This is a genomic window from Streptomyces sp. NPDC059895, assembly GCF_042731035.1.
Lineage (GTDB): Bacteria > Actinomycetota > Actinomycetes > Streptomycetales > Streptomycetaceae > Streptomyces.
Window position 1 is genome coordinate 1 of record NZ_JBHWKO010000005.1, and the last position, 90,980, is coordinate 90,980.

The window sequence follows — 90,980 nt, forward strand, 5'->3', positions numbered from 1 at the left end:
ACCGGTCGGGGCCCGCCCACCCCGGGGTTTGCGGGGGCGTGGGGCGCCCCCCGCCCCGGGGACCGCGGCCCAGCGGGGGGCCCCCGGCGGCACGGCCGCGGGAGGGCCCGCGCCCGGGATGTCCGCGGGCCCTCCGGTAGCGGGCCGTACCGCGCGCTACGCCTCGTCGCGCCGGAGCGAGGGCTTGAGCTCCTTGAGCCGGCCGAGCAGGCCGTTGACGAACGAGGGCGACTCGTCCGTGGAGAACTCCTTCGCCAGCTGCACCATCTCGTCGAGGACGACGGCGTCGGGGGTCCCGTCCACCCAGATCAGCTCGTAGGCGCCGAGCCGCAGGATGTTGCGGTCGACGACCGGCATCCGGTCCAGCGTCCAGCCCACCGAGTACTGGGCGATCAGCTCGTCGATGCGCTTCGCGTGCTCCGCGTAGCCCTCGACCAGCTGCATCGTGTACTCGCTCACCGGCGGCTGCCGGGTGTCGGCCCGGGAGAGCCGGATCCAGTCCGCGAGGACCGTCAGGACGTCGGCGCCGCGCTGGTCGCCCTCGAAGAGGATCTGGAAGGCGCGCTTGCGTGCCGTGTTGCGGGCAGCCACGGTTAGCTGTTCACCCGGCCGAGGTAGTCGCTCGTGCGGGTGTCGACCTTGATCTTCTCACCGGTGGTGATGAAGAGCGGGACCTGGATCTGGTGACCGGTCTCCAGGGTGGCGGGCTTGGTGCCGCCGGTGGAGCGGTCGCCCTGCAGGCCCGGCTCGGTCTCCTGGACCACGAGCTCGACTGCGGCGGGGAGCTCGACGAAGAGCACCTCGCCCTCGTGCTGAGCGACGGTGGCCGTGAAGCCCTCGATCAGGAAGTTGGCGGCGTCGCCCACGGCCTTGCGGTCGACCATGAGCTGGTCGTAGGTCTCCATGTCCATGAAGACGAAGTACTCGCCGTCCATGTACGAGAACTGCATGTCGCGCTTGTCGACAGTGGCCGTCTCGACCTTGACGCCGGCGTTGAAGGTCTTGTCGACCACCTTGCCGGACAGCACGTTCTTGAGCTTGGTGCGCACGAAGGCCGGGCCCTTGCCGGGCTTGACGTGCTGGAACTCGACGACGGACCAGAGCTGGCCGCCTTCGAGCTTGAGCACCAGGCCGTTCTTGAGGTCGTTCGTGGAAGCCACGGTTGCGGAATCTCCTGGACTGACGTGGACGACCCGGGGCGGGCGCACAGCTCGAGGCTAGAGCGCGAGCAGCTCCTTGGTCGTGATGGTGAGTAGCTCGGGTCCGCCGTCCGCCTCGGGGCGCACGACGAGCGTGTCATCGATCCGGACACCGCCCCGGCCCGGGAGGTGGACCCCCGGTTCGACGGTGACCGGCACACAAGCGTCCAGTTTACCCATGGCCGCGGGGGCAAGCTGCGGGTCCTCGTCGATTTCGAGTCCGACACCGTGCCCGGTCATCACCGGCAGGCCTTCCGTGTACCCGGCGGCGTCCAGCACCTGGCGCGCGGCACGGTCCACGTCACGGTAGGCGACGCCGGGCGCGAGGCTCTCGCGGCCGGCCCGCTGGGCGGCGAAGACGAGGTCGTACAGCTCGACCTGCCACTCCGCCGGGGAGGTGCCGATGACGAAGGTGCGGCCGATCTCGCAGCGGTAGCCCCGGTAGGTCGCGCCCAGGCAGACGGAGAGGAAGTCGCCCTCCTCCACCCGCCGGTCGGTGGGCCGGTGGCCGCGCCGGCCGGAGTGCGGGCCGGTGCCCACGGAGGTGGGGAACGCGGGCCCGTCGGCGCCGTGGTCGACCAGACGGCGTTCCAGTTCGAGGGCGAGATGGCGTTCGGTGCGGCCGACCAGGATGGACTCCAGCAGTTCTCCGAGGGCCTGGTCGGCGATCTCGGCGCCGATGCGCAGGCAGGAGATCTCCTCCTCGTCCTTGACCACCCTGAGCTGTTCGACCGCGCCGCCGAGATCGGCGAGGCGCAGCCGGGGGGCGACCGAGTGGAGGGCACGGTGGCGGGCCACCGTGAGGTGGTGCTCCTCGGCGGCGAGGGAGTCGGCACCCTGTTCCGCGCAGATGCCCGCGGCGGCCACCGCGGGGTCGCCGCCGGCTCTCGGGAGGGTGTGCACCCTCAGTGCCTCGTCGGGCCGGCCGTCGCCCGGGCGGTCCTCGACCGGGCCCGAGCAGACCAGCAGGTCCTCGCGTTCGCCCAGCAGCAGGACGGCGCTGCGGGGCGCGGCGCCCGTGAGGTACCGGACGTTGGCGGGACGGGTGACGAGCGCTGCCGCGTTGCCGGACGCGTTGCAGCGCTCCCGAAGGCGGGTTCGGCGGGACGCGTAGACCTCTGACATGAGTCGAGCGTAGGAGCGGTGACCGGATTGTGCCGGTTGGGAGCCGCCGAGTGGGGTGCCGGGCGCGCGGTTCCGGTCACCACTTGGGCGGGCTGGCGATCGCCCGCGCCAGGACGTCGTCCAGGATCCGCGCCGTCGTGGGGACGTCGAGCTGGGAGTTGTCGATGATCGGCAGGCCGGAGCCGTACCAGCCGGCCATGCGGCCGTGGATGCGGGCGACCTCCTCGTCGGTGAGGCGGCGGTTGCCGGAGCGTTCGGCGTTGCGCTCCAGGACGACTTCGAGGCCGGGCAGGAGCACGACCGGGAGCAGGCCGGGGCCCACATGGCGCTTCCAGCCGCCGAGGCCGACGGCCGGGCGATCGGGGAAGATCGCGTCGTCGAGGATGCAGGAGATGCCGTTGGCCAGGAAGTTGCGGGCGGCGAAGCCGCAGGTGCGGCGGGCAAGGCGGTACTGCGCCTCGGAGTTGTCGTTCCAGCCGCGCTGCGGGTCGGCGAAGCCGGAGCGGACCCATTCGCGCACGTCGTCGAGGCTGATGTGGGCGGTGGGCACCCGGCGGTGGTCGGCCCAGAACTTGGCGACGCTGGTCTTCCCGGCGCCCGCGGGGCCGATCAGCAGCACCGCGAGGGTGGTGGCCGCCGGCTCGGGCCCGGTCGCGGCGGGGGGCGCGCTGGGCATGGGCACGGGGCCGCCGGGGGGCAGCGGGACGTGTCCGGTGGTCTCGGGGACCGGCGGGGCGGGGGCGTGCTGGGGAGCCGGGGGGTGGGGCACGGGTGGGACCGGCGGCTGGGGCGCGGGCGGGACCGGGCCCGAGGGGGGTGCTCCGGTGAAGCCCGGTGCCCGGTGCGGCGGAGGCACGGGGGCGCTCTGCGGGGGGCTGCCGCCGGGCCGGTGCGGGCCCGGGTGGTGTGCGGCCGGTGACCAGCCGACGGCCGGTCCGTGCCCCGGCTGGTGGGGCGGCGGCAGCGGAGAACCCACTGCGTGCTGCATCCGGTGCCACTCCGTCTCGTTCTTCTCGGGCTCGGTTCGCCTCCGGAGCGCCACGGCCCCTTCGGCTCGCTCGCCGCGGGCGATGGACGCCGGCCGCGGGGGCGCTGGACCCCCGCCGGCACTGAACGGTACCGCCCCCGGCCGCCGTTTGGTGAAACGGCCGGGGGCGGTCCGAAGTGCCCGGCGCGGAAAGCGGATCGGGAGGAGGGGAGATCCGCGGACTCGGAGGAGTTCTAAGTCCCCGGACCCGGAGGGGTTCGAGCCCGTGGACCCGGAGGAGTTCGGAGCCCGCGGACCCGGAGGGTTTCCTACTCGCCCACTTCGCCGTACGCGGCGAGCAGGACCGCCGGGTCCGGGCCCTCCAGGACGGTCGGCTTGGCCAGGCCGTCGAGGACGATGAAGCGCAGGAGGTCGCCGCGGGACTTCTTGTCGACCTTCATGGCCTCCAGCAGCCTGGGCCACTGGTCGTGGCGGTAGTGCAGGGGCAGCCCGACCGATTCCAGGATCGTGCGGTGGCGGTCGGCGGTGGCGTCGTCCAGCCGGCCGGCCAGGCGGCCGAGTTCGGCGGCGAAGTGCATGCCGACCGCGACGGCGGCACCGTGGCGCCACTTGTACCGCTCGTTCTTCTCGATGGCGTGGGCCAGGGTGTGGCCGTAGTTGAGGATCTCCCGCAGGCCCGACTCCTTCAGGTCGCAGGAGACGACGTCCGCCTTGACCTGGATGGACCGCCGGATCAGCTCGGCGGTGTGCGGGCCGGCCGGGGTGCGGGCGGCCTCGGGGTCGGACTCGATCAGGTCGAGGATCACCGGGTCGGCGATGAAGCCGGCCTTGATGATCTCCGCGAGTCCGGAGACGTAGTCGTTGACCGGGAGGGAGTCCAGCGCGGCCAGGTCGCACAGCACGCCGGCCGGGGGGTGGAAGGAGCCGACGAGGTTCTTGCCCTCGGCGGTGTTGATGCCGGTCTTGCCGCCGACGGCGGCGTCGACCATGGCGAGGACCGTCGTCGGGACGGCGATCCAGCGCACCCCGCGCAGCCAGGTCGCGGCCACGAAACCGGCCAGGTCGGTCGTGGAGCCGCCGCCGACGCCGACCACGACGTCGGTGCGCGTGAACCCGGACTGGCCGAGCGCCTTCCAGCAGTAGGCGGCGACCTCGGCGGTCTTCGCCTCCTCCGCGTTGGGCACCTGGATGGCGACGGCCTCGTAGCCCTGCTCGGCCAGGTCGGCGCGGAGCGCGTCACCGGTCTCGGCGAGCGCCTCCGGGTGGATGACGGCGACCCGCCTCGCGCGGTCCCCGATCATCGCGCCGAGCTCCCCGAGGAGCCGGCGGCCGATGAGCACCTCGTACGGTTCGGAGCCCGCGCTGCCGCCGACCCGGATCCGTGTCACTTCCTCACTCATGCTTCCTTCAACTCCAGGGCGTCCAGGGCGGCTCGGGTGACCTCGTCGGGAGTGCGGCCGTCCGTCGGTACGACGGCCGTGGCGACCTCCTCGTAGAGGTGCCGCCGCGCCTCCATCAGCTCGCGCCACTGCCGGCGGGGGTTGACCGCGAGCAGCGGCCGGGCCGCGTTGAGGCCGGTGCGCCGCACGGCTTCCTCGACGTCCATCGACAGGTAGACCACCCGCAGCCCGGACAGCAGGGCGCGGGTGTCCGCGTCCAGGATCGAGCCGCCGCCGAGCGCCAGGACGCCGTCGTGCTCGGCGAGCGCGCGGTGCACGGCGGCCTTCTCGACGGCGCGGAAGGCGGGCTCGCCCTCCTCGACGAAGATGTCGGCGATGGTGCGGCCCTCGGCGGCGACGATGTCGTCGTCGGTGTCCCGGTAGGTGACCCCGAGCTGTTCGGCCAGCTGCTGCCCGACGGTGGACTTGCCGACGCCCATCGGCCCGACCAGGACGACCAGCGGCCCGCTCATCGGATGGGGAGGTTGTCGAGGTAGGAGCGCACGTTGCGGCGGGTCTCGGGGACGCTGTCGCCGCCGAACTTCTCCGCGACGGCGTCCGCGAGGACCAGCGCCACCATGGCCTCGGCGACGATGCCCGCCGCCGGCACCGCACACACGTCCGAGCGCTGGTGGTGGGCCTGCGTGGCCTCGCCGGTGGCCACGTCGACGGTCTGCAGGGCGCGCGGCACGGTCGCGATCGGCTTCATCGCCGCACGGACCCGCAGCAGCTCACCGGTGGTCAGACCGCCCTCGGTGCCACCCGAACGGCCGGTGGCGCGGCGGATTCCCTCGGGCGTGTTCACGATCTCGTCGTGCGCCTTCGAGCCCGGCACCCGGGCCAGCTCGAAGCCGTCGCCGATCTCCACGCCCTTGATCGCCTGAATGCCCATCAGGGCACCCGCCAGCCGGGCGTCCAGCTTGCGGTCCCAGTGCACGTGCGAGCCCAGCCCCACCGGCACGCCGTACGCCAGCACCTCGACCACGCCGCCGAGGGTGTCGCCGTCCCTGTGCGCCTGGTCGATCTCCGCGACCATCGCCTTCGACGCGTCCGCGTCCAGGCAGCGCACCGGGTCCGCGTCCAGCCGCTCGACGTCGGCGGGGGTCGGGTAGACGCCGTACGGCGCCCTGGCCGCGGCCAGCTCGACGACGTGGGAGACGATCTCGATGCCGGCCGTCTCCTTCAGGTACGACCGGGCGACGGCGCCGAGGGCGACGCGGGCGGCCGTCTCGCGCGCGGAGGCGCGCTCCAGGATCGGGCGGGCCTCGTCGAAGCCGTACTTCTGCATGCCGGCCAGGTCGGCGTGACCCGGGCGCGGGCGGGTCAGCGGCGCGTTGCGCGCGGAACCGGCCAGGACCTCCGGGTCGACCGGGTCGGCCGCCATGACCTGCTCCCACTTCGGCCACTCGGTGTTGCCCACCATGACGGCGACCGGGGAGCCGAGAGTGAGGCCGTGGCGGACACCGCCCAGGAAGGTGACCTCGTCCCGCTCGAACTTCATCCGGGCACCGCGCCCATAGCCGAGCCGGCGCCTCGCCAGATGGTCCGCGACCATGTCCGTGGTGATCGGCACGCCGGCCGGAAGGCCCTCCAGCGTCGCCACGAGTGCGGGACCGTGGGACTCCCCCGCGGTCAGCCAGCGCAACCTGCTCAACGGTGCTCCTCAGTGCTCGCGCCTGGTACTGCCCTGCGTACGCGGGTCCTCGCGTACGGCAACGGCGTGACCGGGTGCGCGACCCAGGCCCGCCACCTCCGATCCTCCCACGTCCACGACCCGGCATCGGCCGCCGGTCCATCAGGCGGACGCCGAGGGGGCCGAGAGGGGCCGGCATGCGCCGTCCGGCCGCTCGGAGATCTCCCCCCGACTGCGCCGCGCCCCCTGCCCGGATCCCGGCGGGGACTAACGCGCGGCGAGCGCGTGTTCGCCCGCCTTCCGCATGGCGTCCACGGGGGCCGGCCCGCGCCCGGTCATCTGCTCCACCTGGAGCACCGCCTGGTGCACCAGCAGGTCGAGCCCGCTGACGACGGCACCGCCGAACATGGACCAGCGGGCCGCGAGCTCGGTCGGCCAGGGCTCGTACAGCACGTCGAAGAGGGTGGCGGGCCGCTCCGGTACCGAGGCCGCGAGGGCGTCCGTCGTCCCGGCGGGGGTCGTCGCGACGACCAGCGGGAAGTGCAGCGCCTCGGCCGCGTCCGTCCAGTCCGCCGTACGGACGTCGACGTCGAGGCGCTCGCCCCACTCCCGCATCTCGGCGGCGCGGGCCTCGCTGCGTACGTACGCGACGACCTCGCCGGTGCAGACCCGGGCCAGGGCGGCCAGCGCGGAGGAGGCGGTGGCGCCGGCGCCGAGGACGGCCGCTGAGTCGACCTGCTCGACCCCGTGCTCGCGCAGCGCCGCCACCATGCCGGGGATGTCGGTGTTGTCGCCGACGCGACGGCCGTCCTCGGTGAACACGAGGGTGTTGACCGTCTCGACGGAGGCCGCCGTCTCGCTGATCTCGTCGAGCAGCGGGATCACCGCGCGCTTGAGCGGCATGGTGAGCGACAGCCCCGCCCACTCGGGGCCGAGCCCGTCGACGAAGGCGGGCAGGGCCGCCTCGTCGACGTCGAAGCGGTCGTACGTCCAGTCCGGGAGCTCCATCACCTGGTACGCGGCGCGGTGCAGCACCGGGGAGAGGGAGTGGGCGATGGGGCTGCCGAGCACCGCTGCCCGGTGGCGGTGGACGTGCTGCGTCCTGGCTGTGTCACTCATGGCCTCAGTTACCGGCACTCTCGTTGAACTTGTTCTTGAGCTCCTGGAATTGCGCGTAGGTCTTCGCGAATTCCGTCTTGTTCTCGCCGTCGGTCGCGACGAAGTAGATCCAGCCGTCGCTCGTCGGATTCAGCGTCGCCGTGAGGGCGTTGGCGCCCGGGTTTCCGATCGGTCCCGGCGGCAGGCCCTTCTGGGTGTACGTGTTGTACGGGTCCTGATTGCTGTTGATCTCGGACTCGCTGATGTGGATGTTGCTCTCGTTCTTCAGGTAGTTGAAGGACGAGTCGAACTGGAGCAACTGGTTGGTCTCGGTGTTCGTCGGCTTGAGCCGGTTGTAGACGACCTCCGCCATCTTGCGGTAGTCGTCGTCCGTCTTGCCCTCGGCCTGGACGAGGCTGGCGACCGTGATGACCTGCAACGGGTCCTCCAGGTCGAGCGCCGCCGCCTTGGCCTCCAGGTCGTACTTCCCGTAGGCCTCGTTGGCCCGCTGCACCATCTCCTCCAGCACCGCCGCGGGCTTCATGCCCTTGGCCGCCGGATAGGTGCCCGGGTAGAGGAAGCCCTCCAGCGGGTCCTTGATGTCGCTGTCGCTGTTCGCCCAGCTGGGCAGACCGAGATCGTCGAACTGCTTTTCGGCGATGCCGCGGGTGGTGCCGGAGGAAAGGCCGAGTTTCGTGTCGATCGCCTTGTAGACCTGATAGGTGCGCTGGCCGGGTGTGACGATCACATTGGCCTGGCTCTTCGGGTCCAGCATCATGTCGACGGCGCTCTGCGCGGACATCTCCTTCTTGAGGATGTACGCGCCGGCCTGGATCTGGTCCCCGTCGGGATCGCTCGTGAACGCGGACACGAAGGCGTCGACGCTCTTGACGACGCCCGCCTCCTTCAGCAGACGGCCGATCTCCGCACCGCCCGCGCCCTTGGGCACCTCGACGCTCACGGTCTGGCTGCTGCCGTCGCCCGCGTAATCCGGGGCCACGCCGTAACGATTCTGGTAGAACTGGTAACCGAAATAGCTCACCCCGACGATTCCGCCGCCGAAGACCAGCACGACGACGAGGCAGGCACAGCCGTTGCGGCGCTTCTTGCCCTTGGCGCCCTTGCCGCCGCGGCCGCGACGGTCCCCGCGGCCCTCCGGCTCGTCGTCGTCCTCGTCGTCGGCGCCGCCGGCGAAGAAGGCGTGTTCCCCCTGGTCCGGGCCCGGGTCCCAGTCGGGCCGCTGCTCCCCGGCCTCCGGTTCCGTCTCCTGCTCGGTCCGTCTACGGCCGGGTGGCTCCGGTGGCGGGTAGGCGTCCGGGGTGCCGTAGAAGTCGGGCTGCTCGGCACCGTAGGCGGCGGCCTGCTGCCCGTACGGGTCACCGGGGTCGGCGGCGTAGGGGACGTGCGCGTGCGTGCCGGTGCCGTCCCAGCCGCCCTCGTGGTATCCCTGCTCAAGCCCTTGCTGACCCTGCTGCCCCGGGTGACCCTGGTGTTCCGGGTGACCCTGGTGTTCCGGGTGACCCTGGTGGGCGTACTGCTGGTAGTGCTGCTGCTGGTCGTAGGACTGCTGGTACTGCTGCCCGTCGTAGGCCTGCTGGTCGTACTGCTGCTGGTCGTACTGCTGCTGCCCGTACTGCTGCGGTCCGTTCGCCTGGCCGTGGTCCCACTGGCCGTACGCCGTCTGCTGCGGCTCCTGCGGGTAGTGCTGCGGCTGGCCGCCGTAGGCAGGCTGATGGCCGACGTGGGCCTGCTGCCCTTCCCATCCGCCGTCCCCGTACAACGGGTCCTCCGGATGCCACGGTTCGGAGCCTGGGCCCCGGCCATACTCAGTCATCGATCCCCTAGAGCCGCGAGGTGGCGGTCGCGCGGCCCGCGGGACCCGCCACCGTTCCGCCTCTTCTTGTGCGGCAGCTGTTCGAACACCGCCGCATCGCGCGGAACGTTACCGTATCGCGATCAGATGACCACTTCGACGCCCTCGCCCGGTGCGGTGCCTGACACCCGTTCGGATTCCAGCGCCTGTTGAAGGATGATCACAGCGGCTGCCTGGTCGATGACGGCCCGCCCCTTCTTGGATTTCACGCCCGAGGCGCGCAGTCCCTGACTGGCCGTCACGGTCGTCATCCGCTCGTCGACGAGCCGGACCGGGAGCGGCGCTATGCCCCGGGCCAGCTCCTGCGCGAAACCGCGGACCTTGACGGCCGCCGGGCCCTCGCCCCCCTTGAGGGAGCGGGGGAGACCGACGACGACCTCGATCGGCTCGTACTCCTCGACCAGCTGCCTCAGCCGGCGGTGCGCCGCCGGGAGGTCCCGGCCGGGGACCGTCTCGACCGGGGTGGCGAGGATCCCGTCGGGGTCGCACGAGGCGACCCCGATACGGGCGTCCCCGACGTCGAGCGCGAGGCGACGGCCGCGGCGCATGCCCCGGCCGTCCCCGCTCGTCCGTGCCTCGGTGTTCACTTGGCCGTTTCCGCCACGAGCCGCTCGACGGCGTCGACGGCCTCGCCGACGGCGGCCGCGTTCTGGCCACCGCCCTGGGCGACGTCCGGCTTGCCGCCACCGCCGCCGCCGAGGGTCTTGGCGGCCGTACGGACCAGCTCACCGGCCTTGAGACCGCGCTCGCGGGCGGCCTCGTTGGTGGCGATGACCGTCAGCGGCTTGCCGTTCGCCACCGTGAACAGGGCGACGACGGCGGCCCGGCCGCCCTGGATGCGGCCGCGGACGTCCAGCACCAGCTTGCGCAGGTCGTCGGCGCTGGTGCCGTCCGGGACCTGTCCGGTGACCAGGGCGACGCCCCGCACGTCCTTGGCGGACGCGGCGAGACCGGCGGCGGCCTGGAGCACCTTCTCGGCGCGGAACTTCTCGATCTCCTTCTCGGCGTCCTTCAGCTTGCCGAGCATGGCGGAGACCTTCTCCGGGAGCTCCTCCGGGCGGCCCTTGATCAGCTCCTGGAGCTGGGCGACGACGGTGTGCTCGCGGGCGAGGAAGTTGTAGGCGTCGACGCCGACGAGGGCCTCGATGCGGCGCACGCCCGAGCCGATCGACGACTCGCCGAGCAGCTTCACCAGGCCCAGCTGGGCGGTGTTGTGCACGTGCGTGCCGCCGCACAGCTCCTTGGAGAAGTCGCCGATGGTCACCACGCGGACGCGCTCGCCGTACTTCTCGCCGAACTCGGCGATGGCGCCCTGCTTCCTGGCCTCGTCGATGCCCATGACGTCGGCGCGGACGTCCAGGTCGCGGGCGAGCACCTCGTTGATCTTCTGCTCGACGTCGGTCATCACGGCCGTCGGAACGGCGGACGGCGAGCCGAAGTCGAAGCGGAAGCGGCCGGGCTGGTTCTCGGAGCCGGCCTGGGCGGCCGTCGGGCCGAGGGCGTCGCGCAGGGCCTGGTGCGTGAGGTGGGTGGCGGAGTGGGCGCGGGCGATGGCCGTGCGGCGGCGGGAGTCGATCGAGGCGTGGGCGGTGGCGCCGACGGTGACCTCGCCGACCTGGACGACGCCCTTGTGGACGTACACGCCCGGGACCGGCTTCTGGCAGTCGCGGATCTCGATGACGGCACCCGTGTCGACCTTGATCCGGCCGGTGTCGCCGATCTGGCCGCCGCCCTCGGCGTAGAACGGGGTGCGGTCGAGGACGATCTCGACCTCGTCGCCCTCGGAGGCGGCCGGGGAGGAGACGCCGTCGACGAGGATGCCGACGATGGTGGACTCGCCGTCGGTGTCGGTGTAGCCGATGAAGTCGGTCGCACCGGCCTTGTCGGCGATCTCGCGGTAGGCGCCGACCCCGGCGTGGCCGGTCTTCTTGGCCTGGGCGTCGGCCTTGGCGCGCTCCCGCTGCTCCTTCATCAGGCGGCGGAAGCCGTCCTCGTCCACGGAGAGGCCCTGCTCGGCGGCCATCTCCAGGGTGAGGTCGATCGGGAAGCCCCAGGTGTCGTGGAGCAGGAAGGCCTTGTCGCCGGCGAGGACGGTGCCGCCGGCCTGCTTGGTCTCGGTGACGGCGGTGTCGAGGATGTTGGTGCCGGCCTTCAGCGTCTTGAGGAAGGCGTTCTCCTCGGCGAGGGCGACCTTCTCGATGCGCTCGCGCTCGGTGACCAGCTCCGGGTACTGCTGACCCATCATCTCGATCACCGTGTCGATCAGGTCCTTGACGACCGGACCGGTGGCGCCGAGCAGCCGCATGTTGCGGATGGCGCGGCGCATGATGCGGCGCAGCACATAGCCGCGGCCCTCGTTGCCCGGGGTGACGCCGTCACCGATGAGCATCACGGAGGTGCGCATGTGGTCGGTGACCACGCGCAGCGACACGTCCGAGTCGTGGGCGTCGCCGTAGGCCACACCGGTCAGCTCGGTGGCCTTCCTGATGACGGCCATGGAGGTGTCGATCTCGTACATGTTCTGCACGCCCTGCAGAATCATGGCGAGGCGCTCCAGGCCGAGGCCCGTGTCGATGTTCTTGCTGGGCAGCTCGCCGAGGATCTCGAAGTTGTCCTTGCCAATGCCCTCGCCGCGCTCGTACTGCATGAAGACGAGGTTCCAGATCTCCACGTACCGCTCGTCGTTGACGGCGGGGCCGCCCTCGACGCCGAACTCGGGGCCGCGGTCGTAGTTGATCTCGGAGCAGGGGCCGCACGGGCCGGGGACGCCCATGGACCAGTAATTGTCCTTCATGCCGAGGCGCTGGATGCGCTCCTTGGGCACGCCGACGACCTCGTGCCAGATGCGCTCGGCCTCGTCGTCGTCCTTGTAGACGGTGATCCACAGGCGCTCGGGGTCGAGGCCGTAACCGCCCTTGTCCTGGGGCGCGGTGAGCAGCTCCCAGGCGTGCTTGATGGCGCCTTCCTTGAAGTAGTCGCCGAAGGAGAAGTTGCCGCACATCTGGAAGAACGTGCCGTGGCGCGTGGTCTTGCCGACCTCTTCGATGTCGGGCGTGCGCACGCACTTCTGCACGCTGGTGGCGCGCGCGAAGGGCGGCTTGACCTCGCCCAGGAAGTAGGGCTTGAAGGGCACCATGCCGGCCGGGACGAGGAGCAGAGTCGGGTCGTCCGCGATGAGCGACGCCGAAGGCACGACGGTGTGCCCGCGCTCCTCGAAGAAGCTCAGCCAGCGGCGGCGGATCTCAGCCGACTCCATCAGTGGTCCTCATTCCGGTTGTACGGGTGCTTCGCCCGCGGGTACGTCGTGTTCTCGATGTACCGGGCGTTCTTCGGTGTGGTGCGGTTCTCGATGGCGGCGTACCGCCGGGGTGCCGAGAGCTCGGGGTTCTCGTGGATCCCGAGGACCTCCTCCAGCTCGGCCTCCCGCTGGGCCATGTTGTCGCGGACGTCGAGGGCGAAGCCCACCGCGCGGTCCTTGAGGCGCGCTCCCGTCTCGAGGGCCTTGTTGGCCGCGGTCGCGGCGAGGCTCTCGGGGGTCAGCTGCCTCAGCTTGCGGTTGACCTTGGTGGTGGCCCACACGCCGGCGGCGACGCCCGTGGTGAACCAGAAGGTACGGCGGAACATGCTGCGTCAGTCCCTCTTTCCACGGGCGGTCCGCTTCGCCCGCCGCGAGGCCGGGACGGTCCGCCCCACGATCACGGTACGCCGGGGCTCCTTCGCGGGCACGTCGTCCTTGCGGCCACCGAGGGCCCGGCGTACGCCGTAGCCGAAGGCTGCGACCTTCACCAGGGGGCCGCCGAAGGTGGAGGCGACCATGGTGGACAGCGCGGAGGCGTTGGAGGTGACCTCCTGGACGTCCGAGGCGATCGCGTCGACCCGGTCGATCTGGGTCTGTGCCGAGCGCACCGTCGCGGAGGCGTCGGCCAGCAGCGGAACCGCCTGCTCGGTCACGTCCGCGACCAGCTTGGTGGTCGCCCTGAGCGTCTGGGCCAGCCTCGCCAGTGCGACGGCGAGGAAGGAGACCAGGATCGCCCAGAACACGGCCACCAGGATGCCGGCCACCTCTCCACCGGACACTGCGCACCCGCTCCCTGATACGTGCCTCTGCATCGAAAAAGTCGTGCACCGAGCCTATCGCGCCGGGAGCGGCGCTCCGAACCGGATTTGCCGGTGTGCGGACCGCCGGGTGGCGCGGGCGCGGGCCCGGAACGCGGGAACCCGCCGCCCCGGCCGGCCCGGGAGGGGCGGCGGGACGGCGGGTTCGGGCGCAGGGTCCTGCGTCCGCCGGGGGATCAGCGGGCGTAGTACTCGACGACGAGCTGCTCGTCGCAGATGACCGGGATCTCCTTGCGGTTCGGCTCGCGGTCCAGGCGGAACGCCAGGGCCTTGAGGTTCACCTGGAGGTAGCGCGGGGTCTCGCCCTCGGGGGCGAAGCCGCCCTCACGGGCGATCGAGAAGAGGGTCTTCTCGCGGCTGCGCTCGCGGACCATCACGACGTCGTCGGGACGGACGCGGAACGAGGGCTTGTCGACCTTCTGGCCGTTGACCTCGATGTGGCCGTGGACGACCATCTGGCGGGCCTGGTAGATCGTGCGGGCGATGCCCGAACGCAGGACCAGGGCGTCGAGGCGACGCTCCAGCTCGATGATCAGGGCCTCACCGGTCTTGCCCTGGACCTTGGAGGCACGCTCGTAGGCGCGGACGAGCTGGCGCTCGGACACGTCGTACTGCGCGCGCAGGCGCTGCTTCTCCAGCAGACGGACCTTGTAGTCCGAGTTCTGCTTGCGGCCGCGGCCGTGCTCACCCGGCGGGTAGGGGCGGGCCTCGAAGTACTTGACGGCCTTCGGGGTCAGCGCGATGCCGAGGGCACGCGACTTCTTGACCTTGGGGCGGGACTGGTTCGCCACTGTCTCTGTCTCTTTCCTAGTTTTCCGGCTTGTCAGAGTTGAGGAGGTCGCATCCGCAGCCGGGGAAACCCGTCGGGTCCACTGGTGGACCTGCCGGGCAGCCGCTCCCCTGGTCTGGGCACATACATGCAGCACGCGAGTGGCCCACCGACCGTCCCGGGACTGCGGGTGGTGGTGGGCTGCCCGCGACACCGTTCGACGGTGCGCGACGCTCCTGGGGTCGGTTCCCGAAGGACCGACTCCGGCCGGCTGTCCCGTTCTGACTGCACGGGACGCGGCACTTCGGGCGAGTCTACAGGGTGCTCATGTGCGCTTGCGACCGAGGTGCTTCCTGGTCCAGTCCACCGCGTCCGCGTACCGGGCCTCGGCGCCGTGCCGGGTGGGCGTGTAGTACTCGCGCTGGGTGACGGCGTCCGGGGCGTACTGCTGGGCGGCGATCCCCTCGGGCAGGTCGTGGGGGTAGACGTACCCCTGCGCGTGCCCCAGCTTGGCCGCCCCCTTGTAGTGCCCGTCGCGCAGATGCGGCGGCACGGGCCCGGCCAGTCCCTTGCGTACGTCGTCCAGGGCGGCGCCGATCGCGGTCGTCGCGGCGTTGGACTTGGGGGCCAGGGCGAGGGCGATGGTGGCGTGGCTGAGGGTGAGGGCGGCCTCGGGGAAGCCGATCATGGCGACGGCCTGGGCGGCGGCGACCGCGATCGGCAGGGCGTTCGGGTCGGCGAGGCCGATGTCCTCGCTGGCGGAGATCATCAGGCGGCGGGCGATGAAGCGGGGGTCCTCGCCGGCTTCGATCATGCGGGCCAGGTAGTGCAGGGCGGCGTCGACGTCGGAGCCGCGGATGGACTTGATGAGGGCGCTGGCGACGTCGTAGTGCTGGTCGCCGTCGCGGTCGTACTTCACCGCCGCCCGGTCGACCGTCTCCTCCAGGGTGGAGAGGGCGATCTCCGTCTCGTTCTGGTCGAGGGCGGCCCCGGCGGCGGCCTCCAGGGCGGTCAGGGCCCGGCGGGCGTCGCCGCCGGCGATGCGCAGGAGGTGGTTCTCGGTGTCCTCGGGGAGGGTGACGGCGCCCTTGAGGCCCCGGTCGTCGGCGAGGGCGCGCCGGATGAGGCCGCGCAGGTCGTCGTCGGTGAGGGGTTCGAGCGTGAGCAGCAGGGAGCGGGACAGCAGGGGCGAGATCACCGAGAAGTACGGGTTCTCGGTGGTGGCCGCGATCAGGGTCACCCAGCGGTTCTCGACGGCCGGGAGGAGGGAGTCCTGCTGGGCCTTGCTGAAACGGTGGATCTCGTCGAGGAAGAGGACGGTCTCCTTGCCGAAGCCGCCGGTGGCGCGGCGGGCGCCGTCGATGACCGCGCGGACCTCCTTGACGCCGGCGGTGATCGCGGAGAGTTCGACGAAGCGTTTGTCGGTGGCCTTGGAGACGACGTAGGCGAGAGTGGTCTTGCCGGTGCCGGGCGGGCCCCAGAGGATCACCGAGGACGGGCCGGCCGGGCCCCCGGCGCCCTGGCCGACCAGGCGGCGCAGGGGGGAACCCGGCTTCAGCAGGTGCTGCTGGCCCACGACCTCGTCGAGGGTACGCGGGCGCATCCGGACCGCCAGGGGACTGCCGGCGGGGTCCTTCTCCTGGCGTTCTTCTGCTGCGGCGGTGAACAGGTCGGGCTCCACGCTGAAACCCTAAATCACCGCACCGACAGTCCGGCCGGGCGGTCGCCGACCCGGGGGGCGGGTCAGCCGGCCCGGGAGGCGGGTCAGCCGGCCCGGGAGGCGGGTCAGCTGGTCCAGAACTCCCACCAGCGGGTCAGGATCAGCATGCCGACGATGCCGATGTGCAGCACGGGCAGGACCCAGGTGAACTCGCCGAAGAAGCCCTTCAGCCAGCCCGGGGCGGGCAGGAAGCCGTTGCGGACGTTGAACGAGGTCACGTACCAGAACATGGTGATCGTCGCGACCCAGGCCAGGCAGCACCACAGGCACAGGGCGTTGATCCGGTACAGGGACTGGAACTGCAGCCAGGCGCAGAAGACGACGCCGAAGAGCGTGCCGAAGTTGAAGGTGAGCCAGTACCAACGCGGGAAGCGGGCGCGGGCCAGCAGGCTCATGCCGACGCAGATGACGATGCCGTAGGCGACGAGGCCGAGCATCGGGTTGGGGAAGCCGAAGGCGGCGGCCTGCTTGCTCTCCATGACGCTGCCGCAGGAGACCACGGGGTTCAGGCTGCACCCGGGGGTGAACGACGTGCCCGCGACCTTGGCCTCGAGCAGCTTGAACTTGTCGATCGTGATGACCCACGCGGCGAGCAGACCGGCCGCGCCGGTGATCACCAGCAGCAGTGCGAACGCCCGGCTGCCGCCCGCCGTTCCCGGTGCGGCCGCCCCGGCACGCTCCGGATCGGGCTCGGTGGAGACGTCTTGGACTGTCGTCTTGCTCATCACGCCGATTCCGTCACTGGAGAGGTGGACCATCTTCGGGCAGGGCCATTGTGCCGCACCCGCGCGCGTGCGCACCGTTCGCTCCGCATAAGGGTGAGCGGACACGGCGGGCAGGTGTTCGGTTCTGGACGGCAGCGGGACGGCCGAGGCAGGACGACTGCCGGTACGGCGAAGGCGCCGGGCGCCCTGTACGGCACCCGGCGCCCCCGCCCCCGCGCGCGCGTGTCAGCCGAGCCGTGCTTCCAGCTCCGCGACGATCTCGTTGACGCCGATCGCCGTCTGTTCGCCGGACTCCATGTCCTTGAGCTGGACGACGCCCTCGGCGAGGTCGCGTTCACCGGCGACGATCGCGTAGCGGGCGCCGCTGCGGTTGGCGTTCTTCATGGCGCTCTTGAGGCCCTTGGCCCCGTAGGAGAAGTCGGCGGCGACGCCGAGCTTGCGCAGCTCGGTGACCTTGGCGAAGAGGACGCGGCGGGCCTCCTCGCCGAGCGGGACGGCGAACACGCTGGTGGACGACGGCAGTTCGAGCTCGACGCCCTCCGCCTCCAGCGCCAGGACCGTGCGGTCCACGCCGAGGGCCCAGCCGACCGACGGCAGCGCGGGGCCGCCGATCATCTCGGACAGGCCGTCGTAGCGGCCGCCGCCGCCCACCGCGGACTGCGAGCCGAGACCGTCGTGGACGAACTCGAAGGTCGTGCGGGTGTAGTAGTCCAGGCCGCGCACCAGCTTGGGGTCGTCCTCGAAGGCGACGCCCGCCGCGGTGATCAGGTCGCGGACCTCCTCGTGGTACGCCTTGCAGGCGTCGCACAGGTAGTCGCGCAGGAGAGGGGCCTCGCCGAGCTGCTTCTGCACGTCCTGGCGCTTGTCGTCGAGGACCCGCAGGGGGTTGATCTCGGCGCGGCGCAGGGTGTCCTCGTCCAGGTCGAGGCCGCGCAGGAAGTCCTGCAGGGCGGCCCGGTAGACCGGACGGCACTCCTTGTCGCCGAGGCTGTTGAGGAGGATGCGGAAGTCGCGCAGACCGAGCGAGCGGTACGCCTGGTCGGCCAGGATGATCAGCTCGGCGTCCAGCGCCGGGTCCTCGGCGCCGATCGCCTCGGCGCCGACCTGGGAGAAGTGGCGGTAGCGGCCCTTCTGGGGGCGCTCGTAGCGGTAGTACGAGCCCGAGTACCAGAGCTTGACCGGCAGGTTGCCCGCCTTGTGGAGGTTGGCCTCCAGGGCGGCGCGCAGCACGGACGCGGTGCCCTCGGGGCGCAGCGCCAGCCGGTCGCCGCCCTTCGTCTCGAAGGCGTACATCTCCTTGGTCACGATGTCGGTGGACTCACCCACACCGCGTGCGAACAGCTCGACGCTCTCGAAGCCGGGTGTCTCGATGTAGCCGTAGCCGGAGGTGCGCAGCGGGGCGGCGATCGCCTCGCGCACGGCGAGGTAGGTGGCGCTGTCCGGGGGGATCAGGTCGTACGTGCCCTTGGGGGCCTTGAAGGTGCTCACGGGAAGTCTCTCGTCACATTCCTCGTCGGGGAGCCTCGGAGGCGCCGCGTCCTTGGCGGTCTGCCGCCACCTGCCGCAGATACGGGTTGGTGGCGCGCTCCTGGCCGATGGTCGTCTGGGGGCCGTGGCCGGACAGCACCACGGTCGAGTCGTCGAGCGGCAGGCACACGCGGGCCAGCGAGTCGAGCATCTCGGCCATGTCACCGCCGGGCAGGTCGGTGCGTCCGATGGAGCCGGCGAACAGCAGGTCGCCCGAGAAGAAGACGGACGGAACGTCCGCGGCCTCGGGCATCCGGAAGGTCACCGACCCCTTGGTATGGCCCGGCGCGTGCGCGACGGAGAACTCCAGACCGGCCAGGTCCAGCCGCGCGCCGTCGGTCAGCTCCCGGACCTCGTCCGGCTCCCCCACCGTCAGCTCGCCCATCAGCGGCATCCCGATGGACCGGCCGAGCGCCTTCTCGGGGTCGCTCATCATGTAGCGGTCCTCGGGGTGGATCCAGGCCGGCACGTCGTGCGCGCCGCAGACCGGGACGACCGAGGCGACATGGTCGATGTGGCCGTGGGTGAGGACGACGGCGACGGGCTTGAGCCGATGCTTCCTGATCGCTTCCTCGACTCCGGGGGCCGCCTGGTGGCCCGGGTCGATGATCACGCACTCCTCACCGGCGGCGGGGGCGACGAGATAACAGTTCGTCCCCCAGGCCCCGGCGGGGAACCCGGCAATGAGCACGATCGTCCTTCGTTGTGTCGGTACGGGAGGGCTTGCGAGCGGCTGCGCCCGTCGTCAGAGCCTACCGGCGCTGCCGTTTCCTCAGCGAACCCATATACGGTACGGGGCACACGCGCGCGGTCGGCTCACCGGGCGCACGCGTACCGGCCGTCGTACGAGACGCATGAGGAGAGAACCCGGTGGTCACCCAGGAACAGCGCAAGCGTCAGCTAGCCCGGGAGAAGTTCTTGCGGCAGCAGCAGCGCCGCACGGCCGCGCGGCGCAAGGCGCGCGTGCGCAACTCGGTGATCGCGTCGGTGCTCGGCGTGGTCCTGGTGGGCAGCCTGGCGCTGTACACCACGGGCGTCATGAAGGACGACGACAAGGCGAGCACGAGCGCGGAGGCGTCCGCGTCCGCCACCCCCAGCGCGGTCGAGGACCCGTGCGAGAAGGCCGCCGCGGGCTCCGTCAAGACGGCGACCTGGAAGAAGGAGCCGGCGATCACGATCGACAAGTCGGCGAAGTACACGATGACGCTGGCGACGACGTGCGGTGACATAGACATCGCGCTGAAGGCGTCGGCGGCCCCGCACACCGTGAACTCGTTCAGCTTCCTCGCGGGCAAGGGGTACTTCGACCACACCAAGTGCCACCGGCTCACCACCAACGGCATCTACGTGCTGCAGTGCGGCGACCCGACGGGCAGCGGCAGCGGCGGGCCGGGCTACACGATCCCGGACGAGAACCTGAAGGACACGAGCCTGAAGGACGACATCTACCCGGCGGGCACGGTCGCGATGGCCAACACCGGTGAGGCGGACAGCGGCGGCAGCCAGTTCTTCCTGGTCTACCAGGACAGTTCGCTCCCGCCGAGCTACACCCCGTTCGGTACGGTGTCGAGCGAGGGCATGACGGTCCTGAAGAAGATCGCCGCCGCGGGTGAGAACACGGGCGCCGGTGACGGCGCCCCGAACGCGACGGTCGTGATCGACAAGGCGACGGTCACGAAGTCCTGACGGCAAGGGCGGTCAACTGCGCAATTTCGGTCGCGCTGGATGCGGACAGGCGACCCGCCGTTCGCCTATGTTGGCCGTGACGAAACTGTGGACGATGCCCGGGGCTCCGAAGCTTCCCGCAGGCATCATGTGGAGGAGGCGCTGTGAGCAGCGACCCGTGGGGCCGCGTCGACGAGACGGGGACCGTGTACGTGCGGACGGCCGAGGGCGAGCAGGTCGTCGGTTCCTGGCAGGCCGGCTCCCCCGAGGAGGCACTGGCCTACTTCGAGCGCAAGTACGAGGGCCTGGTGGTCGAGATCGGCCTCCTCGAGAAGCGGGTCCGGACCACGGACCTGTCCGCGAAGGACGCCCAGGTCGCCATCGACCACATCCGTGAGCAGGTGGACGCGCACCACGCGGTCGGCGACCTGGACGCGTTGCGGACCCGGCTGGACAAGCTGGTGGCGACCGTCGAGGCGCGCCGCGAGGAGCGCAAGCAGCAGCGCGCCAAGCAGTCCGACGAGGCCCGCAAGGCCAAGGAGGACCTGGTCACGGAGGCGGAGCAGCTGGCGCAGTCCGACCAGTGGCGGGCGGCCGGTGAGCGGCTGCGGTCCCTGGTGGACACCTGGAAGGGCCTGCCGCGTCTGGACCGCAAGTCGGACGACGAGCTGTGGCACCGGTTCTCGCACGCGCGCTCGGCGTTCTCCAAGCGGCGCAAGGCGCACTTCGCGCAGCTGGACGCGCAGCGCGAGGAGGCCCGCCGGACCAAGGAGCGGCTGGTCGCCGAGGCCGAGGCGCTGTCGGGCTCGACGGACTGGGGTCCGACCGCGGCGCGCTACCGCGACCTGATGACGGAGTGGAAGGCCGCGGGCCGGGCGCAGCGCGAGCACGAGGACGACCTGTGGAACCGCTTCCGCGGCGCGCAGGACGTCTTCTTCGCGGCCCGCAGCTCGGTCTTCGCGGAGCGGGACGCGGAGCAGTCGGAGAACCTGAAGCTGAAGGAGGAACTGGCCGAGGAGGCCGAGAAGATCCTCCCGGTCACGGACCTGAAGACGGCGCGGGCCGCGTTCCGCTCGGTCAACGAGCGCTGGGAGGCCATCGGCCATGTGCCGCGGGACGCCCGGCCGAAGATCGAGGGCCGGATGCACGCCGTGGAGCGGGCGATCCAGGAGGCCGAGGAGGCCGAGTGGCGCCGGACCAACCCGGAGGCGCGGGCGCGTGCCGCGGGTCTGACCGGTCAGCTCCAGGCGGCCGTGGACAAGCTGACGTCCCAGATCGAGCAGGCGCGTGCCCAGGGCAACACCGCGAAGGCCGACAAGCTGGAGCGCGAGCTCCAGGGCCGTCAGGCGCTGCTGGACCAGGCGCTGAAGGGCCTGCACGAGTTCGGCGGCTGAGCCGTAGCCCGGTGAACCCGTAGCGGCCCGGCTGTGGGAGACCACGGCCGGGCCGTCGCACGTTCCGGTGACTCCGTGCTTTCGGCGCCTTCGGCGGCGCCCGATCTGTGGCGCGCTATCTGCGCGCTATCTGCGGCACGCGTCTGTGACGCTGTGGCGCGCGATCGGCGTGCCGGCGTCCGTCAGGCCGGCCCCGGTCCGCCCCGCTCGCTGATGTCCAGGGCGTGCTTGAGCACCTCGCAGGCCTGGAGGTGGTTGCCGGACTCCTGGAGCAGGTCGGCCAGCCGCCGGCAGACGAGGACGGCCTCGGGACCGTACACCTTGTGGACCTGCTGGAAGGCGAGCTCGAGCACCTCGATCGCCTCCTTGACCTGGCCGGTCTCGGCGAGCAGCTCGGAGAGTTCGAGCTGGACGGCGAGCAGGTCGCCCTCGGTGCCCGCGGTCTGCTGTTCCTGGAGGGCCAGGCGCAGGACGGGCAGGGCGTCGCGGGTGTTGCCCTCGGCGCGCAGGAGCCGGGCCACGGCGAGTCCGGTGGAGACCATGGCGGTGCGGACGTCGGCGGGCAGGACGGGGCCCGCGGGGGCGCGCAGACCGGCGCGGGCCTTGTTGCGGGCCAGGGGGAGGCGTCCGACGCCGTTCTCCTGGGAGTGCTGGGGCAGCGGGCGGTTCTTGGCGCGCAGACGCTCCAGGAGGACGCGGTAGAGCGTGTCGAGGTCGAGCAGCTCCGGGCCGTTGTCGACGCCGTGGCGCAGCACGCCCAGCAGCTCGCCGGTGAAGGCGGTGTAGCGCTCGCCGTCGGGCGCCAGGGCGATCCGGTCGCGGGGTGAGGCGGTGAGGACGTAGGCGCCGTCCACGGCGGCCTCGGCGGCGAGGACGTCCCCTCCGGCCAGGGCGCGGGCGGCGCGGCCACTGAAGCAGCAGTCGAGGACGACGACCTTGCGGCGGGCCCGGGCGGACCGCAGGGCGGAACGCAGGTGCTGGTAGGCGACGGCCGTGTAGCCGAGGTGTTCGCGGGAGTCGCCGAGGGCGAGGTAGAGGTCGGCGGAGTCGGCGTCGCGCAGGCCGTGTCCGGCGAAGTAGACGAGGAGGGTGTCGGTGGCCTCCTCGCCGGCCTGGTGGACGGGGTCGAGGATCGTGTGGGCGCTCAACGGGTCGGTGACGACCGTGCAGTGCTGTACGGGCAGCCCCCAGACGGTGGCGTCGCACAGTTCGGCGGCGAGGTCGACGACGCCCGTCTCGACGGCGGGCAGCTGGGGCAGGTGGCGGTAGGAGGCGGTGCCGATGAGGACGGCCCGCGAGCGCGCCGGGTCAGGCAGTGCCGTCATCGCCTCCGCTTCCTTCGGTGCGCGGTCCGGGCAGGGTGGCGGGCGCGGTGTCGCCGTCGAGGAGGACGACGAGACGGCGTACCGTCTCCTCGTCGCGGGCCGCGCGGGCGGTGAGGAGGACCTCCACGTCGCCGCGGCGCAGGGTGACGGCGGGGGCGCGGCGCCGGGAGGTCTGCCACTGCAGGACGGAGACGACGAGCGAGGCCGCCGACAGTGAGCCGGAGACGGCGAACTGGAGGACGTCGAAACCGGCGCCCATGCCGCCGGGTGGGAGCGGGGCGGCGCCGCCGGGCCGCACGGGCAGGTCGACGCTCTCGTCCTCCCGCAGCCAGCGCAGCAGGGACCGCAGGTCGTCCTCGGTCCCGGTGGTGTCCAGGGCGGCCGAGATGCCCGCGCCGGAGTCAGTCATCGTGTCCGTCCGTTCGTCGTGCCACACGTCGGTTGACGCTGGAGAACAGCTCCAGCGCGGGGCGCCCGGCGTCGAGCCTGGCCAGGCACACGGCATGCCAGTACTGGCTGGTCAGGGTGGTCGGATGGTCGGGTCCGAGCGTGGTGAGGCAGACCGGGACCACGACGGACAGCATCTGCGCGGCCTCGTCCAGCCGGCCGCGCAGCACCAGGTTGACCGCCTCGCGCTGCCGGGCCAGCGCGCTCTGCGGGGTCATGCTGCCGAGTACGATCCGGCGGGTGGCGTCGCTGAGGGTGGCGGGCCGGAAGGGGTCGGTGGCCGTCTCGCGCCGGTCGGGCAGGGCGGCCGCCTCGTCCCAGAGGTACTCGGGTGTCTCCTCGGCGCGGGAGACCGACTCCGGGACGTCGGGCATCCCCCACGCGCCGCGTACGGCGTCGTCGCGTGCCCGTTCCGTCACCAGGTCGACCAGCCGCTCCGTGCCGCCGTAGGACAGGGGCAGCAGGGTCTCGCGGATGGACTCGGCGTCCTGGCGACGCAGGGCGGGGTCCTGCCGGCACAGGTCGTCGACGAGCCGGCACAGGTCCGGCGGACAGTCCGGGCGGCGGCCCGAGAGCGGGGGGACGCCGTCGCCGAGGGCGCGGTGGATGATGGCGCCGTAGTCGACGGTCGGGCCGAACGGCAGCTCGCCCGTGAGCATCAGGTACATGCAGGCGCCCAGGCCGTACCAGTCCGCCGCTCGCTCGGGCAGGGCGCCCCGCATGGCCTCGGGGGCCATGAACTGGGGGGTGCCGACGATGGCGCCGGTGCGGGTGATCGCGGCCTCGCCGGCCAGCCGGGCCAGTCCGAAGTCCTGGAGGACGACACGCCCGTTCCGGGTGAGGCCGACGTTCGTGGGCTTGACGTCGCGGTGCAGCACGCCGGCCGTGTGGGCGGCCTCCAGGGCCTCGGCGATGCCCAGGGCCACCGTGCACACCACGGTCGTCGGCAGCGGCCCCCCGGACGACGCCAGGTCGGCCAGGGTGGTGCCGTCGAGCACCTGCATCACGAGGTAGGGGGTGCCGTCGTGCACGCCGCTGTCGTACAGCGTGACGACGCCGGGGTGGTCGATCCTGGCCAGGGCGCGGGCCTCGCGCTGGAAGCGGTCCCAGGCCTCGCTGTCCCCGGTCAGCCCCTCGACGGTGGTGAGCATCTTCAGGGCGACGCGCCGGTCGAGCCGGGTGTCCTCCGCCTCGTGGACGACGCCCATGCCGCCGCGGCCGAGGAAGCGGACCGGCCGGTAGCGGCCGGCGACCAGCACCGGCACCGAGGGCGGCGCACCGCCCGTTAACCCCTCGCGCCCCGGCCCGCCCATCCCGCTCCCCCGTCTCCGCCGCTCAGGTCATCCCGTAGGTTACGGTCTCCGCGCCGACGTCACCCGGTAGACGTCGTACACGCCCTCCACACCGCGGACGGCCTTCAGGACGTGACCGAGGTGTTTGGGGTCGCCCATCTCGAAGGTGAAGCGGGAGGTGGCGACGCGGTCCCGGGAGGTCTGCACGGCGGCCGAGAGGATGTTGACGTGCTGGTCGGACAGGACGCGGGTGACGTCCGACAGCAGCCGGGACCGGTCCAGCGCCTCGACCTGGATGGCGACGAGGAAGACCGAGGACTGCGTCGGCGCCCACTCGACGCCGAGGATGCGCTCCGGCTCCCGGGACAGTGACTCCACGTTGACGCAGTCGCTGCGGTGAACCGATACGCCACTACCGCGCGTCACGAAACCGATGATCGGGTCGCCGGGGACGGGCGTACAGCAGCGGGCCAGCTTCACCCAGACGTCGTCGACGCCCTTGACCACGACACCGGGGTCGTTGTTGGTGCGCCGCTTGCGGCCGCGACCGCGGGACGGCGGGACCGACTCGTCGATCTCCTCGGTCGCGGCCTCCTCGCCGCCGAGGGCCTGCACCAGCTTCTGGACGACGTTCTGCGCGGCCACATGGCCTTCGCCGATCGCCGCGTACAGCGAGGAGATGTCCGGGTAGCGCATCTCGTGCGCCAGCGTGACCAGCGAGTCGCCGGTGAGGATGCGCTGGATCGGCAGGTTCTGCTTGCGCATCGCGCGGGCGATGGCGTCCTTGCCCTGCTCGATCGCCTCGTCGCGGCGCTCCTTGGAGAACCACGCCCGGATCTTGTTGCGGGCGCGCGGCGACTTGACGAAGCCGAGCCAGTCACGGGACGGGCCCGCGCCGGGGGCCTTGGAGGTGAAGACCTCCACCAGGTCGCCGTTGTCCAGGGTCGACTCCAGCGGTACGAGCCTGCCGTTGACCCGGGCTCCTATGGTGCGGTGGCCGACCTCCGTGTGGACGGCGTACGCGAAGTCCACCGGGGTGGCCCCGGCCGGGAGCGCGATGACGTCGCCCTTGGGCGTGAAGACGAAGACCTCGTTGCGGGAGAGGTCGAAGCGCAGGGACTCCAGGAACTCGCCCGGGTCCTCCGTCTCCTTCTGCCAGTCGAGCAACTGGCGCAGCCACGCCATGTCGTTGAGGTGGTCGTCCTTGCCCTTGCCGGACGACTTGGGCGCGTCGGTGCGGACCTTCGAGGCGCCGGCGACGGCCTCCTGCTTGTACTTCCAGTGCGCGGCGATGCCGTACTCGGCGCGGCGGTGCATGTCGAACGTGCGGATCTGGAGCTCGACCGGCTTGCCGTTGGGGCCGATGACCGTCGTGTGCAGCGACTGGTACATGTTGAACTTGGGCATCGCGATGTAGTCCTTGAACCGGCCGGGGACCGGGTTCCATCGCGCGTGCACCGTGCCGAGGGCCGCGTAGCAGTCGCGGACGGTGTCCACGAGGACGCGGATGCCCACCAGGTCGTAGATCTCCGCGAAGTCACGGCCGCGGACGATCATCTTCTGGTAGACGCTGTAGTAGTGCTTCGGCCGGCCCGTGACGGTCGCCTTGATGCGGGCGGCCCGCAGGTCGGCCTGGACCTCGTCGGTCACTATGGCGAGGTACTCGTCGCGCTTGGGGGCGCGCTCGGCGACGAGGCGGACGATCTCGTCGTACATCTTGGGGTAGAGGATCGCGAAGGCGAGGTCCTCCAGTTCCCACTTGATGGTGTTCATGCCCAGGCGGTGGGCGAGCGGCGCGTAGATCTCCAGGGTCTCGCGCGCCTTCTTCTCCTGCTTCTCGCGCTTCAGGTAGCGCATGGTGCGCATGTTGTGCAGGCGGTCGGCGAGCTTGATGACCAGGACGCGCGGGTCCTTGGCCATGGCGACGACCATCTTGCGCACGGTCTCGGCCTGCGCGGCCTCGCCGAACTTGACCTTGTCCAGCTTGGTGACGCCGTCGACGAGGAGGGCGACCTGGTCACCGAAGTCGCGGCGCAGGTCGTCGAGGCCGTACTCGGTGTCCTCGACGGTGTCGTGGAGCAGGCCCGCCATGAGGGTGGCCGGGTCCATGCCGAGTTCGGCGAGGATCGTGGTCACCGCGAGCGGGTGCGTGATGTACGGGTCGCCGCTCTTGCGCTTCTGGCCTCGGTGCCAGCGCTCGGCGACCTGGTAGGCGCGCTCGATCTGGCGCAGCGTCGACGTCTCGATCTTGGGGTCGTTGCTGCGCACTATCCGCAGCAGCGGCTCCAGGACCGGGTTGTACGGGTTGGCGCGCTGGACGCCGAGGCGGGCGAGACGGGCGCGGACGCGGTTGGAGGAGCCGGAGCGGGCGGGGGGCTGAGCGGCGGCCGGGCGGGCGGCGGGGGTGGTCGCGGGGTGCTCTGGCGGGGCCGGCTTGGGGCGGGGCCGCTCGGCCGGCTTGTCGACGGGGGCGGAGCGGTCGTGCTCGACCGGCCCACGGGCGTCGTTCTGCGCCCCCGACGCGGGCTTGGCCGCGGGCGCCGAGGCGGACTCGGGCTTGGCGGCGGTCAGATGCTGGGCCTCGTCTGGCAAGAGGACTCCTCGTGCGCGATCCGGGTCCCCGGTCAGGCTCCGGAGCACCCATCGTAGCGATGCCGGGCGCCCGGATCGCCTTCAGGCCGATGTGAAGGCCGTCTACCCGGGAAAGACCGGGGGTGTACCGGGGAAACGCCAGGGGCGGACACCGGATTCCTCCGGGCCCGCCCCTGATCCGTACGACAGTCGCACGAAGGGTGCCGAGGCGCCTCTTCCCCCCTCAGACCGAAGCGGGGGGGACGGCGCCCGGTCCTAGACCGTGAGCAGCGCCTCCAGCGGTGCTCCCCGCAACGCCGCCTCCAGGCGGGGCCGGCCGGCCAGGAACCCGAGTTCCATCAGGACGGCGACGCCCGCGACCTCGGCGCCCGCGCGGTGGATCAGCTGGATCGACGCCTCGGCGGTGCCGCCGGTGGCGAGGACGTCGTCGACGATCAGGACGCGGTCGTCGGCGGTGAGGTCCTCGGCGTGGATCTCGATCTCGGCCGAGCCGTACTCCAGGTCGTAGGCCTGGGCGAGGGTGGCTCCGGGGAGCTTGCCCGCCTTGCGCACGGGGATGAAGCCGAGGCCGGCGCGGACGGCGACGGGGGCGCCGAGGATGAAGCCCCGGGCCTCCAGGCCGACCACCTTGGTGGCGCCGGTGTCCTCGGCGATCCGGGCGAACGCGTCGGTGAGGGCGGTGAACGCCGCCGGGTCCGCGAGCAGCGGTGTGATGTCCTTGAACATCACACCCGGCTCCGGGTAGTCGGCCACGTCACGGATACGGCTGAGCAGCAGTTCTTCGATGCCGGTCATCGGCGCTTCCCCGAGGGACGGCCGCGGCCCCGGCCGCGGGAGGCGGGCTGGGTGCGCGGGCCGACGACGGCGGCCGCGTCCTCCGGCAGGTCGTCGCGCGGGTCGATGCCGCCGGACTCGGTGAACTCCTCGTCGGCGGCGGCCTGGGCACGCTTGGCCAGGACGCGCTTCTTCAGCGCCTTGAACTGCGGCTCGCGCTCCTTGAGGTCGGCGACGAGCGGCGTGGCGATGAAGATCGAGGAGTACGCACCGGCCGCGAGGCCGACGAACAGCGACAGCGAGATGTCGTTGAGCGTGCCCGCGCCGAGGAAGCCGCCGCCGATGAACAGCAGGCCGGCGACCGGCAGCAGCGCGACGACCGTGGTGTTGATGGAACGCACCAGGGTGCTGTTGATCGAGCGGTTGGCGATCTCGCTGTAGGTGAAGCGGGTCTGCTTGGTGAGGTCCTTCGTCTGCTCCTTGAGGGAGTCGAAGACGACGACCGTGTCGTACAGCGAGTAGCCGAGGATGGTCAGCAGACCGATCACCGTGCCCGGCGTGACCTCGAAGCCGACGAGGGCGTAGATGCCGACGGTGATGGTGATGTCGTGCACCAGGGCGACGAGCGCGGCGATGGCCATGCGCCACTCGAAGGCGATCGCCAGGTAGATCACGACGAGGACCATGAAGATCGCCAGACCCTGCCAGGCCTTGTCGGCGATCTGGTCGCCCCAGCTGGGACCGACCAGGTCGGCGGCGATGGTCTCCGGATCGACGTCGAAGTCGTCGGCGAGGGCGTTCTTGACCTTGTCGGACTGCTGGGTGTCCATGCCGGCGATCTGGATGCGCAGCGATCCGTCGCCGAGCTTCTGCACGAGCGCCTCGTGGCCGGCCGCCTCCTCCGCGGCGCTCTCGGCCTGGGAGACCGAGACCGAGCTGTTCTTCGCGGTGGTGAAGACGGCGCCGCCCTGGAAGTCGATGCCCATGTTCAGGCCGCGCACCCCGAGGCCGAGGATGGCCGTGATGGTGATCAGGATCGAGATGCCGTACCAGATCTTGCGGTGCCCGATGAAGTCGTAGCTGATCTCGCCACGGTGCAGTCGGGCGCCGAGGTTACCGAGTTTCGACATCGCTCACGCCTCCTTCGGCTCGGCGGGGCCGGCGGCGGGACCGGCGGGACGACGGGTGCGGCGCAGCGGCGGCTTGGCGCCCAGGCTCTTCGGGTCGAGACCGGACCACTTGTGGCCGCTCGCGAAGAACTTGCGGCGGGCGATCAGCGTCATCAGCGGCTTGGTGAAGAAGAAGACCACGACCACGTCGAGGACGGTGGTCAGACCCAGCGTGAACGCGAAGCCCTGGACCTTGCCGACGGAGACGATGAAGAGCACCGCGGCGGCGAGGAAGGACACGAAGTCGGAGACCAGGATGGTGCGCCGGGCGCGCGGCCAGCCCCGCTCGACCGCGGGACGCAGCGAGCGGCCCTCACGGATCTCGTCCCGGACGCGTTCGAAGTAGACGATGAACGAGTCCGCGGTGATGCCGATGGCGACGATGGCGCCGCAGACGGCCGGCAGGTTCAGCGCGAAGCCGATGGCCGGGCCGAGCAGCGACATGAGCACGTAGGTGAGGGCCGCGGAGACCAGCAGCGAGGCGATCGCGATGAGGGACAGACCGCGGTAGTAGGCCACCAGGTAGATGACCACCAGGGCGAGGCCGATGGCGCCGGCGAGCAGACCGGCCTGCAGCTGGTCACCGCCGAGCGCGGCGGTCACCGTGGTCACGCTCTGCTCCTGGAAGGAGAGCGGCAGCGCGCCGTAGGACAGCATGTTGGCGAGGTTCTGGGCCTCGTCCTGCGTGAAGCTGCCGGAGATCTGCGCCTGGCCGCCGGTGATGGAGGAGCTGACGTACGGGCTGGAGACGACCTCGCCGTCGAGGACGATGCCGAACTCGTTCTGCGGGGCGCTGTTCTGGGCGAGCTGCGCGGTGATGTCGGCGAACTTCTTGGACCCCGCGGAGTTGAAGTCCATCGTGACCTGCCAGCCGGCGGCGGTCTGGGTGTCGTAGACCGCCTGGGCCTTGTCGACCTCGGTGCCGTCGACGGCGGCCGGGCCGAGCAGGTACTTGTACCAGATGCCCTGGATCTGGCCGCAGCCCACGGTCGAGTCGGCGGGCTTGGCGCCCTCGCCGGCCGTGGCGCGGGCCGAGGCCTTGGAGCAGTCGAGGGCCGTGTACGCGGCCTCGAGCGCGGCGTCGTCGGTGTCGGAGGCGCTCGCGGAGGCCGACGGGCTCGCGGAGGCGCTGGCGGAGGCGGAGGCGCTGGCCGACGGGGTGGAGTCGGCCTTCAGCGCGTCGGTGACGGCACGGCCCTGCGAGGTGGCGGAGGCCGACGGGGACGCGGAGGAGGAGGCCTTCTCGTCGGCGGAGGCGCTCGCGGACGCGCCGGCGGACGCGCTCGGCGAGGCGGTGGACGAGCCGCTGGCGGACGGGCTCGGCGAGGCGCTCGCGGCGGTGCCGCTGGCCTCGCTGGCCAGGACCGGACGGAAGTACAGCTTGGCGGTGGTGCCGACCTGTTCCCGGGCTTCCTTGGAGTTGGTGCCCTTGGGGATGTTCACGATGATGTTGCGGTCGCCCTGGGTCTGCACCTCCGCCTCGGAGACGCCCAGACCGTTGACACGGCGGTTCATGATCTCCACCGCGGTGTCCATGTTGGCCTTGTTGATCGCGGCCCCCTGGTCGGCTTTCGCCTCCAGCGTGATGCTCGTGCCACCGGCAAGGTCGATGCCCAGACGCGGAGTGGTGTGTCCGGAGAGGAACATGCCTCCGGTGAGCGCCACGATCGCGATCAGGATCAGGGCCAGCGAGCGCCCCGGCTTGCTCTGGGCACTCGCGCTCCGGCCCTTTTTAGGTGCTGCCACCTTCTCGTACTCCCTCTCGGGCCGCCTCGCGCCGGGTCAGCGCGGCGGCGGCCATGACATGGTGTCGGGATCCCCTGGTGCGAGATGCGCGCGCCCCGGGGCACGCGGGGCGCACCCGCGTGCCCCGGGGGGCGTGGCTACTTCTTCGCGTCGGAGTCGCCGTCGGTCTTCTTCGGCTCCGCGTCGGTCTCCGCGTCGCTCTCCGCGTCGGCGGCCCGCTCCTCGGTCTCGTCCTTCTTGCCGAGGTCGACGGGCTTGTCGTCGGAGGCGGCGGCAGCGTCGGCGGTCTCGTCGGACCCGGTGAGGGAGGAGGCGTCGTCCGGGACGACGTCGGACTTCAGGTCGTGCTCGATGCCGTGGACGATGCGGTTGTACTCGTCGTCGGTCAGGACGGCGCCGATGGCGTTCTTCGCGAAGAGCAGTTCCACCCCCGGGCCGGCGTCGACGAGGACCGTGTCCTCGTTGACCTCCTTGACGGTCGCGTACATGCCCCCGATGGTGCGGACACCGCTGCCGGGCTGCATTGCGTTCCGCATGTCCGCGGCCTGCTGCTGCTTCTTCTTGGCCGACCGGGTCATCAGGAACATGGCCCCGATGAGCACGATGAACGGGAGGAGGGTCACGAGACTCACGGGTCGGTACTTCCTTCACACGACCGCGATGGTGAGCGGCCTACTGGTTGGGGGTGTGTGCCGCCGACAACGGCGGCATCGGCGGAGTCTAAGCGAGTCCGCGCACAGGGAACAACGTTCAGCATGGCACCTTCGTTCCTGCGGCCGCCAATGCCCTGGCCGTCGCCCTGCCGGGGTACCGCCGGCGCCGGCCCGCTTGGCGGGTGCCCCGCACGGGCCGTCGTCCGCCGTCACCTGCCGTCACGCCCCGAACAGGCCCTGCTGTCCGTTCCCCCCGGTCGTGGGGCGGGGCGGGGTGAGGCCCAGGTGGGTCCAGGCCGCGGGGGTGGCGACGCGGCCGCGCGGGGTGCGGGCGAGCAGGCCCTCCCGGACCAGGAAGGGTTCGGCGACCTCCTCGACGGTCTCGCGCTCCTCCCCCACCGCGACGGCCAGCGTGGACAGGCCGACCGGGCCGCCGCCGAACAGTTTCAGCAGGGCCTCCAGGACCGCGCGGTCGAGGCGGTCGAGGCCGCGGGCGTCGACCTCGTAGACGGCGAGGGCCGCCGCGGCGATCTCGCGTGTGACGACGCCGTCCGCCTTGACCTGCGCGTAGTCGCGGACTCGGCGCAGCAGGCGGTTGGCGATGCGGGGCGTGCCACGGGAGCGGCCGGCGATCTCGGCGGCGCCGTCGGTGTCGATCTCGACGTCCAGGAGGTGCGCCGAGCGGTGGACGACGCGGCGCAGTTCGGCCGGTTCGTAGAACTCCATGTGGGCGGTGAAGCCGAAGCGGTCGCGCAGCGGCGGCGGCAGCAGGCCCGCGCGCGTGGTGGCGCCGACCAGGGTGAACGGGGGCAGCTCCAGCGGGATGGCGGTGGCGCCGGGGCCCTTGCCGACGATTACGTCGACGCGGAAGTCCTCCATCGCCATGTAGAGCATCTCCTCGGCGGGCCGGGACATGCGGTGGATCTCGTCGAGGAAGAGGACCTCGCCCTCCTGGAGGGAGGAGAGGATCGCGGCGAGGTCGCCGGCGTGCTGGATGGCGGGGCCGGACGTGATGCGGATCGGGGCGCCCATCTCGGCGGCGATGATCATCGAGAGGGTGGTCTTGCCGAGGCCGGGGGCGCCGGAGAGCAGCACGTGGTCGGCGGTGGCGCCGCGCGCGCGTGCCGCGCGCAGCACGAGGTCGAGCTGTTCGCGGACCTTCTCCTGGCCGATGAACTCGTCCAGGTCCTTGGGGCGCAGCGCGGCCTCGACGGCCTGGTCCTCGCGGTCGGCGACAGAGCCCACCAGCCGCTCGGCGGCGGCGCCGGTGTCGGTCGTGTCGTCCCAGTTCATGAAGTGTGCCTCGGGGTCTCGGGGTCGTTCGGCGAGGGCGGGTCGGCCGGGCTCAGCGGGTCCTGTTGAGGGTGCGCAGGGCCGCCTTCAGCAGCTGGCCCACCTGGGGCGTGCCCTCGGCCGCCTCCGCCTGGGGCGCGACGGCGGACACCGCCTCGTCGGCCTCGCGGGTCGCGTATCCGAGGCCGATCAGCGCGGCGTGCAGCTGGTCCCGCCAGCCCTGGGTGACCGGGGCGCCGATCGCGGGGGCGCCGATCGGCTCGCCCAGGCGGTCCTTCAGCTCCAGCAGCAGTTTCTGGGCGCCCTTCTTGCCGATGCCGGGGACCGCGACGAGGGCCTTCTCGTCGGCGGTGGCGACGGCTCTGCGCAGGGCGTCCGGGGTGTGCACGGCGAGCATGGCCTGGGCGAGGCGGGGGCCGACGCCGCTGGCCGTCTGGAGCAGTTCGAAGACCTGCCGCTCGTCGTCGTCCGCGAAGCCGTAGAGGGTCAGCGAGTCCTCGCGTACGACGAGGGAGGTGGCGAGCCTGGCGGGCTGACCGAGCCGGAGCGTGGAGAGGGTGTTGGGCGTGCACTGCACGGCCATGCCGACGCCGCCCACCTCGACCACGGCGGCGTCGGGAGCGAGTGCGGCGACGGTGCCGCTCACGAAGGCGATCATGCCGTACGGCCTTTCGGGGTGGTGGCTGCGGTGGCTGTGTGCAGGGCGACGGCCTGCTGGAGGCGGTTCTGCGCGGGGGCGCGCCAGATGTGGCAGATGGCGAGGGCCAGGGCGTCGGCGGCGTCGGCGGGCCGGGGCGGGGCGCCGAGCCGCAGCAGGCGTGTGACCATGGCTCCGACCTGGGCCTTGTCGGCGCGGCCGCTGCCGGTGACGGCGGCCTTGACCTCGCTGGGCGTGTGCAGGGCGACGGGGATGCCGCGGCGGGCGGCGCAGAGCATGGCGACGGCGCTGGCCTGGGCGGTGCCCATGACCGTCCGGACGTTGTGCTGGCTGAAGACCCGCTCCACCGCGACGTACTCGGGCCGGTGCTCGTCGAGCCAGCGCTCGATGCCCTGTTCGACGGCGACCAGGCGCTGCCCGAGCTCGGCATCGGCCGACGTGCGGACGACGCCCACGCCGAGCATGGTGAGCGGACGGCCCGCGACCCCCTCGACCACGCCGACACCGCACCGCGTCAGACCGGGGTCCACCCCGAGTACCCGCACGCCCGCCCCTTACGTCGACAGCCTGTTCGTGCAGGCTATCGGGTGCCACCGACAATGACCGCCGGCGACGCCCGGCACGGCGACGGGCCGACGGGGTGTCCCGTCGGCCCGTCGAACGGTGCGGCCCGCCGTGGGGTTACGCGTCGACCTTCTCCATGACCTCGTCGCTGACGTCGAAGTTGGCGAAGACGTTCTGCACGTCGTCGCTGTCCTCCAGCGCGTCGATCAGCTTGAAGATCTTCTTGGCGCCCTCCTCGTCCAGCTCGACCTGCATGGTCGGGACGAAGTTGGCCTCGGCGGAGTCGTAGTCGATGCCGGCGTCCTGGAGGGCGGTGCGGACCGCGACCAGGTCGGTGGCCTCGCTGATGACCTCGAAGTTCTCACCGAGGTCGTTGACCTCCTCGGCGCCCGCGTCCAGGACCGCCCCGAGGACGTCGTCCTCGGTCAGCTCGCCCTTGGGGACGATGACGACGCCCTTGCGGTTGAAGAGGTACGACACGGATCCCGGGTCGGCCATGGAGCCGCCGTTGCGGGTCATGGCGACGCGGACGTCGGAGGCGGCGCGGTTGCGGTTGTCGGTGAGGCACTCGATGAGCACCGCGACGCCGTTCGGCCCGTAGCCCTCGTACATGATCGTCTCGTAGTCGGCGCCGCCGGCCTCGAGACCGCCACCGCGCTTGATCGCGGAGTCGATGTTCTTGTTGGGGACCGACTGCTTCTTGGCCTTCTGGACGGCGTCGTAGAGCGTCGGGTTGCCCTCGAGGTCGACGCCGCCCATGCGCGCCGCGACCTCGATGTTCTTGATCAGCTTCGCGAAGAGCTTGCCGCGCTTGGCGTCGATCACGGCCTTCTTGTGCTTCGTCGTAGCCCATTTAGAGTGGCCGGACATCTGCCTGTCTCCTTCGCGTAACCCATCTGGTACGTACGCCCCCGGCCCTGAAGCCCGGGGGACCCCCGGAGATCCTACAAGGACTCCGTCGCCCGCTTCGCGCGCACCATCTCGACGAACAGGGAGTGAACGCGGTGGTCACCGGTCAGCTCCGGGTGGAACGACGTGGCGAGCGCGTAGCCCTGGCGCACGGCGACGATGTGGCCGTCGTGCTCGGCCAGCACCTCGGTCCCGGCGCCGACCGACTCCACCCAGGGGGCGCGGATGAAGACGCCCTCGACCGGGTCGCCCTCGACGCCCTTGACGCCGACCGCCGCCTCGAAGGACTCGTTCTGCCGTCCGAAGGCGTTGCGGCGCACGATCATGTCGATGCCGCCGACGGTCTCCTGGCCCGAGCGCGGGTCGAGGATCTTGTCCGCGAGCATGATCATGCCCGCGCAGGTGCCGTAGACGGGCATGCCGTCGCGCACGCGCGCGCGGAGCGGTTCCATCACGCCGAACAGGACGGCCAGCTTGGAGATGGTGGTGGACTCGCCGCCGGGGATGACGAGGCCGTCGACTCCGGCGAGTTCCTCGGGGCGCCGGACCGGCCTGGCCACGGCGTCGGCCGCGGCCAGGGCGATGAGGTGCTCCCGTACGTCGCCCTGGAGGGCCAGGACGCCTACGACAGGGGCTCCGTGGGACATGGGGTGGTTACCAGCCGCGGTTGGCGTAGCGCTCGGCCTCGGGGAGGGTGTCGCAGTTGATGCCGACCATGGCCTCGCCGAGGTTGCGGGACGCGTCCGCGATGATCTTCGGGTCGTCGTAGAAGGTGGTCGCCTTGACGATGGCGGCGGCGCGCTTGGCCGGGTCGCCCGACTTGAAGATGCCAGAGCCGACGAAGACGCCCTCGGCGCCGAGCTGGCGCATCAGGGCGGCGTCGGCCGGGGTGGCGACGCCACCGGCGGAGAACAGCACCACCGGGAGCTTGCCCAGCTCGGCGACCTCCTTGACCAGCTCGTACGGGGCGCGCAGCTCCTTGGCGGCGGCGTACAGCTCGTGGTTGTCGAAGCCGCGCAGCCTGGCGATCTCGTTCTTGATCTGGCGCAGGTGGCGGACGGCCTCGACGACGTTGCCGGTGCCGGCCTCGCCCTTGGAGCGGATCATCGCGGCGCCCTCGGCGATACGGCGCAGGGCTTCGCCGAGGTTGGTGGCGCCACAGACGAACGGGGTCGTGAACGACCACTTGTCGGAGTGGTTGACCTCGTCGGCCGGGGTGAGGACCTCGGACTCGTCGATGTAGTCGACGCCGAGGGACTGCAGGACCTGGGCCTCGACGAAGTGGCCGATGCGGGACTTGGCCATCACCGGGATCGAGACGGCCTCGATGATGCCCTCGATCATGTCCGGGTCGGACATACGGGCCACGCCGCCGTCCTTGCGGATGTCGGCCGGGACCCGCTCCAGGGCCATGACGGCCACGGCGCCCGCGTCCTCGGCGATCTTCGCCTGCTCCGGCGTGACGACGTCCATGATCACGCCGCCCTTGAGCTGCTCGGCCATGCCGCGCTTCACGCGCGCGGTGCCGGTCTCGGGAGCCTGGTTGTCGGTGATGGACACGGGATGACCTCACTGGAGTGGAGAAGGGTTCGCTTCGAGCACCGAGGAAACGCGATTGGACCAGTCCACAGCAAGGGCCAATGGGAAGGCGGTGGATCCTTTTGGGGCCGTGCCCCGCCGAGGGGGCGCCGCCGCGCGCGGCTCGGGCTCACGCCGCGCGGTCGGCCAGGGTCGTCGGCGGTTCGTCGTCCATCTCGAAGGCCATCGGGAACGGGGCGTGGCCGGCCAGCCGGAACCAGCGCACCTTGCGGTGCTCGCGCAGTCTGCGGGCCGCGCCCACGGCGTCGTTGTGGAAGCGGCGGGCCATGGGGACCCGGCGGGCGGCCTCCGTCAGCTCCAGGGCCGCGGCCTCTCCCCCGGGCACCTCGCGGACGACCTCCAGCTGCCGCGGGTCGGCGAAGACGGCTCGCAGCGCCTGGCTGAGCTCGCTCTCGGCGACCTCCCGCTGCTCCTCCTCGGCCTGCCGGGCGGCGTGCGCCGCCTCGTACAGCACGATGGACGCGGCCGGGTCGAGCACCCCGGAGGTGGCCAGTTCCTGGGCGACGGAGGCCCTGCGCAGCAGTTGCGCGTCCAGCGCGGCGCGGGCGGCGTCGATGCGGGCGTGCAGCCGGTCCAGCCGCCCCGCGGTCCAGCTCAGGTACAGGCCGATCGCGACGAGGACGACGAGGATCCAGATGAGGGTTGCGGTCACGGGCCGCAAGGCTACCGGGGACGTCCACCGGGCCGGCCGGGTCCCGCGGCGAGGCCGCCGGCCCGCGGGGCGGGGCCCCGGACCCCGGCTTCGGCCCGGACGCAGTCACCGCGGGCCCGGACGGCGGGTTCGTGGCCCCGGGGCCGCCACGGTGACCGGCGGCGGGCCACGTCACCAGCCGTACCGCCCGGCAGCCCCTCAGTCCCGCGCCAGCCCCAGCCGCGCCCGCAGGCCGCCGCTGCCGCTCCCCCCGCCGCCCGGGGTGCGTTCGTCGGCGGCCACCGCGGCCGCGCCCGCCGTCACCGTCTCGTAGACGGAGAGGATGTCGGCGCCGACGGTGGACCAGTCGAAGCGCCGTACGTGGGCGCTGCCGCGTTCCCGCAGCTCCGCCAGGCGGGCGGGGTCCCCGAGGAGCCGTACGGCGGCGTCGGCGAGTGCGCCGGCGTCCTCGTTGGTGAAGAGTTCGCCCGCCGCTCCCTGGTCCAGTACCTGGGCGAAGGCGTCCAGGTCGGAGGCGAGGACGGGGGCGCCGGCGGACAGGGCCTCGACCAGGATGATGCCGAAGCTCTCGCCGCCGGTGTTGGGGGCGACGTACAGGTCGACGCTGCGCAGGAAGCGGGCCTTGTCGTGGTCGCTGATCATGCCGAGGAACTCCACGCGGGAGCGCAGTTCCTCCGGCAGGCCGGCCACCGCCTCCTCCTCGTCGCCGCGCCCGGCGATGAGGAGGCGGGCGTCCGGCCGCGCCGCGAAGATCGTCGGCAGCGCCCCCATCAGGACGGGCAGGCCCTTGCGGGGCTCGTCGATGCGGCCCATGAAGCCGATGGTCCGCCCCTGCCACTCGGGTCTGGGCTCGGCCTTGGCGAAGAAGTCGACGTCGACGCCGTTGGGGATCACGACGGCGTCCCCGCCGAGGTGCTCCACCAGCGTCCGCCGGGCGTACTCGCTCACCGCGATACGGGCGCTGATCTTCTCCAGGGCGGCCTGGAGGATGGAGTACGCGGCGATCATCGCGCGCGAGCGCGGGTTGGACGTGTGGAAGGTCGCCACGATGGGGCCCTGCGCCGCCCAGCAGGCCAGCAGGCCCAGCGAGGGCGACGTCGGCTCGTGGATGTGGATGACGTCGAACGCGCCGTCGTGCAGCCAGCGCCGTACGCGGGCGGCGCTCAGGAAGCCGAAGTTCAGCCGGGCCACCGAGCCGTTGTACGGCACCGGCACCGCACGGCCGGCCGAGACGACGTACGGCGGCAGCGGGGTGTCGTCGTCGGCCGGGGCCAGGACGGAGACCTCGTGGCCGAGCCGGATGAAGTACTCGGCGAGGTCGCGGATGTGGAACTGGACGCCGCCCGGCACGTCCCAGGAGTACGGGCAGACGATGCCGATCCTCACGCGGCCCCTCCGGAAGGACGCGGGGGACGCGCCGGGTCGAGGTCCGCGAGCCAAAGCCGCTGCAACATGTGCCAGTCCTCCGGGTGGTCGGCGATGCCCGTGGCGAAGGCGTTCGCCAGCGCCTGTGTCATCACAGACGTCTTCTCGGCCCGGGTACCTGCCTCGGGCACCTGGATCGGGGGATGGATACGGCCCCGCATGACGGGCGAGTCGTCGTACCAGAGCGTGACGGGGAGCAGCGGCGCGCCGGTCTGCTGGGCGAGCAGGGCCGGTCCCGCGGGCATGCGGGCGGTGTCGCCGAAGAAGTCGACCTCGACGCCGGACGCGGACAGGTCCCGGTCGGCGACCAGGCAGACCAGGCCGCCGTCGCGCAGCCGCCGGGCGAGGGTGCCGAAGGCGGAGCCGCCGCTGTGCGGCAGGACCTCCATGCCGAGGCCCTCGCGGTAGGCGACGAAGCGGTCGTAGAGCGTCTCCGGCTTGAGCCGCTCGGCGACCGTCGTGAACGGGATCTTCAGCTCGGTGGTGACCCAGGCGCCGGCGAGGTCCCAGTTGGCCAGGTGGGGCAGCGCGAGGACGACGCCCCGGCCGGCGGCGAGTGAGTCGGTCAGGTGGTGCAGGTCCTTGACGGTGAAGCCGTCCCTGATGCGCTCGGCGCTGAAGGCCGGGAGCCGGAAGGACTCCATCCAGTACCGCAGGTAGGAGCGCATGCCCGCGCGCGAGAGCTCGGCCAGGCGCTCGGGGCTCGCGTCGGGCACCACGCGCGCGTAGTTGCTCTCCAGGCGCAGCACGCCCTTGCCTCGCTGTCTCCAGGCGAGGTCGGCGATGGTGCGGCCGAGGCGTACCGCCACGGGCTCGGGGAGCCGCTTGACGGTGCTCCAGCCGAGACCGTACAGGGCGTCGCTCGCCTGGTCCCGGACGTTCACTTGGCCGCCTCGTGCCCCTCGGTCTCCGGCCGGTCGGACGCCCCAGAACCGGCGTCCGCCGCCTCGGCCTCCGCCGCCGCCTCGGCCTCCGCCGCCGCCTCGGCCTCCGCCGCCGCCTCGGCCTCCGCCGACTCGCGCCGTACGGTGACGACCCGCTGGATCAGCGTGACCAGGCTGCCGACGGCGACGATCCACAGGGCGACCGGCAGCAGGTACTGGATGCCGGGCACGCCGAACGCGTGCAGACCCGCCAGACCGGCCGCGACCAGCGAGACCACCAGCCGCTCGGCCCGCTCCACGAGCCCGTTGACGGCGACCGGCAGGCCGATCGACTCGCCGCGCGCCTTGGTGTACGACACGACCTGGCCGCTGGCCAGGCAGAAGATCGAGACGGCGCACAGGACGTTGTCGTCGCCGCCGCCCGCGTACCAGAGCGCGAACCCGCCGAAGATCGCGCCGTCGGCGACCCGGTCGAGCGTGGAGTCCAGGAAGGCGCCCCAGCGGCTGGACCGGCCGAGCTGGCGGGCCATGTTGCCGTCGACGAGGTCGGAGAAGACGAAGAGGGTGATCACCACCGTGCCCCAGAAGAACTCGCCCCGGGGGTAGAAGACCAGCGCGCCCGCGACCACGCCGGCGGTGCCGATCAGCGTGACCGTGTCGGGGCTCACGCCCCGGCGGATGAGAAACGCGGCGAACGGCGTGAGGACACGCGTGAAGAATGCACGCGCGTACTTGTTCAGCATGGCCTTCCCGACGGTCGGTGTGGCCGCGGCCCCTGGTGGCCCCCGGCTGGCCCATCGTAGTCACGCGCGCGCGTGTGCGACCGTCGGGCACCCGGCCCCCGTGTCACGGGCCGACGGCGGCCCGGTCACGGCCCGGCTCGCGCCGCGCCCGCCGCGGGTGCGCGGCGCCGGCGCGTCCCTCGTATGGACGCGCCGTGACGGGAGTGGAAAGCTCGAAGGACCGCGGGCGTCGCCGGAGCCGCCACCGCACGCGGAGCCGCCGTGTCCGCGCCCCCGATGACCTCACCGTGCACGGGAGGCAAGAAATGGGCGACAAGACACACACCCACCCCGGAGCCGCCGGCAGGGCTACGGCGGCCGACCACCCCGCGTCCGTACGGAATGTGGTGCTGGTCGGCCACAGCGGATCGGGCAAGACGACTCTGGTGGAGGCTCTCGCGCTCACGGCGGGAGCGGTGAACCGGGCGGGCCGCGTGGAGGACGGCGGCACCGTGTCCGACTACGACGACATCGAGCACCGTCAGCAGCGCTCGGTACAGCTCTCCCTGGTGCCGGTCGTCTGGGACGGCATCAAGATCAACGTCCTCGACACCCCCGGATACGCCGACTTCGTCGGCGAGCTCAGGGCCGGTCTGCGCGCCGCGGACGCGGCCCTCTTCGTCGTGTCCGCCTCGGACGGCGTGGACGGCTCGACCCGGATGGTGTGGGACGAGTGCGCCGCCGTCGGCATGCCCCGCGCCATCGTCGTGACGCACCTGGAGGCGGCGCGCGCGGACTTCGAGGAGATGACCCGGGTCTGCGCGGAGGCCTTCGGCGGCGACGACCCCGACGCCGTGCTGCCGCTGTACCTGCCGCTGCACGGCCCGCAGGCGCCGGACGGGCACGCGCCCGTGACGGGGCTGATCGGCCTGCTGTCGCAGAAGCTGTTCGACTACTCCACCGGGGAGCGCAAGGAGTCCGAGCCCGGTGAGGACCAGCTGCCGCTGATCGAGGAGGCCCGCAACCGGCTGATCGAGGGGATCATCGCCGAGAGCGAGGACGAGACGCTCATGGACCGCTACCTCGGCGGCGAGCCGATCGGTGTCGGGACGCTGATCGAGGACCTGGAGCGGGCCGTCGCGCGCGGGACGTTCTTCCCCGTGCTGGCCGCCGCCCCCGCGGCCGAGGGCGCCCGCCAGGGCCTCGGCACGGTCGAGCTGCTGGACCTGGTCACCCGCGGCTTCCCGACCCCCCTGGAGCGCGAGGCGCCGAGCGTCACGACCGTCGACGGCAAGCCGCGCGAGCTGACGCCGTGCGACCCGGACGGGCCGCTGGTCGCGGAGGTCGTGAAGACGTCGTCCGACCCGTACGTCGGCCGTGTCTCGCTCGTCCGCGTCTTCTCCGGCACCCTGCGCCCCGACGACACCGTCCACGTCTCCGGCCATGGGCTGACCGACCGCGGCCACGAGGACCACGATGTCGACGAACGCGTCGGCGCCCTGTCCGCGCCCTTCGGCAAACAGCAGCGCGCCCTGACCCACTGCGTCGCGGGCGACCTCGCGTGCGTGGCCAAGCTGAGCCGCGCGGAGACCGGCGACACCCTCTCCGCCAAGGACGACCCGCTCCTGATGGAACCCTGGCGGATGCCCGACCCGCTGCTGCCGCTGGCCATCCGGGCGCACAGCAAGGCGGACGAGGACAAGCTCTCGCAGGGGCTGGCGCGGCTGGTCGCCGAGGACCCGACGATGCGCCTGGAACAGAACCAGGACACCCACCAGGTCGTGCTGTGGTGCCTGGGCGAGGCCCACGCGGACGTCGCCCTGGAGCGGCTGCGCAGTCGTTACGGCGTCCAGGTCGACGTCGTACCGCACCAGGTGTCCCTACGGGAGACGTTCGCGGAGAAGTGCGCCGGCCGCGGCCGGCACGTCAAGCAGTCCGGCGGGCACGGCCAGTACGCCATCTGCGCGATCGAGGTCGAGCCGCTGCCGGGCGGTTCGGGCATCGAGTTCGTGGACAAGGTGGTCGGCGGCGCGGTGCCGCGCCAGTTCATCCCCTCCGTCGAGAAGGGCGTCCGGGCCCAGGCGGCCAAGGGGGTCGCGGCCGGGCACCCCCTGGTCGACGTGCGGATCACGCTCCTCGACGGCAAGGCGCACTCGGTGGACTCCTCGGACGCCGCGTTCCAGACGGCCGGCGCGCTCGCGCTGCGGGAGGCCGCGGCCGACGCCAGGATCCATCTGCTGGAGCCGGTGGCCGAGGTGTCCGTCCTGGTCGGCGACGAGTACGTGGGCGCCGTGATGAGCGACCTGTCCGGCCGGCGCGGCAGGGTGCTGGGCACCGAGCAGACGAGCGGCGGGCGCACGCTGGTGCGCGCCGAGGTGCCCGAGATCGAGATCGGCCGGTACGCGGTCGACCTGCGCTCGCTCTCGCACGGCACGGCCCGTTTCGACCGCGCCTACGCCCGGCACGAGCCGATGCCGGTCCAGGTGGCCGAGCGGGTACGCCAACAGGCGCAGGAGGGTTAGGAGTTGGGAAGAGGCCGTCCCCGAGTGGCCTCAAGTGACCCGTACGGAACGCTTTCCCGCGATTCCTCCGGTTCCTCCGATTCGGCGGGCGGCTTCGGCCGTCCGCCGACGGATGCCGCCGGCTGGAGATACGCTGATGACCTGATCAACAGGTGTGCGGGCTACGGAAGTCGGGAAGGCCGCAGGAGCGAGAGTGGCGGCGAGTGGGGGCGGGAATGACCGTTGAGGACTTCTTCGGGCCACAGGTGCCGAGGGCGGGCGGCTCAGGGGGTGCCCCGACATACGCCCTGGCTTCGGCAGCCTATCGGGACACACCGATGGAGGAGATCAAGAAGGCCGACAACGAGTGGCACCAGACCACGGTCAAGGAGGGCCGCCCGTGGGCGAAGATCTTCCGGCCCAACTTCGGTGAGGCCTACTCCCAGGCCGTGATCGACCGCATGCTGGGCGTCGGCCGCGATCCGCTCATCCAGTCCTTCGGCAGCGAACCGCAGGTGGTCGTCGAGCACTGTCTGGCGGCCAGCCGCATCCGTCGGCAGCGCGACCAGAAGCTGACCGGGCTCATGCTGCTGTGCGGGGTGCTCTTCCTGCCGGGTCTGCTGGTCTGGCTGCTCGTCTTCCAGCTGCGGGCCACCATGGGCAAAGCGGACAACAAGCGGGTCTCCGGGCTCGCCACCGGCCTGCTGATCGCCGTCGGCGCCCTCGCCGTGATCTTCCTGCTGCGGATGCCGTTCACCGGCATCGCGGGGTGGTATGCGCGTGGGTGCATCGTGGCCCCCGTGGCCGGCTGGTTCCTGGCCAAGCGGCTCTGCGAGAGCACCGCGAAGGATCTGCGCGAGAACTGGGGCGGGCTGCTGTCCGGCGGCAGCGTCGGCGCGAAGGTCCCCGAGGCGGTGCCCACCAGTCCCGACCAGGCCGCTGCCGAGCAGCTGCGCCAGTCCCTGGCCCGGCTCAGCGCCGAGCAGCAGTCCAACTCGGTCTTCTACGCGGGCCACAAGGGCATCCTCGGCATGGGCACCCGCTGGGGCGCCTGGCACCTCGCCGAGGAGCTGGTCCCGATCGACCCGGTCAAGGGCGTCCACGAGTTCCGCAGCTGGACGGTCGTGAGGGCCATCCACGACGAGCTGAGCCTGCTGAACCGGCAGAACCTGAAGACCGGGGGGTTCCCCGCCCCGTCGGTCCGGCACTGGGTCGTCACCCACGTGGGCGCGGGCGCCAAGGCGGTGTCCAGGCCCGAGGGCACCGACGTCGAGGCCTACCAGGTCAAGCCGAGGGCCGTCGAGGACATCTGCAACAACCAGCAGTTCGACAGCGGCGACCGGCACTACCTGGGCGTCCAGTGGCCCCACCTGTGGAACGGCAATCTGATCCTCACCATGATGATCACGGTGACCGTGCTGAAGGAGACCCTGCGCATCGAGGTCACCGGACACGCCCTCGGCCCGGTCAACGGATTGTTCAGCACCAAGCCCTCGGCGCCCACCAAGCAGGTGGCCAAGACCGTCCGCTTCTGGGAGACCCGGACGGTCAAGCTTCCGCTCGTCACCCCCGACGAGGTGGTGCGGCTGGCCGCCCGCGCCACGATCAGCTGGTACCCGCCGCTGTTGAAGTGGCTCGGCGGCTCGATCGGCTTGCCCGAGCCCTTCGGTCTGCGCCACGCCTGGGCCGACCAGCCCTGGAGCCACCGCTTCATGGCGGACGACGCGCTGCGCACCGCCACGCCGGTGCTGCGTGCGGTGCACAGGGCCACGCTCAGGGTGCTCAAGGAGCACGACGTGGACACCGACAAGTTCACCTCACGCGCGTCGGCGCTCAGCGGGGCGGTGCAGGAGGCGTCCCCGAAGAAGGCCGACACCTACGACGCGTAGCCTCCCGCGGCCGGACCGGACGCGGACGGCCGGTCTCGGTCAGGGGCGCGGACGGTGGGCCCCGAGGGCCTTTCGGTTCCTGTGGACATCGCGATCCACAGCGACCCGGAAGGCCCTCACCTGTTCAGGATCCCGTGGCCGAGTCCTGGCTCACCCGTCCCGAGCCTTCCGGGACGACACCTAGGAAGCCGTCGGCCACGCCTCCGCCAGCATCTTCCGGGTGTCCGCCAGCAGCTGCGGCAGCACCCGGGTGTGCCCCACGACCGGCATGAAGTTCGTGTCGCCGCCCCAGCGGGGCACGATGTGCTGGTGCAGGTGCGCCGCGATGCCGGCGCCCGCCACCGAGCCCTGGTTCATGCCGATGTTGAAGCCCTGCGCGCCGGACGCGGTGCGCAGGGCCGTCATCGCCTGCTTGGTCAGCTCGCCGAGCTCGGCGGTCTCCGGCCCGGTCAGGTCGGTGTAGTCGGCGACATGCCGGTAGGGGACGGTCATGAGGTGGCCGCCGTTGTACGGGTACAGGTTCAGCACCGCGTACACGTGCTCACCGCGCCGGACGATCAGCCCGTCCTCGTCGGATTTCGCCGGGATCGAGCAGAAGGGGCAGCCGTCGTCGGCCCCCGGGCCGGTCGGCTTGTTCTCGCCCTGGATGTAGGCCATCCGGTGGGGCGTCCACAGGCGCTGGAACGCGTCCTGCGTCCCCACTCCGATCTGCTGTTCCGGCTCACTCGTCATGCAAGGCAGCATATGGCTTCGCCCGTTCGCGGCGTGTCGCCGGGGTTGCGGCGCGACCTGCGCGGGCCAAGCTGGGCCGATGGACGAAGTCGGCCGTCAGGCCCGCTGGGAGCAGCGCACCGAGCTACCTCTCGCCGTCGCCTCACTGGTGTTCCTCGGCATGTACGCCATCCTGGTCCTCGCCCAGGGTCTGCCGGGCGCGTGGCGGGACCTGTGCGCGGCGGTGATGTCCCTCGCCTGGCTGTTGTTCGTGGTCGACTACGGGGTGCGCTGGCGGCTGAGCGGGCAGGGGCTGCGGTTCGTCCCCGCGCACAAGCTGGACACCGTGGTCGTCCTGCTGCCCCTGCTGCGCCCGCTGCGGGTGGTCAAGGTGTACGAGGCCGTCCAGCACCGGCACGGTGAACCCCGGCTGTCGCTCTACGCGCGCGTGATCGCCTACGCCGGGGTGACGACGGTCCTGCTCGGCTTCGCGTGCTCGCTCGCCGTCTACGACCAGGAACGGGGGGCGCCGGGCACCCAGATGCACACCTTCGGGGACGCGCTGTGGTGGGCGTGCGCGACGCTGACCACGGTCGGCTACGGCGATGTCGTCCCGGTCACGGCCCGGGGCCGGGTGATCGCCGTCGGCCTGATGATGTGCGGGCTGGCGCTGCTGGGCGCGGTGACGGGCTCGTTCTCGTCGTGGCTGCTCCAGGTGTTCTCGCTGGAGAGCGACCGCCGGAACGGCGACGGGCCCTCGGAGGACTGAACTCTCCGAGGGCCCGCGCACCGGGGGATCAGACCTGCGCCCGCTCCTCGACGACCTTCGCGATCTTGGCGATGGCCTCGTCGAAGGGGATGCCGTTCTCCTGCGAGCCGTCGCGGTAGCGGAAGGACACCGAGCCGTTCGACATGTCCTCGTCGCCCGCGATGACCATGAAGGGCACCTTCTGCTTCTGGGCGTTGCGGATCTTCTTCTGCATCCGGTCGGAGGAGGAGTCGACCTCGACGCGCAGCCCCTGCTTCTTCGCGGCGGCGGCGAACTTCTCCAGGTACTCCACGTGCCCGTCGCCGATCGGGATGCCGATCGCCTGGACCGGCGCCAGCCACGCCGGGAAGGCGCCCGCGTAGTGCTCCAGGAGCACCGCGAAGAACCGCTCGATCGAGCCGAAGAGGGCACGGTGGATCATCACCGGGCGCTGCTTCGAGCCGTCGGGGCCGGTGTACTCCAGGTCGAAGCGCTCCGGCAGGTTGAAGTCGAGCTGGATGGTCGACATCTGCCAGGTGCGGCCGATGGCGTCCTTGGTCTGGACGGAGATCTTCGGGCCGTAGAAGGCGGCGCCGCCCGGGTCGGGCACGAGCGGCAGGCCCTGCTTCTCGGCGACCTGGCGCAGGGTCTCGGTCGCCTCCTCCCAGACCTCGTCGGAGCCGACGAACTTCTCCGGGTCCTTGGTCGACAGCTCCAGGTAGAAGTCGGTCAGACCGTAGTCGCGCAGCAGGCCGAGGACGAAGGTGAGCGTCTTGTCGAGCTCCTCCGACATCTGCTCGCGGGTGCAGTAGATGTGCGCGTCGTCCTGGGTGAAGCCGCGGGCACGGGTCAGACCGTGCACGACGCCCGACTTCTCGTACCGGTACACGGTCCCGAACTCGAAGAGGCGCAGCGGCAGTTCGCGGTAGGAGCGGCCGCGCGCGTCGAAGATCAGGTTGTGCATCGGGCAGTTCATGGGCTTGAGGTAGTAGTCCACGCCCTCGTCGAGCTGCATGGGCGGGTACATGCCGTCGGCGTACCAGTCCAGGTGGCCCGAGGTCTCGAAGAGCTTCCCCTTCGTCGCGTGCGGGGTGTAGACGAACTCGTAGCCCTCCTCCTCGTGGCGGCGCCGCGAGTAGTCCTCCATGACCCGCCGGACGATGCCGCCCTTGGGGTGGAAGACCGCGAGACCGGAGCCGATCTGCTCCGGGATGGAGAACAGGTCGAGCTCGCTGCCCAGCTTGCGGTGGTCGCGCTTCTCGGCCTCGGCGAGAAAGTCCAGGTACGCCTTCAGCTCGTCCTTGGACGGCCAGGCGGTGCCGTAGATGCGCTGGAGCATCGGGTTCTTCTCGCTGCCGCGCCAGTAGGCGGCCGCGTTGCGCATCAGCTTGAACGCCGGGATGAGCCGGGTGGAGGGCAGGTGGGGACCGCGGCAGAGGTCCTTCCAGCACAGCTCGCCGGTCTTGGCGTCCAGGTTGTCGTAGATCGTCAGCTCGCCGGCGCCGACCTCGACGTCCGCGCCGTCGTCGGAGGAGGCCGCGCCCTTGAGGCCGATCAGCTCCAGCTTGTACGGCTCACCGGCCAGCTCCTCGCGGGCCTCCTCGTCCGTGACCACGCGGCGGGCGAACTTCTGCCCGCGCTTCTGGATCTCCTGCATCTTCTTCTCGATGGCCTTGAGGTCATCGGGGTGGAAGGGCTTCTCGACGTCGAAGTCGTAGTAGAAGCCGTCCTTGACGGGCGGGCCGATGCCCAGCTTGGCCTCGGGGAAGAGCTCCTGCACGGCCTGGGCCATGACGTGCGCGGTGGAGTGGCGCAGGATGTTGAGGCCGTCCTCGGAGGAGATCTCGACACCCTCCACGGTCTCGCCGTCCCGGAGCTCGTGGGCGAGGTCCTTGAGCTCACCGCCCACCCGCGCGGCGACGATCGAGCGCTCGCCGGCGAAGAGGTCGGCGGCCGTAGTGCCCGTCGTCACCACGCGCTCTTCCCGCTCGGAATCGCGTTGGATGATCACACGGACGTCTGACACCGGTCTCTCCTGACTGCAGGTGGGGTGCGGCGCCATACCGGGAGCGCGCGCAATAGGGGATCGTACCGACCCGCACCCGCCGACCGCGAAATCAGTCCCCTCCGCAGGCCTCCTCGAAGCAGTCCAGATTCTCGTACAGCGACTTCATCAGCCGGTCCCGCTCGGACTCGTCCACCTGCACGGGGGCCACTCCGCGCACGGCCGTCAGCCTGCGGAACCCGCCCCGGCTCTCCAGCCTCCCCTGCACCCGCACCGGCAGTCCGACCAGGTGGGCCTGTCCCGCGATGCGGTAGTCGTCCTCGTCGAGGGTGAGCCGGACGTGCGGCACCTCGGCCCCGGCGAGCACCCGCAGCCGTACGCTGCCCTCGCCGCGCGGCCCCGACCGGCGCAGCCGGACCACCGCTCCGGTGATGCGCACGGGCACCGAGGGCTCCTCGCGCAGGTAGCGGGCGCCGGCCGCGCGCAGGGCGGTCAGGTCCCCGGGCGAGAACTCCACGGGCTCGGCGGTGGCGGCGCAGCCCTCGGGCACTCCCGCGGCGGGCGCCCAGGCGACGGCGACCCGGGCGCCCTCGGTGCCCCGGACGAGGGCGACCAGCGCCTCGGTGAGCTCCCGGCTGGCGCCCGCCGCGACGGCCCCGTCGAAGGCGTCCATGCCGCCGGTGGCGCGCTGGTAGTCGATGGCCTCGCGGACGGCGTACAGCGCCTGGTGGAGGCGTACGGCGAGGGGGCGGGCGCCGGCCACCGGCGTGAACGCGGTCAGCCGGCGGCCGCCGGCCGCGGAGCCGACGAGGACGGTCTCCAGCACCGCGGCGGCCGTGCGCCGGTGCCGGGCGCCGTGGTAGCCGGCCCGCGCCCGGGTGGCGAGCGCCGCGGCGAGGAGCAGCTGCCGGGCGGCGCCGCGCAACTGCTCCTCGACGGCCCAGGAGGCCGTACCGACGGCGTCCGCGGGCCCGGCCGGGACGTCCCGCCACCAGTGGACCTCGTCGCTGGGGACGGCGAGGGCGACCAGCACCTCCCGCGCGGCGGGCGCCTGGCTGCGCGCCAGCGCCTGGAGCGCCTCGCCGAGCAGGTCGTCGCTGTCGGGGAAGGCGCGGCTCTCGGGCACCAGCAGGCTGGTGGCGGCGCCGCCCGGTCCGGGCGGGGTCCAGCGGCCGTAGCGCCCGGCGGCACCGCCGCGGCGCTGCCAGCCGTGCCGGCGCAGCAGGGCGCCGAGGACGGCCGGGTCGACGTCGGCGGGCTCGGGGGGACGGTGCCAGGCGGGCTCGGCGGGATGGGGCCGTACCGGCCGCGAGGGTTCGTCGTACGGGCGGTGCGTCATGGTCTGCCTCCCGTCCCGACCCGCGTCATGATCTCGCACAGGGCCCGGTCGTCGAAGACGCGTGAGGTGGGGATCCGCACGGTGGTCCGGGTCCGGCCGGTGACCGGGTGGCCGGCGAGGTTGACCCAGTAGCAGCAGTGCCTGAGGTCGAGCCGGTCGTGGCCGGCCCGCAGCCACTGGTCCCGGGACCGGGGGACGATCATCACGACGAGGATCTTGTGCACCGACACCGGGGTGCGGGCGAGCTTCCTCAGGTGGTCGTTGTCGAGCGTGAAGGAGAAGGACCGGCCGGGCGGGTTCGGCGGGATCTGGTACGTCGCCTTCAGCTGCACCTTGATGGTCACCTCGTCGTCGACGGTGTGGCCGGGCGCGCTGTGGCTGACGTGCCAGTCGATGCCGTTGTCCGGAAACGGCTGGGACAGCGAGCAGCCCGCGGCCGCCGCGACCGCGTGGAGGTAGCCCACCTGCAGGGTCTCCATGCAGGCGGTGGTGGCGAGTGTGCCGCGCTGGGGTTCCGTCCGTTCGGGCAGCAGCCCGCCCCGCTCGGGCTGCGCTATCACCATGACCAACAGCCTTCCAGGCAGACTCGATCCCGCGCCGGGGGTCGAGTGGGTTCCGTGTCGAGCCTCTGAACTGCGAGGACCCGTATTCCTGTTGTGTCCTCCCGGCGTACGGCGCAAACAGCCCGGGTATCACCAAACAGGCAGAAGACGGGACGTCAGCTGCCCCGGGTGAACGAGGGGTTGTGCAGGTATGGCGAACTGGTACGAGGGCCCTTTGGCGGCGTTCGACACGGAGACGACGGGAGTGGACGTCGAGACCGACCGGATCGTGTCGGCCGCGCTCGTCGTCCAGGACGGGCCGGGACTCCGGCCGCGGGTGACCCGCTGGCTGGTGAACCCGGGCGTGCCGGTGCCCGCCGAGGCGACGGCGGTGCACGGACTGACGGAGGATCATCTGCACCGCAACGGCCGCTGGCCGTCGCCGGTGATGTTCGAGATAGCCGAACTGCTCGCCGAACAGGCGGCGGCGGGGCGGCCGTTGGTGGTGATGAACGCGCCGTTCGACCTGACGCTGCTCGACCGGGAGCTGCGCCGGCACCGCGCCTCGTCGCTGGGCCACTGGCTGGAGCCGGCGCCGCTGCGGGTGCTGGACCCGCGGGTGCTGGACAAGCACCTGGACCGCTACCGCAAGGGCCGGCGCACGCTCACCGACCTGTGCGAGCACTACGGCGTGGCGCTGGCCGACGCGCACGACGCGGCGGCGGACGCGGTGGCCGCGCTGGAGGTGGTGCGGGCGCTGGGCCGGCGCTTCGCGACCCGGCTGGAGCGTCTGTCCCCCGCCGAACTGCACGCGTTGCAGACGTCCTGGCACGCGGCGCAGGCGCGCGGCCTCCAGGCGTGGTTCGCGCGCAGCGGCTCACCGGAGACGGTCGACACGTCGTGGCCGTTGCGCCCGGTGCTGCCGGCGGCGGCGTAGGAGCCCTGCGCCCTGCCGCGGCTGCGGGAGGTCACCAAGGTCACCAAGGTCACCAAGGTCACCACGACCCTCCGCCACCGCCGCCGCCGTCGCCGCCACCGCCGCCACCGCCGTCGCCGCCACCGCCTCCGCCGCCGGAGGACGGAGCCGTGCTGGAACCGACGGCGGCGACCAGGCCGAGGGCGAGAGCGGGGCCGATCCGGGACCTGCCGGCCGCGCCCCGCCGGGGGACGGCCGTCGAGTCGGCGACGGCCTGCTGCCAGCGGTACTCCGCCTGGAGGGACATGGACCAGGCCGTGCACAGCTCCACCCGTTCCGCTTCCTCGTCGAGGGGTTCGCCGTCCCGGCGCGGGGGCGGGTCGAGGAGGTAGCGCCGGAACGCCTCCGTCCGGAGCCAGAGGGCGGTGCCGCGCGGGGTGCGGGTCTGCAGTTCCCAGGCGCGCAGCCGCAGCGCGAAGCGGTGGTCGTCCCCGACGGTGAGTTCCCAGGGGACCCGGGCGCCGTCCATGGTGACGACGATCCCGGCCGCGTCCTCGTCGTAGGGCAGGTCCGGCAGGTCCCGGTAGATGCCGTGCCGGGTGGTGCCGGGGTATCCGAAGTCGTAGTCGATGACCTCGGTGACACGGAGGCTGCCGTCAGCGGCGACCTCGGCGCCCACCCACATCGTGTCGACGCGCTCCACGTTGCCGGTCGCCCGGAAGAGCGCGACGAGCCCGCCGAGCAGCAGCACGACGAAGAAGATCTTGACCGGGGCGACGACCCTCCGCGCCCGGGTGAGGTTCTCGGCCGCCCACGGTCTGCTGCCCTGCTCCGTACGCAAGGAAAGGCCCCCTCCGTCACGGGCGCCTCCCCTGCCCCGTGAAGATCGGAAGCGTATCCGGCCACGCAGCACACACGAAAGAGCCGGTCCGCATCATGCGGACCGGCTCTTTTCCCGGTGGGCGATACTGGGTTCGAACCAGTGACCTCTTCGGTGTGAACGAAGCGCTCTCCCACTGAGCTAATCGCCCGGGAACGGACTGAACAATACAGGTCCGTGCGGGCTTCGTTCAAACCGCTTGCAGGTAGGCCGCGAGTCCGCGCCGGCCGGCGCGCATCATCAGCCGGTGGTTGGCGCGGAAGACCGGCCGTCCGGGCACGGCGAACCGCCGGAGCAGCGGCTTGCCGACGTCGACGACCTGGTCGTAGCGGGCGAGCGCGCCGGCTCCGGCCGCGGTGACCGTCCAGCGCGCCCAGCCCTCGATGTCCCCGGACAGCGCGACCTCCAGCACCCCGGCCCCGGGATCGTGCCGGACCTCGCGCGCGGTAAAGGTCATGGCGTACGGCAGGAGCGAGCGGATCGTGAAGACGCCGGTGGTGTCGTCGAGCCGGGTCACCTCGCGGACCTGCGGCCACCAGCGCGGGTAGTCCTCGGGGCGTTCCAGGGCGGCGTAGACGGCGGCGGGCGGCGCGGGCAGGTGCCACAGGCTGCGGAAGCGGTAGTGCGTCCAGTCCATGGGCCGAGTGTGCCCGCCGCCGGCCCCGGATCTGAGTACGTCCTGAGTAGCCGCGCTCATGCCGTCGGGCGTGACACGGACCACACTCCGATCCATGACGCATTTTCCGCCCCCGGCCGAGGAGTTGTGGCTCATCGACGCCGAACTGCGGCAACTGGACGCCCGCCGGGCCTGGTTGCTGACGCGCCGCGGCCAGGTGGTCGCCGCGCTGCGGCACGGCCGGCCGCCGGTGGGGCCGCCGCCCCGGCCCGCGGCGCGTCCCGAGGCGAGCGCCCCGCGCGTCCAGAACGTCCTGCTGCTGCTCGGCGGGACGCTGCTGACGATCGCGGCGATCGCGTTCACCCTGGTGAGCTGGGGGCATCTGGGGATCGCCGGGCGGGCCCTGGTGCTGGGCACGGTCACGGTGGCCGTGCTCGCCGCGCCGGTGCCGCTGCTGCGGCGCGGGCTGCGCTCGACCGCGGAGTCGGTGGCGGGCCTCGGCCTGGCGCTCACGGCGCTGGACGCCTACGCGCTGCGCGAGGCGGCGCTCACCGGTACCGACGGCACCGGGTACACGGCGGTCGCGGCGGCGGTGCTGGCGGCGCTCTGGGCGGCGTACGGCCGCGGGCTGCCCGCCCTGCGGCTGCCGCTGCCCTCGGCGCTGGCCGCCGCCCAACTCCCGCTGCCGCTCGGCATGTTCGCGGTGGACGCCGGCCTGGACGCCGTCGCGGCGGCGCTGCTGGTGACGGCCGGCCTCGACACTGCCGTCGCGCTGCGGGTGGCCGTACGGTCCGCACGTGCCACCGCCGCCGTCGGCGCCTGCGGGCTGGGCGGCGGGGGCGTCCTGGCGGCCGGCTGGCTGTCCTGGACGGCCGCCGGTCCGAGCGCCGCCGCCCGTGCGGCGGCGCTCCTCGTCCTCGCGGCGGCCGTCGCGCTGGGCGCCGCCCGGCGGCTGCCGGGAGCGGGCCCGGCGGGGGCCGCGGCGCTCACGGGCGGTCTGCTGCTGGTGGCGGCGGGCGGCGGGGCACTGCGGGTGGCGCTGCCCGCCGGCTGGGCGGTCCCCGCCCATCTGGCCTGCGGCGTCGCCCTGATCGTGGCGATCGTGGCGGTACGGCGGCGGCTCGCCGAGCCGGTGCGGGTGGGCCTCGCCCGGGCCGGTGCGGTGGTGCAGGCGCTGGCGCTGCTGTGGGCCCTGCCCCTGGTCCTGGTGGTGCTGCTGGGCCCGCTCGGCCGGCTGGAGCGGCCCTGGTCGGGAGCGCCCGCGGACGCCCGCGCCGCGGTGACCGTCCACACCCCCTGGCCGCCGTACCCGGTGCAGGCACTGCTCGTCCTGGCGGTCGTCGCGGGCAGCCTCGCCCTGGCCGTCCGGCACGAGACCTGGCGTCCCCGGGCCCGGACCGGGGCGCTGTTCCTGGCGTGGGCGGCGTGCACGGCCCTCCCGGCGGTCTGCGAACTGCCCTACGTCCTCACGCTGCTGGCGCTCGGCGTCCTCACCGCGGCAGCGGCCTTCCTGCCCACCCCGTGGACCGCCGCCGCCCTCTCCCTGGCCGGCTCGGTCACCGTCGCCCTGCTGTCCCTGGCGACGCAGAGCGCGACCCTGACCGTGCTGGCGGCACTGACGGCGCTGTTCGTGACGGTGTCGGCGCGGCCTCGCCTCACCCCGGTCACGGCCCCGGCCGCGCTCGGGTACGCCACCGCGCTGGCCTGCGCGGCGGGCGCGGCGGCGGACTGGCCGGCGGCGCACACGGCACTGCCGGTCCTCGCGGTCGCCGCGGCCGCGGCCCTGCTCGCCGCCCGGCTCGGACCGTCCCCGGCGACCGTGCCGGTCGAGGTGACGGGCGCGGCCGCCGGGGTGCTCGCCGTCGGTCTCGCGGTGACCGATCCGCCCATGCTGGCGCTGGTGCTGTCCCTGTGCGGTGTGATCACGGGTGCCTCGGCGGTCCGCGCCGGCCGCCGGCCCGCCGGCTTCGCGGCCGGAGTCCTCTTCGTGCTGGCCACCTGGGTCCGGCTGGCCGCCTGGGACGTCTCCACGCCGGAGGCGTACACGCTGCCCGTGACCCTCCCGGCCCTGGCCGTCGGCGCCTGGCGCCGGCGCCGCGTGCCGCAGACCTCGTCCTGGACGGCGTACGGCCCCGGGCTCGCCGCCACGTTCCTGCCGAGCCTCGCCGCGGCCTGGGGCGACCCGCAGTGGACGCGCCCGCTTCTGCTGGGGGCCGCGGCGCTGCTGGTCACCCTGCTGGGCGCCCGGCACCGGCTCCAGGCGCCCCTGGCGCTGGGCGCCTCGGTGCTGGCCCTGGACGCGCTGCACGAGCTGGCTCCGTATCTCGCCCAGGTCGTCGGTCTCGTCCCGAGGTGGGTGCCTCCCGCACTCGCCGGTCTGCTGCTGCTCGCGGTGGGTGCCACCTACGAGCAGCGGTTGCGCGACGCGCGGCGGGTGCGGGAGGTGCTGGGGAGGATGGACTAGGCCTGGCCTGGGGGGTGATCCGGCCGACACGGATCACCCCCCTCAGCCGGCTACGACGGCATCTTGTCCCCGAGCAGCGCCAGGTTCTCGATGGCGGCGAGGCCGTACAGCGCGGTGTCGTTGGTGGACACCCAGGCCGCCTCGCTGCCCGGCACGAGGGTGGCGGGGCCGCTGAGGGCCTCCGTCTTCCAGGGCGCGGACTCCTTGTAGCCGTCGGAGTTGTAGAACTTCTCCCAGGCACGCGTGGCGAGCTTCTCGTCCCCGGTCTGCACGGCCGCGTACGCGTCGAGGCGCGAGTGGCCCTGGAACAGCAGCAGGGTGCCGAAGTTGGAGCCGTAGCGTGCCGCCTGTTCGGCCTTGGTGGCGTTGAAGTAGCGGCAGTAGTCGTAGTAGGCCTCGTTGAACTTCGGGATGTCGACGAGGTGGATGAGTTCGGCGCACAGCTCGTTGAGGCCGAAGACGGCGGAGAGGTGGGAGACGCCGACGACCGGCGCCGTGGCGACGGCGAACTGGCCGGTGTCGAGGTCGTACAGGCCGCTGCCCTGCACGAAGCCGTTCGGCTGGGCGGCGATGCCCTCCATCGTCGACAGCACGCGCGCCTTGGCCTTCTCCCACTTCGGGCCCTTGCGCTCCCACTCCGTCAGCCAGGCCGACACCAGACCGCTCCAGTCCGTGCCGAAGCCGATCGACAGGGCGTGCCGGTCGGGCGTGTAGGTGTCGGTGCGCACCTTGCGCTGCGGGTCGAGGACGAGGAAGGTCTCGTCGGAGTCGACGTTGGCGTGCATGAGGTCGCCGACGCGTTCGTCGGCGGTGAGGAAGTAGTAGTAGCGGCGGTAGGTGGTGTTGGCGATGCGCTGCTGCTTGGCGCTGTCGGCGTAGTGCTGGACGCCGTGCCGGGTGCCCAGGCCCGCCCACTGGCCGATGTGGTAGACGTCGACCTCGCCGGTGTGCCGGGTCATCGCCTCGGCGAAGCGGAAGATGTCCGCGCGGCCGGAGCGCAGGTAGGCGAACCAGAGCCAGAGGTCCGGCGAGAGCTCGGAGTTGTCCCAGGCGTAGCCGCCGATGTCGTACCGCCACTGGTGCCGGACGGTGTCGTAGGTGTGCATGATGTCGCCGTAGTCCCAGAAGCCGTACCAGCGGCGCTGCTCCACCTGGTCCTTGTAGTAGGTGAAGAGGAAGTCGAGGTGGTCCTCGATCTTGGCCTTGGCGGGGGTGGAGCGGTCGGGCTCGGAGTAGAGGCCGGGGCCGAAGACCTTGGCCTTGATGAGCTGCTTGGGCGGGGCGGCGAGCTGGGGCAGCACGCGGACGGCCTCGACCTGTTCGGCGAGCTTCTCCGGGGTCGGGGTGGCCTCGTTGGCCCAGAAGAGGAGTTCGGAGGTGCGGGCGATGCCGTAGGGGGTGCCGAAGCCGGGCTCGTAGTCCTCGTAGGTGATGTTGAGGCCTTCGAGCTGCTCGGCGTAGGTGTCCTGGCCCATGCCGTCGTGGTAGAAGCGCAGGTCCATGGGCTGCGCCTCGGGCGACCAGAGCCAGAGGGTGACCTCGGCCTCTTCGGTGTGGGCGTCGCGGATGTCGAGCTGGGCGGGGAACTTCTCCCAGAAGTCCCTGAGGCCGAAGGAGAGGCCGCCGCTCACGCCGCCGACGTACCCGAACCCGGAGGCCCGCTTGCCGCCGCCGGCGCCGATCCAGCCGTAGCCCTTCTTGGTGCGCTTGCGCAGGGTGAAGCCGTCGGCGGAGAGCTGGGAGAGGGTGTAGTCGCCCCACTCGGGGATGTACTGGAGCCGGGTGGTGACCCGCTGGTCCCAGGTGGAGGGGTCGGGCAGCTTCTCGCCCGCGTACTGGGCCGCCTGGACGGCCGCGCCCGGGTCGCGGCGCAGGCCGGTGATGCCCTTGACGGCCTCGCGGAGCAGGCCGGTGCCCTCGCCGCCGATGCGGATGTGCCGGTCGTAGGACTCGTCGCGCATCGGGACGGTGAAGCGGACGCCGAGGCCGCGGATGAAGTCGCCGCTGGCCTTGCCGGGCTCCTGGGTGCCGTCGAAGGTGATGGTGTGCACCATGCGGAAGGAGTCGGCGCCGGCGTAGAAGTACAGCCGGATGGAGAACGGCAGCCAGCTGCGGCTGCCCTTGCGGTGCTTGCCGTCGATCCGGACGACCGCGCGGACCGGGCCCTCCTGCTCGACGGTGACGTCGGAGATGGCGCCGTCGAAGCGCTCGGTCTTGACGCTGCCCTGGTCCTCGTCCTCGATCTCGGGCTGGCGGATCAGGACCAGGCGGCCGTTCTTGGCGATCTCGGTGGAGCCGCGCTTGACCGACTTGATGAGGGTGGCGCCGTCCTTGCCGATCTTCGCGGTGATGACGCCGGTGGAGACGTCGATGGTGCCGCCGCTCTTGTCGACGGTGACCTTGGCGGCGGGTGCGGCCGGGGTGCCGGCGGTGAGGGTGAGCTTGCCGGTGCCGGAGCTGACGGCGTGGGCGGTCCACTTCAGGGAGCCGTCCGGCCAGTAGGCGATCGGCCAGGACTGTACGGGCACGTCCTTGCCGTCGGCGTCCGTCAGCGCGAAGGTCTGGTCCTCCTGGTAGGTGCCCATCGGCCAGGGCACGCCGAGGGTGGAGCCGGGGGCGGCGCCGAGGCCGCCGTCCTCCAGCCAGTCCAGGGTCACCGGGTCGTCGTCGGCGGCCGCGGCTGCGGGCGCGGCCTGCGCGTCCTTCGCTCCCAGGGCCCAGCTGAACTGGGCGGCGGCGCCGGCGACGGCTGCCGCCTTGAGGAGGGACCTGCGGGGGATGGGAGACATGGGATGCAGCCTTTCCTTCCGTGCGGGATGCAGGGGGTGGTCAGGGGCATGACAGATAGAGGTACGGCGTCCAGGGCGCCGGACCGGGAAGGGGGCACCGCCCGTCAGCGGTGCCGATACCCACCTCGGGCGGCGCTCGGGGCGCCGGCCCGGGAGGGAGCACCGCCCGTCAGCGGTGCCGGTAACGCTCCTCGACGGCGACGGCCGCCGCCGCGACGGCCCCCAGGACGGGGACCGCCAGCGGCGCGACGAACATGCCGGACAGGGCGACCACGGCGAGCCCGGCGGTGAGCAGAAAGGATCCGGCAGGGTCGAGCACGGTACGCCGGCCCGCCTGGGCGAGCAGGGAGCGCCAGGAGTCCCCCGGCGTCCACACCGCGGCCGCGCGCATACCGGCGACCACGGCCCCGATCAGGGCGAACAGGCCCACGGCCCCGACGAGCGGCCCGCCGGGGAGCCCGGCGCGCGCGGCCTGTACGTCGATCCAGACCGCGGCCGCCGCCGCCCAGCCGACGAGCCCGACGGCCCACCCTCCGCGCACGGCCGTCCGGAAGTCGGCGGCGAAGTCCCGCCAGCCGCCGTCCTCATGCCGGGTACGCCGCCGCAGATGCCGTGCGCCGGCGGCGAAGGCCGCGGGGTAGGTGACGACCCCGAGACAGGCCACGGCGATCCACACGCCGGTGAGCAGGGACTCGGCGAAGAGCGCGAAGCGCTCGCCGAACACGGACTCCTTGCGTGCCTTCACGCGTGTGTTCGCCATGGTGAACCGTCTCAGCCCTTCAGTCCGGACGTCGCCATACCGTCGACGAGGTAGCGCTGGAAGGCCATGAAGAAGGCGATGACCGGCACCAGCGCCACCAGCGACATCGCGATCATGCTGCCGTAGTTGGAGATGCCCTCCTGGTCGCGGAACATCATCAGGCCGAGCGAGACCGTGTACTTCTCGGGGGTGTTGAGGTAGATCAACGGCCCCATGAAGTCGTTCCACGCGTTGATGAAGGTGAAGATGGCGCTGGTGATGATGGCGGGGCGGCACAGCGGCAGCACGATGGACCAGTAGGTCCTCAGGTGCCCGCAGCCGTCGAGCTTGGCGGCCTCGTCCAGCTCGCGCGGCAGGCCGCGCATGAACTGCACCATCAGGAAGACGAAGAACGCCTCCGTGGCCAGGAACTTGCCCGCGACGAGCGGTACCAGCGTGTCGACCAGCTCGAGGTTGCGGAACATCACGTACTGCGGGATGAGCAGGACGTGATACGGCAGCAGCAGCGTGCCGATCATCAGCGTGAACAGCACGTTCCGCCCGGCGAACCGGATCTTGGCGAAGGCGTACGCGGTCAGCGAGCTGGACACCACGACACCGACGACGGCGAGGACGGCGTACATCAGCGAGTTGACGAAGAAGCTGCTGATGGCGATGCCGGAGATGCCGTCGGCGAGCCCGGAGAAGTTCGCCCAGACCGGCTCGGTGGGCAGCAGGTCGAGGCTGGCGATGATGTCCTTGCTCGGCTTGAACGAGGCACCGACCACCCAGATGACGGGATACAGGACGACCGCGAGGACGAGGAGCGCGCCCACGTGCCAGGCGATCGATCCGGTGCGCCGCCGCTCGCTGGCGGTACGCACCACAGGGCTGGTGGCAGTGGTCACTTGGCGGCCTCCTCGTAGTGCACCCACTTCTTCTGCGACCAGAACAGGACCGCCGTCACGAGCGCCACCGCGACCACCAGCGTCCAGGCCATCGCGGAGGCGAAGCCCATCTGGGCCTCCTTGAAGCCCTTCTGGTAGAGGTAGCAGGTGTAGACGAGCGTGGCGTCGGCGGGCCCGCACCGGGTGTCGGAGACGACGTACGCCGAGCCGAACACCTGGAACGCGTGGATGGACTCCAGCAGCACGTTGAAGAAGAGCACCGGGGAGATCATCGGCAGCGTGACGTTCCAGAACCTGCGGAACGGTCCGGCCCCGTCCATCTCGGCGGCCTCGTACAGCTCCTGCGGGACCTGCTTGAGGCCGGCCAGGAAGATGACCATCGGCGCGCCGAACTGCCAGACGCTCAGGGCCACCAGGGCGTAGATGATGTAGTCCGGGTTGCCGATCCAGCCACCCACGTCGAGACCGAAGATCTTCTGCGTGCGGTCCACGACCGCGTCGTCCGAGAACAGCGCCCGCCACACGAAGCCCACGGAGACACTGGCGCCGATGAGCGAGGGCATGTAGAACGCGGCCCGGTACAGGCCCTGTCCTCGCCGCTTCTGCGCGAGCAGCAGCGCCACGCCGAGCGCGAGGATGAGCTTCAGGGGAGTGGCCACGACGACGTACTTCAGCGTGACCTGCACCGACTTCTGCCAGCGCGGGTCCTGGAACATCGTCGTGAAGTTGTCCAGCCCCACCCACTGGGGCGGCGTGAACAGGTTGTAGCTGGTGAACGCGTAGTACAGCGACGCGATCATCGGCCCCGCCGTGAGCAGCAGGAACCCCGCGATCCACGGCGACATGAAGAGATAACCGGCGAGGTTCTCGCGGCGCCGCCCGCGCCGCCCGGCGACGGGAGCGGCGGGCCGCTTCCCGGCCGAGCGCGCGGGCGCTTCCTTGACGAGCGTCATGGTGGTACGTCCCCTCAGCCCGCGAACGCGGCCTTCGCCTCGTTGAACAGCGTCTTGGCGGCGGCGGCGGGCTTGGTCTTGCCCTGGGCCACCTCGCCGCCGATGCGCAGGAACGCCGCCTCGACGATGTCCGCGCCGGACGGGTGCGGGGTGATCTTCCCGAGGACGCCGGCCGCGGCGACCTCCTCCTCGTACGTCGCGACGCCCTTGTTGTTGGCGTCGGTGGGGGTGAAGGCCTCGTACTGCTCGGTCGTGGCGAGGAGGCCGCGGTCGTAGCCCATGATCTTGCCGACCTCGGGGTCGTGCACCATGAAGTCGATGAACTGCGCGACCTCCTTGGGGTGCTTGGTGCCGGAGAAGCCGCTGAGCAGCAGCGAACCGAGGTACTGGCCGGTGTCCTTGCCGTTCACGGTGGGGATCGGCGCGAGGCCGTAGTCCGACTCGCCCTCGCCCTCGTAGCGGATGGAGAAGTTGTCCCAGGTGAACTCGGACGCGGCGAGCCCCGCCGAGAGACCGGACTTCGGCTTGACCTGCTCGATCTTCTTCGGGTCGGCGACGAGCCCGGACTTCACGCGCTTGTAGCCGTCCTCCCACCACTGCGTCAGGTCGTCCTCGGTGAAGCCGAGGCCCGAGTCGGTGAAGAAGGCCTTGCCGTTCTGACGCAGGTACAGGTCGTAGAGGTACATGATGCTGAAGTAGCCCGTGTCGCCGGCGATCTTCAGCTTGTCCTGGATCGTCTGGAGCGCGTCGAAGTACTCGTCCCAGGTCCAGCCGAACTTCGCCTCGACGCCCGCCTTCTTGAAGGCGTTGACGTCGATGACGAGCGCCATGGTGTTGGCGCCGACGGGTATGCCGATCTGCTTGCCGTCGACCTGACCGTTCGCCAGAACGCCGTTGCGGAAGTTCTCGAGGTCCAGATTCCCCGCGTCCGCCTGCGTCTTGAGATCCAGCAGGACACCGCGCTTGTCGTACTTGCGCAGGAAAGCGACCGCGTTCTGGAAAACATCCGGCGGATTCCCACCGGAAGCCTGAGTCTGGAACTTCTCCCAGAACGCCTCGTAGTCGGTGAATTCGGGCTTGATCTTGATCTTCGGGAACTTCTTCTCGAAGAGTGCGATCGTCTTCTTGATGGCGATGGTGCGCGGCTCGCCACCCCACCATGCGTAACGGAGCGTCACCGTCCCGTCGGCGGAACCGCTACCGCCTCCGCACCCCGTCGTGGCGGCCAGCCCAAGGGTGGCCGCCGATGCCCCGGCCACCTTCAGGATCGTTCGCCTCTCAACATTCCTGCTGGCTCCCACAGTCGGCCTCCCCGCAGCGTCGTTGCCGCTTGCATGAATCGTTTCAAGAAAGCGCTTGCTGGCACAAGGTACGAGGGGGTCGGAGGAGCGTCAATGATTCGGACAGGAATTTCTTGACGAGCGGGCGCGGGTCGGCGGCGGAGCGGGTGACTGACACCCCGTCGACGACGAGGAGAAAGCACAGGTGAGAGGCGGACGTTCGGCCGCTCGGACGGCGGGCGGGGGGTTGGCGGGGGTGCGGGAGCGGCCGGAATTCGCCGACGGCGGGGCGGGGACGGGGGCGGGGATGGGGGCAGGGGCAGGGGCAGGGGCAGGGGCAGGGGCAGGGGGCCGGGGTGGTGGCGCGTGAGGAAAGGCGTACGGGGCAGGCGCCGGCCGGCCGGGAGGGGGTGGGGTCGTGCTGGGGCGGGCGCCCATGGCGCCCATGGCGCCCGTGACCGGGGCGGAGACCCGTGACCGGGGCGGAGACCCGTGACCGGGGCGGAGACCCGTGACCGGGGCGGAGACCCGTGATCGCGTGCCCGTCCAGCCATCCGGCCTTCCCTGCCGCCACCGCGCATCCCGCCCCCCGGCCTGCTGCCGCACATCCCGCCACCCGGCCTCCTGCCGCCACCACCCGTCCACCACCCGCTCTCCCCTGCCGCCACCCCACGCACGGCCTCACCGGCCAGCGGCGCCCCACACACGGGAACGCGCGCCGGCCGACTGTGCCGGGGCGCATCCTGTGCCCAGGAGGCGGCCTGCTGTGCTCAGGTGGCGGCCTGCTGTGCTCAGGTGGCGGCCTGCTGTGCCCACGTGGCGGCCTGCGCCGGGGTGGCGGTATGTGCCTGAGCGGCAAGGATGGACCACGACGGCCCAGCCCGCCACCCCGGTAGGAGGGGAATTGGCCGGTCGAAGGGGGGCGAGGGTGCGAAGTGGCGCGAACCGTCGAGCGGGGATCCGGGGCCCCCGCCGCCGACCCTCCCGGCGACGGGGGCCCCGGATCCCCGCACGTCGCCCCCGCCCCGCTTCGCCGCCCTCGGAGACCCCTGCGCCCTCTCCGGCCCTCCCGACAGCCGGTCCCGGCGGATGTCGACCGGAGGCGCCGTGCCAGGCCGTGCCAGGCCGTGCCAGGCCACGGCACGGCCCGGCACGAGCCCTCGGGCGGTTCCCTGCGCCGCCGACGGCGCAGGGCGTCGGCACGCGGCGGCACGTCGGAAGGAAGGCGCACGACGGCACGTCGGGAGGATGGCGCACAGCGGCGCGTCGGGGAGGAAGGCGCACGACGGCACGTCGGGAGGATGGCGCACAGCGGCGCGTCGGGGAGGAAGACGTACGACGGCCCGTCGAGAGAATGGTGTACAGCGGCACGTCAGGGGAGGAGGGCTTACGGCGACCCGTCCAGAGGATGGCGTACGGCGGCGCGTCGGGAGGGAGACGTAGGACGGGCACACGACGGCGGCCCGTCTGCTCTGTCGCAGACGGGCCGCCATGCCGGGTGGGCGATACTGGGTTCGAACCAGTGACCTCTTCGGTGTGAACGAAGCGCTCTCCCACTGAGCTAATCGCCCGGGCGCAGGAAGAACATTACCCCATGTCAGGGGGTGCCTGTGACCGGCCGGCCGGTCTGTGCGCCCCTGCCGCGGATCACTGGTCCTCGATGTTCCAGGGCATCTCGAGGCCGAACTTCCACAGGTAGATGCCGACGATCACCGCGATGATCACGAGGCCGATCGACGTCAGGATGATGTTGCGCCGCCGCACCCTCGGGTCGAGCGCACGCTGGGCCGCCTCGGTGACTTTGCGCTTGGTCCAGCGCAGGACCAGCTGCGCCCAGACGAACTCGGTCGCCCAGATCGCCATGCCGCCGAAGATCACGACCCAGCCGGGTCCGGGCAACGGCAGCATGATGATGCCGGCCACCACGACCGCGAGGCCGACGACGAAGATCCCGACCTGCCAGCTCAGGTGCAGGACGCGGCGGGCCTTCACGAATTCCGGCGCCCGTGAGCCGAGCCCCTGCTCCTGCTGCGCGGCCCCGTCGGTCTTCGCGTCCTCCGCCGCCATGGCTACCTCGCCCGGCTCGTCACTCCCCGTATTCATACAGGCCAACCCTACCCGAGAGATTCCGGTCACCGTAATGGTGGCACTCCCCGAACGATCTCTCGGCCGGAAGAGTTACATAAAGGCACGCAAAACACTCAGAGGGGTTTACAACGGCACCGTAGGTGGCATGTCGATTTCGCCGACGTGCGAATCCCCGAGCGCACACTGAGCGAAAGGCCCTGGCGCTTATGAACACCACGGTCAGCTGCGAGCTGCACCTGCGCCTCGTTGTGTCGAGCGAGTCCTCCCTGCCTGTCCCCGCAGGCCTGCGGTACGACACGGCCGACCCCTACGCCGTGCACGCCACCTTCCACACCGGAGCCGAGGAGACCGTCGAGTGGGTGTTCGCCCGCGACCTCCTCGCGGAGGGCCTGCACCGGCCCACGGGCACCGGCGACGTCCGTGTCTGGCCGTCGCGCAGCCACGGTCAGGGCGTCGTGTGCATCGCCCTGAGCTCTCCTGAGGGCGAGGCTCTGCTCGAGGCCCCGGCGCGGGCCCTGGAATCCTTCCTGAAGCGGACGGACGCGGCTGTGCCCCCGGGCACGGAGCACCGCCACTTCGACCTCGATCAGGAGCTCTCGCACATCCTGGCGGAAAGCTAGGGCGAAGCTCCCACTGAGCCGCCCGGCGCCGTCCACTCGGGGAGACGGCTCGGGCCAGGACAATCGCATAGGGCATGCGCCGGCGCCGCGCCACGGGTCACCGTGGCGCGGCGTCGGCATGTCCGGTGCGCGTCCACGGCGTCGACGGGCCGTGGCTCGGCGGTCCGGTGCGGCTACCATCGGCCAGCATCGGCGGGCGTCCGCCCGACCCCCAGGCCAGGGAGCGAAACGTGCTGATCACCCACGACACCCGGTGTGCACTCGATGCCGTGGTGGATCTGGTCAACACCGCACCGGACGACGACAGCGCACAGGACGGGCTGCCGGACGTCGCCGGCCTCGCGGATTTTGTACGAAAGCACGAGATCAGTGACGTCGGTGTGCTCTCCGACTTCGACCTCTCCGCGGTGCGCAAGATCCGAGCCCGGTTCGCGGGTATCTTCGCGGCACCCGACCCCCGCGCCGCCGCCACACTGATCAACGAACTGGTGGCCGCCGCCGGCACCACGCCCCGGCTCACCGATCACGACGGTTACGACTGGCATGTGCACTACTTCGCGCCGGGCGCGTCGATCGCCGATCACCTGGCGGCCGACTGCGGGATGGCGCTGGCCTTCTTCGTGGTGGCCGGTGAGCAGGAACGGCTGCGCCGCTGCGAGGCCCCGGACTGCCGACGCGCCTTCGTCGACCTCTCCCGCAACCGCTCCCGCCGATACTGCGACAGCCGTACCTGCGGCAACCGCCTGCACGTGGCCGCGTACCGCGCACGCCGCAAGGAGGCCGCGGGCTGAGCAGCCGGTTGACCACTCCTGCTGGACGGGACCGTCGACCGCCCGCTCCCCCTCCGTCCGCCGATCCGGCCGTCGGGCCGTCGGCGCCCGGTCCCCGATGCCGACGCGGCCCCGGCGGGTGGCGCCGGGTACCGCGGGTACGGCTCACAGCAGCAGCAGGTCGTGCAGCGCAGCCATGAGCAGCAGACTCCCGATCACCGCCAGGAAGATCATCAGCGGTGGCTGGGAAAGGGCGAAGAGGCACCCGCGCGGCTCGTCCTGAGGTGGCGCGGCATCGCTCTGTGTTGTGTCCAGCATCTCGCGGGCGATGATGACGCAGCCGGTACCGGCAACGCGATCAACACGCCCGCATTGAGCGGGTGTTCCCCGATTTGGTAAGGCCGACTTCCGGCCGTGATCACTTTCGCGCGGGTGTGGCTCGCCTGTGTCGCTTCAGGTGCGGATGCTGTGCCGACCTGCGCCGGGCCGTCTCCCGTGCGGTGTGCCGCCGCGTGGTGCCCTACCTGCCGGTGCGGCCGGCGCCGCCGGTGCGGCACCGCTTCATATGCCGTGCTTCTTCAGGATGGCCTCGATGTCACTGAAGTCGTCCGCGGCGGTCTCCCGGGGTGCGGCGGCGGGACGGGAGGCCGGGCGGGAGCCCTGGTCCAGGGAGGGCGCGGAGACGCTGGGGGCCACGGCGTCGGGCTGCGCGGTCCGCGCCGCCGCCTTGCGCTCCTTACGGGTACCGCCTCGGCGGCGGCGCTCCACGGCCCGGGTGGTCGCGAAGAGCGCCCAGGCCGCGCCGAGCACGCCGAAGCCGGCCCAGGCCGTGGGGCTGAAGGCGGTGTCCGCGGCCCACTCGACGGCGCCGGTCATCACGAGGCCGAGCGGGACGAGTGCGTAGGCCGCGATGCGGGCGGCCGTCAGGAAGCGCTTGCGATAGGCCGTGATCGCGGCGATGCCCAGGCCGGCCGCGGCGACGGCGGAACAGACGGTCTCGGCAATCATCCGGTCCTCCAGGCGACGGTGACGCACTCGGGCAGGGACGGCTCGGCGCCGCGGCACGGCAGCGCTTCGCCCCTTCCATCCTGCACCTGCGCGGCGCCCCCGGGCCATGGGTTCGAGCGGACATCAGGGACATCTCGGGGTCGGTTCCTCCACGGGTCCCGGTCGGCGCCGCGCAGTGGCCGCGCAGTGTGCGGGCCGGCGTCCCCGGCCGGGGGCGTGGTGCGGATCGGCCCGCCCCGGCCCCCGGGGGCGGCGCAGGGCGGGAAGCCTCCCGTGGCCCGGTCCGGATTCGGGTGGCACGGCGCGGGCTGGGAGACTGGTGCCATGAGTGACTCCTCCCCCGCCTCCGCCCCGGCGCCCGCGACCGCCCGTCCCGCCGCGGTCGTCCTCGACGTCTGGTGCGAACTGCAGTGCCCGGACTGCCACCGCGCCCTCGACGACCTCCGCGCCCTGCGCGAGCGCTACGGGGACCGCCTGGAGGTGCGGCTGCGGCACTTCCCGCTGGAGAAGCACAAGCACGCCTTCGCCGCCGCGCAGGCCGCCGAGGAGGCCACGGAGCAGGGCAAGGGCTGGGCGTACGTCGAGGCGGTGCTGGGCCGGGTCGAGGAGCTGACCCGTGAGGGTGAACCCTTCCTGGTCGCGGTCGCCCGGGAACTGGGCCTGGACGGCGAGGAGTTCGACACCGCCCTCATCGACGGCCGTCACATCCTGATCGTGGACGCGGACCAGGCCGAGGGCAAGGCGATCGGGGTCACCGGCACCCCGACGTACGTCATCGGCGGCGAGCGCCTCGACGGCGGCAAGAGCCAGGAGGGGCTGCGCGCGCGGGTCGAGGAGATCGCCGACCGGCTGCTGGCCGGACAGGACTGACGCGCCGGGCGGGACCGGAACAGGGCCGGGGCGGGCTGACGCGACAGGCCGGGCCGGGCCGGGCCGGGGAGAGCTGACGCGCCAGGCGGGACCGGGCCGGTCTCGGAGCAGCTGCTCGTACCCGGTCTCAGAGCAGCTGCTTGTACAGGGAGTAGCTCACCGGGACGTAGCCGAGTGAGGCGTAGAGCCGCTCGGCGGGGGTGTTGCCGGCGAAGACGTTGAGGCCGATCACGCGTTTGCCGGCGGCGGCCGTCTGGGCCTCCGCCAGCAGCATCAGGGACCGGCCGTGGCCGCGGCCCCGGAAGGGCTCGCCGGTCTCGACGTCGAAGACGAAGGCCTTGTCCGCGGTGAACGACACCCACAGGCTGCCGACCGGAATGTGTTCGTGCTCCAGGACGCTGAACAGTATGTTCTCCGTCGCCAGGCCCCGCGGCAGCAGCACCTCGTGGTCCCGCCGCGACTTGGCCGACGCCTCGTCCTCGGGCACGCCCCGGTCGAGCCATTCCCGGGCGTAGCCGGGGACGGCCCGTTCGTACCACCGCTCGAACTCGGGCTCCGTCATGGGCCTGACCCGGCTGCCCACCGGCAGCTCGGGCACGGCCGTACCGAGATGCTTCTCCATGCCCCGGTTGCGCTGGACGTAGCCGAGCGCGGTCGCGAGCCGCAGTGCGGCCTCGGCGTCGGCGGGCACCCTGGTCTCGATCCGGGCGCAGCCCCAGCTCCGGGCCACTTCCTCGGCGGCGAGCGCGGCCACCGTGGCCCGGCCTCTCCCGCGGTCCGGCTCCTCGATGCGCAGATCCGCGATCTCGGCGACGCGGGGGCCGAAGGAGACGGACGTCGAGAGGTGAATCGCTCCGACGGGACGGCTGTTCACGCACACCTGGTAGTGGCGGGACAGCGCCCCGTCCGCACCGTGCTGGAGCGGCTCGGTCGGCCGCAGGGTCGTCGTCATCACGGGTGTTCTACCCACTGTCGCGCTCCGGGTCAGCCGAATACACGCGGACGCGGACGTGATGGAGGCGCGAGGCGCACACAAGAGCGGACGCCTCCGCGCGAACGCCGAGGACGGACGCCTCCGTACAACCGCCGGGCACCGCCGCCTCCGTGGAACCACCGGGCACGGACGCGTCCCGGCGACCGCCCGGCCCCGCCCGTCACGGGTCGAGGTCGTCGCCCGCCCGCTCCTCGAAGACGCGCATCGCCTTGGCGGCCACCGGTCCCGCCGCACCCGGCAGTTCGCGGCCGTCGACGCGGTGCACGGCCTGGACGTCCCGCAGGGTGGAGGTGAGGAAGACCTCCTCGGCCCGCTGGAGCGCCTCCAGGGGAAGGTCGGTCTCCTTGGCGCCGGTCCACGCGATGGTGAGCGCCCGGGTGATGCCCGCGAGGCAGCCGGAGGCGAGCGGCGGGGTGTGGATCTCGCCGTCCAGGACGACGAAGACGTTCGACCCGGTGCCCTCGCAGAGCCGGCCAACCGTGTTGCCGAACAGCGCCTCGGAGGCGCCCTCTTGGTTCGCCCGGGCCAGCGCGACGACGTTCTCGGCGTACGAGGTGGTCTTCAGGCCGGTGAGCGCGCCGCGCTCGTTGCGGGTCCAGGGGACGGTGATCACGGCCGTGGAGTCGGGCCGGCGGCCGGTCTCGCCGAGGGCGACGACCAGGGTCGGGCCGTGCTCGCCGCGGTCGGAGCCGAGCGGGCCGTGGCCGCCCGTGTAGGTGATGCGCAGTCGTCCGAGCGGCATGGGGTTGGACTCGAGGACGGCGGCGCAGGCGCGGCGGACCTCGTCGTGGTCGGGGTCGGGCAGCCCGAGGCCGCGCGCGGAGCGGGTCAGCCGGTCGAGGTGGCGGGTCAGCGCGAACGGCCGGCCGTCCACCGCTTTGACGGTCTCGAAGATGCCGTCGCCCACGGTCAGGCCGTGGTCGAAGACGGAGACGCGCGCGGACTCGCTGTCCTGAAGCCCGCCGTCGAGCCATATCTTCACGTCAGAGTCCTTCCATCCGCCTCGTGAGCCCCCGACGCTACCGCGAGCAGTCGGGCCGCCTTCAGCTCGGTCTCCCGCCATTCCGCTTCGGGGTCGGATCCCCAGGTGATGCCGGCGCCGGTGCCGAAGCGCAGGACTCCTTCCGCGCGGTCGATCCAGAAGGTGCGGATGCCCACGGCCAGCTCGCCGGTGGCGCGGCCGGCGTCGACCCAGCCGATGCCGCCGCAGTACGGACCGCGGGGCGCCGTCTCGAGCGCGTCGATGATCCGCAGGGCGCTGGACTTGGGGGCGCCGGTGACGGAGCCGGGCGGGAAGGCGGCGTCCAGCAGCTCCGGCCAGCCCGCGCCGTCGCGCAGCTCGCCGCGGACGGTCGACACGAGGTGGACGAGCCCGGGGTGCTTCTCGACCGCGCACAGGTCGGGGACGGTGACGCTGCCGGTGAGGCTGACGCGGCCGATGTCGTTGCGGACCAGGTCCACGATCATCACGTTCTCGGCGTAGTCCTTGTCGAGCAGGTCCGCCTCGGTCCGTCCGGTGCCCTTGATCGGCCCGGACTCCACGGCGCGCCCGTCCCGGCGCAGGAACAGCTCGGGCGACGCGGTGGCGATCTCGACGCCGTGCCCGGGCAGGCGGATCGTTCCCGCGTACGGCGCCGGGTTGCCGCGGGCCAGCAGGGCGGTCAGCGCGTCCACGTCCGCGTCGGGTGCCACGGGTGCGGAGAGGACGCGGCAGAGGTTGGCCTGGTAGACCTCGCCGGCCGCGATGTGCTGCCGTACGCGGCGCACGCCGGCCGTGTACGCGGCGCGGTCGAGGGACGACGTCCAGTCGTCCACCGCGGGTCCCCGCCACTCCCCCGGCGCGGGCGCCGGCACCGGCTCGACCCGCACGTCCGCGAAGCGCGCGCAGATCAGACGGCCCTCGAAGTCGGCGCAGACGGCCCAGAAACCCTCGGAGTCGAGGGCCGCGGGATCGTCGGTGACGTCGAGGAGCCCGGTGGCGACGCGGTCGCCGAAGCGGGCGAGAGGAGGGAGGTCGAGCACGCTGTCGAGTCTAGGTCGGGCGTCCCGGCGGCGGCCCCGGGCACGTCCCGCGGGGGGCCTGAGCAGGCACTGTGGCCGGTACCCGGGCAGACGCAGCGCAGCACGCTGCACAAACGCGTTTTTGTACTGGCCCAGGAATCCGCTAGAGTTCAACACGTCGCCGGGACGCGCAAGCGAACCGAAACGACAGGCGGACGTAGCTCAGTTGGTAGAGCGCAACCTTGCCAAGGTTGAGGTCGCGAGTTCGAGCCTCGTCGTCCGCTCGAAGGAACGAGGGGATCTTCCCGAACCCCTGCACTCCTGGTGGAGTGGCCGAGAGGCGAGGCAACGGCCTGCAAAGCCGTCTACACGGGTTCAAATCCCGTCTCCACCTCCAAGGACGATTAGCTCAGCGGGAGAGCGCTTCCCTGACACGGAAGAGGTCACTGGTTCAATCCCAGTATCGTCCACTGGATCTTCGGATCCCCCGCGCGATTAGCTCAGCGGGAGAGCGCTTCCCTGACACGGAAGAGGTCACTGGTTCAATCCCAGTATCGCGCACGCAGCACCCATGACCTGCGGGTCGTGGTCCCGAGGACGATTAGCTCAGCGGGAGAGCGCTTCCCTGACACGGAAGAGGTCACTGGTTCAATCCCAGTATCGTCCACACACCGGAGCCCCCGGCCGTTCCCACGGCCGGGGGCTTCTCCGTATGCGAGTGCTGCGGAGGGGGCGGGCCGGGTGGCCCGCCGGGCTCAGCTGGAGAAGAGCATGTGGCCGAAGCTCTTGTGGCGATGGTGACCGTAGTGCCCACCGTGGCCGCCGTGGCCGCCGTGCGGCGCGCCCCAGGCCGGGGCGGGCGGGGCGGCCGGCGGGTAGGCCTGCGGGGCGGCCTGGGGCGGCGGGGCCGGCTGGGACCACTGGGACTCCAGGCGGGTCAGCGCCTCCAGTTCGCCGTAGTCGAGAAAGATCCCGCGGCAGTTGCTGCACTGCTCGATCTGGACGCCGTTGCGGTTGTAGGTGTGCATCGGAGCGTGACACTTCGGACACTGCATGGTTCGGCTCAACTCCTCGCCGGTCGGTCCTGCTTCACCTATCGCCGGGACAGACTCTGTCCGGCTGCGGTCGGTTGCACCCTACTTGGCGGAGTTCGGCGCCAACTGCGGAGGGAGGGACCCCATTCGGGCACAGGCCTCGACGAGGCTCCGCTCGACCTCGTCCAAGGGCCGGCCGCCCCCCGCGAGCGCCTTGGTGAGGGCGCGGGCCGCGCTCTGGACGGTGAGGGCGCGGGCCGGGACGTCGAGGTCGGGCCAGGGGTCGCCGTCGGCGGGGACGGCGGGGCCGTGCGCCTGCCGGTAGGCGGTCAGGAAGCGGGTCCACTCGTCGGGCGGCAGCAGACCGCAGGCGTACCAGGCGGCGGGACGGGCGAGGTCCCAGGCCGGGACGCCGACGCCGAGATCGTCGACGTCGATGAGGCGCCAAGGACCGTCGGGGGCCGGGTGACGGACGAGCTGGCCGAGGTGGAGGTCGCCGTGGCAGACGGTGGTGCCGTCCGGCATGGGCGCCTCGGCGCGGGCCCAGGCGGGCAGGGTGTCCCAGGCACGCAGGATGTCGGCCACGGCCGGGTGGGGGCCGGCCGCGCGCAGGCGGGCCACGGCGTGGGCGGCCTTGACGGGACCCCGCATCGGCGGCAGCGGGGTGGGCGCGGGGGCACGGTGCAGACGCGCGAGGAGGGACCCCGCGGCCTCCCAGGGGGCGGCGTCCGGGTCGTCCGCGTCCACCGGGGTGCCGTACGGCCAGAAGGTGACGAGGCGGCCGTTGAGAGGAGCGGGGGCCGGGGTGAGCGGCGGGAGGAGGACGTCGGGCAGGTGCGCGGCGGTGACGAGGCGGGGGACGAGCGCGCCGGCGGTCGTGTCCGGGGCGTGTGCCTTGGCGACGGTGCCGGCGTGGCGGACGACGGTGGCGTCGGCACGGTCGGCGAGCGTGGCGGTGCCGCAGGCGCAGTCGTCGACGGTCGGATGGGCGGAGCTGCGCGCGCGGGCGGCGAGCGCCGGGAGCAGGGGAACGGCTGGCATGGGACTCCCTCGGCGGCGCCTGACGTCGGTTCGTCGGTGAGGGTACGTGGCCGGGGCGAACGCCTGCCGGGCGGGACAGAGACGAGGGCGCCAGGGCCCGGGGACAGGGGCAGAGACGACGGCCGGCCGGCCAGGACACGGGGGGGCGAGGGGCTGTCGGGGAGCAGGGGCGGGGACAGGGACAGAGACGACAGCCGGCCTGCCAGGACACCGGGGCGAAGGCCTGCCGGGGAGCAGGGACAAGGGCCGAGACGGCAGCCCCTGCCGGGACGCGGGGCCGGCGGGGCGGGACGCGGGGCGAGCACCTGCCGGGGCGCGAGGCCGGGTAGCTCCCTGTCGGGTCCGGGGGCGGAAGGGCCGCCGCCGGCCCGGGGCCCCACGGCTTCGGGCAGGCGGGAGCGGCCCGCTACCGGGAACGTCACTCGGGGTGGACGGCACGGGCGGTGGCCGTGCCGGGAAATGGGCAATGCCGGCGCAGCTCCCCAGCTGCGCCGGCATTTGTGCCGTCCGCCGCACCCCCGTCCCCACGGGGTTTCATGGGTGGATGTCCCCGCCCGGACCGCTCTTCCGGGCCTGGGGTCGCCGCTCAGCGCCCCAGCATCACTCCCACGGACGACGCCTGTGTGGTCACTGTCTCCCAGCCGTCGAAGACGACGAGGAGCAGGACCGCCAGAGGAAGGGCCATCAGCGTCGCCACCAGCGGGTGGCGGCGGCCCTGACGGCGGGCGCGGAGCGTGGTGCGCTCCTGGCTGCGGACGAGCGTCCGCGGTGCCGTGTGGGCCATGGTCCCTCTCCTGACCGTGTCGGTTGTCGTCGGCAGCGGCGGGTGTCTGACCTCGGGAGACGAGTGCTGCACCCGCCGCTTGACCTCCAATCTAGGCGCGTGGCGGATGCCGGACGTCATGCCTTCGTACCGATTGCCGGGCCTCCCGGAGGATGAGCCGTGACCTGGGGCGTACTCCCCTGGGTGGAGACGGCGGCTCAGCTCTCGGGGTCTTCCCGGAGGGACCGTCCGGTACCGAGCTGCTTTTCCGAGTTGTCCTCGCGGGGCACCGGCTGCTCGACCAGGGCGAGGACCCGGGTGGCCATGAAACGGGCCGTCCGCACGGCGGTTCCGTTTCGGGTGACTTCGCTCACTTCCACCACCCCGCGGCGTACCGCCGTCTCCACCCGGCGGCCCGCCCTGCTCGCCACCACCTCGTACGTACGTGTCGTGTCGCCGGCGTCGACGACGATCTCCACTCGGTCACCCTTCATGGGTTCAATCCCCCTTCCCTGAGGCACCGTTGAGGCACCGAGGGCAGCAAGGCACCGCTGACTGCAGGCCCCCTGACCACTCTTCAAGTGTCCCACCGGGCACTGACAATCCGCCGGGCCGAGAGGGCGCGGCCTCTGCGCGCGGACGGCCGTGGAAACGTAAGCTGTGCCACGTCACACGGACCGGGCAGCGGGGATGAACATGGCGATGATGCGCCTGAGGCGCGAGGACCCGCGCGTCGTCGGCTCGTTCAAGCTTCACCGACGGCTCGGCGCGGGCGGGATGGGCGTCGTCTATCTGGGCTCCGACAAGAAGGGGCAGCGGGTCGCGCTGAAGGTGATCCGGCCCGATCTGGCGGAGGACCAGGAGTTCCGCTCGCGGTTCGCGCGGGAGGTCTCGGCGGCACGGCGGATCAGGGGCGGGTGCACGGCACGGCTGGTCGCGGCGGACCTGGACGCCGACCGCCCGTGGTTCGCCACGCAGTACGTGCCCGGCCCGTCCCTCCACGACAAGGTCAACGACGACGGTCCCCTGGGGGCCGCCGAGCTCGCCGCGATCGGGGCCGCGCTGTCCGAGGGGCTCGTCGCCGTCCACGAGGCCGGGGTCGTGCACCGGGACCTGAAGCCGTCGAACATCCTGCTCTCCCCCAAGGGGCCGCGGATCATCGACTTCGGCATCGCGTGGGCGACGGGGGCCTCGACGCTGACCCATGTCGGTACGGCGGTCGGCTCTCCCGGTTTCCTGGCACCCGAGCAGGTGCGCGGCGCGGCGGTCACCCCGGCGACCGACGTCTTCTCGCTCGGTGCCACGCTCGCGTACGCCTCGATGGCCGACTCCCCCTTCGGGCAGGGCAGTTCCGAGGTGATGCTGTACCGGGTGGTGCACGAGGAGCCCCAGCTGCACGGCGTACCGGACGCCCTGGCCCCGCTGATCCGGGCGTGTCTGGCGAAGGACCCCGAGGAGCGGCCCAGCACCCTCGACCTGTCGCTCAGGCTGAAGGAGATCGCGGCCCGCGAGGCCCACGGGATGACCGACGTCGTCCGGCCGCCCGTGCCGCGGGCCAGTGAGGCCGACCGGCCGACCGGGCGGCTGACCGACCCCGGTTTTCCGCAGCGCACGCTGCGCCAGCCCGGCACTCCGGTGCCGCGGGGCGGGGTACCGTCCTCGCGCGGGGCGGTACCGCCCCGGGGAGGCGCGCCCTCGCGGGGCGGTGGCGCCGCATCGGGCGGGAGCGCCTCCCGGGGCGGAGGTGCCGCGCGGGGCGGCGGTGTGCCGCCGTCGTCGCGGTCCGGGGCCCGCCCCACTCCGACCGGCCGCACCGCGCGCGCCGCCCGCAACACCCGGTCCGGCAGCGGCAGCCGGCCGGCGCCCCGCGGTGCCTCGGGCCGTCCGGCGCCACGGTCCACGGGGACCGGGCTGCGGCCGGCCAATCCGCGGCTGCTGCGGCAGCGGTTGTTCGTCTTCGTCGTCGTGACGCTGCTCGTGGCGCTCGGCATCGCCGTCGTCCAGGGCTGCCAGGGTCCGGCCCGGGGACTCGGGGGCGGCGACGGCGTCGTACAGGATCAGCGGCAGGGACAGGGTCAGGGGCAGCGGCAAGAGCCGGAGCAGGGACAGGGGCAGGGGCAGCCTCGGGCGGGGGCGGGCGTGGGGTCGGCCGGGTAGGTCACGGACCCGGGGCGGGGGGCCGGCGTGTGGTCCGTGACGCCGATTACTCGCCTCGCGGGCGCGGTGCCTGGTCGGTCGTGTCCTACGCCCGCGGGCGGCCGGTCGCCACCGCGTAGAAGGCGACCGCTGCGGCCGCGCCCACGTTGAGCGAGTCGACGCCGTGGGACATGGGGATGCGGACCCATTCGTCGGCGGCGGCCAGGGCCTGGCGGGACAGGCCGTCGCCCTCCGCGCCCAGCATGAGGGCGACCCGGTCCATGGTGTGCGGGGCGGCCTCGTCCAGGCTGCGGGCCTTCTCGTCCGGGGTGAGGGCGAGGAGCGTGAACCCGGCCTCGCGGACCGATTCCAGGCCCTTCGGCCAGGTGTCCAGGCGTGCGTACGGCACGGAGAAGACAGCGCCCATGGAGACCTTCACGCTGCGCCGGTAGAGGGGGTCGGCGCAGTCCGGGGAGAGCAGGACGGCGTCCATGCCGAGGGCGGCGGCCGAGCGGAAGATGGCGCCGATGTTGGTGTGGTCGTTGACCGATTCCATGATCACCACCCGGCGGGCGGTGCGCAGGAGGCCGGCGGCCGTCGGGAGCGGCTTGCGCTGCATGGAGGCGAGGGCGCCGCGGTGGACGTGGTAACCGGTGACCCGTTCGGCGAGCTGCGGGCTGACGGCGTACACCGGGGCCGGGAGCTCGTCGATGACGTCGCGCATGACGTCGACCCACTTCGCGGAGAGCAGCATCGAGCGCATCTCGTAGCCGGCCTCCCTGGCACGCCTGATGACCTTCTCGCCCTCGGCGATGAACAGGCCCTCGGCGGGCTCGCGCCGACGGCGCAGCTCGACGTCGGTCAGGCCGGTGTAGTCGCGCAGACGCGGGTCCGCGGGGTCCTCGACGGTGATCAGATCGGCCACGGGGGTCATACCGCCTTGTCCTGGGTGCGGTGCCAACGGCTCGGAACGGGGTCGTCGCCTGCGGTCATGCCGGCGTGCGCGGCTGTGCCTGCGTCCGCGGGCCGACGGTGACGACCTCGCCGACGACGATCACCGCCGGGGGTTTGACCTCCTGCGTACGGACCGTCTCGGCGACCGTCGCCAGGGTGGCGTCGACGCGGCGCTGGGCGGACGTCGTGCCCTCCTGGACGAGCGCCACGGGGGTGTCGGCGGGCTTGCCGTGCGCCACCAGCGTCTCGGCGATCCGGCCGATCTTGTCGACGCCCATGAGGATCACGAGGGTGCCGGTGAGCTTCGCCAGCGACGCCCAGTCGACCAGGGAGCGCTCGTCGTCGGGGGCGACATGGCCGCTGACCACGGTGAACTCATGGGCGACGCCACGGTGGGTGACCGGGATGCCGGCCGCGCCCGGCACCGAGATCGAACTGGAGATGCCCGGGACGACCGTGCAGGTGATGCCCGCGTCGGCGAGCGCCTGGAGTTCCTCCATGCCGCGGCCGAAGACGTACGGGTCGCCGCCCTTGAGGCGGACGACGGACTTGCCCTGCTTGGCGTGCTCGATCAGCGCGTTGTTGATCGCCTCCTGGGCCATGTAGCGCCCGTAGGGGATCTTCGCGGCGTCGATGACCTCGACGTGCGGCGGGAGTTCGGCGAGGAGGTCGCGCGGGCCGAGGCGGTCGGCGATGACGACGTCGGCCTCGGCGAGGAGACGGCGGCCGCGGACCGTGATCAGGTCCGGGTCGCCGGGGCCGCCGCCGACCAGGGCGACGCCGGGGGTGCGGGTGCGGTGGTGCGGTGCCACCAGGGTGCCGTCGCGCAGGCCCTCGACCACCGCGTCGCGGATGGCGGCGGTGTGGCGGGGGTCGCGGCCGCGGGCGTTCGTGGTGAGGACGGCGACCGTGACGCCCTCGCTGGTGCCGGTGGCCGGGGTCCAGGCGGTCGCCGCGTCGGCGTCGTCGGAGCGGACGCACCAGACGCGGTGCGTCTCCGCCTCGGCCGAGGCACGGGCGTTCGCCTCCGGGTCGCTCGTGGCGATCAGGGCGTACCAGGCGTCCGCGAGGTCGCCCTCGGCGTAGGGGCGCCGCGTCCAGGCGATCTCGCCCGCGTCCGCCATGGCCTCGACGGACGGGGTGGCGGTGGGGGACACGAGGACGATGTCCGCGCCCGCCGCGATCAGCGCCGGGAGGCGGCGCTGGGCGACCTGGCCGCCGCCGAGGACGACGACCCGGCGGCCGGTGAGGCGAAGGCCTACGGGGTAGGCGGGGTGTTCGGCCATGAGGTACGGCTCCTCTTGCGGCGGTGCGATAGCCCTGACGTGCGGATTTTAAGCGGCGAGGGGTTCTGGCGGATCAGGTGTCCGGTGGCTGGGCACGGTGGGCGGGCCGAGGGCCCGGCGGAGGGTCCGGTGCCACCTCGGCTCAGGCGTCGGAGGCGTCGGAGGCGTCGGAAGGCCCGGTGCCACCTCGGCTCAGGCGTCGGAGGCGTCGGAGGCCTCGGAAGGCCCGGTGCCACCTCGGCTCAGGCGTCGGAGGCGTCGGAGGCCTCGGAAGGCCCGGTGCCACCGCGTCGGAAGCGTCGGGGACGCGGAGGCCTCCGCCGGCGACCGGGGACCGCTGTGTCCCCGGTCGCCTGCTGCCCGGTCGGCCGTGCCGCCCGGCCGGCCCTGCTCTCCGGTCACCACTACTTCTCGGTCACCTACTTCTCGGTCACCCCGGCCGAGTCGAACGTCGCCACCTCGTGCATCGCCCGGGCCGTGCTCTGGACCATGGGGAGGGCCAGGAGGGCGCCGGTGCCCTCGCCGAGACGGAGGTCGAGGTCGACCAGGGGGCGTAGGCCCAGCTTGTTCAGGGCGGCGACGTGACCCGGCTCCGCGCTGCGGTGGCCCGCGATGCAGGCCGCGAGGACCTCGGGAGCGATGGCGCGGGCGACCAGGGCGGCGGCGCCAGCGCTGACGCCGTCCAGGATCACCGGCGTACGGAGGGAGGCGCCGCCCAGGAGGAGGCCCACCATCGCGGCGTGCTCGAAGCCGCCGATCGCGGCCAGGACGCCGATGGGGTCGGCGGGGTCCGGCTGGTGGAGTTCGAGGGCGCGGCGGACGACCTCGGTCTTGCGGGCGAGGGTCTCGTCGTTGATGCCGGTGCCGCGGCCGGTGACCTCGGCGGGGTCGGCGCCCGTGAAGACGGAGATGAGGGCGGCGGACGCCGTGGTGTTCGCGATGCCCATCTCGCCGGTGAGCAGCGCCTTGTTGCCGGCCGCGACCAGGTCGCGGGCCGTCTCGATGCCCACCTCGATGGCCTGTTTGGCCTCCTCGCGGGTCATGGCGGGACCGGTGGTCATGTCGGACGTGCCCGCGCGGACCTTGCGGGGCAGCAGGCCGGGGGTGGCGGGGAGGTCGGCCGCCACGCCGACGTCCACCACGCAGACCTCGGCGCCCACCTGGGTCGCGAAGGCGTTGCAGACCGCTCCGCCGCCCAGGAAGTTGGCGACCATCTGGGCCGTGACCTCCTGCGGCCAGGGGGTGACGCCCTGGGCGTGCACACCGTGGTCGCCGGCGAAGACCGCCACGGCCGCGGGCTCCGGGATCGGCGGCGGGCACTGGCGGGAGAGGCCGGACAGCTGGGCGGAGATGATCTCCAGCATGCCGAGCGCCCCGGCCGGCTTGGTCATGCGCTTCTGCCGTTCCCAGGCCTCGCCGAGCGCCTTGGCGTCCAGCGGGCGGATGCCGGCGACGGTCTCGGCGAGCAGGTCGTGCGGGTCCTCGCCGGGCAGCGCGCGACGGCCGTACGTCTCCTCGTGGACGACCCACGACAGGGGGCGGCGCTTGGCCCAGCCCGCCTGCATCAGCTCGGGCTCGTCCGGGAACTCGTCGACGTAGCCGACGCAGAGGTAGGCGACCACTTCGAGGTGGTCGGGCAGGCCCAGCGCGCGGACCATCTCGCGCTCGTCGAAGAAGCTGACCCAGCCGACGCCGAGGCCCTCGGCGCGGGCGGCGAGCCAGAGGTTCTCGACCGCGAGCGCGGAGGAGTACGGGGCCATCTGCGGCTGGGTGTGGCGGCCCAGGGTGTGGCGGCCGCCGCGGGTGGGGTCGGCGGTGACGACGATGTTCACCGGGGTTTCGAGGATGGCCTCGATCTTCAGTTCCTTGAACTGCTTCGCCCGGCCCTTGGGCAGCGACTTCGCGTAGGCGTCGCGCTGCCGCATCGCCAGTTCGTGCATGGCGCGCCGGGTGTCGGCGGAGCGGATGACGACGAAGTCCCAGGGCTGCGAGTGCCCGACGGAGGGCGCGGTGTGGGCGGCCTCCAGGACGCGCAGCAGCACCTCGTGCGGGATGGGGTCGCTGCGGAAGCCGTTGCGGATGTCGCGGCGCTCCCGCATGACCTTCAGGACGGCCTCGCGCTCGGCGTCGTCGTACGCGGGCGCGGCGGGGCCGGTGGGCTGGGGTGCTTCTTCCACCGGGGTCGTGCTCTCCTCCTGGTCGGCGGCCCTGGTGTCCAGGTCCTCCGGGTCCTGCGCGACGTTCGGGTCGGGCTCGGGCCCGGCTCCCGGCTCCGTGCCGGGGGCGGCGGCCGCCGTGATCGGGGTGTCGGCTGCGCGGGGGGCGGGGACCGTGGCGACGGGGGTTCCGGCCGCCGGGGCGGCAGCGGCCCCGGGCACCGGGGCGGCGAGCGTCTCGGTTCCCGGCTCGGCCGCCTGCGGCTCGTCCGGCAGCACGATGATGTGCGGTGCGGTCGCGGTCGGCGCGAGGTGCGCGGCGGTCTGGACCGTGCCGTCCACCGGCACGGACTCGCCCGCGGGCGCCTCCGCCCCTGACTGCGCGGCGGCCGCGGCAGCGGGGTCGGCCTCGGCCGCCACGGGGGCGGCGGCGGTGTCCGGGGTCTGATACGCCGGGTCCGCGCCGTGAGCGGGCGCCGGGGTCCCGGGCGCGGCCGGCTCAGGCTCCGCCGGCTGTTCGGGCTGGTGTTCCGCCTGCGGGTCGGACTGCTGCTCGGGCTGGTGTCCCGCTTGGGCTGCGGGCTCGTGTTCCGGCTGCGGTTCCGGCTGCGGTTCCGGGGCGGGGTGGTGCTCGGGTGCGGGCTCCACGGGGGCTTCGGCCACGGGCTGCTGCTGCGGGACCTGCCCGGCCTCGGCGGGCTGCTGCTGGGGCGCGGGCTCGGCGGGGGTGCCCTCGGCGGGGACCGCGGAGGCGTCCGCGAGGTGAGCGTCGGTGGCGCCGGGTACGGCGACGGGTTCGGCCGGCGCCTCGACGGCGGGCTCGGCGGCGGGCGCCTCGGGGGCGGCGGCTGCGGCTGCGGCTGCGGCTGCTGGGGAGGCCGGGGCATCCGGCTGCTCGACCGCAACCGCCTGCTCGGCCGCAACCGCCTGCTCGACCGGAGCGATCTGTTCAGCCGGAGCGGCCTGCTCAGCCGGAGCGGTCTGCTCAGCGGCATCGGTCTGCTCTGCCGGAGCGGTCTGCTCAGCGGCATCGGTCTGCTCTGCCGGAGCGGTCTGCTCGACCGCGGGGGCGACCGGTTCCGGGACCTGCGGGGTCGTCGGTGCCGCCGCGTCGGGCGTCCCGGCGGCCTCCTGGACCGGGGCCGCGGTGTCCGTGGCGGGAACTTCGGCGACTGCGCCGGGGGCGGGCGGGGCGTCGGAAGCGACGGCCTCAGGGCCCGGTCCGGGTACGGGCACCTCGGCGATGTCGGCCGGGGCCTCCGCGTCCGCGTGGGGCGCCTCGGCGGGGGCCGGGGCCGTCGCGTCGGCCGGTGCCTCCGCGACCGGGGCGGCAGGGGCGGGAGGGGACACCTCCGGACCCTCGGCCGCCGGCCCCTCGGCCGCCGGCCCCTCGGCCGCCTGGACGGCGGGGGCCGCGTCGACCGGCGTCTCGGCAGGGGCCGCGTCGGCCGGCATCTCTACTGGGACCGCGTCGGCCGGCGTCCCGGCGGGGGCCGCCTCGGCCGGCGTCCCGGCGGGGGCCGCCTGGGGGCCGTCGACCGGATCGGCGGGCAGGCCCGCGCCCTGATCGACGGGCAGGCCCGCGCCCGGAACCTCCGCCCCGGGAACCATGACGGGCCCGGACGGGACGGGACCGGGCTCCGCCGGCACGGACTCCGGCGCCACGGCCCCGGGCTCCGTCGGACCGGAGGGCACGGACTCGGCACCGGTCGGCGCCGACGCCGGCTCCGGCGCCTGCACACCAGCGGGGACGTCGGCGGCGGACTCCGCCGCGTAAGCGCCCTGCTGGACCTGCTGGGCCTCCGGCACCTGGGGCCCGTCCGCGAGCCCTCCCACGGCCGGCGCCGGGGCAGCGGCGGCCTCGGACACCGGTCCGGGTTCCGGTAGCGGGGCGGGCACGGGCTCCGCCCCCGGCGTGTGCGGCGCGGCCTCGGCGGACATCGCGCCGCCGGCCCCGGCCTGCGCGGCGTCGGCCGTGCCGGGCTGCGCGGCCCCGCCGGTGTGAACGGCCTCCACGGGCTGCGGCGTCGCGGCGGCGTGCCCGTGCTCATGCTCGTGCTCGTGCTGCGGGGCACCGGTGGTCGCGACGGCCTGCGTGGCCACGCGGGCCACGACCGCCTCGGCCACGCCCACCGGCTCGGGCGGCTGCGGGGCAGCCGGAACAACCGTTTCGGCGGGGGCCGCCCCCGGGACGACCGGCGCCTGAGGCGCGGCCTGGGCACCCCAGGGAACGGCGCCCTGCGGGGCCGTCTCGCGCAGCGGCTGGGCGTCGAGGTACTCGGGGCCGGACACGGGCGGGCCGGGGTGGCGTACCGGTGCTCCGGCGGGGCCGCGGTCGGCGAGGGAGCGGACCGGGCTGGCGGAGGTGTCGGGGAGGGGCGGGCCCAGGTGCAGCGGGCGGCGGGGGGCGATCGGCGGGATCGGCGTGGTGGGGGCGGTGGGCACCGTGGGGCCGGGCAGGCGCACGGCGCTGAGGTCGACCGATCCGCTGTCGCGGCCGGCCGTCTCGTGCGGGCCCGGCTCGTGCAGGGCCTCCACCACCGGCTCCGGTGCCGGCGGCGCCACCTCGTTGCCCCAGGCGCTCTGGGCGCCCGGCAGCAGCAACAGGTCCTCGTCCTCGGCGGTGGTCTCGGAGAGGTAGGTGTACGCGCCGGGTGCGGAGGCGCCCGGCTGATCCACCATGCCTGCGTTCTCCGGCAGTCCCTCGCCCGGAACCTGGCCGGTGTCGGTCATGCGTACCCCTCGCCCATCGGTTAGTGCTCCTACGACCAGCTCACCCGGAACGGCGCACCGACCGCCCCGTAGTGAAGAACGAGCGTCCGCGCCCAGCGGCACGAACGACCCGCCCGCAAAAGACGACAAAGCCATTCAGTGGCATTGTCCCGGCCCTCGTCGCGCCACGACAGGTTGATCCGCGACGCTCCGTTGTGGACTGCGCCACGTTGCGCGCCCTCCGGTTCCGCCGTATCACACGCACCCCAAAACGGATGCGTTTTCCGGACATTGACCGACGAAGCGCCGGGCGAACGGATGCGGTACGACGATCGGCCAGCCTACCGCGCGCGGTACGACAACAGGATCACGGGGAGGGTGGAGCGGGTCAGGCGGAACGGTCGGGGAGCACCCCGCTGAGCAGGAACGCGACGCTCCGTTCCGTCTCCGCCCAGTCCCCCGTGTCGAGTTCGACGGACTGGAGGAGGGCGCACTCGACGCGGTAGCCGTGCTGGGTCAGCTCGCGGCCGACGAGTTCGGCGGCGTCCCGGGTGAGGGCGTGGGTGACGATGCGCTGCGGACGGCGGTCGGCGACCGCGGAGACCACCGCCGCTCCCCCGCCGCCGACGCGGACGACGTCCGGTTCGGGCAGGTTCTCCAGGACGTGCGGGGCGGTGCCGCGGACGATCTGGAGGTGGACGCCGTGGCGGCGCCCGGTGGCGTCGGTGCGGGCGCAGGCCTCCAGGTCGCGGTCGACGGCGAGGACGGCGGCGCCCGCCCGCGCGGCGTCGGTCGCGAAGGCGCCGCTGCCGCAGCCGATGTCCCAGACGAGGTCGCCCACGCGCGGGCCGAGACGGGCGAGTTGCGCCGCGCGGAGCAGTTCCGACTCGCCCTCGCCGAGGTCGCCGCCGTGGGTCTCGGCGGGCAGGACCCAGCCGCGCGGGCCGGTGCCCGGGTCGCGGCCGGCGATCCAGCCGCCCTCGGCGCCGGCCACCGGGGCGGTGGCCCCTCCGATGACGATGACGACGTTGGGGTCGCGCCAGGTGTGGTCGGCGGCCTTGTCGGACGTGACGACGGCGACCCGTTCGCGGTCGGTGCCCAGTTCCTCGCAGACGACGAAGGTGCGGTGGACGCCCTCCAGGAGCAGGCCCAGTTCGGCGGGGCCGGCACCGGGCGAGGTGAGGACGGCGACCTTGGGGTGGGCACGGCACACGTTCACCGCGCGGCGCAGGGTGCGCGGGTGGGCGACGACCACCTGGGCGTCGTCCCAGGGCATGCCGGCGCGGGCGAAGGCGGCGGCGACGGAGGAGACGGCCGGGACGACCTCGACCTCCAGGCCGAACTCGGGTGCGCGCAGGGGGCGTACGACACCGAAGAAGCCGGGGTCGCCGTCGGCGAGGACGACCGCGGTGCCGCGGTGGGCGGCGATGCGGCGGGCGGCGAGGGGGACGCTGCCGAGGCGGATGCGTTCGGCGGCGGGCGGCACTTCGGGCAGCCCCAGGTGGTGGGCGGCGCCGGCCACGAGCGTGGCGGCACCCAGCGCGGAGCGGGCCGCGGCGGTCAGCGGCGAGCCGTCCCAGCCGATCACCGTGACGCGGTCGGCCATCGTCGTCAGTCTCCCGGGAATCTACGCAGGCGGCGGGCTCCGTGAGAGTACCTGGTCGGGTGGGCCCGGGCGGCGGCGGTGCGGTGGCCGGAGGTCAGTTCCAGTCGGTGTAGGACGTGAAGCCGCCGTTGTCCGCGAGCTGCTCCCCGGCGCCTTCCAGGTCCTCGGGGAGGAGGCTCCAGACGATGAAGTCGGTGCGCACCTCGGTCCAGGTGCCGTCGTCGGCGCGGGCGCGCGCTATACAGGCGTTGCGCAGGACGCCCTCGCTGATGCAGCCGATCCTCTGCGCGACCTGCTGCGAGGCGGTGTTGTCGGCGGCCGTGCGCAGTTCGATGCGCTCGAACTTCTGGTCGGTGAACAGCCATTGGGCGGTGGCGAGCGCGGCTTCGGAGGCGTAGCCCTCGCCGCGGGCCCAGGGGGCGACGATGTACGACAGCTCGGTGGAGCGGACGTGCCAGTCCGTGCCGCCGAGCTGGATGACGCCGACGAGCCGCTGGGTGAGGAACTCGGTGACGGCGAGGTCGAGGCCGCGCCCCGCCGTGCGTCGGGCGGGGGCGTACTCGGTGATCCAGGTACGGGCGCCGTCCTCGGTGAAGGGCTGCGGGACGTCGGTCCAGGCGGCGACCTGTTCGTCGTTCATCATCTCGGCCAGGGCGGGCACGTCGTCCTCGTCGAAGGGGCGCAGCACCAACCGCTCCGTGCTGATGGAGATGGTGGGGAAGGTGCTCGTCATGCGCCGCTCCGTAACCGTCGAAACCGTCTGGGCCCGGCCTGCCGGACCGTCAGACCTGCTGAACTGCCCAGCATGCAGCATGAAAGCACCGCGACGCACCACGGGGTCCTCCCCCACCGCCCCGTCGGGGAGTGGGGGTGCTCCCACCGTGTGGAGGAGCGGACCCCGAGGGCGCGCGGCGAGCCGGCGACGGCCGGCCGGGGTGTGTAGGCGAGCCGGCGACGGCCGGCCGGGGTGTGTAAGGGAGCGGTGCGGTGCCTCAGAAGGAGGCGATGACGGAGCCGGCGTACTTGTCCTCGATGAACTTCTTGACCTCGGCGGAGGTCAGGAGCTTGGCGAGCTTCTTCACGCGCGGGTCGTCCTCGTTGCCCTCCTTCACGGCGAGGAAGTTGCCGTAGGGGTTGTCCTTGGCGGACTCCAGGACGAGGGCGTCCTCGGCGGGCTTGAGGTCGGCCTCGATGGCGTAGTTGCCGTTGATGACGGCGGCGTCCACGTCGCCCAGGGAGCGCGGGGTCTGGGCCGCCTCCAGCTCCTTGAACTTCAGGCCCTTGGGGTTCTTGGCGATGTCGGCGGGGGTGGCCGAGTTGCCCGCGCCGTCCTTGAGGGTGATGATCCCGTTCGCGGCGAGCAGCTTCAGCGCGCGTGCCTCGTTGACGGTGTCGTTCGGGACGGCGACGGTCGCGCCGCTCTTCAGGTCGTCGACGCTCTTGACCGTGCTGGAGTAGAGGCCGAGCGGCTCCAGGTGGACCGTGACGACGGGCACGATGTGGGTGCCGTTCTTCTTGTTGAAGTCGTCGAGGTACGGCTGGTTCTGGAAGTAGTTCGCGCCCACGGAGCCGTCCTCGGTCGCCGTGTTCGGCGTCACGTAGTCGGTGAACTCCTTGACCTCCAGGTCGAGGCCGGCCTTCTCGGCCAGGTTCTCCTTGACGTAGGTGAGGATCTCCGCGTGCGGGACCGGGCTGGCGGCGACGATCAGCGGGCCGCTGGTGTCGGAGGCGGAGTCCTTGTCCGAGCCGCAGGCGGTGAGTCCGAGGGTGAGGGCTCCGGCGGCGAGGACGGCGGTGGTGATCTTGGCAGTGTTACGCACGAAAAGTGCCTTTCCTGTGGGTGAGGCGACCCCGCTGCGGATGTGCGGGAATCCGGGTGGACGGGTCAGACGACCTTGCCGATGTCGGCGGCCGCGGGCTCCTTGACCTTGAGCAGCCGCAGCTTGGGCGCGGGGCCCGAGCGGCCGCCCCGGCGGTGCAGGGAGCGGGCCGCGTAGTCGCCGGCGAACTGGATGAGCGAGATCACGACGGCGAGGATCGCGACGGTGATCCACATCAGTTCGGTCTCGAAGCGCTGGTAGCCGTAGCGGATGGCGATGTCGCCGAGGCCGCCGGCGCCGACCGTGCCGGCCATCGCGGAGTAGCCGATGAGGGCGACGATCGTGGTGGTGGTGCTGGCGATCAGCGAGGGCAGGGCCTCCGGTACGAGGACCTTGCGCACGATCGTCCAGGTGTTGCCGCCCATCGACTGCACGGCTTCGACGAGCCCGCCGTCCACTTCGCGCACGGCCGTCTCCACCAGGCGGGCGAAGAACGGGATGGCGCCGATGGCGAGCGGCACGATGGCGGCCTCGCGGCCGATGGTGGTGCCGGTGAGGGAGCGGGTGAAGCCCATCAGGGCGACCATCAGGATGATGAACGGCATGGAGCGGGCGATGTTCACGACCTGCCCGATCACCTTGTTGGCGACGACGTTCTGCAACAGGCCGCCGCGGTCGGTGAGGACGAGGAGGACGCCGAGCGGGAGACCGCCGACGACGGCGATGAGGGTGGACCAGCCCACCATGTAGAGGGTGTCCCAACACGCCTGCGCGAGCAGGGGCTGCATCTCGGACCAGGTCACTTGGCACCGTCCTTCACCAGCGGGGACTTCTCCTGCGAAGCGCCCAGTACGTCGATCTGAAGTCCCTGTTCGCGCAGGAAGCCGACCGGCACGACGTTGTCCTCGTAGCGGCCCGGCAGTTCGATGCGCATCCGGCCGACCTGGAGGCCGCCGACGGTGTCGATGGCGGCACCCAGGATCGAGATGTCGATGTTGTAGGTGCGCGCGAGCTGGGAGATGACCGGCTGGGTCGCGGACTCGCCGTGGAAGGTGACGTCGATGACGGTGCGGCCCTCGCCGGCGGCCTCGCCGCTCACCGGGAAGAGCGCGGCGGCGAGCTCCGAGCCCGGCGTCGCGAGCAGCTCGCTGACCGTGCCGGACTCCACGACGCGGCCCTGTTCCATGAGCGCGGCCGAGTCGCAGACGCTCTTGACCACGTCCATCTCGTGCGTGATGAGCAGGACGGTCAGGCCCAGCTGGCGGTTCAGGTCGCGCAGCAGCGTCAGGATCGAGCGGGTGGTCTCCGGGTCGAGGGCGCTGGTGGCCTCGTCGGAGAGGAGGACCTTGGGGTCGCCGGCCAGGGCGCGGGCGATGCCGACGCGCTGCTTCTGGCCGCCGGAGAGCTGGGCGGGGTAGGCCTTGGCCTTGTCGGCGAGGCCGACCAGGTCGAGCAGTTCGAGGGCCTTGCGGGAGCGCTCCCGGCCGGACCTGCCGAGGATCTCCAGCGGCAGCTCGACGTTGTCCTGCACGGTGCGCGTGGACAGCAGGTTGAAGTGCTGGAAGACCATGCCGATACGGCTGCGGGCCTGACGGAGCTCCCGGCCGGCGCGCGGTCCGCGTCCGGCGAGGGCGGTGAGGTCCTGCCCGTCGACGGTGACCGTCCCGGAGGTGGGCCGCTCGAGCAGGTTGATGCAGCGGATGAGCGAGGACTTGCCGGCGCCGGACTGGCCGATGACGCCGTAGACCTCTCCTTCGCGCACGTGCAGGTCTACGCCGTCCAGGGCGACGACCTCACGGCCGCGTGAGCGGTCAGCCCGATAGATCTTCGTCAGGCCCGATGTGGTGATCACTGGTCTTCCGTCACTGTCGAGTGCGCGGGCGTGGGTGTGCCCGGGCACGGAGGCAATTCGGTCAGGGACGCGGCACGGTCCTCGCGGTGGCGATCGAACCGGGGGAGAACAGGTGCGCGGGGCGCGGCTCGGGACGCGTACGGCTCACGGCGTACCGACATGCCACGGCGGCTCGCTTCGGGGCGCGAGCCCGGGGTGGTGCAGGGGCCCTCTAAAAGGCGCACATTCGACCCATACAACGAGCACCGGGCGTCGTGGTCGCCTCGGTCGCAAGGGTGCGGCTGCTCGTGGTGGTCATGCGATCAGTAAACCAGACGTACGGTCCTGACAGAGCCCGGACGTCCGAATCATGGACGGCCGTGGACCCGCCCCCAACACGCCCGGAGATCTCCCCTCCCCGTCGGTGACCAGGGCGGACAAGGCGGACAGCTCCTGCGTGAGCGGGTCGGCGCCAGGTCGCCGGACCGATGGGTTGTGGCCAACGCCACGGTCCTCGCGCCGAGGGCCCGGGCGGCGGGTCGATGCGGCCCGGGGCCGACCGCGAGGGGCCGGTCACGCCGTACTAAGGTCGCTGCATGCTTGATGTCCTGACGCTGGTGACCGGGGTCGCCGCGCTGCTGCTGGCCGCGTGGTGCGGCTGGGCGGCCTACCGTGACCAGCCGACGAAGGACTGGCACTTCATCGGGATGGCCGTGGTCTCGGTCCTGGCGCTGGCGCAGCTGGTGATCGGGATCGTGCGGCTGGCGCGGGGCGAGGAACCGGCGCAGGGCACGACGATCTTCGTGGCCTATCTGCTGGGGGCGTTCGCGTGCGTGCCGGCGGCGGGGTTCATGTCGCTGGCCGAGCGGACGCGGTGGGGTTCGGTGACGGTCTCGGCCGGCGCCGTCGTGCTCGCCGTGCTCGAGGTGCGGCTCTATGACATCTGGGGAGGCTGAGATGGCGGCCGTGGAGGAGAAGCCGGCGCGGCTCATCGGGGGCCCGGGGCTGGTGCTGGTGTGGTTCTACGGCGTGATGGTGGTCGGGGCCGTGTCGCGGTCCGCCTACCAGATCGCCACGGAGTTCGACCGGGCGCCACTGGCGTACTCGCTGTCCGCGCTGGCCGGGATCGTGTACGGCTTCATCACGTACTCGCTGGTGCGGGGTGGGGAGACGGCGCGGAGGGCGGCGCAGGTGTGCTGCGCCGCCGAACTCGCGGGGGTGCTGGTGGTCGGGACGTGGACGCTGGTGGAGCCGTCGGCCTTCCCCGACTCGACCGTGTGGTCGGACTACGGGATGGGGTACGTGTTCATCCCGGTGCTGCTGCCGTTGACGGCGCTGTACTGGCTGCGCAGGTCGCGCACGGTCACGCCGTAGCCACGTACGCCCCGGCCGCCTTCTCCAGGACGATCATCGGTACGCCGTCGGCGCCCTGGGAGGTGCCGACCGTCTCGTAGCCGACGCGGCGGTAGAGGCGGAGGTTGCCCTCGCTGCGGTGGCCGGTGAAGAGGCGGAACTTGGTGGCGCCGCGTTCCTCGGCGAGGGCGGACTCGGCGGCGCGCAGCAGCCGGGCGCCGATGCCGTGCCCCTGGAGGCGGGGGTGGACGCAGAGCTTGCCGATGGCGGCGGCGCCGTCCTCGGTGATGGAGCCGCGGACCGAGCCGACGACCTCGTCGCCCAGCCGCGCCACGAAGACGCAGTCGGAGGCGAGCTCCTGCCGGACCGAGTCGAGGGTCTGGACGAGGGGGGCGATGCGGTAGTTGCCGTAGAGGGCGGCCTCGCTCTGGAAACACAGGTACTGCAACCTGAAGATCTGCTCGGCATCCTGCTCGGTCGCCACCGAGATGGTCACGCTCATGCCCATGTGCGCACGCCTCCCGCTCACCTGATCGCTCGTGGTCCTTCACTCCTATCCCCGCACTTCGCGGGCCGCAACCTCCGGCGCGAGCTGACGCCGCAGACATCCCAGACATCTGGAACGTTCCGGTCCGAGGCTGCCCTGTGAGATACCCAACTCCCCCGCGATCTCCCGGTACGTGAGGTCCCGCGGCGACAGCAGTGCCTGGAGGAGACGGGGGCAGCGGCCGGGGAGCCGGCGCACGGCGTCGCGCAGGGCGCGGTGGCGGGCGGCGGTGAGGGCGAGGTGTTCGGGGCCGTGTTCGCCGTCGTCGGCGGGATCGGTCTCGTAGGGCCGTTCCCGGCGGGTGGTGCGGCGGGTGCGGCGGGACTCGGCGCGGACGGCGCCGCGCAGCCAGCCGTGCGGGTCGAGGGGCGGCCGGCCGTCGGTGGCGAGGTGTTCCAGCAGGCGCAGCCAGACCGCCTGTTCGAGGTCGGCGGGCTCGGTTCCGGTGGCGTGCGCCTCGGCGGAGGCCTCCGCGGTGAGCAGCGGGCGCAGGGCGGCGAGCAGGTCGTGCGTCATGTGCGGCACGACGCGGCCGCCCGGGGCGGGGTTGCCCGGGCGGCCGGTTTGTCACCCCAACGGGTCGGTCAGCCGTTGACGTGGTCCTCGCGGGCCAGCAGGCCGGTGTCGGGCTGGTCGGTGAAGACACCGTCGATGCCGGTCGCGAAGTACGCCCGGTAGGCGCCGAAGACGTCGCCGTAGGCGTCCGCGTCGGTGCCCTTGCGGAACTCCGCGGGCAGGAAGGGGTTCTCGTTGCGCAGGGTGTAGGGGTGCAGGATCAGGCCGGCCGCGTGGGCGTCCTTCACCAGGGTCGTCGGGGTGCCGAGGTTGCCGTTCGCGTCCTTCGGGACGACCAGGTCGAGGGTGGGGCCGATGCCCTGGGCGTAGCCGGCGATCTCCCGCAGGCCCTTGCGGGTGATGAGGTCGGCGACGGTGCGCGGGTCCCCGGTCTCGACGAAGTCCCAGGGGCGGCTGGCGGCGGTGGAGAGGAGGACGACGAGGGGGTTGTCGACCAGCTTGTTCAGGCGCTGGATGCTGGTCGGTTCGAAGGACTGCAGGATGACCGGCGCGTTCCTGTCGTCCTTGCCCTCCCGGCGCAGCAGCTTGGCGACCCGCTCCTCCAGGCCCAGGCCCAGCTTGCGGAAGTAGGTGGGGTGCTTGAGCTCGGGGTAGATCCAGACCTGCTTGCCGCGCTCCCGGGTCTGCTCGTCCTGCCAGGCGAGGACCTCCTCGAAGGTGGGGATCTCCCAGCGGCCGTCGTAGAGGGTGTTGTGCGGGCGGTTGGCCGGGATGCGTTCGGTCGCGCGCAGGGTCTTCAGCTCGGCGAGCGTGAAGTCCTCGGTGAACCAGCCGGTGGTGGAGACGCCGTCGAGGACCTTGGTGGTCTTCCGGTCGGCGAACTCGGGGTGGTCGGCGACGTCCGTGGTGCCGCCGATCTCGGGCTCATGGCGGCAGACGAGGTGGCCGTCCTTGGTGGGGACGAGGTCGCCGGCCTCGACGATGTCGGCGCCGAGGTCGAGGGCGAGCTGGTAGGAGCCGAGGGTGTGCTCGGGACGGTAGCCGCTGGCACCCCGGTGCCCGATGATCGTCGGCACGGGCAGGCTCTTCAGGCCCTTGCCGCTGCCGGCGGCGCCGGTCCGGGTCCCGGCGGCCCGGGCGGTGCCGGTCAGGCCGAGCGCCGTGCCGCCGGCCCCGAGGACGGCGGCCGCTCCGAGGAACGCCCGCCGTCCGGTTCCGCTCGCCCGGTCGTTCGACTCCGGCGCGTGCTGCGACTTCCGCGACTCCTGCGACTCGTGCGTTCCCATGAGGCCTCCCTGCCGTCGGCTGGTGTGGTGCGCGCAGATCGTAGGGGCCTTCACATGACCGAAGGGAGGCTCCGGCCCGAACGGGCGAGTGACGGGAGATGGCCGGTTTCCGACGCTGTCGTGACGGTCCGTCGATTCGGCGCGGCGGGGCGGGGTAGCCGCTCGGTGTCGGCCGGAGCGGGCCGGGGCCGGCCGGCCCGGGCCGCGGTGGCGCTCGCCGGCGTACGGCGTACGGCGTCGAGCGCTTCCGCGCCGGTGACACGGCGCGCCGCGCACAACGGGCGGCGGGCCGCACCGGGTGGCTGGCGGCCGTGCCGGGTGACGGGCGGCCGT

81 protein-coding genes and 7 tRNA genes are annotated in these 90,980 nt (G+C 72.4%); 18 read left to right on the forward strand and 70 right to left on the reverse strand.

Annotation, left to right across the window (positions count from 1 at the left end):
- Positions 1–156: 156 nt before the first annotated feature.
- The 18 genes from nusB to ACFV9M_RS07525 all read right to left on the reverse strand — a co-directional run bounded on the left by nusB (position 157) and on the right by ACFV9M_RS07525 (position 18,903).
- Positions 157–591, reverse strand: a complete 435-nt coding sequence (gene nusB / locus ACFV9M_RS07440; protein WP_385071929.1) for a transcription antitermination factor NusB — start codon at positions 589–591, stop codon at positions 157–159.
- 2 nt (positions 592–593) lie between these two features.
- Complete coding sequence (gene efp, locus ACFV9M_RS07445; protein WP_020117452.1) at positions 594–1,160, reverse strand: elongation factor P; 567 nt, start codon at positions 1,158–1,160, stop codon at positions 594–596.
- Between the two features lie 57 nt (positions 1,161–1,217).
- Positions 1,218–2,324 (reverse strand): aminopeptidase P family protein, encoded by a 1,107-nt coding sequence (locus ACFV9M_RS07450; protein WP_385071932.1) that lies wholly within the window; start codon positions 2,322–2,324, stop codon positions 1,218–1,220.
- Between the two features lie 76 nt (positions 2,325–2,400).
- A complete protein-coding gene (locus ACFV9M_RS07455; protein WP_385071935.1) occupies positions 2,401–3,312 on the reverse strand; it encodes a Pro-rich N-terminal domain-containing protein in 912 nt (303 codons plus the stop codon).
- A 308-nt stretch (positions 3,313–3,620) separates the two neighbouring features.
- Positions 3,621–4,712, reverse strand: coding sequence for a 3-dehydroquinate synthase (gene aroB / locus ACFV9M_RS07460; RefSeq protein ID WP_385071938.1), 1,092 nt, complete (start codon positions 4,710–4,712; stop codon positions 3,621–3,623).
- Positions 4,709–5,224 carry a shikimate kinase gene (locus ACFV9M_RS07465; protein ID WP_385071941.1) on the reverse strand — a complete coding sequence of 172 codons (516 nt, stop codon included), beginning with the start codon at positions 5,222–5,224 and terminating at the stop codon, positions 4,709–4,711. The genes aroB and ACFV9M_RS07465 overlap by 4 nt, the downstream gene beginning before the upstream one ends.
- Positions 5,221–6,405 (reverse strand): chorismate synthase, encoded by a 1,185-nt coding sequence (aroC, locus tag ACFV9M_RS07470; protein ID WP_385071944.1) that lies wholly within the window; start codon positions 6,403–6,405, stop codon positions 5,221–5,223. Before aroC ends, ACFV9M_RS07465 begins: the two co-directional genes overlap by 4 nt.
- 246 nt (positions 6,406–6,651) lie before the next feature.
- Positions 6,652–7,503: a shikimate dehydrogenase gene (locus ACFV9M_RS07475; RefSeq protein WP_385071946.1), complete on the reverse strand. Its 852-nt coding sequence runs from the start codon at positions 7,501–7,503 to the stop codon at positions 6,652–6,654.
- Between the two features lie 4 nt (positions 7,504–7,507).
- Positions 7,508–9,316, reverse strand: coding sequence for an endolytic transglycosylase MltG (gene mltG, locus ACFV9M_RS07480; RefSeq protein WP_385071948.1), 1,809 nt, complete (start codon positions 9,314–9,316; stop codon positions 7,508–7,510).
- A gap of 122 nt (positions 9,317–9,438) precedes the next feature.
- Complete coding sequence (gene ruvX, locus ACFV9M_RS07485; RefSeq protein ID WP_385072063.1) at positions 9,439–9,903, reverse strand: Holliday junction resolvase RuvX; 465 nt, start codon at positions 9,901–9,903, stop codon at positions 9,439–9,441.
- Positions 9,904–9,938: 35 nt separating this feature from the next.
- Entirely contained in the window at positions 9,939–12,611 is a 2,673-nt protein-coding gene (gene alaS, locus ACFV9M_RS07490; RefSeq protein ID WP_385071950.1) for an alanine--tRNA ligase, read from the reverse strand.
- On the reverse strand, positions 12,611–12,979 hold the full coding sequence (locus ACFV9M_RS07495) for a hypothetical protein (RefSeq protein ID WP_385071951.1): 369 nt from the start codon (positions 12,977–12,979) through the stop codon (positions 12,611–12,613). Before ACFV9M_RS07495 ends, alaS begins: the two co-directional genes overlap by 1 nt.
- Positions 12,980–12,985: 6 nt before the next feature.
- Positions 12,986–13,432, reverse strand: coding sequence for a DUF948 domain-containing protein (locus ACFV9M_RS07500; RefSeq protein WP_385071954.1), 447 nt, complete (start codon positions 13,430–13,432; stop codon positions 12,986–12,988).
- A 215-nt stretch (positions 13,433–13,647) separates the two neighbouring features.
- Positions 13,648–14,262, reverse strand: a complete 615-nt coding sequence (gene rpsD / locus ACFV9M_RS07505) for a 30S ribosomal protein S4 (protein WP_015661793.1) — start codon at positions 14,260–14,262, stop codon at positions 13,648–13,650.
- A gap of 303 nt (positions 14,263–14,565) precedes the next feature.
- Complete coding sequence (locus ACFV9M_RS07510) at positions 14,566–15,921, reverse strand: replication-associated recombination protein A (protein ID WP_385071958.1); 1,356 nt, start codon at positions 15,919–15,921, stop codon at positions 14,566–14,568.
- Positions 15,922–16,025: 104 nt separating this feature from the next.
- Positions 16,026–16,685 (reverse strand): vitamin K epoxide reductase family protein, encoded by a 660-nt coding sequence (locus tag ACFV9M_RS07515; RefSeq protein WP_385071961.1) that lies wholly within the window; start codon positions 16,683–16,685, stop codon positions 16,026–16,028.
- 225 nt (positions 16,686–16,910) lie between these two features.
- Positions 16,911–18,173, reverse strand: a complete 1,263-nt coding sequence (gene hisS, locus ACFV9M_RS07520; RefSeq protein ID WP_385071963.1) for a histidine--tRNA ligase — start codon at positions 18,171–18,173, stop codon at positions 16,911–16,913.
- 13 nt (positions 18,174–18,186) lie between these two features.
- Positions 18,187–18,903, reverse strand: a complete 717-nt coding sequence (locus ACFV9M_RS07525; protein ID WP_385071966.1) for an MBL fold metallo-hydrolase — start codon at positions 18,901–18,903, stop codon at positions 18,187–18,189.
- A gap of 179 nt (positions 18,904–19,082) precedes the next feature.
- Here ACFV9M_RS07525 and ACFV9M_RS07530 point away from each other — a divergent pair, with 179 nt between their 5' ends.
- On the forward strand, positions 19,083–19,898 hold the full coding sequence (locus tag ACFV9M_RS07530) for a peptidylprolyl isomerase (RefSeq protein WP_385071968.1): 816 nt from the start codon (positions 19,083–19,085) through the stop codon (positions 19,896–19,898).
- A gap of 143 nt (positions 19,899–20,041) precedes the next feature.
- The gene (locus tag ACFV9M_RS07535; RefSeq protein ID WP_385071970.1) at positions 20,042–21,271 is read left to right on the forward strand and encodes a DUF349 domain-containing protein; all 1,230 of its coding nucleotides are present in this window, start codon (positions 20,042–20,044) and stop codon (positions 21,269–21,271) included.
- Positions 21,272–21,453: 182 nt separating this feature from the next.
- On the opposite strand, the gene ACFV9M_RS07540 is transcribed toward ACFV9M_RS07535, so the two are convergent.
- The 18 genes from ACFV9M_RS07540 to pgsA form a co-directional block, all read right to left on the reverse strand.
- The gene (locus ACFV9M_RS07540; protein WP_385071973.1) at positions 21,454–22,596 is read right to left on the reverse strand and encodes a caspase family protein; all 1,143 of its coding nucleotides are present in this window, start codon (positions 22,594–22,596) and stop codon (positions 21,454–21,456) included.
- Positions 22,580–23,005, reverse strand: coding sequence for a hypothetical protein (locus ACFV9M_RS07545; RefSeq protein ID WP_385071975.1), 426 nt, complete (start codon positions 23,003–23,005; stop codon positions 22,580–22,582). Before ACFV9M_RS07545 ends, ACFV9M_RS07540 begins: the two co-directional genes overlap by 17 nt.
- Complete coding sequence (locus ACFV9M_RS07550) at positions 22,998–24,308, reverse strand: protein kinase (protein WP_385071978.1); 1,311 nt, start codon at positions 24,306–24,308, stop codon at positions 22,998–23,000. Before ACFV9M_RS07550 ends, ACFV9M_RS07545 begins: the two co-directional genes overlap by 8 nt.
- 87 nt (positions 24,309–24,395) lie before the next feature.
- Entirely contained in the window at positions 24,396–26,927 is a 2,532-nt protein-coding gene (gene relA, locus ACFV9M_RS07555) for a GTP pyrophosphokinase (RefSeq protein WP_385071981.1), read from the reverse strand.
- Between the two features lie 255 nt (positions 26,928–27,182).
- The gene (locus ACFV9M_RS07560; protein ID WP_385071983.1) at positions 27,183–27,722 is read right to left on the reverse strand and encodes an adenine phosphoribosyltransferase; all 540 of its coding nucleotides are present in this window, start codon (positions 27,720–27,722) and stop codon (positions 27,183–27,185) included.
- Positions 27,719–28,831: a protein translocase subunit SecF gene (gene secF / locus ACFV9M_RS07565; protein WP_385071986.1), complete on the reverse strand. Its 1,113-nt coding sequence runs from the start codon at positions 28,829–28,831 to the stop codon at positions 27,719–27,721. The genes ACFV9M_RS07560 and secF overlap by 4 nt, the downstream gene beginning before the upstream one ends.
- A 3-nt stretch (positions 28,832–28,834) precedes the next feature.
- Complete coding sequence (gene secD / locus ACFV9M_RS07570) at positions 28,835–30,616, reverse strand: protein translocase subunit SecD (RefSeq protein WP_385071989.1); 1,782 nt, start codon at positions 30,614–30,616, stop codon at positions 28,835–28,837.
- A 137-nt stretch (positions 30,617–30,753) separates the two neighbouring features.
- Positions 30,754–31,248 (reverse strand): preprotein translocase subunit YajC, encoded by a 495-nt coding sequence (gene yajC / locus ACFV9M_RS07575; protein ID WP_385071992.1) that lies wholly within the window; start codon positions 31,246–31,248, stop codon positions 30,754–30,756.
- Between the two features lie 240 nt (positions 31,249–31,488).
- On the reverse strand, positions 31,489–32,562 hold the full coding sequence (gene ruvB / locus ACFV9M_RS07580) for a Holliday junction branch migration DNA helicase RuvB (protein WP_385071995.1): 1,074 nt from the start codon (positions 32,560–32,562) through the stop codon (positions 31,489–31,491).
- A 52-nt stretch (positions 32,563–32,614) separates the two neighbouring features.
- Positions 32,615–33,220, reverse strand: coding sequence for a Holliday junction branch migration protein RuvA (ruvA, locus tag ACFV9M_RS07585; RefSeq protein ID WP_385071998.1), 606 nt, complete (start codon positions 33,218–33,220; stop codon positions 32,615–32,617).
- Positions 33,217–33,765 (reverse strand): crossover junction endodeoxyribonuclease RuvC, encoded by a 549-nt coding sequence (gene ruvC, locus ACFV9M_RS07590; RefSeq protein ID WP_385072000.1) that lies wholly within the window; start codon positions 33,763–33,765, stop codon positions 33,217–33,219. Before ruvC ends, ruvA begins: the two co-directional genes overlap by 4 nt.
- Before the next feature lie 136 nt (positions 33,766–33,901).
- The gene (locus ACFV9M_RS07595; protein WP_385072002.1) at positions 33,902–34,654 is read right to left on the reverse strand and encodes a YebC/PmpR family DNA-binding transcriptional regulator; all 753 of its coding nucleotides are present in this window, start codon (positions 34,652–34,654) and stop codon (positions 33,902–33,904) included.
- 74 nt (positions 34,655–34,728) lie between these two features.
- Entirely contained in the window at positions 34,729–35,340 is a 612-nt protein-coding gene (pdxT, locus tag ACFV9M_RS07600; protein WP_385072005.1) for a pyridoxal 5'-phosphate synthase glutaminase subunit PdxT, read from the reverse strand.
- A gap of 7 nt (positions 35,341–35,347) precedes the next feature.
- Complete coding sequence (pdxS, locus tag ACFV9M_RS07605; RefSeq protein WP_385072008.1) at positions 35,348–36,253, reverse strand: pyridoxal 5'-phosphate synthase lyase subunit PdxS; 906 nt, start codon at positions 36,251–36,253, stop codon at positions 35,348–35,350.
- Between the two features lie 148 nt (positions 36,254–36,401).
- Positions 36,402–36,944, reverse strand: a complete 543-nt coding sequence (locus tag ACFV9M_RS07610) for a hypothetical protein (RefSeq protein ID WP_385072011.1) — start codon at positions 36,942–36,944, stop codon at positions 36,402–36,404.
- 198 nt (positions 36,945–37,142) lie between these two features.
- Complete coding sequence (locus ACFV9M_RS07615; protein ID WP_385072013.1) at positions 37,143–38,330, reverse strand: glycosyltransferase family 4 protein; 1,188 nt, start codon at positions 38,328–38,330, stop codon at positions 37,143–37,145.
- Positions 38,327–39,253 (reverse strand): phosphatidylinositol mannoside acyltransferase, encoded by a 927-nt coding sequence (locus ACFV9M_RS07620; protein WP_385072016.1) that lies wholly within the window; start codon positions 39,251–39,253, stop codon positions 38,327–38,329. The genes ACFV9M_RS07615 and ACFV9M_RS07620 overlap by 4 nt, the downstream gene beginning before the upstream one ends.
- Positions 39,250–39,996: a phosphatidylinositol phosphate synthase gene (gene pgsA, locus ACFV9M_RS07625; protein WP_385072018.1), complete on the reverse strand. Its 747-nt coding sequence runs from the start codon at positions 39,994–39,996 to the stop codon at positions 39,250–39,252. Before pgsA ends, ACFV9M_RS07620 begins: the two co-directional genes overlap by 4 nt.
- A gap of 305 nt (positions 39,997–40,301) precedes the next feature.
- On the opposite strand from pgsA, the gene ACFV9M_RS07630 reads away from it, so the two are divergent.
- Together ACFV9M_RS07630 and ACFV9M_RS07635 are read left to right on the forward strand one after the other, a co-directional pair.
- Positions 40,302–42,497 (forward strand): elongation factor G-like protein EF-G2, encoded by a 2,196-nt coding sequence (locus ACFV9M_RS07630; RefSeq protein ID WP_385072021.1) that lies wholly within the window; start codon positions 40,302–40,304, stop codon positions 42,495–42,497.
- Positions 42,498–42,712: 215 nt separating this feature from the next.
- On the forward strand, positions 42,713–44,365 hold the full coding sequence (locus ACFV9M_RS07635) for a hypothetical protein (protein WP_385072024.1): 1,653 nt from the start codon (positions 42,713–42,715) through the stop codon (positions 44,363–44,365).
- A gap of 180 nt (positions 44,366–44,545) precedes the next feature.
- Here the strand turns inward: ACFV9M_RS07635 and ACFV9M_RS07640 are convergent, their stop codons facing one another.
- Positions 44,546–45,109 (reverse strand): HIT family protein, encoded by a 564-nt coding sequence (locus ACFV9M_RS07640; RefSeq protein ID WP_385072027.1) that lies wholly within the window; start codon positions 45,107–45,109, stop codon positions 44,546–44,548.
- 67 nt (positions 45,110–45,176) lie between these two features.
- Between ACFV9M_RS07640 and ACFV9M_RS07645 the strand changes: the two genes are divergently transcribed.
- Entirely contained in the window at positions 45,177–45,845 is a 669-nt protein-coding gene (locus ACFV9M_RS07645) for a potassium channel family protein (protein ID WP_385072030.1), read from the forward strand.
- A gap of 28 nt (positions 45,846–45,873) precedes the next feature.
- Here the strand turns inward: ACFV9M_RS07645 and thrS are convergent, their stop codons facing one another.
- The 3 genes from thrS to ACFV9M_RS07660 form a co-directional block, all read right to left on the reverse strand.
- A complete protein-coding gene (gene thrS, locus ACFV9M_RS07650; protein ID WP_385072032.1) occupies positions 45,874–47,850 on the reverse strand; it encodes a threonine--tRNA ligase in 1,977 nt (658 codons plus the stop codon).
- A gap of 91 nt (positions 47,851–47,941) precedes the next feature.
- Positions 47,942–49,168, reverse strand: a complete 1,227-nt coding sequence (locus tag ACFV9M_RS07655; protein WP_385072035.1) for a hypothetical protein — start codon at positions 49,166–49,168, stop codon at positions 47,942–47,944.
- On the reverse strand, positions 49,165–49,731 hold the full coding sequence (locus ACFV9M_RS07660) for a DUF4365 domain-containing protein (protein WP_385072037.1): 567 nt from the start codon (positions 49,729–49,731) through the stop codon (positions 49,165–49,167). The genes ACFV9M_RS07655 and ACFV9M_RS07660 overlap by 4 nt, the downstream gene beginning before the upstream one ends.
- A gap of 190 nt (positions 49,732–49,921) precedes the next feature.
- Between ACFV9M_RS07660 and ACFV9M_RS07665 the strand changes: the two genes are divergently transcribed.
- Positions 49,922–50,647, forward strand: coding sequence for an exonuclease domain-containing protein (locus ACFV9M_RS07665; protein WP_385072040.1), 726 nt, complete (start codon positions 49,922–49,924; stop codon positions 50,645–50,647).
- Positions 50,648–50,705: 58 nt separating this feature from the next.
- Here ACFV9M_RS07665 and ACFV9M_RS07670 read toward each other — a convergent pair whose 3' ends face one another.
- From ACFV9M_RS07670 to ACFV9M_RS07680, 3 genes are all read right to left on the reverse strand, one after another.
- A complete protein-coding gene (locus ACFV9M_RS07670; RefSeq protein WP_385072042.1) occupies positions 50,706–51,467 on the reverse strand; it encodes a DUF2207 domain-containing protein in 762 nt (253 codons plus the stop codon).
- Between the two features lie 118 nt (positions 51,468–51,585).
- Positions 51,586–51,657: transfer RNA gene (locus ACFV9M_RS07675), tRNA-Val, on the reverse strand.
- Between the two features lie 39 nt (positions 51,658–51,696).
- The gene (locus ACFV9M_RS07680) at positions 51,697–52,143 is read right to left on the reverse strand and encodes an SRPBCC family protein (RefSeq protein ID WP_385072044.1); all 447 of its coding nucleotides are present in this window, start codon (positions 52,141–52,143) and stop codon (positions 51,697–51,699) included.
- Positions 52,144–52,237: 94 nt separating this feature from the next.
- Here ACFV9M_RS07680 and ACFV9M_RS07685 point away from each other — a divergent pair, with 94 nt between their 5' ends.
- Complete coding sequence (locus tag ACFV9M_RS07685; RefSeq protein ID WP_385072047.1) at positions 52,238–54,586, forward strand: SCO7613 C-terminal domain-containing membrane protein; 2,349 nt, start codon at positions 52,238–52,240, stop codon at positions 54,584–54,586.
- Positions 54,587–54,636: 50 nt separating this feature from the next.
- Here the strand turns inward: ACFV9M_RS07685 and ACFV9M_RS07690 are convergent, their stop codons facing one another.
- From ACFV9M_RS07690 to ACFV9M_RS07720, 7 genes are all read right to left on the reverse strand, one after another.
- The gene (locus ACFV9M_RS07690) at positions 54,637–57,375 is read right to left on the reverse strand and encodes a Tat pathway signal sequence domain protein (protein WP_385072050.1); all 2,739 of its coding nucleotides are present in this window, start codon (positions 57,373–57,375) and stop codon (positions 54,637–54,639) included.
- A 169-nt stretch (positions 57,376–57,544) separates the two neighbouring features.
- Complete coding sequence (locus tag ACFV9M_RS07695; RefSeq protein ID WP_385072053.1) at positions 57,545–58,135, reverse strand: hypothetical protein; 591 nt, start codon at positions 58,133–58,135, stop codon at positions 57,545–57,547.
- Positions 58,136–58,146: 11 nt separating this feature from the next.
- A complete protein-coding gene (locus ACFV9M_RS07700) occupies positions 58,147–59,022 on the reverse strand; it encodes a carbohydrate ABC transporter permease (RefSeq protein ID WP_385072056.1) in 876 nt (291 codons plus the stop codon).
- Positions 59,019–59,975, reverse strand: a complete 957-nt coding sequence (locus ACFV9M_RS07705; protein ID WP_385072058.1) for a carbohydrate ABC transporter permease — start codon at positions 59,973–59,975, stop codon at positions 59,019–59,021. The genes ACFV9M_RS07700 and ACFV9M_RS07705 overlap by 4 nt, the downstream gene beginning before the upstream one ends.
- A gap of 14 nt (positions 59,976–59,989) precedes the next feature.
- Positions 59,990–61,276: an ABC transporter substrate-binding protein gene (locus ACFV9M_RS07710; protein WP_385072061.1), complete on the reverse strand. Its 1,287-nt coding sequence runs from the start codon at positions 61,274–61,276 to the stop codon at positions 59,990–59,992.
- 1,478 nt (positions 61,277–62,754) lie between these two features.
- Positions 62,755–62,826 (reverse strand) — tRNA-Val (locus ACFV9M_RS07715).
- Between the two features lie 76 nt (positions 62,827–62,902).
- On the reverse strand, positions 62,903–63,358 hold the full coding sequence (locus ACFV9M_RS07720; RefSeq protein ID WP_385072823.1) for a TIGR02611 family protein: 456 nt from the start codon (positions 63,356–63,358) through the stop codon (positions 62,903–62,905).
- Between the two features lie 191 nt (positions 63,359–63,549).
- Between ACFV9M_RS07720 and ACFV9M_RS07725 the strand changes: the two genes are divergently transcribed.
- Both ACFV9M_RS07725 and ACFV9M_RS07730 read left to right on the forward strand, forming a co-directional pair.
- Positions 63,550–63,963 carry an SsgA family sporulation/cell division regulator gene (locus tag ACFV9M_RS07725; RefSeq protein ID WP_004002642.1) on the forward strand — a complete coding sequence of 138 codons (414 nt, stop codon included), beginning with the start codon at positions 63,550–63,552 and terminating at the stop codon, positions 63,961–63,963.
- A gap of 230 nt (positions 63,964–64,193) precedes the next feature.
- Positions 64,194–64,754 carry a CGNR zinc finger domain-containing protein gene (locus ACFV9M_RS07730; protein ID WP_385072821.1) on the forward strand — a complete coding sequence of 187 codons (561 nt, stop codon included), beginning with the start codon at positions 64,194–64,196 and terminating at the stop codon, positions 64,752–64,754.
- Positions 64,755–64,898: 144 nt separating this feature from the next.
- On the opposite strand, the gene ACFV9M_RS07735 is transcribed toward ACFV9M_RS07730, so the two are convergent.
- Both ACFV9M_RS07735 and ACFV9M_RS07740 read right to left on the reverse strand, forming a co-directional pair.
- On the reverse strand, positions 64,899–65,051 hold the full coding sequence (locus ACFV9M_RS07735; RefSeq protein WP_187750717.1) for a hypothetical protein: 153 nt from the start codon (positions 65,049–65,051) through the stop codon (positions 64,899–64,901).
- A 243-nt stretch (positions 65,052–65,294) separates the two neighbouring features.
- On the reverse strand, positions 65,295–65,741 hold the full coding sequence (locus ACFV9M_RS07740) for a hypothetical protein (RefSeq protein WP_385072818.1): 447 nt from the start codon (positions 65,739–65,741) through the stop codon (positions 65,295–65,297).
- A 324-nt stretch (positions 65,742–66,065) separates the two neighbouring features.
- Here ACFV9M_RS07740 and ACFV9M_RS07745 point away from each other — a divergent pair, with 324 nt between their 5' ends.
- The gene (locus ACFV9M_RS07745) at positions 66,066–66,611 is read left to right on the forward strand and encodes a DsbA family protein (RefSeq protein ID WP_385072815.1); all 546 of its coding nucleotides are present in this window, start codon (positions 66,066–66,068) and stop codon (positions 66,609–66,611) included.
- 127 nt (positions 66,612–66,738) lie between these two features.
- Here the strand turns inward: ACFV9M_RS07745 and ACFV9M_RS07750 are convergent, their stop codons facing one another.
- The 3 genes from ACFV9M_RS07750 to ACFV9M_RS07760 all read right to left on the reverse strand — a co-directional run bounded on the left by ACFV9M_RS07750 (position 66,739) and on the right by ACFV9M_RS07760 (position 69,627).
- The gene (locus ACFV9M_RS07750) at positions 66,739–67,563 is read right to left on the reverse strand and encodes a GNAT family N-acetyltransferase (protein ID WP_385072813.1); all 825 of its coding nucleotides are present in this window, start codon (positions 67,561–67,563) and stop codon (positions 66,739–66,741) included.
- 202 nt (positions 67,564–67,765) lie between these two features.
- Positions 67,766–68,587 carry an aminotransferase class IV gene (locus ACFV9M_RS07755; protein WP_385072810.1) on the reverse strand — a complete coding sequence of 274 codons (822 nt, stop codon included), beginning with the start codon at positions 68,585–68,587 and terminating at the stop codon, positions 67,766–67,768.
- On the reverse strand, positions 68,584–69,627 hold the full coding sequence (locus ACFV9M_RS07760; RefSeq protein WP_385072807.1) for a chorismate-binding protein: 1,044 nt from the start codon (positions 69,625–69,627) through the stop codon (positions 68,584–68,586). The genes ACFV9M_RS07755 and ACFV9M_RS07760 overlap by 4 nt, the downstream gene beginning before the upstream one ends.
- Positions 69,628–69,817: 190 nt before the next feature.
- Between ACFV9M_RS07760 and ACFV9M_RS07765 the strand changes: the two genes are divergently transcribed.
- From ACFV9M_RS07765 to ACFV9M_RS07785, 5 genes are all read left to right on the forward strand, one after another.
- Positions 69,818–69,890, forward strand: a tRNA-Gly gene (locus ACFV9M_RS07765).
- 39 nt (positions 69,891–69,929) lie between these two features.
- Positions 69,930–70,003 (forward strand) — tRNA-Cys (locus ACFV9M_RS07770).
- Position 70,004: 1 nt separating this feature from the next.
- Positions 70,005–70,076 (forward strand) — tRNA-Val (locus ACFV9M_RS07775).
- Positions 70,077–70,095: 19 nt separating this feature from the next.
- Positions 70,096–70,167: transfer RNA gene (locus ACFV9M_RS07780), tRNA-Val, on the forward strand.
- Between the two features lie 34 nt (positions 70,168–70,201).
- Positions 70,202–70,273: transfer RNA gene (locus tag ACFV9M_RS07785), tRNA-Val, on the forward strand.
- A gap of 88 nt (positions 70,274–70,361) precedes the next feature.
- On the opposite strand, the gene ACFV9M_RS07790 is transcribed toward ACFV9M_RS07785, so the two are convergent.
- The 4 genes from ACFV9M_RS07790 to ACFV9M_RS07805 form a co-directional block, all read right to left on the reverse strand.
- Positions 70,362–70,661, reverse strand: coding sequence for a zf-TFIIB domain-containing protein (locus tag ACFV9M_RS07790; protein WP_385072805.1), 300 nt, complete (start codon positions 70,659–70,661; stop codon positions 70,362–70,364).
- Positions 70,662–70,742: 81 nt separating this feature from the next.
- On the reverse strand, positions 70,743–71,681 hold the full coding sequence (locus ACFV9M_RS07795; RefSeq protein ID WP_385072802.1) for a phosphotransferase enzyme family protein: 939 nt from the start codon (positions 71,679–71,681) through the stop codon (positions 70,743–70,745).
- 586 nt (positions 71,682–72,267) lie between these two features.
- Positions 72,268–72,465, reverse strand: coding sequence for a hypothetical protein (locus ACFV9M_RS07800; RefSeq protein WP_385072799.1), 198 nt, complete (start codon positions 72,463–72,465; stop codon positions 72,268–72,270).
- 197 nt (positions 72,466–72,662) lie between these two features.
- Complete coding sequence (locus tag ACFV9M_RS07805) at positions 72,663–72,938, reverse strand: hypothetical protein (protein ID WP_385072797.1); 276 nt, start codon at positions 72,936–72,938, stop codon at positions 72,663–72,665.
- A 196-nt stretch (positions 72,939–73,134) separates the two neighbouring features.
- On the opposite strand from ACFV9M_RS07805, the gene ACFV9M_RS07810 reads away from it, so the two are divergent.
- Positions 73,135–74,601: a serine/threonine-protein kinase gene (locus ACFV9M_RS07810; protein ID WP_385072836.1), complete on the forward strand. Its 1,467-nt coding sequence runs from the start codon at positions 73,135–73,137 to the stop codon at positions 74,599–74,601.
- 85 nt (positions 74,602–74,686) lie between these two features.
- Here ACFV9M_RS07810 and ACFV9M_RS07815 read toward each other — a convergent pair whose 3' ends face one another.
- The 8 genes from ACFV9M_RS07815 to ACFV9M_RS07850 all read right to left on the reverse strand — a co-directional run bounded on the left by ACFV9M_RS07815 (position 74,687) and on the right by ACFV9M_RS07850 (position 86,966).
- Positions 74,687–75,505 carry a TrmH family RNA methyltransferase gene (locus ACFV9M_RS07815; protein WP_385072834.1) on the reverse strand — a complete coding sequence of 273 codons (819 nt, stop codon included), beginning with the start codon at positions 75,503–75,505 and terminating at the stop codon, positions 74,687–74,689.
- Positions 75,506–75,569: 64 nt separating this feature from the next.
- Positions 75,570–76,820 (reverse strand): uroporphyrinogen-III C-methyltransferase, encoded by a 1,251-nt coding sequence (gene cobA, locus ACFV9M_RS07820; RefSeq protein WP_385072794.1) that lies wholly within the window; start codon positions 76,818–76,820, stop codon positions 75,570–75,572.
- Positions 76,821–77,239: 419 nt separating this feature from the next.
- Positions 77,240–81,709 carry a nicotinate-nucleotide--dimethylbenzimidazole phosphoribosyltransferase gene (gene cobT, locus ACFV9M_RS07825; RefSeq protein WP_385072791.1) on the reverse strand — a complete coding sequence of 1,490 codons (4,470 nt, stop codon included), beginning with the start codon at positions 81,707–81,709 and terminating at the stop codon, positions 77,240–77,242.
- A gap of 367 nt (positions 81,710–82,076) precedes the next feature.
- The gene (cbiE, locus tag ACFV9M_RS07830) at positions 82,077–83,294 is read right to left on the reverse strand and encodes a precorrin-6y C5,15-methyltransferase (decarboxylating) subunit CbiE (protein WP_385072788.1); all 1,218 of its coding nucleotides are present in this window, start codon (positions 83,292–83,294) and stop codon (positions 82,077–82,079) included.
- A gap of 94 nt (positions 83,295–83,388) precedes the next feature.
- Positions 83,389–84,027, reverse strand: coding sequence for a GNAT family N-acetyltransferase (locus ACFV9M_RS07835; RefSeq protein WP_385072785.1), 639 nt, complete (start codon positions 84,025–84,027; stop codon positions 83,389–83,391).
- Positions 84,028–84,286: 259 nt separating this feature from the next.
- Positions 84,287–85,114 (reverse strand): MetQ/NlpA family ABC transporter substrate-binding protein, encoded by an 828-nt coding sequence (locus ACFV9M_RS07840; protein WP_385072784.1) that lies wholly within the window; start codon positions 85,112–85,114, stop codon positions 84,287–84,289.
- A gap of 65 nt (positions 85,115–85,179) precedes the next feature.
- The gene (locus ACFV9M_RS07845; protein ID WP_385072783.1) at positions 85,180–85,917 is read right to left on the reverse strand and encodes a methionine ABC transporter permease; all 738 of its coding nucleotides are present in this window, start codon (positions 85,915–85,917) and stop codon (positions 85,180–85,182) included.
- On the reverse strand, positions 85,914–86,966 hold the full coding sequence (locus tag ACFV9M_RS07850; protein ID WP_385072780.1) for a methionine ABC transporter ATP-binding protein: 1,053 nt from the start codon (positions 86,964–86,966) through the stop codon (positions 85,914–85,916). Before ACFV9M_RS07850 ends, ACFV9M_RS07845 begins: the two co-directional genes overlap by 4 nt.
- Positions 86,967–87,541: 575 nt before the next feature.
- Between ACFV9M_RS07850 and ACFV9M_RS07855 the strand changes: the two genes are divergently transcribed.
- Both ACFV9M_RS07855 and ACFV9M_RS07860 read left to right on the forward strand, forming a co-directional pair.
- Positions 87,542–87,901, forward strand: a complete 360-nt coding sequence (locus tag ACFV9M_RS07855) for a hypothetical protein (RefSeq protein ID WP_385072777.1) — start codon at positions 87,542–87,544, stop codon at positions 87,899–87,901.
- 1 nt (position 87,902) lies between these two features.
- Entirely contained in the window at positions 87,903–88,319 is a 417-nt protein-coding gene (locus tag ACFV9M_RS07860) for a hypothetical protein (protein WP_385072831.1), read from the forward strand.
- Here the strand turns inward: ACFV9M_RS07860 and ACFV9M_RS07865 are convergent.
- The 3 genes from ACFV9M_RS07865 to ACFV9M_RS07875 all read right to left on the reverse strand — a co-directional run bounded on the left by ACFV9M_RS07865 (position 88,309) and on the right by ACFV9M_RS07875 (position 90,647).
- On the reverse strand, positions 88,309–88,806 hold the full coding sequence (locus ACFV9M_RS07865; RefSeq protein WP_385072774.1) for a GNAT family N-acetyltransferase: 498 nt from the start codon (positions 88,804–88,806) through the stop codon (positions 88,309–88,311). The two genes, ACFV9M_RS07860 and ACFV9M_RS07865, sit on opposite strands and share 11 nt — an antisense overlap.
- Positions 88,807–88,851: 45 nt before the next feature.
- Positions 88,852–89,361: a sigma-70 family RNA polymerase sigma factor gene (locus ACFV9M_RS07870; protein WP_385072772.1), complete on the reverse strand. Its 510-nt coding sequence runs from the start codon at positions 89,359–89,361 to the stop codon at positions 88,852–88,854.
- A gap of 68 nt (positions 89,362–89,429) precedes the next feature.
- On the reverse strand, positions 89,430–90,647 hold the full coding sequence (locus ACFV9M_RS07875; protein ID WP_385072769.1) for a glycerophosphodiester phosphodiesterase: 1,218 nt from the start codon (positions 90,645–90,647) through the stop codon (positions 89,430–89,432).
- Positions 90,648–90,980 lie beyond the last annotated feature (333 nt).

Excerpts from the sequence above, each read along its gene's own strand:
- ACFV9M_RS07740 (WP_385072818.1), bottom strand. The coding sequence starts at position 65,741 with ATGATTGCCGAGACCGTCTGTTCCGCCGTCGCCGCGGCCGGCCTGGGC.
- ACFV9M_RS07870 (WP_385072772.1), bottom strand. The coding sequence starts at position 89,361 with ATGACGCACGACCTGCTCGCCGCCCTGCGCCCGCTGCTCACCGCGGAG.
- secF (WP_385071986.1), bottom strand. The coding sequence starts at position 28,831 with ATGTCGAAACTCGGTAACCTCGGCGCCCGACTGCACCGTGGCGAGATC.
- ACFV9M_RS07665 (WP_385072040.1), top strand. The coding sequence starts at position 49,922 with ATGGCGAACTGGTACGAGGGCCCTTTGGCGGCGTTCGACACGGAGACG.
- ACFV9M_RS07705 (WP_385072058.1), bottom strand. The coding sequence starts at position 59,975 with ATGACGCTCGTCAAGGAAGCGCCCGCGCGCTCGGCCGGGAAGCGGCCC.
- ACFV9M_RS07450 (WP_385071932.1), bottom strand. The coding sequence starts at position 2,324 with ATGTCAGAGGTCTACGCGTCCCGCCGAACCCGCCTTCGGGAGCGCTGC.
- ACFV9M_RS07515 (WP_385071961.1), bottom strand. The coding sequence starts at position 16,685 with ATGAGCAAGACGACAGTCCAAGACGTCTCCACCGAGCCCGATCCGGAG.
- ACFV9M_RS07800 (WP_385072799.1), bottom strand. The coding sequence starts at position 72,465 with ATGGCCCACACGGCACCGCGGACGCTCGTCCGCAGCCAGGAGCGCACC.
- ACFV9M_RS07540 (WP_385071973.1), bottom strand. The coding sequence starts at position 22,596 with ATGACGGCACTGCCTGACCCGGCGCGCTCGCGGGCCGTCCTCATCGGC.
- ACFV9M_RS07640 (WP_385072027.1), bottom strand. The coding sequence starts at position 45,109 with ATGCTGCCTTGCATGACGAGTGAGCCGGAACAGCAGATCGGAGTGGGG.
- cobT (WP_385072791.1), bottom strand. The coding sequence starts at position 81,709 with ATGACCGACACCGGCCAGGTTCCGGGCGAGGGACTGCCGGAGAACGCA.
- ACFV9M_RS07810 (WP_385072836.1), top strand. The coding sequence starts at position 73,135 with ATGAACATGGCGATGATGCGCCTGAGGCGCGAGGACCCGCGCGTCGTC.
- ACFV9M_RS07685 (WP_385072047.1), top strand. The coding sequence starts at position 52,238 with ATGACGCATTTTCCGCCCCCGGCCGAGGAGTTGTGGCTCATCGACGCC.
- ACFV9M_RS07545 (WP_385071975.1), bottom strand. The coding sequence starts at position 23,005 with ATGACTGACTCCGGCGCGGGCATCTCGGCCGCCCTGGACACCACCGGG.
- ACFV9M_RS07805 (WP_385072797.1), bottom strand. The coding sequence starts at position 72,938 with ATGAAGGGTGACCGAGTGGAGATCGTCGTCGACGCCGGCGACACGACA.
- ACFV9M_RS07720 (WP_385072823.1), bottom strand. The coding sequence starts at position 63,358 with ATGAATACGGGGAGTGACGAGCCGGGCGAGGTAGCCATGGCGGCGGAG.
- ACFV9M_RS07660 (WP_385072037.1), bottom strand. The coding sequence starts at position 49,731 with ATGGTGATAGCGCAGCCCGAGCGGGGCGGGCTGCTGCCCGAACGGACG.
- alaS (WP_385071950.1), bottom strand. The coding sequence starts at position 12,611 with ATGGAGTCGGCTGAGATCCGCCGCCGCTGGCTGAGCTTCTTCGAGGAG.
- ACFV9M_RS07645 (WP_385072030.1), top strand. The coding sequence starts at position 45,177 with ATGGACGAAGTCGGCCGTCAGGCCCGCTGGGAGCAGCGCACCGAGCTA.
- pdxT (WP_385072005.1), bottom strand. The coding sequence starts at position 35,340 with ATGTCCCACGGAGCCCCTGTCGTAGGCGTCCTGGCCCTCCAGGGCGAC.
- ACFV9M_RS07875 (WP_385072769.1), bottom strand. The coding sequence starts at position 90,647 with ATGGGAACGCACGAGTCGCAGGAGTCGCGGAAGTCGCAGCACGCGCCG.
- ACFV9M_RS07465 (WP_385071941.1), bottom strand. The coding sequence starts at position 5,224 with ATGAGCGGGCCGCTGGTCGTCCTGGTCGGGCCGATGGGCGTCGGCAAG.
- ACFV9M_RS07560 (WP_385071983.1), bottom strand. The coding sequence starts at position 27,722 with ATGACCGGCATCGAAGAACTGCTGCTCAGCCGTATCCGTGACGTGGCC.
- pgsA (WP_385072018.1), bottom strand. The coding sequence starts at position 39,996 with ATGCTGAACAAGTACGCGCGTGCATTCTTCACGCGTGTCCTCACGCCG.
- ACFV9M_RS07690 (WP_385072050.1), bottom strand. The coding sequence starts at position 57,375 with ATGTCTCCCATCCCCCGCAGGTCCCTCCTCAAGGCGGCAGCCGTCGCC.
- ACFV9M_RS07735 (WP_187750717.1), bottom strand. The coding sequence starts at position 65,051 with ATGCTGGACACAACACAGAGCGATGCCGCGCCACCTCAGGACGAGCCG.
- ACFV9M_RS07860 (WP_385072831.1), top strand. The coding sequence starts at position 87,903 with ATGGCGGCCGTGGAGGAGAAGCCGGCGCGGCTCATCGGGGGCCCGGGG.
- cobA (WP_385072794.1), bottom strand. The coding sequence starts at position 76,820 with ATGGCCGAACACCCCGCCTACCCCGTAGGCCTTCGCCTCACCGGCCGC.
- ruvX (WP_385072063.1), bottom strand. The coding sequence starts at position 9,903 with ATGCGCCGCGGCCGTCGCCTCGCGCTCGACGTCGGGGACGCCCGTATC.
- ACFV9M_RS07455 (WP_385071935.1), bottom strand. The coding sequence starts at position 3,312 with ATGCAGCACGCAGTGGGTTCTCCGCTGCCGCCGCCCCACCAGCCGGGG.
- ACFV9M_RS07595 (WP_385072002.1), bottom strand. The coding sequence starts at position 34,654 with ATGTCCGGCCACTCTAAATGGGCTACGACGAAGCACAAGAAGGCCGTG.
- ACFV9M_RS07790 (WP_385072805.1), bottom strand. The coding sequence starts at position 70,661 with ATGCAGTGTCCGAAGTGTCACGCTCCGATGCACACCTACAACCGCAAC.
- ACFV9M_RS07630 (WP_385072021.1), top strand. The coding sequence starts at position 40,302 with ATGGGCGACAAGACACACACCCACCCCGGAGCCGCCGGCAGGGCTACG.
- ACFV9M_RS07835 (WP_385072785.1), bottom strand. The coding sequence starts at position 84,027 with ATGACGAGCACCTTCCCCACCATCTCCATCAGCACGGAGCGGTTGGTG.
- ruvA (WP_385071998.1), bottom strand. The coding sequence starts at position 33,220 with ATGATCGCCTTCGTGAGCGGCACCGTCGCCGCACTCGCTCCCGACGCC.
- ACFV9M_RS07635 (WP_385072024.1), top strand. The coding sequence starts at position 42,713 with ATGACCGTTGAGGACTTCTTCGGGCCACAGGTGCCGAGGGCGGGCGGC.
- ACFV9M_RS07745 (WP_385072815.1), top strand. The coding sequence starts at position 66,066 with ATGAGTGACTCCTCCCCCGCCTCCGCCCCGGCGCCCGCGACCGCCCGT.
- mltG (WP_385071948.1), bottom strand. The coding sequence starts at position 9,316 with ATGACTGAGTATGGCCGGGGCCCAGGCTCCGAACCGTGGCATCCGGAG.
- ACFV9M_RS07865 (WP_385072774.1), bottom strand. The coding sequence starts at position 88,806 with ATGGGCATGAGCGTGACCATCTCGGTGGCGACCGAGCAGGATGCCGAG.
- ACFV9M_RS07475 (WP_385071946.1), bottom strand. The coding sequence starts at position 7,503 with ATGAGTGACACAGCCAGGACGCAGCACGTCCACCGCCACCGGGCAGCG.
- ACFV9M_RS07655 (WP_385072035.1), bottom strand. The coding sequence starts at position 49,168 with ATGACGCACCGCCCGTACGACGAACCCTCGCGGCCGGTACGGCCCCAT.
- ACFV9M_RS07725 (WP_004002642.1), top strand. The coding sequence starts at position 63,550 with ATGAACACCACGGTCAGCTGCGAGCTGCACCTGCGCCTCGTTGTGTCG.
- ACFV9M_RS07495 (WP_385071951.1), bottom strand. The coding sequence starts at position 12,979 with ATGTTCCGCCGTACCTTCTGGTTCACCACGGGCGTCGCCGCCGGCGTG.
- ACFV9M_RS07855 (WP_385072777.1), top strand. The coding sequence starts at position 87,542 with ATGCTTGATGTCCTGACGCTGGTGACCGGGGTCGCCGCGCTGCTGCTG.
- ACFV9M_RS07680 (WP_385072044.1), bottom strand. The coding sequence starts at position 52,143 with ATGGACTGGACGCACTACCGCTTCCGCAGCCTGTGGCACCTGCCCGCG.
- ACFV9M_RS07750 (WP_385072813.1), bottom strand. The coding sequence starts at position 67,563 with ATGACGACGACCCTGCGGCCGACCGAGCCGCTCCAGCACGGTGCGGAC.
- ruvB (WP_385071995.1), bottom strand. The coding sequence starts at position 32,562 with ATGAACTGGGACGACACGACCGACACCGGCGCCGCCGCCGAGCGGCTG.
- cbiE (WP_385072788.1), bottom strand. The coding sequence starts at position 83,294 with ATGGCCGACCGCGTCACGGTGATCGGCTGGGACGGCTCGCCGCTGACC.
- aroB (WP_385071938.1), bottom strand. The coding sequence starts at position 4,712 with ATGAGTGAGGAAGTGACACGGATCCGGGTCGGCGGCAGCGCGGGCTCC.
- ACFV9M_RS07695 (WP_385072053.1), bottom strand. The coding sequence starts at position 58,135 with ATGGCGAACACACGCGTGAAGGCACGCAAGGAGTCCGTGTTCGGCGAG.
- ACFV9M_RS07795 (WP_385072802.1), bottom strand. The coding sequence starts at position 71,681 with ATGCCAGCCGTTCCCCTGCTCCCGGCGCTCGCCGCCCGCGCGCGCAGC.